The 115,343-nt window shown below is 74.6% G+C and carries 90 protein-coding genes and 1 pseudogene (2 of these 91 running past the window's edge); 54 read left to right on the top strand and 37 right to left on the bottom strand.

The features are described from left to right. From ACZ6KF_RS10795 to ACZ6KF_RS10780, 4 genes are all read right to left on the bottom strand, one after another. Positions 1-902: the 5' portion of an N-acetylglucosamine kinase gene (locus ACZ6KF_RS10795; RefSeq protein WP_356630343.1), read on the bottom strand. The gene continues 115 nt to the left of window position 1, outside the view; the window shows 902 of its 1,017 coding nt (coding positions 1-902); it begins with the start codon at positions 900-902; its stop codon lies off the left edge, out of view. After that, entirely contained in the window at positions 899-1,576 is a 678-nt protein-coding gene (locus ACZ6KF_RS10790) for a uracil-DNA glycosylase (protein WP_356630341.1), read from the bottom strand. Before ACZ6KF_RS10790 ends, ACZ6KF_RS10795 begins: the two co-directional genes overlap by 4 nt. 61 nt (positions 1,577-1,637) lie before the next feature. Further along, positions 1,638-2,723, bottom strand: a complete 1,086-nt coding sequence (locus ACZ6KF_RS10785) for a WD40/YVTN/BNR-like repeat-containing protein (RefSeq protein WP_356630339.1) — start codon at positions 2,721-2,723, stop codon at positions 1,638-1,640. A gap of 185 nt (positions 2,724-2,908) precedes the next feature. Continuing rightward, positions 2,909-3,724 (bottom strand): pectate lyase, encoded by an 816-nt coding sequence (locus tag ACZ6KF_RS10780; RefSeq protein ID WP_356630337.1) that lies wholly within the window; start codon positions 3,722-3,724, stop codon positions 2,909-2,911. Between the two features lie 426 nt (positions 3,725-4,150). Between ACZ6KF_RS10780 and ACZ6KF_RS10775 the strand changes: the two genes are divergently transcribed. The 3 genes from ACZ6KF_RS10775 to ACZ6KF_RS10765 all read left to right on the top strand — a co-directional run bounded on the left by ACZ6KF_RS10775 (position 4,151) and on the right by ACZ6KF_RS10765 (position 10,641). Further along, on the top strand, positions 4,151-5,401 hold the full coding sequence (locus ACZ6KF_RS10775; RefSeq protein ID WP_356630431.1) for an extracellular catalytic domain type 1 short-chain-length polyhydroxyalkanoate depolymerase: 1,251 nt from the start codon (positions 4,151-4,153) through the stop codon (positions 5,399-5,401). A 137-nt stretch (positions 5,402-5,538) separates the two neighbouring features. Then, on the top strand, positions 5,539-6,264 hold the full coding sequence (locus ACZ6KF_RS10770; RefSeq protein WP_469238123.1) for a hypothetical protein: 726 nt from the start codon (positions 5,539-5,541) through the stop codon (positions 6,262-6,264). A gap of 87 nt (positions 6,265-6,351) precedes the next feature. Beyond that, positions 6,352-10,641, top strand: a complete 4,290-nt coding sequence (locus tag ACZ6KF_RS10765; protein ID WP_469238121.1) for an HAD-IC family P-type ATPase — start codon at positions 6,352-6,354, stop codon at positions 10,639-10,641. Positions 10,642-10,807: 166 nt separating this feature from the next. On the opposite strand, the gene ACZ6KF_RS10760 is transcribed toward ACZ6KF_RS10765, so the two are convergent. Beyond that, the gene (locus ACZ6KF_RS10760; RefSeq protein ID WP_469238119.1) at positions 10,808-12,151 is read right to left on the bottom strand and encodes an FAD-dependent oxidoreductase; all 1,344 of its coding nucleotides are present in this window, start codon (positions 12,149-12,151) and stop codon (positions 10,808-10,810) included. Between the two features lie 107 nt (positions 12,152-12,258). Next, positions 12,259-12,912 carry a DUF305 domain-containing protein gene (locus tag ACZ6KF_RS10755; RefSeq protein WP_469238117.1) on the bottom strand — a complete coding sequence of 218 codons (654 nt, stop codon included), beginning with the start codon at positions 12,910-12,912 and terminating at the stop codon, positions 12,259-12,261. A 194-nt stretch (positions 12,913-13,106) separates the two neighbouring features. Here ACZ6KF_RS10755 and ACZ6KF_RS10750 point away from each other — a divergent pair, with 194 nt between their 5' ends. Beyond that, entirely contained in the window at positions 13,107-14,609 is a 1,503-nt protein-coding gene (locus ACZ6KF_RS10750; RefSeq protein WP_469238115.1) for an LVIVD repeat-containing protein, read from the top strand. Here the strand turns inward: ACZ6KF_RS10750 and ACZ6KF_RS10745 are convergent. The 4 genes from ACZ6KF_RS10745 to ACZ6KF_RS10730 form a co-directional block, all read right to left on the bottom strand. Further along, positions 14,597-15,262 carry a TetR/AcrR family transcriptional regulator gene (locus ACZ6KF_RS10745; protein WP_356630327.1) on the bottom strand — a complete coding sequence of 222 codons (666 nt, stop codon included), beginning with the start codon at positions 15,260-15,262 and terminating at the stop codon, positions 14,597-14,599. The genes ACZ6KF_RS10750 and ACZ6KF_RS10745 overlap by 13 nt on opposite strands. 174 nt (positions 15,263-15,436) lie before the next feature. Continuing rightward, complete coding sequence (locus ACZ6KF_RS10740; protein ID WP_356630325.1) at positions 15,437-16,108, bottom strand: phosphatase PAP2 family protein; 672 nt, start codon at positions 16,106-16,108, stop codon at positions 15,437-15,439. Between the two features lie 76 nt (positions 16,109-16,184). Beyond that, positions 16,185-17,117 carry a M48 family metalloprotease gene (locus tag ACZ6KF_RS10735; protein ID WP_356630323.1) on the bottom strand — a complete coding sequence of 311 codons (933 nt, stop codon included), beginning with the start codon at positions 17,115-17,117 and terminating at the stop codon, positions 16,185-16,187. A gap of 96 nt (positions 17,118-17,213) precedes the next feature. Next, positions 17,214-17,771, bottom strand: coding sequence for a DUF5134 domain-containing protein (locus tag ACZ6KF_RS10730; protein WP_356630321.1), 558 nt, complete (start codon positions 17,769-17,771; stop codon positions 17,214-17,216). A 513-nt stretch (positions 17,772-18,284) separates the two neighbouring features. Between ACZ6KF_RS10730 and ACZ6KF_RS10725 the strand changes: the two genes are divergently transcribed. Further along, a complete protein-coding gene (locus ACZ6KF_RS10725; RefSeq protein WP_469177967.1) occupies positions 18,285-18,863 on the top strand; it encodes a MarR family winged helix-turn-helix transcriptional regulator in 579 nt (192 codons plus the stop codon). Between the two features lie 28 nt (positions 18,864-18,891). On the opposite strand, the gene ACZ6KF_RS10720 is transcribed toward ACZ6KF_RS10725, so the two are convergent. Next, positions 18,892-19,284: a VOC family protein gene (locus ACZ6KF_RS10720; RefSeq protein ID WP_469159431.1), complete on the bottom strand. Its 393-nt coding sequence runs from the start codon at positions 19,282-19,284 to the stop codon at positions 18,892-18,894. A gap of 73 nt (positions 19,285-19,357) precedes the next feature. Here ACZ6KF_RS10720 and ACZ6KF_RS10715 point away from each other — a divergent pair, with 73 nt between their 5' ends. The 5 genes from ACZ6KF_RS10715 (at position 19,358) to ACZ6KF_RS10695 (ending at position 24,154) form a co-directional block, all read left to right on the top strand. Next, positions 19,358-19,930 (top strand): GNAT family N-acetyltransferase, encoded by a 573-nt coding sequence (locus tag ACZ6KF_RS10715; RefSeq protein ID WP_356630315.1) that lies wholly within the window; start codon positions 19,358-19,360, stop codon positions 19,928-19,930. Positions 19,931-20,235: 305 nt separating this feature from the next. Beyond that, positions 20,236-21,633: a DUF6421 family protein gene (locus ACZ6KF_RS10710; protein ID WP_469238113.1), complete on the top strand. Its 1,398-nt coding sequence runs from the start codon at positions 20,236-20,238 to the stop codon at positions 21,631-21,633. A gap of 41 nt (positions 21,634-21,674) precedes the next feature. Then, complete coding sequence (locus ACZ6KF_RS10705) at positions 21,675-22,424, top strand: SDR family oxidoreductase (protein WP_356630427.1); 750 nt, start codon at positions 21,675-21,677, stop codon at positions 22,422-22,424. Continuing rightward, the gene (locus tag ACZ6KF_RS10700) at positions 22,421-23,491 is read left to right on the top strand and encodes a threonine aldolase family protein (protein ID WP_356630311.1); all 1,071 of its coding nucleotides are present in this window, start codon (positions 22,421-22,423) and stop codon (positions 23,489-23,491) included. Before ACZ6KF_RS10705 ends, ACZ6KF_RS10700 begins: the two co-directional genes overlap by 4 nt. Before the next feature lie 90 nt (positions 23,492-23,581). After that, positions 23,582-24,154 carry a transglutaminase domain-containing protein gene (locus ACZ6KF_RS10695; RefSeq protein WP_469177963.1) on the top strand — a complete coding sequence of 191 codons (573 nt, stop codon included), beginning with the start codon at positions 23,582-23,584 and terminating at the stop codon, positions 24,152-24,154. 101 nt (positions 24,155-24,255) lie between these two features. Here ACZ6KF_RS10695 and ACZ6KF_RS10690 read toward each other — a convergent pair whose 3' ends face one another. After that, complete coding sequence (locus tag ACZ6KF_RS10690) at positions 24,256-24,984, bottom strand: lysophospholipid acyltransferase family protein (protein WP_469159428.1); 729 nt, start codon at positions 24,982-24,984, stop codon at positions 24,256-24,258. 304 nt (positions 24,985-25,288) lie between these two features. Between ACZ6KF_RS10690 and ACZ6KF_RS10685 the strand changes: the two genes are divergently transcribed. The 4 genes from ACZ6KF_RS10685 (at position 25,289) to ACZ6KF_RS10670 (ending at position 28,310) form a co-directional block, all read left to right on the top strand. Continuing rightward, positions 25,289-25,615, top strand: a complete 327-nt coding sequence (locus ACZ6KF_RS10685) for a TlpA family protein disulfide reductase (protein ID WP_469159427.1) — start codon at positions 25,289-25,291, stop codon at positions 25,613-25,615. A gap of 133 nt (positions 25,616-25,748) precedes the next feature. Continuing rightward, entirely contained in the window at positions 25,749-26,258 is a 510-nt protein-coding gene (locus ACZ6KF_RS10680) for a flavin reductase family protein (RefSeq protein ID WP_356630303.1), read from the top strand. A 219-nt stretch (positions 26,259-26,477) separates the two neighbouring features. Then, positions 26,478-27,263, top strand: a complete 786-nt coding sequence (locus tag ACZ6KF_RS10675; RefSeq protein WP_356630301.1) for an electron transfer flavoprotein subunit beta/FixA family protein — start codon at positions 26,478-26,480, stop codon at positions 27,261-27,263. 84 nt (positions 27,264-27,347) lie between these two features. Then, positions 27,348-28,310 carry an electron transfer flavoprotein subunit alpha/FixB family protein gene (locus tag ACZ6KF_RS10670; protein WP_356630299.1) on the top strand — a complete coding sequence of 321 codons (963 nt, stop codon included), beginning with the start codon at positions 27,348-27,350 and terminating at the stop codon, positions 28,308-28,310. 63 nt (positions 28,311-28,373) lie between these two features. On the opposite strand, the gene ACZ6KF_RS10665 is transcribed toward ACZ6KF_RS10670, so the two are convergent. Further along, positions 28,374-29,279: an endonuclease/exonuclease/phosphatase family protein gene (locus ACZ6KF_RS10665; RefSeq protein ID WP_469238110.1), complete on the bottom strand. Its 906-nt coding sequence runs from the start codon at positions 29,277-29,279 to the stop codon at positions 28,374-28,376. Between the two features lie 210 nt (positions 29,280-29,489). On the opposite strand from ACZ6KF_RS10665, the gene ACZ6KF_RS10660 reads away from it, so the two are divergent. Next, entirely contained in the window at positions 29,490-30,788 is a 1,299-nt protein-coding gene (locus tag ACZ6KF_RS10660; protein WP_469238108.1) for a DUF6986 family protein, read from the top strand. Positions 30,789-31,661: 873 nt separating this feature from the next. Here the strand turns inward: ACZ6KF_RS10660 and ACZ6KF_RS10655 are convergent. After that, positions 31,662-32,711 (bottom strand): LacI family DNA-binding transcriptional regulator, encoded by a 1,050-nt coding sequence (locus ACZ6KF_RS10655; protein ID WP_356630293.1) that lies wholly within the window; start codon positions 32,709-32,711, stop codon positions 31,662-31,664. A gap of 175 nt (positions 32,712-32,886) precedes the next feature. Here ACZ6KF_RS10655 and ACZ6KF_RS10650 point away from each other — a divergent pair, with 175 nt between their 5' ends. The 3 genes from ACZ6KF_RS10650 (at position 32,887) to ACZ6KF_RS10640 (ending at position 35,430) form a co-directional block, all read left to right on the top strand. Further along, positions 32,887-33,843, top strand: coding sequence for an ROK family protein (locus ACZ6KF_RS10650; protein WP_356630291.1), 957 nt, complete (start codon positions 32,887-32,889; stop codon positions 33,841-33,843). Between the two features lie 186 nt (positions 33,844-34,029). Continuing rightward, positions 34,030-34,230 carry a hypothetical protein gene (locus ACZ6KF_RS10645; RefSeq protein WP_469238106.1) on the top strand — a complete coding sequence of 67 codons (201 nt, stop codon included), beginning with the start codon at positions 34,030-34,032 and terminating at the stop codon, positions 34,228-34,230. Between the two features lie 144 nt (positions 34,231-34,374). Continuing rightward, on the top strand, positions 34,375-35,430 hold the full coding sequence (locus ACZ6KF_RS10640; protein WP_469177955.1) for an NUDIX hydrolase: 1,056 nt from the start codon (positions 34,375-34,377) through the stop codon (positions 35,428-35,430). 37 nt (positions 35,431-35,467) lie between these two features. Here the strand turns inward: ACZ6KF_RS10640 and ACZ6KF_RS10635 are convergent, their stop codons facing one another. After that, positions 35,468-36,163: an MBL fold metallo-hydrolase gene (locus ACZ6KF_RS10635; RefSeq protein ID WP_469238104.1), complete on the bottom strand. Its 696-nt coding sequence runs from the start codon at positions 36,161-36,163 to the stop codon at positions 35,468-35,470. A 76-nt stretch (positions 36,164-36,239) separates the two neighbouring features. Then, positions 36,240-37,595, bottom strand: coding sequence for a dipeptidase (locus ACZ6KF_RS10630; protein WP_356630283.1), 1,356 nt, complete (start codon positions 37,593-37,595; stop codon positions 36,240-36,242). A gap of 191 nt (positions 37,596-37,786) precedes the next feature. Here ACZ6KF_RS10630 and ACZ6KF_RS10625 point away from each other — a divergent pair, with 191 nt between their 5' ends. Next, entirely contained in the window at positions 37,787-39,088 is a 1,302-nt protein-coding gene (locus ACZ6KF_RS10625) for a geranylgeranyl reductase family protein (RefSeq protein ID WP_356630281.1), read from the top strand. On the opposite strand, the gene ACZ6KF_RS10620 is transcribed toward ACZ6KF_RS10625, so the two are convergent. Then, positions 39,078-39,533: a nitroreductase family deazaflavin-dependent oxidoreductase gene (locus ACZ6KF_RS10620; RefSeq protein ID WP_469159422.1), complete on the bottom strand. Its 456-nt coding sequence runs from the start codon at positions 39,531-39,533 to the stop codon at positions 39,078-39,080. The genes ACZ6KF_RS10625 and ACZ6KF_RS10620 overlap by 11 nt on opposite strands. A gap of 379 nt (positions 39,534-39,912) precedes the next feature. On the opposite strand from ACZ6KF_RS10620, the gene ACZ6KF_RS10615 reads away from it, so the two are divergent. Continuing rightward, positions 39,913-40,680: a TetR/AcrR family transcriptional regulator gene (locus ACZ6KF_RS10615; RefSeq protein WP_469238102.1), complete on the top strand. Its 768-nt coding sequence runs from the start codon at positions 39,913-39,915 to the stop codon at positions 40,678-40,680. On the opposite strand, the gene ACZ6KF_RS10610 is transcribed toward ACZ6KF_RS10615, so the two are convergent. After that, a complete protein-coding gene (locus ACZ6KF_RS10610) occupies positions 40,635-41,441 on the bottom strand; it encodes an AfsR/SARP family transcriptional regulator (protein WP_469238100.1) in 807 nt (268 codons plus the stop codon). The genes ACZ6KF_RS10615 and ACZ6KF_RS10610 overlap by 46 nt on opposite strands. Before the next feature lie 324 nt (positions 41,442-41,765). On the opposite strand from ACZ6KF_RS10610, the gene ACZ6KF_RS10605 reads away from it, so the two are divergent. The 3 genes from ACZ6KF_RS10605 to ACZ6KF_RS10595 are packed head-to-tail and all read left to right on the top strand — an operon-like array spanning position 41,766 to position 45,984. Further along, a complete protein-coding gene (locus ACZ6KF_RS10605) occupies positions 41,766-43,928 on the top strand; it encodes an MMPL family transporter (protein ID WP_469238098.1) in 2,163 nt (720 codons plus the stop codon). Positions 43,929-43,981: 53 nt separating this feature from the next. Continuing rightward, positions 43,982-45,322, top strand: coding sequence for a sensor histidine kinase (locus ACZ6KF_RS10600; RefSeq protein ID WP_469159419.1), 1,341 nt, complete (start codon positions 43,982-43,984; stop codon positions 45,320-45,322). Continuing rightward, positions 45,319-45,984 (top strand): response regulator transcription factor, encoded by a 666-nt coding sequence (locus ACZ6KF_RS10595; protein ID WP_356630269.1) that lies wholly within the window; start codon positions 45,319-45,321, stop codon positions 45,982-45,984. The genes ACZ6KF_RS10600 and ACZ6KF_RS10595 overlap by 4 nt, the downstream gene beginning before the upstream one ends. Here ACZ6KF_RS10595 and ACZ6KF_RS10590 read toward each other — a convergent pair. Together ACZ6KF_RS10590 and ACZ6KF_RS10585 are read right to left on the bottom strand one after the other, a co-directional pair. Continuing rightward, on the bottom strand, positions 45,945-46,259 hold the full coding sequence (locus tag ACZ6KF_RS10590) for a DUF6332 family protein (RefSeq protein WP_469238095.1): 315 nt from the start codon (positions 46,257-46,259) through the stop codon (positions 45,945-45,947). The two genes, ACZ6KF_RS10595 and ACZ6KF_RS10590, sit on opposite strands and share 40 nt — an antisense overlap. A 76-nt stretch (positions 46,260-46,335) precedes the next feature. Continuing rightward, entirely contained in the window at positions 46,336-47,916 is a 1,581-nt protein-coding gene (locus ACZ6KF_RS10585) for an MFS transporter (RefSeq protein ID WP_469238093.1), read from the bottom strand. Between the two features lie 86 nt (positions 47,917-48,002). Between ACZ6KF_RS10585 and ACZ6KF_RS10580 the strand changes: the two genes are divergently transcribed. Next, positions 48,003-48,407 carry a MarR family winged helix-turn-helix transcriptional regulator gene (locus ACZ6KF_RS10580; protein ID WP_356630263.1) on the top strand — a complete coding sequence of 135 codons (405 nt, stop codon included), beginning with the start codon at positions 48,003-48,005 and terminating at the stop codon, positions 48,405-48,407. Between the two features lie 195 nt (positions 48,408-48,602). Here ACZ6KF_RS10580 and ACZ6KF_RS10575 read toward each other — a convergent pair whose 3' ends face one another. Then, complete coding sequence (locus tag ACZ6KF_RS10575; RefSeq protein ID WP_469238091.1) at positions 48,603-49,379, bottom strand: maleylpyruvate isomerase family mycothiol-dependent enzyme; 777 nt, start codon at positions 49,377-49,379, stop codon at positions 48,603-48,605. A gap of 199 nt (positions 49,380-49,578) precedes the next feature. Between ACZ6KF_RS10575 and ACZ6KF_RS10570 the strand changes: the two genes are divergently transcribed. The 10 genes from ACZ6KF_RS10570 to ACZ6KF_RS10525 all read left to right on the top strand — a co-directional run bounded on the left by ACZ6KF_RS10570 (position 49,579) and on the right by ACZ6KF_RS10525 (position 60,940). Continuing rightward, positions 49,579-50,838 (top strand): ATP-grasp domain-containing protein, encoded by a 1,260-nt coding sequence (locus ACZ6KF_RS10570; RefSeq protein ID WP_356630425.1) that lies wholly within the window; start codon positions 49,579-49,581, stop codon positions 50,836-50,838. 20 nt (positions 50,839-50,858) lie between these two features. Further along, positions 50,859-51,704, top strand: a complete 846-nt coding sequence (locus ACZ6KF_RS10565) for a Rossmann-like domain-containing protein (protein WP_356630423.1) — start codon at positions 50,859-50,861, stop codon at positions 51,702-51,704. Further along, the gene (locus ACZ6KF_RS10560) at positions 51,701-52,816 is read left to right on the top strand and encodes a PLP-dependent cysteine synthase family protein (RefSeq protein ID WP_469159415.1); all 1,116 of its coding nucleotides are present in this window, start codon (positions 51,701-51,703) and stop codon (positions 52,814-52,816) included. Before ACZ6KF_RS10565 ends, ACZ6KF_RS10560 begins: the two co-directional genes overlap by 4 nt. Then, on the top strand, positions 52,813-53,874 hold the full coding sequence (locus ACZ6KF_RS10555) for a dipeptide epimerase (protein WP_356630257.1): 1,062 nt from the start codon (positions 52,813-52,815) through the stop codon (positions 53,872-53,874). The genes ACZ6KF_RS10560 and ACZ6KF_RS10555 overlap by 4 nt, the downstream gene beginning before the upstream one ends. Then, positions 53,858-55,114, top strand: coding sequence for an MFS transporter (locus ACZ6KF_RS10550; RefSeq protein ID WP_469238089.1), 1,257 nt, complete (start codon positions 53,858-53,860; stop codon positions 55,112-55,114). The genes ACZ6KF_RS10555 and ACZ6KF_RS10550 overlap by 17 nt, the downstream gene beginning before the upstream one ends. After that, positions 55,111-55,896 (top strand): class I SAM-dependent methyltransferase, encoded by a 786-nt coding sequence (locus ACZ6KF_RS10545; RefSeq protein ID WP_356630253.1) that lies wholly within the window; start codon positions 55,111-55,113, stop codon positions 55,894-55,896. Before ACZ6KF_RS10550 ends, ACZ6KF_RS10545 begins: the two co-directional genes overlap by 4 nt. Before the next feature lie 121 nt (positions 55,897-56,017). Beyond that, the gene (locus ACZ6KF_RS10540; protein WP_469238087.1) at positions 56,018-57,586 is read left to right on the top strand and encodes an ABC transporter substrate-binding protein; all 1,569 of its coding nucleotides are present in this window, start codon (positions 56,018-56,020) and stop codon (positions 57,584-57,586) included. Next, entirely contained in the window at positions 57,583-58,542 is a 960-nt protein-coding gene (locus tag ACZ6KF_RS10535; protein WP_469238085.1) for an ABC transporter permease, read from the top strand. Before ACZ6KF_RS10540 ends, ACZ6KF_RS10535 begins: the two co-directional genes overlap by 4 nt. After that, the gene (locus ACZ6KF_RS10530; protein WP_469238083.1) at positions 58,539-59,366 is read left to right on the top strand and encodes an ABC transporter permease; all 828 of its coding nucleotides are present in this window, start codon (positions 58,539-58,541) and stop codon (positions 59,364-59,366) included. The genes ACZ6KF_RS10535 and ACZ6KF_RS10530 overlap by 4 nt, the downstream gene beginning before the upstream one ends. Further along, complete coding sequence (locus ACZ6KF_RS10525; RefSeq protein ID WP_356630245.1) at positions 59,363-60,940, top strand: ABC transporter ATP-binding protein; 1,578 nt, start codon at positions 59,363-59,365, stop codon at positions 60,938-60,940. The genes ACZ6KF_RS10530 and ACZ6KF_RS10525 overlap by 4 nt, the downstream gene beginning before the upstream one ends. Here ACZ6KF_RS10525 and ACZ6KF_RS10520 read toward each other — a convergent pair. Genes ACZ6KF_RS10520 through ACZ6KF_RS10510 form a run of 3 tightly spaced genes read right to left on the bottom strand, consistent with a single transcriptional unit; the run spans position 60,937 to position 64,722 of the window. After that, a complete protein-coding gene (locus tag ACZ6KF_RS10520) occupies positions 60,937-62,007 on the bottom strand; it encodes a FecCD family ABC transporter permease (RefSeq protein ID WP_356630243.1) in 1,071 nt (356 codons plus the stop codon). The genes ACZ6KF_RS10525 and ACZ6KF_RS10520 overlap by 4 nt on opposite strands. Beyond that, on the bottom strand, positions 62,004-63,035 hold the full coding sequence (locus tag ACZ6KF_RS10515) for a FecCD family ABC transporter permease (RefSeq protein ID WP_469238151.1): 1,032 nt from the start codon (positions 63,033-63,035) through the stop codon (positions 62,004-62,006). The genes ACZ6KF_RS10520 and ACZ6KF_RS10515 overlap by 4 nt, the downstream gene beginning before the upstream one ends. A gap of 55 nt (positions 63,036-63,090) precedes the next feature. Next, entirely contained in the window at positions 63,091-64,722 is a 1,632-nt protein-coding gene (locus tag ACZ6KF_RS10510) for a (2,3-dihydroxybenzoyl)adenylate synthase (RefSeq protein ID WP_469238081.1), read from the bottom strand. 146 nt (positions 64,723-64,868) lie between these two features. Between ACZ6KF_RS10510 and ACZ6KF_RS10505 the strand changes: the two genes are divergently transcribed. From ACZ6KF_RS10505 to ACZ6KF_RS10475, 7 genes are all read left to right on the top strand, one after another. After that, entirely contained in the window at positions 64,869-66,230 is a 1,362-nt protein-coding gene (locus tag ACZ6KF_RS10505) for a salicylate synthase (RefSeq protein ID WP_356630239.1), read from the top strand. Positions 66,231-66,238: 8 nt separating this feature from the next. Continuing rightward, positions 66,239-67,537: an enterobactin transporter EntS gene (entS, locus tag ACZ6KF_RS10500; RefSeq protein ID WP_469238079.1), complete on the top strand. Its 1,299-nt coding sequence runs from the start codon at positions 66,239-66,241 to the stop codon at positions 67,535-67,537. Between the two features lie 268 nt (positions 67,538-67,805). Then, on the top strand, positions 67,806-68,024 hold the full coding sequence (locus tag ACZ6KF_RS10495) for an MbtH family protein (protein WP_356630235.1): 219 nt from the start codon (positions 67,806-67,808) through the stop codon (positions 68,022-68,024). Next, complete coding sequence (locus ACZ6KF_RS10490) at positions 68,024-71,224, top strand: amino acid adenylation domain-containing protein (RefSeq protein WP_469238077.1); 3,201 nt, start codon at positions 68,024-68,026, stop codon at positions 71,222-71,224. Before ACZ6KF_RS10495 ends, ACZ6KF_RS10490 begins: the two co-directional genes overlap by 1 nt. Continuing rightward, positions 71,221-75,768, top strand: a complete 4,548-nt coding sequence (locus ACZ6KF_RS10485; RefSeq protein ID WP_469238075.1) for an amino acid adenylation domain-containing protein — start codon at positions 71,221-71,223, stop codon at positions 75,766-75,768. Before ACZ6KF_RS10490 ends, ACZ6KF_RS10485 begins: the two co-directional genes overlap by 4 nt. Then, the gene (locus ACZ6KF_RS10480) at positions 75,765-83,804 is read left to right on the top strand and encodes an amino acid adenylation domain-containing protein (RefSeq protein WP_469238073.1); all 8,040 of its coding nucleotides are present in this window, start codon (positions 75,765-75,767) and stop codon (positions 83,802-83,804) included. The genes ACZ6KF_RS10485 and ACZ6KF_RS10480 overlap by 4 nt, the downstream gene beginning before the upstream one ends. Then, positions 83,801-87,280, top strand: coding sequence for a non-ribosomal peptide synthetase (locus ACZ6KF_RS10475; RefSeq protein ID WP_469238071.1), 3,480 nt, complete (start codon positions 83,801-83,803; stop codon positions 87,278-87,280). The genes ACZ6KF_RS10480 and ACZ6KF_RS10475 overlap by 4 nt, the downstream gene beginning before the upstream one ends. An 84-nt stretch (positions 87,281-87,364) precedes the next feature. Here ACZ6KF_RS10475 and ACZ6KF_RS10470 read toward each other — a convergent pair whose 3' ends face one another. Together ACZ6KF_RS10470 and ACZ6KF_RS10465 are read right to left on the bottom strand one after the other, a co-directional pair. Further along, positions 87,365-88,381: an iron-siderophore ABC transporter substrate-binding protein gene (locus ACZ6KF_RS10470; protein WP_469159403.1), complete on the bottom strand. Its 1,017-nt coding sequence runs from the start codon at positions 88,379-88,381 to the stop codon at positions 87,365-87,367. 192 nt (positions 88,382-88,573) lie between these two features. Continuing rightward, positions 88,574-89,527, bottom strand: coding sequence for a methionyl-tRNA formyltransferase (locus ACZ6KF_RS10465; protein ID WP_469238069.1), 954 nt, complete (start codon positions 89,525-89,527; stop codon positions 88,574-88,576). A 54-nt stretch (positions 89,528-89,581) separates the two neighbouring features. On the opposite strand from ACZ6KF_RS10465, the gene ACZ6KF_RS10460 reads away from it, so the two are divergent. Then, the gene (locus ACZ6KF_RS10460; protein ID WP_469238067.1) at positions 89,582-90,970 is read left to right on the top strand and encodes a lysine N(6)-hydroxylase/L-ornithine N(5)-oxygenase family protein; all 1,389 of its coding nucleotides are present in this window, start codon (positions 89,582-89,584) and stop codon (positions 90,968-90,970) included. Here ACZ6KF_RS10460 and ACZ6KF_RS10455 read toward each other — a convergent pair. After that, on the bottom strand, positions 90,955-92,475 hold the full coding sequence (locus ACZ6KF_RS10455) for an amidohydrolase (protein WP_469238065.1): 1,521 nt from the start codon (positions 92,473-92,475) through the stop codon (positions 90,955-90,957). The two genes, ACZ6KF_RS10460 and ACZ6KF_RS10455, sit on opposite strands and share 16 nt — an antisense overlap. A 112-nt stretch (positions 92,476-92,587) precedes the next feature. After that, complete coding sequence (locus ACZ6KF_RS10450; protein WP_469177916.1) at positions 92,588-93,367, bottom strand: DeoR/GlpR family DNA-binding transcription regulator; 780 nt, start codon at positions 93,365-93,367, stop codon at positions 92,588-92,590. A gap of 220 nt (positions 93,368-93,587) precedes the next feature. Here ACZ6KF_RS10450 and ACZ6KF_RS10445 point away from each other — a divergent pair, with 220 nt between their 5' ends. Together ACZ6KF_RS10445 and ACZ6KF_RS10440 are read left to right on the top strand one after the other, a co-directional pair. Further along, positions 93,588-94,469 (top strand): SIS domain-containing protein, encoded by an 882-nt coding sequence (locus tag ACZ6KF_RS10445; RefSeq protein WP_469238063.1) that lies wholly within the window; start codon positions 93,588-93,590, stop codon positions 94,467-94,469. Between the two features lie 53 nt (positions 94,470-94,522). Further along, positions 94,523-94,951, top strand: a pseudogene (locus ACZ6KF_RS10440) (class II fructose-bisphosphate aldolase); the annotation flags it as partial. Positions 94,952-94,953: 2 nt separating this feature from the next. On the opposite strand, the gene ACZ6KF_RS10435 reads toward ACZ6KF_RS10440, so the two are convergent. Continuing rightward, positions 94,954-96,111 carry a methyltransferase gene (locus tag ACZ6KF_RS10435; protein WP_469238149.1) on the bottom strand — a complete coding sequence of 386 codons (1,158 nt, stop codon included), beginning with the start codon at positions 96,109-96,111 and terminating at the stop codon, positions 94,954-94,956. 206 nt (positions 96,112-96,317) lie between these two features. Here ACZ6KF_RS10435 and ACZ6KF_RS10430 point away from each other — a divergent pair, with 206 nt between their 5' ends. Together ACZ6KF_RS10430 and ACZ6KF_RS10425 are read left to right on the top strand one after the other, a co-directional pair. After that, the gene (locus ACZ6KF_RS10430) at positions 96,318-97,562 is read left to right on the top strand and encodes an ROK family protein (protein WP_356630211.1); all 1,245 of its coding nucleotides are present in this window, start codon (positions 96,318-96,320) and stop codon (positions 97,560-97,562) included. Between the two features lie 127 nt (positions 97,563-97,689). Continuing rightward, positions 97,690-97,971 carry an SHOCT domain-containing protein gene (locus ACZ6KF_RS10425; protein ID WP_356630209.1) on the top strand — a complete coding sequence of 94 codons (282 nt, stop codon included), beginning with the start codon at positions 97,690-97,692 and terminating at the stop codon, positions 97,969-97,971. 22 nt (positions 97,972-97,993) lie between these two features. On the opposite strand, the gene ACZ6KF_RS10420 is transcribed toward ACZ6KF_RS10425, so the two are convergent. Then, a complete protein-coding gene (locus ACZ6KF_RS10420; protein ID WP_356630207.1) occupies positions 97,994-98,536 on the bottom strand; it encodes an ATP-binding protein in 543 nt (180 codons plus the stop codon). A 209-nt stretch (positions 98,537-98,745) separates the two neighbouring features. Next, positions 98,746-99,069, bottom strand: a complete 324-nt coding sequence (locus ACZ6KF_RS10415; protein WP_469238061.1) for a hypothetical protein — start codon at positions 99,067-99,069, stop codon at positions 98,746-98,748. A 296-nt stretch (positions 99,070-99,365) separates the two neighbouring features. On the opposite strand from ACZ6KF_RS10415, the gene cds1 reads away from it, so the two are divergent. Continuing rightward, complete coding sequence (gene cds1, locus ACZ6KF_RS10410) at positions 99,366-100,505, top strand: L-cysteine desulfhydrase Cds1 (RefSeq protein ID WP_356630203.1); 1,140 nt, start codon at positions 99,366-99,368, stop codon at positions 100,503-100,505. 21 nt (positions 100,506-100,526) lie between these two features. On the opposite strand, the gene ACZ6KF_RS10405 is transcribed toward cds1, so the two are convergent. After that, on the bottom strand, positions 100,527-101,378 hold the full coding sequence (locus ACZ6KF_RS10405) for a DeoR/GlpR family DNA-binding transcription regulator (RefSeq protein WP_469159398.1): 852 nt from the start codon (positions 101,376-101,378) through the stop codon (positions 100,527-100,529). 309 nt (positions 101,379-101,687) lie between these two features. On the opposite strand from ACZ6KF_RS10405, the gene ACZ6KF_RS10400 reads away from it, so the two are divergent. After that, on the top strand, positions 101,688-104,024 hold the full coding sequence (locus ACZ6KF_RS10400; protein ID WP_469159397.1) for a hypothetical protein: 2,337 nt from the start codon (positions 101,688-101,690) through the stop codon (positions 104,022-104,024). Positions 104,025-104,037: 13 nt separating this feature from the next. On the opposite strand, the gene ACZ6KF_RS10395 is transcribed toward ACZ6KF_RS10400, so the two are convergent. The 4 genes from ACZ6KF_RS10395 to ACZ6KF_RS10380 all read right to left on the bottom strand — a co-directional run bounded on the left by ACZ6KF_RS10395 (position 104,038) and on the right by ACZ6KF_RS10380 (position 108,642). Further along, a complete protein-coding gene (locus ACZ6KF_RS10395) occupies positions 104,038-106,482 on the bottom strand; it encodes a right-handed parallel beta-helix repeat-containing protein (RefSeq protein ID WP_356630199.1) in 2,445 nt (814 codons plus the stop codon). A gap of 154 nt (positions 106,483-106,636) precedes the next feature. Next, positions 106,637-107,239 carry an Rv1733c family protein gene (locus tag ACZ6KF_RS10390; protein WP_469238059.1) on the bottom strand — a complete coding sequence of 201 codons (603 nt, stop codon included), beginning with the start codon at positions 107,237-107,239 and terminating at the stop codon, positions 106,637-106,639. Between the two features lie 106 nt (positions 107,240-107,345). Then, positions 107,346-108,167, bottom strand: a complete 822-nt coding sequence (locus tag ACZ6KF_RS10385) for an MOSC domain-containing protein (RefSeq protein ID WP_356630195.1) — start codon at positions 108,165-108,167, stop codon at positions 107,346-107,348. Between the two features lie 46 nt (positions 108,168-108,213). Next, positions 108,214-108,642 (bottom strand): DUF6643 family protein, encoded by a 429-nt coding sequence (locus ACZ6KF_RS10380; protein WP_356630193.1) that lies wholly within the window; start codon positions 108,640-108,642, stop codon positions 108,214-108,216. 226 nt (positions 108,643-108,868) lie between these two features. On the opposite strand from ACZ6KF_RS10380, the gene ACZ6KF_RS10375 reads away from it, so the two are divergent. Next, complete coding sequence (locus tag ACZ6KF_RS10375) at positions 108,869-110,158, top strand: TerD family protein (RefSeq protein ID WP_356630415.1); 1,290 nt, start codon at positions 108,869-108,871, stop codon at positions 110,156-110,158. 23 nt (positions 110,159-110,181) lie between these two features. Here ACZ6KF_RS10375 and ACZ6KF_RS10370 read toward each other — a convergent pair whose 3' ends face one another. Then, positions 110,182-111,357, bottom strand: a complete 1,176-nt coding sequence (locus tag ACZ6KF_RS10370; RefSeq protein WP_469159395.1) for a glycosyltransferase — start codon at positions 111,355-111,357, stop codon at positions 110,182-110,184. A 57-nt stretch (positions 111,358-111,414) separates the two neighbouring features. Between ACZ6KF_RS10370 and ACZ6KF_RS10365 the strand changes: the two genes are divergently transcribed. From ACZ6KF_RS10365 to ACZ6KF_RS10345, 5 genes are all read left to right on the top strand, one after another. Further along, entirely contained in the window at positions 111,415-112,200 is a 786-nt protein-coding gene (locus tag ACZ6KF_RS10365) for a glutamate racemase (RefSeq protein WP_356630189.1), read from the top strand. Positions 112,201-112,283: 83 nt separating this feature from the next. Next, a complete protein-coding gene (locus ACZ6KF_RS10360; RefSeq protein WP_356630187.1) occupies positions 112,284-112,829 on the top strand; it encodes a hypothetical protein in 546 nt (181 codons plus the stop codon). Between the two features lie 77 nt (positions 112,830-112,906). Then, a complete protein-coding gene (gene lnt, locus ACZ6KF_RS10355) occupies positions 112,907-114,520 on the top strand; it encodes an apolipoprotein N-acyltransferase (protein ID WP_469177906.1) in 1,614 nt (537 codons plus the stop codon). 45 nt (positions 114,521-114,565) lie between these two features. Beyond that, positions 114,566-115,048 carry an NUDIX hydrolase gene (locus ACZ6KF_RS10350; RefSeq protein ID WP_356630183.1) on the top strand — a complete coding sequence of 161 codons (483 nt, stop codon included), beginning with the start codon at positions 114,566-114,568 and terminating at the stop codon, positions 115,046-115,048. A 54-nt stretch (positions 115,049-115,102) separates the two neighbouring features. Beyond that, positions 115,103-115,343: the beginning of a 3-hydroxybutyrate dehydrogenase gene (locus ACZ6KF_RS10345; RefSeq protein WP_356630181.1), read on the top strand. It continues 560 nt past the right edge of the window; 241 of the gene's 801 nt are visible here — the first part of the coding sequence; it begins with the start codon at positions 115,103-115,105; its stop codon lies beyond the right edge, outside the window.

The following is a 115,343-nucleotide window of genomic DNA, read 5'->3' as shown; positions in this document are numbered from 1 at the left end:
GCCGGGACCCGGCGGGCGTGCGGCAGCCGCCTCGACAGTTCCTCCTCCAGGGGAACGAGAAGAGGCGGGCCCGTTCTCAGCAGTCCGCCCGTGAGCGCGACCGGCGGCTCGCCCGTCGTGGGGCACACCGCGGCGGCCGAGTCGGCCATGTGCCGGGCCGCCGCCCGCAGGATCTCCGCGGCGACGGGATCACCGGCCGCGGCGCAGTCGGCGACCAGGGGCGCGAACGACGCGAGCACCGCGGCGCGGTCCTCGCGCGGGTACAGCTGCCCCGGCAGACCGGGCGGCGCCCCGAACCGCTCCCGCGCGCACGCCAGCAGCCGGCCGGAGCCGCCGTCCCGGCCGTCGTGGGCCCGCAGCGCCGCCTCCAGACCGGCCCGGCCGATCCACGCCCCGCCGCCGCAGTCGCCCAGCAGATGCCCCCAGCCGTCCGCGCGCCGCCAGCCCGTCAGGTCGGTGCCGATCGCGATCAGCCCGGTGCCCGCGGCGACCACCGCACCGGGCCGGACGCCCAGCGCGCCGACGTACGCCGTGACGGCGTCGGCGGCCAGGGCGACGCACCGCACGCCCCACTCCCGCCGCAGCGCGCCGGGAAGTTCCGCACGCAGAGCGGCGCCCAGCGTCCCGAACCCGGCGGCGCCGACCACCGCCGTGCCCGGAGCCGCGACTCCGGTGTCGGCCATCAGCGCCCGGGCCATCGGCGCCAGCTGATCCATCAGATGCCCGGCGTCGATGCCCCGCGCCCCCGTGCGCACCGGTTCGCGCGACTCCCGCACGCCGAGCACCCCGCGCTCCACGGCGCCGACGGCGACCCGCAGTCCGGAGCCGCCCGAGTCCACGGCGACGAAACCGCCGGCCGTCCCGTCACCCGGGGTGCCGCCGCCCGCCGCCGGGCCGCTCACGGCAGACGCCAGTCCACCGGCTGTCCGCCCTGCCGCATGAGCAGGTCGTTGGCCCGGCTGAACGGGCGGGAGCCGAAGAAGCCGCGGTCGGCCGACATGGGCGAGGGGTGCGCGGACTCCACCGAAGGCAGGTCACCCAGCAGCGGGCGCAGGTTGCGGGCGTCCCGACCCCAGAGGATGGACACCAGCGGCTTGCCGCGCGCGGCGAGGGCGCGGATGGCCTGCTCGGTGACCTCCTCCCACCCCTTGCCGCGGTGGGCCGCGGGTTTGCGCGGGGCCGTGGTGAGCGCCCTGTTGAGCAGCAGCACGCCCTGTTGCGTCCACGGCGTCAGATCGCCGTTGGAGGGCTGGGGGACGCCCAGGTCGGTGGTCAGTTCCCGGAATATGTTGATCAGGCTGCCGGGCAGCGGGCGCACGTCGGGCGCGACCGAGAACGACAGGCCCACCGCGTGTCCGGGCGTGGGGTACGGGTCCTGACCGACGATCAGAACGCGTACCTCGTCGAACGGTTGCTGGAAGGCCCGCAGGACGTTCGGCCCGGCCGGGAGGTAGGTGCGTCCGGCGGCGATCTCCGCGCGCAGGAAGTCACCCATCTCGGCGATCCGCCCGGCCACGGGTTCCAGGGCCTTCGCCCAGCCCGGTTCGACGATTTCATGCAAGGGTCGTGGTGCCACGGGCGTCACCCTACTGCCGGGCGGCGGGCGGCGATCAACCGGTGGCCGGGGCGGTTCCGCCTCATCCCACGACCGCGGCGCGCACGCACAGCACGTCCGGCAGGTGCGACGCCAACTGCCGCCAGCTGTCGCCGTCGTCGGCCGAGGCGAACACCTCGCCGTTGCGGTTGCCGAAGTACACGCCGGCCGGGTCCGCGTCGTCCGTGCACAGCGCGTCGCGCAGCACCGTGCCGTAGTGGTCCTCGCTCGGCAGCCCCGCCGTGAGCGGTTCCCAGGACCGGCCCGCGTCCGCCGTGCGGTAGACGCGGCAGCGCCGGTCGGCCGGGACGCGGTCGGAGTCCGCGGTGATGGGGAAGACGTAGGCCGTGTCCCCTCGGCGCGGGTGGGTGGCCGCGGCGAAGCCGAAGGTGGACGGCAGGCCCTCGCCGATGTCGGTCCAGTGCGCGCCCGCGTCGTCGCTGCGGTAGACGCCCCAGTGGTTCTGCAGGTACAGACGGTCCGGTGTCGAGGCGTCCCGTGCGACCTTGTGCACGCACTGGCCGAACTCCGGGTTGGGGTCCGGCAGGAACACCGCGGAGACGCCGGAGTTGGAGGGCGTCCAGCTCTGCCCGCCGTCCGTGGTGCGGAACACGCCGGCCGTGGAGACGGCGACCGTCACGGACCGTGGATCGCGCGCGTCGGTGAGCACCGTGTGCAGGCCCTCGCCGCCGCCGCCCGGCACCCACCGCGAGCGTGTCGGGTGCTCCCACAGCGGCCGGACCAGCTCGAAGCTCTCGCCGCGGTCCTCCGAGCGGTACAGCGCGGCGGGTTCGGTGCCCGCGTAGACCACGTCGGGCTCGGCGGCGGCCGGGTGCAGCTGCCACACCCTCTCCAGGGAGGCGCCCGTGTCCTGGGGGAACTTCACGGCGGGCCGGGCCGGTTCCGTCCAGGTGCGGCCGAGGTCGTCGGAGTGGAACACCGACGGCCCCCAGTGCGCGCTGTCGCCCCCGGCCAGCAGCCGCGGGGCGGAGCCGCGGGTGTCGATGGCGACCGAGTACACGGCCTGTGCGTTGAAGTAGGGGCTTTCGTCGAACTCCCAGGCGCCACCGCGCCGGCGTCCGATGAACAGGCCTTTGCGCGTGCCCACGGCGAGCAGTACCTCGGTCATGCCGATCACCTCCGCGACATCTTCGTCTCAGACACCGGCCAGTCTGCACCCCACCACTGACAGTCACCTCCGCACGGAGTGTCGTCGCAGGTCAGGGGAGGCCGGCCGGTATCGCCGGAGATGACGGACGGCCGTACGAAACGCTGTGGGGTCCGTTTCGTACGGCCGTTTCCCGCCGGGTCGGTCTACCGGTAGGTGATGTCCGAGGCGGAGTACTTGCAGTAGGTGCCGTCGGGGCCGGAGCCGTTGGTCGTGGGCTCGTCGCCGTCGTCGTTGCCGATGTACTTCTGGCAGGGGACGATCTTCCTGCCGGTGTCCCCGACGATGGTGATGTTGCGCAGGGTCGCGCTGTCGCCGTAGTTGGTGTTGATGCCGACGATGCGGCTGCCCTTGTAGGTGACCTCGACGGTGTTCAGGTTGATCGTCCGCTTGTACTGCGTGGAGCAGTTGCCGCAGGAGCGGATGAACGTGCCGAAGTTCTTCACCGCGAAGTTGGAGACGTTCAGCGTGCCGGCGCCGTTGAACTGGAACACCTTGTCGCTGGCTTCCTTCGCGCCGCCGCCGGTGATGGTGTAGACGCTGGACGAGGAGGTGCCCTTGAAGGTCGCCGCGTCCTCGCCGACGTCCTCCCACCAGACGTTCTGCAGCGTGCAGCTGCCCTGGCAGTGGATGCCGTCCGCGGCCGGGGCGCCGATGATGACGTTCTTCAGGACGGTCCCGGCGGCCAGCTTCAGGATCGGGCCCTGGTCCTCGTCCTGCCCGTCGCTGCCCAGGGCGCCGGAGCCGTACAGGCGCTTCATCCCGTAGTCGTGGGTGCCGGACAGGGAGATGGTGGAGGAGACGGCCTGGCTGCCGTTGGCGGTCGGCCAGGTGGCGGCGTTCGCCGCGGGCACCTGGCCTGTGGTGATCATGCCAACCGTGACGCCGAGCGCGGCGAGCCCGCCGGCCAGCGCGCGCCGCCGCGCGGCGCGGCCCCGGCGGGGGCCTGTCAGTGCGGTCATGTCCCGAGTTCCTTCCGGGTGGGTCCAGGGCCTGTGGGGTCGATGGGGTCGTTGCGGCTCGGCCCTGGTACGTGAACAAGGTTCGTGTTTCTGAACGCTGCAGGCGTGATGCGGCGCGATTTCCTCCCTCGATGGGTCTCAATCGGTCACATCTCTGAACGGAAGGTAGAGGGCAAGCGCTTTCTGGTCAACGGTTCCGACAGAATCCGTGCCTCCGTGGGAGCGCTTCCATGCGCGGCTGTGGACATGTCACCATGCGGTTGCTCCTCCCTCTCAGCGATGCACCGTCGGTGCTCCTTCCCCGCGCCGACGGCCCACGAGCCGCGATCACGAAGGGACGACCACGTGCCCGTCACCGTCTCCGGCACCACCGCGCGCGGAAAGCCGCGCACCCCGCTCCTCACGCTCCTCGGCGCGCTCCTGCCGATGCTCGCCGCCCTGCTCCTGGCCGCACCGCAGGCCGCCGCCCGCCAGCAGGCCGCCGACGCGGTGCCCACCGCGACGCTCACCGAGGTCACCGGCTTCGGCAGCAACCCGAGCAACCTGCAGATGTACCTCTACGTCCCCGCCAACGTCGCCCCGGACCCGGCGGTGCTCGTGGCCGTCCACTACTGCACCGGGTCCGGCCCTGCGATGTACTCCGGGACCGAGTACGCCTCGCTCGCCGACCGCCACGGCTTCATCGTCGTGTACCCGTCGGTCACCCGCTCCAGCAAGTGCTTCGACGTCGCCTCGCCCCAGGCGCTGCGCCGCGGTGGCGGCAGCGACCCGGTCGGCATCAAGTCCATGGTCGACTGGGTGAAGACGAACTACGACGCCGACCCGAGCCGGGTCTTCGTCACCGGCATCTCCTCCGGCGCGATGATGACCAACGTCCTGCTCGGCGTCTACCCGGACGTGTTCGCCGCCGGCGCCGCCTTCGCGGGCGTGCCCTTCGGCTGCTTCGCCACCACCGACGGCTCCGAGTGGAACAGCGCCTGCGCCAACGGCACCGTGACCCGCACCCCGGCCGCCTGGGGCGACCTGGTCCGCGCCGCGTACCCGGGCTACACCGGCCCCAGGCCCCGGATGCAGCTGTGGCACGGCACCCAGGACGACATCCTGCGCTACCCGAACTTCGGGGAGGAGATCAAACAGTGGACCAACGTCCACGGCCTCGGCCAGACCCCGGCCGCCAGCGACTCGCCCGCCTCCGGCTGGACCCGCACCCGCTACGGCGGCACCGGTGACCGCGCGCCCGTCGAGGCGATCAGCCTCCAGGGCGTCGGCCACAACCTCTACACCCAGGGCATGGGCGCCCGCGTGCTCGCCTTCTTCGGCCTGGACAGCGGCGGCGGCCCCGGTCCGCAGCCCCAGCCCGGCGCCTGCAAGGTGACCGTGACCACCAACGCCTGGAACACCGGCCTGACGGCCTCCGTCACGATCACCAACACCGGCACCGCACCCGTCAGCGGCTGGAAACTGGGCTTCGCCCTGCCCAGCGGCCAGACCGTCACCGGTGGCTGGGGCGCCTCGTACGCCCCCGCGTCCGGGAACGTGACGGCGACGAACGCCTCGTACAACGGGACGATCGCGCCCGGCGCGAGCGTCGGACTCGGCTACCAGGCCACCCACACCGGCGACAGCAAGGCGCCGTCCGGCTTCACGCTCAACGGCACGGCCTGCGCGACCGGCTGAGCCGGGGCCCGCGCGCGGGTGGCCGGCTCAGTCCTCCGCGGCCACCCGCGTTTCCCGCGTTCACGCGGGTGAGCCCACGTATCCCGGGGAACACGGCGGGTGAAAGAGAGCGGACCCGTCAGGGAGGCGTGGAAGTCATGACCGCACAGAAACCGCCGCCCCATCTCCCGCAGCCGCTGCGCGCCACCGTCTCGGCCCTGGGGAAGGCGCCCGGCGCCGGAATCGTCCGCAGGGCACCCGGTGTCGGCACCGTGACCAGGGCCGCCGAGGGCGCGCTGGGCTCCGTCGCCGGCATGTCGCCGCGCGGCCGGCGCGTCGCCGTCTACACCGGCGCCGGAGTGCTCGGCGTCGCGGGCGTCGTGGAGTGGCCCGTGGCGCTCACCGCGGCGGGCGTGGCCTGGCTGACCCGGTCGCGGGGCGAGGCCTCCGGGGAGACACGGAAGACCGGACAGGAACGGACCGCAGGCGCCAGGACGGCGTCGTCGGCCGGACGACCGACGGCTTCGGCGGACGACACGAAGACGGCCTCGACCGGCAGCGCCAAGAAGGCCACGGCCGGCAGCGCGAAGACGGCCACGGCCGGGCGGAGCGCCAAGTCGGCGTCCGCCGGATCGGGCCGCAGGACGTCACCCGCCGGACGGAGCGCCAAGGCGGCCGCGAGCGGACCGGGCGGGACCCGGAAACCCGGCAAGTCGAAGTCCGCCGCCGGGACAGCCGGAACCGCCGCCAAGACCGCCAAGACCGCCAAGACCGCCAAGTCCACCGCCAAGTCGGCCGCCGCATCCACGGCCACCAAGCGCGGGACGACCTCCAGGAGCGGCACGTCGACGGGCAGCCGGCGCAAGGCGGGCACGAGCGCCTAGAGCGGGCCGGGCGACGGGCGGACCGGGTGCGTCACGCCCGGCCCTCGCCCGGCCCTCCGGACTTCGATCACGAGCTGAGGGCATGAGATGGGGCTTGGGTTGCTGACGGGTTCGACCGCGGCCGTCTCCGGCGTCGTACTCGCCGGTCCGCGGCTGCTGACACGGGGCGCCGCGCCCACCGTGGGTGCGGCGGCCGGCGCCCTGGCGGGCACCGCACGCGCGGGCGTGCGCGGCGCGGACGCCGTGGCACGGGCCGCACGGGTCGCCCGCGGCGCGCTGCCGGGCGCCGGACGCGACTGGCGCTCGCCCGGACGGGCGCACCTCGCGCTGCGGCTCGCCGCGCCGGACCGGGCACGGATCGCCGGCGAAACGGCGCGGGCGGCGCGCCGGGTGGCCGCGGCGCTGGCCGAACGGCCGGACGTCGCCTACGCCTACTGGGACGGCGGGCTGTCCCGGCTGGTGATCGCCGCCAGCGAGGCCGTACTGTCCGACCGGCTGCTGGACAAGGCGTCCGACCTCGCCGCGCGCCACGGCCTGGTGCCCGCGGACGACGACGTGGAGGAGGCGTGCGCGCACCCCGGCGACCGGGGCGAGGTGCGCACCACGACCGCCGCGCTGGTGGCCGACGCGGCGGGCGTCGCCGCCGCCGTGACCGGCTCCGCCCTGCGCTGGCCCGCCTCCCCGCGCTTCGTCACCGCCGCCGCGACCCTGCTGCGCGAGAACCCGCGTTTCCGGCGCTGGATGCGGTCCCGGTTCGGGGCCGCCCGCACGGACCTGGTCCTCGCGGTGGCCAACGCCGCCGTCCACGGCGCCGGACAGACCCCGACCTCGCTGGTGCTCGACGCCGCCCTGCGCTCGCTCCAGCTCACCGAGACCCTCGCGCGCGGCGGCGCCTTCGAGACCCTGCACGACCAGGTGTGCCGCCCCGACCGGGAGACCGTGGCCGCGCACCGGTTCCCGCGCCCTCCGCTGCGCACCACCCCCGCCCACGACTACGCCGTGCACGCGGAGACCGGCAGCATCGCGGGCGCCGCCGCCACCCTGCTGGTCAAGCACAGCGGGGCCGAGGCCGCCGAGGCCGTGCTCGCCGGCTCCCCGAAGGCCGCCCGCTACGGGCCCGCCGCCTTCCACGCGGTGCTGGGCTGCGCGCTGGCCCGCGGCGGGGTGCTGGTGCGCGACATGGAGCGGCTGCGCCTGCTGGAGACGGCCGAGACGGTGTTCCTGCATCCGAGCGCTCTGCACACGCCCGAGGGCGACGCCGACCCCTGGGCGGAGTCCGTGCTGGACGCGGCCCGCCGGGCCGGGCTGCGGGTGGTCGTGGTGGACGACCCCGCGCTCGGCGAGTTCACCGCCCTCGCCGACCACATCGTCTCCCCGGACCGGCCCGCGGGCGAGGTCGTGGCCGGACTGCGCGAGGGCGGGGGAGTGCTCACGGTGGCCCGGCCGGCGTCGGCCGACGACCACGACGTGCTGGCCGGGCTGCTCGCCGGTGACGTGGCGGTCTCGCTCGCCGACGGCGAGGCGGCCGTCGCCTGGGGCGCGGACCTGGTCGCCACGGGCGGGCTGGCCGATGTGTGGCGGGTTCTCGCCGCGGTGCCGGCGGCCCGCGCGGTCGGCCGGCGCTCCCAGGTCCTGGCCCGCTCCGGCGCCGCGCTGTCCGGCCTGATGGTGGCCGTCGGCGAGTCCGGGCGCAGCCCCATCCCGATGGTCGGACTGCGGCACGCCCCCGTCGACGTCGGCGCCGCCCTCGCCCTGCTGGACGGGGTGCGCGCCGCGGTCGGCGTGGCCCGCGCCCGCGCCCCGCATCCGCGGGCCCGGGTGGCCTGGCACGCCCTGAAGGCCGGCGAGGTCCGCGAACGGATCAGCCGCGCGAGGGCGTCCGAACCGACGCCGGTCGAGGAGGTCAAGGGCAGGCTGGCCAGGACGGCCGGCGCGCTCGGCCGGACGCCCGCGATGGCGCCGGCCCGCTGGTCGCTGCAGCTCGGCCGTGCCGTGCGGGGCGAACTGGACGACCCGCTCACCCCGGTCCTGGCGGTCGGCTCGGCCGCCTCCGCGATCCTCGGGTCGGTCGTGGACGCCCTGCTGGTCGTCGGCGCCCTGGACCTCAACGCGCTGGTCGGGGGCGTCCAGCGGCTGCGGGCCGAGCGGGCGCTGTCCGGGCTGCTCGCCGAGCAGAAGCAGAAGGCGCGGGTGACGGGCGAGGGCGACGGCGACGCCGACGGGCCGCGCACCGTGGACGCCGCCCGGCTCAGGCCCGGCGACGTGATCGAGCTGAAGGCCGACGACGTCGTGCCCGCCGACGCCCGCCTGCTGTGGGTGGACGGCCTCGAGGTGGACGAGTCGGCGCTCACCGGGGAGTCCCTGCCGGTGGACAAGCAGCTCGACCCGACGCCGCGCGCGCCGGTGCCGGACCGCCGCTGCATGGTGTTCGAGGGCACGACCGTGGTGGCGGGACAGGCCAGGGCGGTGGTCGTGGAGACGGGCGAGCGCACCGAGGCGGCCCGTGCCGTCCACCTGGCCGCCCGCACGCCGCCGTCTGCGGGCGTGCAGGCGCGGCTGCAGGAACTGACCCGCAAGGCCCTGCCGTTGACGATGGCGGGCGGCGCCGCGGTGACCAGTATCTCCCTGCTGCGCGGCACCCCGATCCGGGAAGCCGTCAGCGGCGGCGTGGCCGTCGCGGTGGCCGCCGTGCCCGAAGGGCTGCCGCTGGTCGCCACCGTGGCGCAGCTCGCCGCCGCGCGCCGGCTGAGCGCGCGGGGCGTGCTGGTCCGTACCCCGCGCACGCTGGAGGCGCTGGGCCGGATGGACACCGTCTGCTTCGACAAGACGGGCACGCTCACCGAGAACAAGCTGCGTCTGGTGCGGGTGACCGACGCCGAGGGCACGGTCCGCACGCCGGACGAGGCGAAGGACACCGAGACGCTGAGGGTCGCGGTACGGGCCTGCCCGCAGCCGGAGGAGGGGCCGCACCGGCTGGTGCACGCCACCGACGAGGCCGTGCTGGCCGCTGCCGGGCGCGACCCGGAGTGGGTGCAGACCGTGGGCCGGGAGTTCGAGGCGGGCCGCGGGTACGCGGGCGCCGTGGGCCACAACGGCGAGGGCCGGGTGTTCGTGGTCAAGGGCGCGCCGGAGACGGTCCTGCCGGCCTGCCGCGACCTGCCCGACCACGCCTCCCGCCAGGCCCAGGAGCTGGCCGGCGACGGACTGCGGGTCCTCGCGGTCGCCCAACGCCGCCTGGCCGACGGGGAGAAGGACGAGGAGGCCGGCGAGGAGCCCTTGGAGGGGCTGGAGTTCATGGGGCTGCTGGCGCTGGCCGACGTGGCGCGCGAGTCGTCCACGGCACTGGTGCACGGGCTGCGCGAGGCGGGCGTGCGGCCCGTCATGCTGACCGGCGACCATCCGCAGACCGCGCGGGCGATCGCCCTCGACCTGGGCTGGCCCGAGGACACGCCCGTGGTCACCGGCGACGAACTCGCCGCCGCGGACCGCTCCGAGCGCGCCCGGATGCTCCACGACGCGGGCGTGGTCGCCCGGGTGGCGCCCGAGCAGAAGCTCCAGGTCGTGGAGGCGCTGATGGACTCCGGCCGGGTCGTCGGGATGGTCGGCGACGGGGCGAACGACGCGGCGGCCATCCGCGCCGCCGACATCGGCGTCGGCATCAACGCCCGCGGTTCGGCGGCGGCCCGCAACGCCGCCGACCTGGTGCTCACCGACGACGACATGACGGTGCTGGTCGAGGCGGTCCGTGAGGGCCGTGCCCTGTGGCACAGCGTCGCCGACGCCGTCGCCATCCTCATCGGCGGCAACGCGGGCGAGGTCGGCTTCGGCATCCTGGGCACCGTGCTGGGCGGCGCGGCCCCGCTGTCCACCCGTCAGATGCTGCTGGTCAACCTCTTCACGGACCTGTTCCCGGCGATGGCGGTGGCGGTCACGCCGACGAAGGACGCCGGGGGCGAGGGCGAGGGTCCGGGCGACGCACCCCTCGGGACGTCGCTGCTGGGCGCCCCGTTGCTGCGGCAGATCCGGCACCGGGCGCTCACCACCTGTCTGGGCGCGGTGGCGGCCTGGCTGATCGGCCGCTTCACCCCGGGCACGGCGGGCCGCACCACCACGATGGCCCTGTGCGCCGTGGTCGGCACCCAGCTCGCCCAGACCCTCGCCGACCGCCGGGACAGCCCTCTGGTCCAGGTGACCGCCCTGGGCTCCGCCCTCGCCCTGGTCGCGCTGGTCGAGACGCCCGGGGTGAGCCGGCTGTTCGGCTGCACGCCCCTCGGTCCCGTCGCCTGGGCGGGCGTCCTCGCGGCCATCGCGCTGGCGCTGGCGGGCCAGCGGACGCTGCCGCGACTGGAGCGGACGCTCACCCGGCTCGGCAGCTGACCCGCCGCCCCGCAGCCGTACCTGCGACCGGGCATGCCGGCGCCGGCCCGGCAGGGAGCGGACGGCCCCTGGGGCCGACTCCACGCGGCCTGTCGGTCCGGGCCGCTGGGCCGCACGCCGAACCGCCCTGCCGATGTGCGTCTCGTGCAACGGTTCCCGGCATGGCCTACGCGCCGGTCCTCGCCGCCGCCAGCAGCGACTCCCAGTCGGGGAGTTTGACCACGCCGCCCCGCCCGAGCCGCGCCCCCAGTTCGGCCTCGGCCCGCTCGATGGCCCGCCACCCGGCCCACTCCACCGGCTCGGCGCCCGTGGCCCGGAGCGCCGCGAGGGGGTCGGCCGGGACCTCCTTGCGCGCGAGCACGTCCGCGTCCTCCAGCAGCGACGCCACGGTCTCCTTGGCGCACGGCCGGTTGGTGCCGATGACGCCGGTCGGGCCCCGCTTGATCCAGCCCGCCACGTACTCGCCCGGCGCGACGACCCCGCCTCGCACCACCCGGCCGGCCAGATGCGGGACCGTGCCGGTGGCCGCGTCGAACGGCAGCCCTTCCAGCGGCACCCCGCGATAGCCCACCGACCGCAGCACGAGCTGGGCCCCGATCTCCTCGAACCGGCCCGTCCCGGTCACCCCGCCCCGGCCGTCCGGCCGCGTCCGCTCGAACCGCACCCCGCCCACCCGCCCTCCGTCGGCGAGCACCTCCACCGGGCGCAGGAAGAACCGCGGCCGGATCCGCCGCGCGGCCCCCCGCACCGGGCGCTCGGCCCAGTCGCGCAGCACCTCCACGTTGCGGCGCTGCGCCGCGGGCAGACCGGACGGGTCGGCCCACGCCGGATCCAGCGCCGTCTCCCGCGGGTCGACGATCACCTCGGCGTCCGGCAGTCCGCCCAGCTCGCGCAGCTCCTTGGTGGTGAACCGGGCCTGCGAGGGCCCGCGCCGGCCCACCATGTGGATGTCGGTCACCCGGCTCGCCGCCAGCGCGGTGAGGGCCGCCTGCGGCATGTCGGTGGGGCTCAGCTCGGCCGCGCCGCGGGCCAGGATCCGGGTGACGTCCACGGCGACGTTGCCGACGCCGATCACCACGGCCGACCCGGCGCCGGGCACGAACCCGTCCGCGGCGGCGTCCGGATGGGCGCTGTACCAGGAGACGAACGCGGTTGCCGAGAAGCTGCCCGGCAGGTCCTCGCCGGGGATGCCCAGATGCCGGTCGGTGGCCGCGCCCACGCAGTACACGACCGCGTGGTACAGCTCCCGCAGCCGCGCGGCCGGCACTCCGCCGCCGCCCACCTGGACGCCGCCGAGGAACCGCACCCGCTCGTGCTCCAGCACCGTGCGCAGACTGCCCTGCAGCGACTTGATCTTCTCGTGGTCCGGCGCCACGCCGTAGCGCACCAGCCCGTACGGGCACGGCAGCCGGTCCAGGACGTCGACGAGCACGGCGGCGTCCTGCTGGACGAGGCCCTGGGCGGTGTAGACCCCGCTCGGGCCGGAACCCACGACGGCGACACGCAGCACGGCGGAACTCCTTACCCGGGCGGACCGCAGGAGATCGCTCCGACTCCAGCATCGCACCGCCGCGCCCCGCTGTCAGGGGACCGGGCACGGGCCGCGCGGACGCGCCCTCACAGCATCCGGCGCATCCGGGTGATCTCGCTCGTCTGCTGGGCGATCACGTCGTCGGCCATTTCCTCCACGCGGACGTTGTTGCCCTGCGCCTTCACGTCCGTGGCCATCGCGATCGCCCCCTCGTGGTGCGTGATCATCAGGCGCAGGAAGAGCCGGTCGAAGGCCTTCCCCTCGGCCGCGCGGAGCTGCTTCAGCTGCGCCTCGGTGGCCATGCCGGGCATGGTGGCGTGGTCGTGGCGCCCGCCCTGTTCCCCCTTGCCGTGCTCCTTCAACAAGCCGCGCATGGCGCCGACTTCGGGCTGCTGCGCGGCCTCGATCCGCTCGGCGAGCTTCTTCAGCCGTGCCGAGTCGGCACGCTGCGGGGCGAGTTCGGTCATCTCCAGGGCCTGGGAGTGGTGCGCGATCATCATGCGCGCGTAGTCCACGTCGGCCGAGTTGGGGCTGTCGTCGTCGGCGCGGTGCCGTGCGGCCTCGTCGGCGGACAGGGTGCGGTTGCCCTCGCCGGGCCTGCCGGGCGCCAGCACCGAGGGGCCGCCCGTGCCGTCCGCCCGGTCCGGAGCGCCGTCCGAACCGGACTCGCAGGCCCCGAGTCCCAGCGTGGCCAGCGCGGTCAGGGCGACCGTGGCGAGCGACGCGCGGCGGAAGAGCACGACAGCCTCCTGTGGCAGGCGGGACGCGGAAGGCACCTCGTGAGTGCCGGTGACGGTCCTAGGACTCTTCCGCGCACGCCCCACCGAAAACCTTCATGACAAGTTCGTTGCGCCCTGTTGATCTGCGCATGCCCAAGACCATACTGCGGGGGTCCGTGAACCGTTCCCTGGCGAACGGCACAAGGGAGGAAACAGTGACCCTGTTCAACGATCCCCGAACGCGGCGCAGAGGTCTGGGAGTCACCGCGGCCGCGGCCGGACTCCTGGCCGCCCTGCTGACGGCCCATCCGGCACTCGCCACCCCCGACCCGGGGGACGCGCCGGCGACCGGGCGAGAGGTGTCCCGCGGCACCGAGGCCGAGGTGCGCGAGGCCATCGAGGCCGGGGAGATACCCGGCAAGGACGAGATCGTCCACTCCGCCAACATCGAACACCTCACCAACGTCCCCAAGGACCTGCTGCCCGGCGCCAACACGGACCTCGCCTTCCAGGGCAGGTACGCCTTCGCCGGCAACTACGACGGCTTCCGCATCTTCGACATCAGCGACCCCGCGGAGCCCGAGACGGTCGCCCAGGTGCTCTGCCCCGGGTCGCAGAACGACATCTCCGTCTCCGGCGACCTGCTGTTCCTGTCCACCGACTCCTCGCGCAGCGACGACAGTTGCAACAGCACCACGCAGCCGGTGACCGAGAAGTCCTCCTGGGAGGGCGTGAAGGTCTTCGACATCAGCGACAAGCGCAACCCCGAGTACGTCGCCGCCGTCGAGACCGCCTGCGGCTCGCACACCCACACGCTGGTGCCCGAGCGCCGCAACGTCTACGTCTACGTCTCCTCGTACTCCCCGGACGCCGCCTATCCCGACTGCCGGCCGCCGCACGACGGCATCTCCGTGATCAAGGTGCCGCGGCACGCCCCCGAGAAGGCGGCGGTCGTCGGCTTCCCGGTCCTCTTCCCCGGCGAGGGCCCCGACGGCGGCGGCAACCCCGGCGGCCCGGTCAACCCGGGCGTGTCCAAGACCACCGGCTGCCACGACATCACCGTGCTGCCCTCCAAGGACCTCGCCGCGGGCGCCTGCATGGGCGACGGCATCCTGTTCTCCATCGAGGACCCGGAGCGCCCGAAGGTCATCGACCAGGTCCAGGACAACGTGAACTTCGCGTTCTGGCACTCGGCGACCTTCAACCAGAAGGCGAACAAGGTCGTCTTCACCGACGAACTCGGCGGCGGCGGGGCGGCCACCTGCAACGCCGAGGTCGGCCCGAACCGCGGCGCCGACGGCATCTACGACATCGTCGGCCGGGGCGACCACCGCAAGCTGGTCTTCCGCAGCTACTTCAAGATCCCGCGCCACCAGGCCGACACCGAGAACTGCGTCGCCCACAACGGCTCGCTGATCCCGGTCAAGGGCAAGGACCTCATGGTCCAGGCCTGGTACCAGGGAGGCGTCTCCGTCTGGGACTTCACCGACTCCGACCGCCCGAAGGAGATCGCCTACTTCGAGCGCGGCCCGCTGAGCACCGACACGCTCACGGGCGGCGGTTCCTGGTCGGCGTACTACTACAACGGCCACATCTACTCGAACGACATCGTCAAGGGCTTCGACGTGCTCAGGCTCCACGACCGGCGCACCGCACCGGCCGAGCGGGTGCGGCTGCGCGAGCTCAACGTCCAGACGCAGCCGGACTACTTCGACTGACCCTCACCCGTCGCGAAGAACCGTGACAGCGGTTCCTCGCGCTCCCCGCCGGGCGCCTCGGCGTCCGGCGGGGAGCCCTGCTCCCAGTCCAGCCGGTAGCGGCGGAACAGCTCCGCGCGCAGCGGCGCGATCGGCATTCCCACGTTCGGCAGCACCATCGCGTAGACCGCGCCCATCAGCAGCGCCCGCAGCATCGGATAGTCGGTGGCGAGGTCCGTCGAGCCGTGCCGTGCGCAGGTGTCCCGCAGCAGTTCCGCGAGCCGCTGCTGCTCCGGGCACTGCACGAACCCGACGTCCTGGAGCAGCCCCGCCATGTGCTGACGCATCAGCACGGTACGGTCGCGGGCCAGGCCCAGGACGGCGTCGATGGCCCGCGCCATCCGTTCCCGCCCGTCCTCGGTGCGCGGCTCCCGCTCCAGTGCCTCCTCCAGCGTGCGGTGCATCAGCCGGTGCACGGCCGACTGCACCAGCTGGCGCTTGCCGGGGAAGTAGTACGACACCAGACCGCGTGCCGACCCGGCCCGGTCGGCGATGTCGCCGAGCGTCGTGGACTCGTATCCCCGCTCGTTGACCAGCTCGATCGCCGCTTGCAGGAGCCGCTCCCGGGAACGCCTCCGCAACTCTTCATTGACCGAGGCGCTACGGGGGGTCATGCTGTAACTCCTGCGTTGACTGGCTGCCAGCCAACTATACTCAGGGCATCCGGCGCGACCCCTTGCGGGTCGGGTCCGGGTTTGCTGTCCGTCTCGGGCGACGCGGGGGATCGTCCGAGGCGGGCAGCGCTGTTCTTCGGCGACGATGTCGCAGGCCGGCGCGGGCGCCGGCGGTCACGGCCGCCACCGCTGGTGGGCCGCGACGGCCAGGGCGACCAGCGTGGCGCCCAGCAGCCAGCCGCCGATGACGTCGGTGGCCCAGTGCACCCCGAGCCAGATCCGGGTCAGGCCCACCCCCGCCACGGACACCGCCGCCACCGCGGCCGCCGTGTGCCGCACCGCCCGCCCGGCGCCGTGCCGGTGCAGCAGCCACAGGAGCACGCCCAGCACCACCGTGGCGGTCATGGCGTGTCCGGAGGGGAACGCCGCGTAGTGCGCGGAGTCGACGGGGTCGGGCCAGTGCGGGCGCTCCCGCCCCACGGCGGCCTTCAGGGACTGCTGGACCACCGTGGCCAACGCGCAGGTGGCGACGAGCCAGACGGCCGTCCAGCGGGCTCCGCGCCGCCACCACAGCCACACCGCCGTCACGCCGGCCAGCACACGCATCGTCTGCGGGTCCCACACCCAGTCGGTGAGGATCCGGAACGCGTGCGTCAGCCCCGGCTCGTCCACCGCCCAGCGGTGGGTGGTGCGCGCGACGTCGCCGTCCCAGTCGACCAGCAGCCGCCACTCGGCGGCGACCAGGGCGAGCAGCAGCAGCGAGCACAAGGCGAGGGGGACCGCGAGGCGGACGGCCGGGCGCTGCGGGGCCGGCCGGGGCGGGGAGTCGACGGCGGGGGTCTGCATGGTTCGATCCTCGCCGACGAGCCGGGTCCGAGGCCAACCCCGCGCGGGGAAAGGGCCACCCGGCCCGGGGTAAGGGCTACCCGAGGGCGCGCAGCGCCGGCACGAACGTCACCAGCACCGGCACCACGGGCACCAGCGCGGCCGTCGCGGTCAGCCGCAGCCTGCGGGCCACGGTGAGCCGGTTCGGCGGTGTGAGCAGGCGGTGCACCCGCTGCGGGACGTGCGCCTGCGAAGCGGGGGAGGGGCCGAACACCCCGCGGTCCTCGTTCAGTTCCACCAGCGCCAGCGCGGTGGTGAGCCGGCCGAAACGGCGCGAGGCCATGTCGTCGGCGGCGAGTTCGACGAGCCGGTGCATCTCGTCCCGGAACGCGGCGAACACCGGCACCTGCGGGAACCCGCCGGCCAGCGCCTGCGAACAGTGCAGCAGCCAGTCGTGCCGCGCCCGCGCATGCCCCTGCTCGTGCGCGAGTACGGCGTCCAGCTGCCGTCCCTTGAGCCGGCGCAGCGCGGCCGTCGTGACGACCAACCGGGGCTCGGAGCCGGACAGCCACCAGGCGTCGGGCCGCTCACTCTCCAGCACCACCAGTCGACCGCCCGGCTGCTCACCGGGCAACTCCGGGGCACGCCGCAGCAGTTCCGCCCGGCGCCGCCGACGCCGCGCACGGGCCCGTACGACCTCCCGCACCAGCATGGCCGCACTCCACACCGCGCCGCCCGCGAGCGCCACCGCGATCGTCGCCGCCCAGGGTCCGGTCGGGCCGAAGGCGTAAGCGTCCACGACCGCGCTCGGCGCCGGCGCGAACAGCCGGCCGCGCACCGCGTGCCAGGCGGCCGACGCGCTCAGCGCCATCGACAGCGCGCAGCACAGCAGCACCGCGGCCACGACGCACTGCCACATCCACAGGGCGATCACCGGTTCGCGGTCCGGCCAGTCGGCCCGGGCGAGCAGCCGCGGGGCGAGCACGGCGGTCAGCACGCCGAGCAGCAACAGTGCCGCGGGGACCATCATGGCCACAGCCTATGAGCGCCGGGCCGCTCCGAGGCCGGGCTCGGCGACCAAGTGACGCACGCCACGGTTTCGTCGTCCGTTTTGTCACACGGTTTCTCACACGGTGAGCAGCATCGCCACCATCCCGATCCCCATCGACAGCCGGCACGCCCGCACCAACTCCGGCCGGTCCGCCCAGCCCGCCCGCCGCGAGACGCCCGCGACGGCGGGGACCGGTATCAGCCGGGCGCCGCAGAGCAGGACGTACCCGGTGAAGTAGAGGAAGAGGGCGCCGGTCAGCAGCGGGACGCCCGAGCCGCCGTGGCCTTGGTGCCCGGCCCCGGAGGCCGGGGCGGACATCATCACCAGGGACATGTGGACCATGGCCAGGGCGCCCACCAGATGGTGCAGATGGTGCCGGCTCGTCCTGGCCGCCCACAGGGCGTGCAGCCCGGCCGCGCCGAACACCGCCGCGTAGACGCCCCATGCCCACGGCGGCGGGGTGAAGGCCGCCGCCGGCACGGCCATCGCGGCCATTCCGAACCCCATCAGGGCCTCGCCCCCGGCCGTCCGCCGCTGCTCCTCCACGCCGCTGCGCAGCCGCAGCAGACAGTAGGCGCCGGTGGCCGTGCACAGCGCCACCAGCAGCCAGCCGGACGCAGCCGGTCCGTGCACGTGCCGCTCCTCCCCGCTCGGCGGCCGCGCGACAGGACCGCGTCGGCCGACGCTCAGTGGCTGCCCGGGCCCGGCGGCGCCCACGCGAGCGCGCAGGGGTGCACAGGGTGTATCCGGTGCACGGCGCACTGCGAGTGCGCCGGGGCGGGCGGCGGCGAGGCGGCGGGGCGCGTCGGGTCGGGATGACGGCGGGGCCGCAGAGCGCGCCGGGGCGGCGGTGGCGGGAATGCCGCACAGCACGTCATCCACTTCCTCGCCGTACCGCATCCGCTTCCCGGCCGCACCGCCTCCCGCCCCGGCCGGTCCCGCGGCCCGCTCGCCAGGCGCTCGCCGCCGCGCCGACCGGCCAGGCAGCCGCGGCGGACGCGGCGTCCGGCGAGCGGGGCAGGACCGCTGCCCCGGAAGCGGGTCGTGCCGGCCGAAGCCCGCGGACGCCGTACGCTCACCGCGACGGCACGACGCAGGGCCGCTCCTGGACCGGGAGACGGGCACGACGACGGAGGACGCACGGCCATGACGGCGACGAACCCGGGCCCCGGGCCCGGGGAGAACGGGGAGGACGGGCCGGACGCGGCTCGCGCGGGGACCGGCGGCGACACCGTCGCCGCCGTCGTGCGGCAGTGGCGGGCCGTGCGGCCCGACCTCGACACCGGGCCGATCGAGATCATCGGCCGCGTCAACCGCTGTGCCGCCCTCCTCCAGCAGGCCGAGGACGCTCCGCTGCGCCGCGCCGGGCTCAGCAGGCCCGAGTTCGACCTGCTCGGCGCGCTGCGCCGCACCGGCTGCGAGCTGACCCCCGGCGAACTGGCCCGCGAGACCTACTCCTCCGGCGCCGCCGTCACCAAGCGCGTCAAGCACCTCACCGAACGCGGCCTGGTGGAGCGGCGCGGCGACGACCGCGACCGCAGGGTGGCCCATCTGCGCCTCACGGACGCCGGACGCGACCTGGTCGACGGCGTCCTGCCCGACCAGCTCGCCTACGAGAGCGCCGTCCTGTCCGGTCTCGGCCCGGCGGCACAGGGGGAACTGGCGGTGCTGCTCGGCGCGTTGCTCGGGCGGCTGGAGAACCGCCCGGGTGCCCCGCGCACCTGAGCCGGAGCGGTCCCGAGCCCCGCCGGTCTCAGATGCCCGGCCGGTACCGCATCGGATGGTCCGCCGGCACCTCCACCAGCACGATCGGCGTCCCGTCCGGATCCGCGATCCACATCTCGATCAGTCCCCACGGCTCCCGCACCGGCGGCCGGGCGATCTCCACGCCCGCGGCCAGCAGCTCCTCCTGGGCCGCGGCGACGTCCTCCACCTGGAGCCACAGCCGCACGGACGGGTCGGGCGGCGTCTCGGAGCGGCCGGACAGCTCGAGGAAGCCGCCGCCGAGGAAGTAGACGGTCCCGCGCTGCGGCCCCGTGCCGAACTCCCGATGGACGCAGAGGCCGAGCTGCCCGCCGTAGAAGGCGCGCGAGCGCTCGGGGTCGGTGGGGCGGAGCAGGGTACGGCTGCTGAGTACGTGCACCATGCATCCGCAGGGTAGCGGCAGCGTTAGGCTCGTCGCTGCCGAGCCGCGCGCACGAGAACCGGAGAGCCGACAGATGTCCACAGCCGAGACCGCCGGAACCACCGCGACCGCAGGCCCCGCCGCCGACCTGACCTTCCGGGACGCCACCGCCGCCGACGTCGGCACGCTGGTCGCGCTGATCGAGTCGGCGTACCGGGGTGAGGCGAGCAGGGCCGGGTGGACCACCGAGGCGGACATCCTGGAAGGGCAGCGCACCGACCCCGAGGGCGTGCTCGCGGTCATCGAGGCGCCGGACAGCCGGCTGCTGACGGTGGAGCGGGACGGCGCCGTCGTCGCCTGCTGCCAGCTGGAACACCGCGGCGACCACGCCTACTTCGGCATGTTCGCGGTCAGCCCCCGGCTGCAGGGCGCCGGCCTCGGCAAGCGGATCATCGCGGAGGCGGAGCGGCAGGCCCGGCTGGCCTGGGGCGCCACGCAGATGCACATGACCGTGATCTCGGTGCGCGAGGACCTCATCGCCTGGTACGAGCGGCGCGGCTACCGCCGTACGGGCCGCACCAGCCCGTTCCCGTACGGCGACGAGCGCTTCGGCGTTCCGCTCCGCGCCGGGCTGGAGTTCGAACTGCTGGTCAAGGACCTGGTCTGAGCCTCACGCGGTGAAGCGGCCGGTGCGCTCGATCCCCGGCTGGTCGGCGGTCACGCCGTCCAGCTCCAGGGAGCGCGCCGGCCGCACTGCGTGTTCACCCCCCGGCCGACAGCCCGGATCGTCATGGCCGACTGCCTCGGCAGCGACGGAGTCGGGAAGCGCCCGCGTTCACGCCGGTGACCGACAGGAAAAAATGCGGTGAAGGCGGGGTTGGGGCAGGATAATTTCCCGATGGTCCCCTTGCTGGGAGAAACCCCGCACGTATACGGTCTGCGTACGAGAGGTTCTCGCGTGGAGGATGGGACATGACGGAAATTCTTGTGCAGGCGGGTGCGGGGGAGCGGATTCCTCCGGCGGACAGGGTGGTGGACCACCCGGCGTGGCCCGTGCTCAAGGATGCCGTGGAGCAGATCCGGCCATGGCAGTCCAAGGACGGGTCCATCGACTTCGACGCCGAGGGCGCCCCCGGCCGCGCGGAGGCCGAGCGTGCCGTGCGCCGCGTCGCCGACGCCGTGACGGAGCTGTCCCCGCTGCTCCCGCACGACGCCGCCTACCACGCCGCCCTCGTGGCCGACCTGCGCCGCTGGGCGGACGACGGCTTCGGCGTACCCGACTTCCTGGACTCGCTGCTGGCCTTCCAGCCCGCCGCCAACCGGCGGGACGGTCTGCAGCACCTGGTCGTCTTCCCGATGTACACGCAGAACGGCAACCCGGACCGCAACCTCGAAGCGGTCGTGCTGCGCATGGTCTGGCCCGACTGGCTGGCCGAACTCGAGCGCACCCGCTACGACAACCCGCTGTTCTGCGGCATCAAGTTCGAGGACTTCACGGCCGGCTACGACACCAACTCCGCCGTCCTGTTCCCCGAGACCATCGCCGTGCGCGAGGCCCCCGAGCGCTTCACCTGGGGCGGCATCTTCTGCGACCGCGAGGCCGCCCGCTTCCGCCGGGTCACCGAAGCCGCCGTCGGCATCCTCGGCCTGGAGCTCCCCGAGGACATCGCCGCGATGGTCCACGACCAGAAGCGGTGCGAGGAGGCATTCGTGCTGTGGGACATGGTCCACGACCGCACCCACAGCCACGGCGACCTGCCCTTCGACCCGTTCATGATCAAGCAGCGCCAGCCGTTCTGGATGTACGGCCTGGAGGAGCTGCGCTGCGACCTCACCGCCTTCAAGGAGGCCGTGAAGCTGGAGGCCGACGGCGTCCCGCAGGCCCGTGACGTGCAGTACGCGGTGCTGTTCGACCGGATGTTCCGCTTCCCGGTCACCGGCGAGCGGGTCCGCAACTACGACGGTCTCGGCGGCCAGCTGCTCTTCGCCTACCTGCACCGGCACGACGTCGTCCGCTGGACCGACAACAAGCTGTTCATCGACTGGCAGCGCGCCCCGCACGTCACCAACCAGCTGTGCGCCGAGATCGAGAAGCTGTACCGCGACGGAATCGACCGCCCCAAGCTGGTCCACTGGTTCGCCGGCTACGAACTGGTCTCCACCTACCTCGCCCCGCACCCCGGCTCCAAGTGGGCCAAGGGCCCCGACGCCCTGGACCTGACCCAGCCGCCGCGCAAGCTGGTGGACGACGTGCTTCCGGACGAGTTTCCGCTGAGCATGTTCTACGAGGCCCTGTCCAAGAAGCTGAAGAACGTGATCGCTTCCACCAAGGGCATCACGGCGGACGGCGCCGAGCGGATGGCCGCGTGAGCGACCGCCGTACCGAGGACACTGCTCAGGAGGAGACGGACATGGGTAACGGCGGGGCTCTCAGCGGTGCGGTGATCGCGGTGGCCGGCGCGGGGGGACCGGCAGGACGGGCGACGCTGCTGCGGCTGGCCGAGGCGGGCGCCACGGTCGTCGGCGCGGACAACGACCCGGAGCGGCTCGCCGAGGCCGTCGACGCCGCGCGGTACGCCGCCGGCGGCTCGACCGTCACCGGCGAGACCGTGGACCTGCTCGACCTGGACACCACCCGCGACTGGGCGACGCGCACCGAGAAGGAGTTCGGGCGCGTCGACGGGCTGGTCCACCTGGTCGGCGGCTGGCGCGGCAGCGAGACCTTCACCAAGACCAGCCTCGACGACTGGGACTTCCTGGAGCTGCTGCTGATCCGCACCGTGCAGCACACCTCCCTCGCCTTCCACGAGGCGCTGCAGCGCAGTGACCGGGGCCGCTACGTCCTGATCAGCGCCGCCGGCGCGACGAGGCCGACGGCGGGCAACGCCGCGTACGCCGCCGGCAAGGCCGCCGCGGAGGCGTGGACGCTCGCCCTCGCGGACTACTTCCGCAAGGCGGGGGGCGAGCAGGGGCCGACCTCGGCGGCTGCCATCCTGGTGGTGAAGGCGCTGGTGCACGACGCGATGCGCGCCGAGCGACCCAACGCGAAGTTCGCGGGCTTCACCGACGTCAAGGACCTGGCCGAGGCCATCGCCGGAGTCTGGGACAAGCCCGCCGCCGAAGTGAACGGAAACCGTCTGTGGCTGACCGAGAAGCCGTGAACCCTCCGAAGACCGACGCGCGCCGCCACCACGACCCGGACAGCCGGGGGTTCGCCAGCGACAACTACGCCGGGGCCCACCCGGAGGTGCTCGCCGCGCTCGCCCTCGCCAACGGCGGGCATCAGGTGGCGTACGGCGAGGACGCGTACACGGAGAACCTCCAGCGGATCGTGCGCAGCCACTTCGGCGCCACCGCCGAGGCGTTCCCGGTCTTCAACGGCACCGGCGCCAACGTCGTCGCGCTCCAGGCGGTCACCGACCGCTGGGGCGCGGTGATCTGCGCCGAGAGCGCGCACATCAACGTCGACGAGGGCGGCGCCCCCGAGCGCATGGGCGGGCTGAAACTGCTCACCGTGCCCACCCCGGACGGCAAGCTCACCCCCGAGCTGATCGACCGGCAGGCGTACGGCTGGGAGGACGAGCACCGGGCCATGCCGCAGGCCGTCTCCATCACCCAGGCCACCGAGCTGGGCACCCTCTACACGCCCGACGAGATACGCGCGATCTGCGACCACGCCCACGCCCACGGCATGAAGGTCCACCTGGACGGCTCGCGGATTGCCAACGCCGCCGCGTCCCTGGACGTCCCCATGCGGGCGTTCACCAACGCGGCCGGCGTCGACATCCTCTCCCTCGGCGGCACCAAGAACGGCGCCCTGTTCGGCGAGGCGGTCGTCGTCATCAACCAGGACGCCGTCCGCCGGATGAAGCACCTGCGCAAGATGTCCATGCAGCTCGCCTCCAAGATGCGCTTCGTCTCGGTGCAGCTGGAGGCCCTGCTGGCGAAGGACCTGTGGCTGCGCAACGCCCGGCACGCCAACGAGATGGCCCAGCGCCTGGCCGAGGGCGTGCGCGCCGTGCACGGCGTGGAGATCCTCCACCCGGTGCAGGCCAACGCCGTCTTCGCCCGGCTCCCGCACGATGTGAGCGAGCGCCTGCAGAAGCGGTTCCGCTTCTACTTCTGGGACGAGGCCGCGGGTGACGTCCGCTGGATGTGCGCCTTCGACACGACCGAGGACGACGTCGACGCGTTCGTGGCCGCCCTGAAGGAAGAGATGGCCCGCTAGCCGCGCCCGACGTCCCAAGGACTGCATAGGTATGCGGTTGATCGAAAGTGCATTGACTCTCGATCGGCCGCATACCTATGCTCCGATGCCATGCAGCTCATCCAGGAGACGGCCGACCTCTCCGCCTACCTAGCCGCCGACGAGGCGATTGACCACCATCACCCGCTCGTCGTGGAGACCGCCGCGCGGCTGGCCCGCGGGGTCGCCGACTCGTATGAATATGCACGGGCCGCATTCGAGTTCGTGCGCGACGAGATACCGCACTCCCACGACGCCGGCGACCTCCGTGTCACCTGGCGCGCCTCCGACGTCCTCGAGCAGCGCACCGGCATCTGCTACGCCAAGGCCCACGCGCTCGCCGCGCTGCTGCGCGCCGAGGACATCCCGACGGCGCTGTGCTACCAGCGGTTCGACGTGCTGCACGGCCTGGTCGCCGTGCGGTTCAACGGCGCCTGGCACCGCCAGGACCCGCGCGGCAACAAGCCCGGCGTGGACGCGCGGTTCTCCCTGGACGGCGAACGGCTGGCGTTCACCCCCCACCCCGAGGCCGGGGAGGAGGATCACCCGGTCCTCTACGCCCGCCCTCGTCCGGCCGTGCTCCGGGCCCTGCGGGCGGCGCCCGACCGTCCGGCCCTGTGGGCGACGCTCCCCACCGCGCTCTGAGGCGGCGGCTCTGAGGCGGCGGCTCTGAGGCGGCGGGGAGTTCCCGGACGGCGCGGGACGGCTTCCGGGCGGGGCGGGGCGGCTTTCGGGCGGCCCCGGAGTCAGCGCTTCTCGGCCTCGCGGACCTGCTCGGGCGTGGGCGCCGTGCCGCCGAGGTGGGCCGGCAGCCACCAGGTGTCGTCCGCGTCCCGGGGCCGGGTCGGATAGGCGCGCTGCGCCGCCTCCAGAAGCTCCTGCACGCGGTCGCGCAGCCGCCGGGTGATCGCGCCCGCGTACTGGTCGCGGGGGGCCTCGACGGGCTCGCCGACGCGGATGGTCACCGGCGTGTGGCTGCGCTTGAAGTTGCGCGGGTGACCTTTGGTCCACAGCCGCTGCGTGCCCCACACGGCCATCGGGATCAGCGGGACGCCCGCTTCCTGCGCCAGGCGCGCCGCGCCCGACTTGAAGCTCTTGAGCGTGAACGACTCCGAGATCGTGGCCTCGGGGAACACGCCCACCACCTCGCCCGAACGCAGCGCGTCCAGCGCATGCGCGTAGGCCGCCTCGCCCTGCGTGCGGTCCACCGGGATGTGCTTCATGCCGCGCATCAGCGGACCGGAGACCTTGTGCCGGAAGACCGACTCCTTCGCCATGAAGCGCACCAGGCGCTTCTGCGGCAGCGCCGCCAGCCCGTTGAAGATGAAGTCGAGATAGCTGATGTGATTGCTCACCAGCACGGCGCCGCCCGAGCGCGGAATGTTCTCCGACCCCTTGCAGTCGATCTTGAGGTCCCATGCCTTGAACAAGGTGAGCGCGAGGCCGACGACGGGACGGTAGACGAGTTCTGCCATGGGCGGGACGGACCCTTCCTGCTCTGCCTGGGGAGGTTCCCGGCCGGAAAGCTACGCTGCCGTAGGTTTACGGCATCTCGCAGATCGTGCCCCAAGAACGGACGGGTAGCCAGCCCTGGTGCCCGCGCGCGGAGAGATCCTCGTCACGTCGGCCCTGTGCCCACCTCGGGCTTTTTCCCTTCCTTGGCCATGCGTCGAGCGTTCCTCGGGGGAAACCCTTGCGGGAGCCGGGAATGTTTGCGGTCCCTGGACCGGTTGGCCAGGGGATGGCAGGAAGAACCCGACCCGTGGTGGGAGGTCGCGCGTGCGCGCACAGGACGAGGACGGGCGGCTGGGCCCGGCGGAACTCGGCGCCGGCCTCGGGGAGCGGGCCACGCTGGTCCAGTTCTCCACGGCCTTCTGCGCCCCCTGCCGGGCGACCCGCCGCGTCCTCGCCGACGTGGCGGCCCTGGTCCCCGGCGTGGTCCACGTCGAGATCGACGCCGAGGCCCGGCTGACCCTCGTACGCGCCCTGGACATCCGGCGGACCCCCACCGTGCTGGTCCTCGACGCCGAGGGGCGGATCGTGCGCCGGGCCGCCGGACAGCCCCGCAGGGCGGACGTCGTCGCGGCCCTGGGGGAGGCGCTATGAGGACCGGCGGACCGCCGCGCGCAGGCCGTGCGGACCCGCGTGGGGCCGCCCGCGCAAACGGGCGCGGCCTTGACTGCATCGCACGGATATCGTCAGCCTGCTTTGGCCCGCCCACCCCAGGAGAAGGCCCTTCATGACCGCCGGCACCGAACTCGCCAGCCCTCGGCTCACCGCGTCCGAACTGCTCCGTGCCGCGTTCCGGCGGCACGCGGCGGGCGTCGCGGTGATCACCGCGCGGGACGAGCACGGCCCGGTCGGATTCACCGCCACCTCCCTCACCTCCGTCTCCGCCGAACCGCCGATGCTCTCCTTCGGCATCGCCGTCGGCTCCTCCAGCTGGCCCGCCGTCTCGGCTGCCGAGTACGTCGGGGTGCACATCCTCGGCGAGCACCAGCGGGAGCTGGCCGCCACCTTCGCCCGCAGCGGCGCCGACCGGTTCGCCGCGCCCACCGTGTGGCGCGAGGGGCCCGAGGGCGTTCCGGTCCTCGACGGTGTGCAGGCCTGGCTGGTGTGCCGCGTCCACGCGCGCGTGCCCGTCGGCGACCACCGGATCGTCGTCGCGGAGATCGTCTCGGGCGACCCGGACGGCGCCGGCCGCCCGCTCCTCTACCACCAGGGGCGGTTCACCGCGCTGCGCGATTGATCACGGTCCGTCCGTGTGTGCGGAGCGGGCCGGTTCCGGTTACGCTGCGTTGCGAAGGTCACAGTTCAAAGCGCTTGCTTAGCGGGCAGGAACTGGATGTACTGGCGAGTAATATCTCGCTCGGGGCGTGGGTCGCTCCGATGGGATCGGCCGCTTGAGGGCGCCTATGCTGCCTGCAAGCAGGCAGCCGAGAAATGACGATGCAGTAGGAGAGCCGGCGTGAGCTTGAGGATCGTTGTCACTGTGAAGTACGTGCCCGACGCCACTGGCGACCGGCACTTCGCCGATGACCTGACCGTCGACCGCGACGATGTGGACGGTCTGCTCTCCGAACTGGACGAGTACGCGGTCGAGCAGGCGCTGCAGATCGCGGAGGCCGCCGACGACGCCGAGGTCACCGTGCTGACGGTCGGCCCCGAGGACGCCAAGGACGCCCTGCGCAAGGCCCTGTCGATGGGCGCCGACAAGGCCGTCCACGTCGAGGACGACGACCTGCACGGCACCGACGCCATCGGCACCTCCCTGGTGCTGGCCAAGGCGATCGAGAAGGCCGGCTACGACCTGGTCATCTCCGGCATGGCCTCCACCGACGGCACCATGGGCGTCGTCCCCGCGCTGGTCGCCGAGCGCCTGGGCGTCCCGCAGGTCACCCTGCTCTCCGAGGTCTCCGTCGAGGACGGCACGGTCAAGGGCCGCCGCGACGGCGACGCCGCCTCCGAGCAGCTCGAGGCCACGCTGCCCGCGGTCGTGTCGGTCACCGACCAGTCGGGCGAGGCGCGCTACCCGTCCTTCAAGGGCATCATGGCGGCCAAGAAGAAGCCGGTGCAGTCCTGGGACCTGGACGACCTGGACATCGACGCGGAGGAGGTCGGCCTCGACGGCGCCTTCACCAAGGTCGAGTCCGCGACCGAGCGCCCGGCCCGCACGGCCGGCACGATCGTCAAGGACGAGGGCGAGGGCGGCAAGCAGCTCGCCGCCTTCCTCGCGGAGCGAAAGTTCGTCTGACGCAGCCTCGCGGGCCGGAAGTTCATCCGAGCCCCGCATTCGCCGACCGCCCCCTCACACTTTCGCAAGCAGGAGAGCATTCCCATGGCTGAAGTCCTCGTCTACGTCGACCACGTGGACGGCGCCGTCCGCAAGCCCACCCTGGAGCTGCTGACCCTGGCCCGCCGCATCGGCGAGCCGGTCGCCGTGGCCCTCGGAGGCGGCGCCGCCGACACCGCCGCCACGCTGGCCGAGTACGGCGCCGTGAAGGTGCTGACCCACGACGCCGCCGAGTACGCCGACTACCTGGTCGTCCCGAAGGTGGACGCCCTGCAGGCCGCGTACGAGGCCGTCTCCCCGGCCGCCGTGCTGGTGCCGTCCTCCGCCGAGGGCAAGGAGATCGCCGCCCGTCTGGCGCTGCGCATCGGCTCCGGCATCATCACCGACGCCGTCGACCTCGAGGCCGGCGACGAGGGCCCGGTGGCCACCCAGTCGGTGTTCGCCGCCGCCTTCACCACCAAGTCCCGCGTGATCAAGGGCACCCCGGTCATCACCGTCAAGCCCAACAGCGCCGCCGTCGAGGCCGCCCCGGCCGCCGGCGCGGTCGAGGCGCTGGAGGTCTCCTTCGGCGAGCTGGCCACCGGCACCAAGGTCACCGGCCGCACCCCGCGCGAGTCCACGGGCCGCCCGGAGCTGACCGAGGCCGCGATCGTCGTCTCCGGCGGCCGAGGCGTCAACGGCGCCGAGAACTTCGCGATCATCGAGGCGCTCGCCGACTCCCTCGGCGCGGCCGTCGGCGCCTCCCGCGCCGCGGTGGACGCCGGCTGGTACCCGCACACCAACCAGGTCGGCCAGACCGGCAAGTCGGTCTCGCCGCAGCTGTACATCGCCTCCGGCATCTCCGGCGCGATCCAGCACCGCGCGGGCATGCAGACCTCGAAGACCATCGTGGCCATCAACAAGGACCCCGAGGCCCCGATCTTCGACCTGGTCGACTACGGCGTCGTCGGCGACCTGTTCGACGTCGTCCCGCAGCTCACCGAGGAGATCAAGGCCCGCAAGGGCTGATCGACGCGCCCGGCCCGGGCCGTACGAGGCCCCCGTGACCGCACCGGTCACGGGGGCCTCGTCTCATCCCAGGGTCAGCGTCGCCTGCACGGGCAGGTGGTCGCTCGGGAACCGGCCGTCCACGGAGAAGGTGTTGATCTCCGCCCGGTGGACGGCGACCCCCGGCGTGGCGAGGATCCAGTCGATGCGGTCGCCGCCGGGCGTCAGCGGCCGGTAGCCGTGGAACGTGGCGTACAGCGGGCCGCGTTCGGCGGCCGTGTCCCAGGTGTCGGTAAGCCCTGCGGCCAGCATCGTGTCGTAGACCGGGTTGCGGTGCGCGGCGACGTTGAAGTCGCCGGTCACCAGCAGCGGCAGCGCCGGGCCGAGTGCGGCGATCCGCCGGGCGATCAGCTGGGCGGCACGCGCGCGTGCGTCCTGGCTGCGGTTGTCCAGGTGGGTGTTGAGGACGCCGAACTCCCGTCCGGCGTCGGCGAGATCCCGGAACCGGACCCGGGTGACCATCCGGATGGAGCCGCCGCCCCAGGTGTTGGATCCGATGACGTCCGGGGTGTCGGAGAGCCAGAAGTGGTCGTACTCCACCGGGGCGAGCCGCCGGGTGTCGTAGAACACGGCCATGAACTCGTCGCGGCTGCCGCCCGCGCGGCCCGTGCCGATCCAGTCGTAGTGCGGCCCGAGGTCGGCGTCGATGTCCCGCAGCTGCTGGTAGAGGCCCTCCTGGGTGCCGAGGACGTGGGGCCGCTCGCGGCGCAGCAGCTCGCGCGTCACCGGCCTGCGCACGGCCCAGCTGTTCGGCTCGGCCGTGCTCGCGAACCGCAGGTTGAACGACATGACCCGCAGCGCGTCGCCCGCCGCTTCGGCGGCCGACGCGGGCGCGGCGGACAGTGCTGTACCGGACAGAGGCAGGGCGGCGGCCGCCGCCAACGCGGTCTGCAGGCCCAGGCGGCGCGTGAGGCGGCTGTGGTTCGGCACGGGGGCTCCTTCGGACGCGGCTGACGAGGCGGACGGGGTGCGGTGGAGGTGCGCTCGTCGAGAGTCTTCCCGCGCCGGATGAGATGAGAGTGAACATGTCGAGAGCCCGCAGTGGCCCGGTCGGGAAGCGGCGTTGACCGGCGTGGGGGTCCCGGATAACTTCGTTTTACGGATTACTGATTCCGTAAAGCGGAAAATGGAGGGTTCGGGATGGGGCAGGGCCAGCAGGAGCAGGTGGCGACGAGCCTCGCCGACACGGTCGCCGAGGAGATCGGCGCCTTCCTCGCCCCCGTCGACGCCGAACTGGCGCGCCGCTACCCCGGCGACCCCGGCACCCGCCAGCCCGTCCACACCGTCTACGTGCCCGGCGACGCCTTCGCCGCCGGCACCGTCCGCTCCTGGGGCGACCGGGCGCTCGCCGCCCTCGACGACCACGCGCCCGACGCCGCCTCCTTCGCCGCCGTCCTCGGCCTGGCCGACGACCTGGCCGAGGCCGTCCACGACCGGGTCCGCGCCAAACTGGAACGGGAGCCGGTGGAAGACCTCCGCATCGACTTCGAGGACGGCTACGGCCCACGCCCCGACGCCGAGGAGGACGAGACCGCCGCCCGGGCCGCCCGGCTCGTCGCCGAGGCGCACGCGGACGGCACCGCGCCCCCGTACACGGGCATCCGCATGAAGTGCATGGAGGCCCCGGTGCGCGACCGCGGCATCCGCACCCTCGACATCTTCCTCACCGGCCTGATGCGGGCCGGCGGACTGCCCGACGGGCTGCTGCTCACCCTGCCCAAGGTCACCTGCCCCGAGCAGGTCACCGCCATGGTCCGGCTCCTGGAGGCGTTCGAGAAGGCGCACGGCCTCCCGTCCGGCCGGCTCGGCTTCGAGGTCCAGATCGAGACCAGCCAGGCCATCCTCGCCGCCGACGGCACCGCCACCGTCGCCCGGTTGATCCAGGCCGCCGAGGGCCGCGCCACGGGACTGCACTACGGCACCTTCGACTACAGCGCCTGCCTCGGCGTCTCCGCGGCGCACCAGGCCAGTGACCATCCGGCCGCCGACCACGCCAAGGCGGTCATGCAGGTCGCCGCCGCCGGGACCGGCGTACGCCTCTCGGACGGCTCCACCAACGTCCTGCCGGTCGGCCCCACCGAGCAGGTCCACGCGGCCTGGCGGCTGCACTACGGACTCACCCGGCGGGCCCTGGCCCGTGCTTACTACCAGGGCTGGGACATGCACCCCGGCCACCTCCCCACCCGCTACGCCGCCGTGTTCGCCTTCTACCGAGAGGGCTTCGCCCAGGCCGCCGGGCGACTCGCCCGCTACGCCGAGCGGGCCGGCGGCGACATCATGGACGAACCCGCCACCGCCAAGGCCCTCAGCGGCCATCTGCTGCGCGGCCTGGACTGCGGCGCCCTCGACGTCGCCGAGGTCGCCCGGCACAGCGGTCTGACCCGCGCCGACCTGGAGGCCTTCGCGGCCCCCCGGCGCCGGAACCCGACGGCGACCTGATCCGTCCGTGCGGTGAGACCGAGGCCCGCCGCGTCCGTCCGGCGAGCCCGCGCGGGAGGCCCTCGGCAGGCGCCTCCCGGCTCGCGGGCGCGGACGTACCGCTCCGGGCCGCAGGCCGTCACAGCCCTTCCCCGGCGAACAGCCGGGTGCCCCCGGTCGCACAGCCCCCGGTCGGCGCGCGCCCGCGCGCAGAACGCCTCCGGCGTGTCCCCGAACAGCTCGCCCAACCGCGGGAGGGCGACGAGGAATTCACCGATCAGGACGCGCCGGTCGCCGGTGTGCCTGCGGGGCGCACCGGCGGCGCCGTCGTGGCAGGACGCCGTGCCGGTCGACGCACGCGAACCCGCCCGGTGACACCCGGCCTTGGGCGACCTCGGCCCCGACGTCGGGCGAAGGCAGCCACGCCCGGCGGAAGGCGCCGCGCCTGAGCGCACGCCTTGGCTCGCGTCGAGCACCGTGAGCTGCTCGGCCTCCAGCCACAGCACGAACAACTCCCATACGGCGCCGTGCGCGGACCGGCGACGCCGAGACGTACCCCATGAGGCTCACGTGCGCCGAGACGCCCACGTCGACGCCGGTCACCCGCGCCTTCACCATCGGCACGCGGGAGATGACGCCGAACTCGGCCGGCTTGTGACGCAGTTGAGCGGGGGAGGCGTTCGACCCGACGGCGAGCACGGGCCCCCGGCCCTCGTGCACCGGGCGGTCCAGCGGCAGCAGCCGGTCGCCGTCCAGCAGGGCAGCATCCGGCGGCCGGGCGGCCGGGCGGCCGGGCGGCCGGGCAGGCCGGCGGCGCCTCACGCGGCAGCACGGCCCGTCCGAGGGCCTCCAGCGTGCGGTCCTCGTCCGTGCGGTCGTCCACGGGTGGACCCGTCAGTCCGCCGGTGGCAGCTCACCGGAGCCGCGGGTGATCAGCCGGGTCGGCAGCTCGATGCGGTCCGGGGCCGTCAGGGAGCCGTCCAGCTGACGGAAGAGACGCTCGGCGGCGGTGCGGCCGAGCGTCGCCGCGTCCTGGGCGACCACGGTCACGCCCGGCCGGAGCAGGTCGGCCAGTTCGATGTCGTCGAAACCGACGAGGGCCACCGGGCGGGTGTGCTCGGCGAGCACCCGGATCACCGTGACCGTCACCCGGTTGTTCCCCGCGAAGACTGCGGTGACGGGGGCGGGCCCGGACAGCATCTCCTCGGCTGCCCGCCGCACCCGCTGCGGGTTCGTGGCGCCGAGCGACGTCCAGGAGGCCTCCGCCCGGATGCCGGCGTCCTCCAGGGCCGCCCGGTAGCCGCGCAGCCGCTCGGCGGCGGTGTGGATGCGGGGCATGTCGCCGATGAACCCGATCCGGCGGTGCCCGTGCGCGATCAGATGGGCCACGCCGTCGCGGGCGCCGCCGAAGTTGTCCGAGAGCACCGTGTCCGCCTCGATCATCCCGGCCGGGCGGTCCACGAACACCGTGGCGACACCCGCCTTCAGCTCGGGCTCCAGATAGCGGTGGTCGCCGCCGGCGGGGATGACGAGCAGCCCGTCCACCCGCCGCGCGCACAGTGCCAGCACCAGTTCCTGCTCGCGCTCGGGATCCTCGGCGCTGGAGCCGTTGATCAGCAGGGCGCCGTGCGCGCGGGCCACCTCCTCCACCGCGCGGCTGAGGGGGCCGTAGAACGGGTCCGCCAGGTCCTCGAGGACCAGCCCGATGCTGGCGGTGCGGCCCTTGCGCAGCACGCGGGCGCTGTCGTTGCGGCGGAAACCGAGGGCCTCGATGGCCTCCTGCACGCGGCGTTCCGTCTCGGGCGTGACGCCCGGCTCACCGTTCACCACCCGGGAGACCGTCTTCAGGCCGACCCCGGCGCGCGCCGCGACGTCCTTCATGGTCGGCCGGTTGCCGTAGCGGGTCCCGGTGGGGCGGTCTGCTCGGCGGTGGCTCTCGGGCACGGTGGGGATCCTGTCCTTCTGCGTGGGTCCTGCGGGTTCCCGGGGAGGTGGCGCCTTTCCCGTGGGGATGTGGCGTCGAGCATAGGGCCTGGACGACTGGACAACGTTGTCAAAAGCGGGGACACTGCCTAGGTTTTCCGATGTGACCGATGGCTGACGGGGAGATTTCACACTGATGCACACCGACCTCGTGGCCGCGCTGGACATCGGCGGCACCAAGATCGCGGGCGCGCTGGTGGACGACGGCGGCCGGATCCTGGCGCGCGCCCAGCGCCCCACGCCCGCCCGGCAGGACGGCGACACCGTGATGCGGGCCGTCGAAGAGGTGATCGGCGAGCTGAGCGCCTCGCCCCTGTGGGGACGGGCGGACGCCGTCGGCATCGGCAGCGCCGGCCCGGTGGACGCCTCGGCGGGCACCGTCAGCCCGGTCAACGTGCCCGGCTGGCGGGAGTATCCGCTGGTCGAGAGGGTCCGGGCGGCGACCGGCGGGCTGCCCGTCGAGCTGATCGGCGACGGCGTGGCCATCACGGCGGCCGAGCACTGGCAGGGCGCGGCGCGCGGCCACGACAACGCGCTGTGCATGGTCGTGTCGACGGGAGTCGGGGGCGGGCTGGTCCTCGACGGACGGCTGCATCCCGGCCCGACGGGCAACGCGGGCCACATCGGCCACATCAGCGTCGACCTCGACGGCGACCCGTGTCCGTGCGGGGGACGCGGCTGCGTGGAGCGCATCGCCAGCGGTCCCAACATCGCGCGGCGCGCGCTGGAGGACGGCTGGCTGCCCGGCCCGGGCGGCGACACGTCCGCCGCCGCGGTGGCCGCCGCCGCCCGCGCGGGCGACCCGGTCGCCGTCGCCTCCTTCGAACGCGCCGCCCGGGCCCTCGCCGCCGGCATCGCGGCCACCGCGACCCTGGTCGAGATCGACATCGCCGTCATCGGCGGCGGCGTCGGCAAGGCGGGCGACGTCCTCTTCGCCCCCCTGCGCGAGGCCCTCGCCGACTACGCGACCCTCTCCTTCGTACGGCGCCTGACCGTGGCCCCGGCCCAGATGAGCACGGACGCCGGGCTGGTGGGCGCGGCGGCCGCGGCCCTGACGGGGCGGAGGGGGCGCGTGCGGGCGGCGGGGGTGTGAGAGGGGCGGTGGTGTTGTGCGCGGTCCCGGGGAGCCGGAGCAGGGGGCGGGCGGGGCGGTTCGTCGGGCGGTACGGGGGGTCGGGCGATGAGCGGTGGTGAGTGTGGGCAGTGGTGGGCATCCGGTGGGTGGTTTCCCCGCGCGGCCCTGCGTGACCCCCGGGCGGCGCCGGCCGTTGAGTGGGGCATGAAGAAGCGCAGCATGCTCGCCATCGCCTCACTCGCCACCGGGTTCGTCGTCGCCGCGATCAGCCCCTCCCACAGCGTGGACCAGCGTCCGGACGGCATCGGGGCCGGTCAGGCGCTCGGGTCGCTCGACGGGGCGGTCGCCGCCGCCGACACGCCGCGGCCGGACGACGCCCCCGCCCCCGGCGCGCGGGAGAACTGACCCAGGACTCACCCCCCGCACCCCGAGGCGCCGGTCCCCGTGAAGGGGCACCGGCGCTTCCGCTTGTGTGCCCTCAGCAGGGGCTGGTTTCCGTGGCAGGGTGAAGCGGGCAAGCCACAGGGGGCCAACAGAAGAGGGGGACACGTGACCGTCGTTTGGATCAACGGCGCGTTCGGTGCGGGAAAGTCCACGACCGCACGGGAACTGATCGAACTGATTCCGAACAGCACGCTCTTCGACCCCGAGGACATCGGCGGAGCGCTCGGGCACCTGCTGCCGGCCAAACGCCTCGCCGAGGTCGGCGACTTCCAGGACCTGCCGATCTGGCGCCGTCTCGTCATCGACACCGCGGCCGCGCTGCTGAACGAGCTGGGCGGCACCCTCGTGGTGCCCATGACCCTGCTGCGCCAGGAGTACCGCGACGAGATCTTCGGCGGCCTCGCCGCACGCCGGATCAGTGTCCGGCACGTCCTGCTCGCCCCGGCTGAAACGATCCTGCGTGCGCGCATGGCCGCCCGTGAGGTCCCCCCGGACCCGCCCGACGGCGCGATACGCGAGATACGCGCGGGCCAGTGGGCCCGCGACCACATCGAGCCCTACCACACCGCCCTCGCCTCCTGGCTCGTCGCCGACGCCCACCTCGTCGACAACGGCGCCCTCACGCCGTACGAGACGGCCGTCCGCATCGCGGAGGCGGTCGGCTCGGGGGCCGTGCCCGCCTGCGACATCGTGCAGACGCCGGAACCCACCGCCGAGACCCTCGCCTCCGGTGTCCTCCTCTTCGACGAACGGGACCGCGTCCTGCTCGTCGATCCCACCTACAAGCCCGGTTGGGAGTTCCCCGGCGGCGTGGTCGAACCCGGCGAGGCCCCCGCCCGCGCCGGGATCCGCGAGGTCGCCGAGGAGACCGGGATCCGGCTTCAGGACGTACCGCGCCTGCTCGTCGTGGACTGGGAACCGCCCGCCCCTCCCGGATACGGCGGCCTGCGCCTCCTCTTCGACGGCGGCCGCCTCGACTCCGCCACCGCGGGAAGCATGCTGCTGCCCGGCCCGGAACTGCGCGACTGCCGTTTCGTCACCGAGGAGGAGGCCGCCGGCCTGCTGCCGCCGGTCCGCTATGAGCGGCTGCGCTGGGCCCTGCGCGCGCGCGAACGCGGCGCGGCCTTCTATCTGGAGGCAGGGGTTCCCGTAGGCGTGTAGGGGAGGGAGCGTGCAGGAGAGGCAGCGGGCGGGCCGGTCAGGCGTAGGAGTCGGCCGACGCGCGCAGCGCCGTCGCGGCATCGGTGGTCACCGGGTCGCCGTGCCCGAAGCAGGCGATCCGCGCGTCGAGCGCCGCCAGCCGGCGGAAGGAGGCGACGGCCTGCGCCCGGTCGACGTTGAACACCCCGAGGATCACCGCGCCGTCCACCGGGGACACGGCCACCGCGTCCCCGGTGAACAGCACGCCGTGGCGCGGCAGATGCACCCCGATGCTGCCCGGCGTGTGGCCGGGGGCATGGACGACGTGCGCCCCGCCGCCGAAGTCCAGGACGTCGCCCTCCTCCACCTCGGTGACGCCTGCCGGGCGGGCGTACTCCACCTGCGGCAGCAGAGCCAGGGCCGCCGCGTGCAGGGGCCGCTCCCACTCCTCGAACACCGGTGCCGGGCCCGGCCGTTCCCCCCGCACCACCGGCGCCTCCAGACCGTGCGCCACCACCTCCGCGCCGGTCAGCGCGGCCAACTCGCCCGCCCCGCCCGCATGATCCTCATGAAAGTGAGTGAGCACGATGCGCCGTACGCGACCCCAGTCCCGTACGGCGTCGGCGATCCGTTCCCCCGAACCAGCCGGTCCCGCGTCGATCAGCGTCAACTCGGACCCGTCGCGCCAGACGTAGGCCTGGCCGACCGGAAAGCGCAGCAGGTGAAGACGCGGATGAAGCTCGACGATGTCCATGGGACGACGTTAGGCAGGGCCCTCGCGCCGGGGCGAGGGCCCTCTGCTGTCGGCAGAACGGTTGTCGGCGAAGCCGTCAGCTCGCGGCGTAGTTGCGCAGGAACAGCGCCTCCGCCACCGACAGGCGCTCCAACTCCTCCGGCGACACGCTCTCGTTCACCGCGTGGATCTGCGCCTCCGGCTCGCTCAGCCCGATCAGCAGGATCTCCGCGCGCGGGTAGAGGGCGGCGAGCGTGTTGCAGAGCGGAATGGAGCCGCCCTGCCCCGCGAAGCTCATCTCCTGCCCCGGGTACGCCACCGCCATCGCGTCCGCCATCGCCCGGTACGCCGGGCTGCTCGTGTCCGCCCGGAACGGCTGCCCCTGCCCGATCTGCTCCGTGCTCACCCGCGCGCCCCACGGCGTGTGCGCCTCGATGTGCGCCTGGAGCAGCTTGGTCGCCTGCGCCGCGTCCACGCCCGGCGGCACCCGCAGGCTGACCAGCGCGCGGGCGCTCGCCTGCACGGACGGTGTCGCGCCGACGACCGGCGGGCAGTCGATGCCGAGCACGGTGACCGCCGGGCGCGCCCAGATCCGGTCGGCGACCGAGCCCGAGCCGATCAACCGCACGCCGTCGAGGACCCGGGCGTCCCGGCGGAACTGCTCGTCGTCGTACTCCAGCCCTTCCCACCGGCTGTCCGCACCCAGCCCGTCCACCGTGGTCGAACCGTCCTGCGCGCGCAGCGAGTCCAGCACCCGGATCAGCGCCGCGAGCGCGTCCGGGGCGGCGCCGCCGAACTGCCCGGAGTGCAGATTGCCCTCCAGCGTGTCCACCTTCACCCGCACCAGCGTCATGCCGCGCAGCGTCGAGGTCACGGTCGGCAGGCCGGCGCGGAAGTTGCCCGAGTCGCCGATCACGATCGCGTCGGCCTCCAGCAGCTCCGGATGCTCCTCGGCGTACCGCTCCAGACCGCCCGTGCCCATCTCCTCGGAGCCCTCGGCGATCACCTTGACGTGCACCGGCACCCCACCGTTCGCCTTCAGCGCGCGCAGCGCCAGCAGGTGCATGATCACACCGCCCTTGCAGTCGGCGGCCCCGCGCCCGTACCAGCGGCCGTCGCGTTCGGTCAGCTCGAACGGCGGAGTCGTCCAGGCGGCCTCGTCCAGCGGCGGCTGCACGTCGTAGTGGGCGTACAGCAGCACCGTCTTCGCGCCCTCGGGCCCCGGCAGGTGGCCGTACACCGACTGGGTGCCGTCCGGGGTGTCGAGCAGCGCCACGTCCTGGAAGCCCTCGGCGGCGAGCGCGTCCGCGACCCATCGGGCGGCCCCCTCGCTCTCGCTCCTCGGGAACTGGTCGAAGTCCGCCACCGACTTGAAGGCCACCAGCTCGCCGAGTTCCGCCCTGGCCCGCGGCATCAGCGAGGCGACGGTCTCGGCGACCGGATTCGACGACATGGGCACGCTCCTCGTGGGTGCGACGTGTGGGCGGACGTGCGGGTGCGATGGGCGCCGGCACGTAACGACGTGCGGGTGCACGTCATGATGATCCGTGTGGCTCGATCCTCCCACAGCGGCCCCCGCGGACGGCCGCCGTAGGATGCGGGGGACAGGTGCGGCATGCGGCTTGATCGGAGCAGTAGACCATCGTGAGCAGCGAGAACTCTTCGGCGGACGACGCGCGGCAGGTGTGGGACGTCGTCGTGGTGGGCGCGGGACCCGCGGGGGCCTCGGCCGCCTACGCGGCGGCGGTCGCGGGGCGGCGCGTGCTGTTGCTGGAGAAGGCGGAGCTGCCCCGCTACAAGACCTGCGGCGGCGGCATCATCGGTCCCTCGCGCGACGCCCTGCCTCCCGGCTTCGAACTGCCCTTGCGGGACCGGGTGCACGCCGTGACCTTCACGAACAACGGACGTTTCACCCGCACCCGCCGCTCCCGCACCATGCTCTTCGGGCTCATCAACCGGCCCGAGTTCGACCAGCAGCTCGTGGAGCACGCCCAGAAGGCCGGCGCCGAACTGCGCACCGGCGCGACGGTGACCCGCGTGGAGCAGCACGGTTCCACGGTGCCCGACCGGCGCACGGTGGCCGTCGTCCTGCAGGGCGGCGAGGTGGTGCTGGCCCGGGCCGTCGTCGGCGCGGACGGCAGCGCCAGCCGGATAGGCGCCCACGTCGGCGTCAAGCTCGACCAGGTGGATCTCGGTCTGGAGGCGGAGATCCCGGTCCCGGACACGGTGGCCGAGGACTGGAAGGGGCGGGTCCTGCTCGACTGGGGCCCGATCCCCGGCAGCTACGGCTGGGTCTTCCCCAAGGGCGACACCCTCACGGTCGGCGTCATCTCGGCGCGCGGCGAGGGCGCGGCCACCAAGCGCTACCTGGAGGACTTCATCGGACGGCTGGGCCTCGCCGGCTTCGAACCGTCCATCTCCTCCGGCCATCTGACCCGCTGCCGCGCCGACGACTCACCGCTCTCGCGCGGCCGGGTGCTGGTCTGCGGTGACGCGGCGGGGCTGCTGGAGCCGTGGACGCGCGAGGGCATCTCCTTCGCCCTGCGGTCGGGACGCCTCGCGGGGGAGTGGGCGGTGCGCATCGCGGAGGCGCACGACGCCGTGGACGCCCGCCGCCAGGCGCTGAACTACGCCTTCGCCGTCAAGGCCGGTCTCGGCGTGGAGATGAGCGTCGGCAAGCGGATGCTGGCGATCTTCGAACGGCGGCCCGGATTCGTCCACACCCTGCTGACCGGGTTCCGGCCCGCGTGGAACGCCTTCCGTGAGATCACCCAGGGCTCGACCTCGCTGGGTGAGCTGGTCCGCAGCCATCCGATGGCCCAGCGCGCCCTGACCGCGCTCGACCGGCGGTCACCGGTCGGGAAGGACCAGGAGAGCAAGCAGGAAGGGGAGCGGGAGGGCCGGGGCGGCGACGGAGGCCGCGAGGGAGCCGAGGTCACGTCCTGACCGTGATGCGGAAGACGGGGTGGTCGGGAGCGATACGACGCAGCTCGGACTCCGGCGAGTCGGGACCGACCCCCCGGAAGAAGACGCCGACCTCGGCCTTCCAGCGCTTGAGGTAGGCGCGCAGCAGCGGCGGCTTGTCGTCGTCGGCGACCTCCGTGGCGGTGAACTCCTCCACCCGCTTGCCCAGCCGCAGCTCACCGCCGCCCGCGGCACGCATGTTGTGCGTCCACTGGACGTGGCCGCGCGGGGCGACGAGGTACTGCTCGCCGTCCAGCGTCAGCACGTTGACGGGGGTGGTCCGCCACTCGCCGCTCTTGCGCCCACGGACCGCGAGCACGCGGGAGCCCCAGACGCTGAGGCCGCGGCGGGTGAACCAGGCGATGGTCGGGTTGATGACGTTCACGGTGATCCGGCCGGGTTTTTGGACGTGGGTGGAGGTGGACATGAGGGCTCCTTGGGTTGTTGGTGGGTGCGGGGGTGCGGTGAGCGGTGCTCCTATAAGTGAGCGCTGCTCCCGTCCGTGAGCGACGCTCCTTGTTGTGAGCGGTGCTCTCGTGTTCGTGTCTTGAGTGTGCACCGGATTGGTGCTTCGAAGCAAGAGCAGTGCTCTCTTTTGTGTGCGGCGATCTGGATTCGATCTGCACGGTCCTCATGTTGCGTCGGTGGTCGGGTTTCGGAGCACTGCTCCCAGCGGAGTGCGCCGCTCAGGATCGATCGCCCCGCCCCACATCGCGTGCACCGCTCCAGCCCCAGTGCACTGCTCGAACTCGTGTGCACTGCTCTGAAACGTGTGCACTGCTCCGCCGTCATGGCACACTGACCCCATGACCAACCCAGTGCGCGGCGCCCGAGCCAAGGCGAGAATCGAGGTCACGACCGCCATCAAGGACGAGGCGCGCAGACAGCTCGCGGCCGAGGGCGCCGCCAAGCTCTCGCTGCGTGCCGTCGCCCGTGAGCTGGGCATGGTCTCCTCCGCGATCTACCGCTACTTCCCCAGCCGCGACGACCTGCTCACCGCGCTCATCATCGACGCCTACGACTCCCTGGGCGAGGCCGCCGAAACGGCGCACGACGCGGTTGCCGAGGAGGGTCCCGTCCGGCGCTGGACCACCGTCTGCGAGGCGGTGCGCGCCTGGGCGCTGGCGCATCCGCACGAGTACGCGCTGATCTACGGGTCCCCGGTCCCCGGCTACACGGCGCCGCAGACCACCGTCCGGGCCGCCGCCCGCGTCGGGCTGCTGCTCATCGGCATCGTCCGCGACGCGCGGCAGGGCCTCGGCGTGGCCAAGCCGCGGGTGCCCGAGGAGCTGCGGCCCGAGGCGGTGCGGATGACCGTGGACCTCGCGCCCGATCTGCCGCCCGAGGTCGTGGTCACGCTGGTGGCGGCCTGGGCGCAGTTGTTCGGGCTGGTGGGGTTCGAGGTGTTCGGGCAGTTCAACCGGGTCGTCGAGGAGCGGGAGCCGTTCTTCCGGAACGCGGTGCTCCAGCTCGCCCACACCGTCGGCCTCGTGTACCCCCAGCAGGGCCGTGCGGGCGCCGGACCCCGTCAGGGCACCGCGACCGGCGGCAAGGGAAGCAGCTCCGGGTCCTGACGCAGGATCCGGGCGTGCAGTGACCGCAGCGCGGGCCCGGGGTCCGCGCCCATCGCCTCGGCGAGCCGTTGCCGCGCGCCCTCGTAGGCGGCGAGTGCGTCGGACGGGCGGCCCGCCTGGCACAGCGCCAGCATCAGCAGCTCCACGAGGCGTTCGCGCAGCGGGTGCGCGGCGACGAGCCGGACGAGTTCGTGGACGTACTCGAAGGACCGGCCGAGCCGGATCTCGCCGGTCAGCCTCGCCTCGAGAAGGGTGAGCCGCTTCTCCGTCCAGCGCAGGCGCTCCGCCGCCAGGTACGGCGCCCGGAGGCCCTCGGCGAAGTCGCCGCGCCACAACTCCTCCGCGCGACGGGCCAGTTCGACGGCCTGCCGCACCTCTCCGGCGTCCCGGGCGGCGAGCGCCGCGTCCACCAGCCGGCGGCGTTCGCGCAGGTCGCCGATGTCGGCGCCGGTGAGCCGGTACCCGGCGCCGGTCCAGGTCAGCTCCGGCCCGCCGCCCAGCGCACGGCGCAGCCCGGAGACGTACTTCTGCACGAGGTTGCGCACGTGCACCGGAGGCGCGCCGCCCCACACGGCCTCGACCAGGCCCTCGTACGACAGCGGGCGGCCCTCCTGCAGCAGGAGAACCGCGAGCACCGCTCTCTGTTTGGGCGGGCCGAGCGGGATCTCGACCCCGTCGCGCAGGGCGCGCAGGGGGCCGAGCAGTTCGAACCGCAGGTCGTTCACCCCGCCACCCGCCGCGCCGTTCGTCCCCTCACCCATGGGGCGAGCGTATCCCGAGCCGGCCCACCGCGGCGGAACCGCAGCGGACCGCGACGGTGGCTCCGAGCACCATCGCGCTGCCCAACCGCCTCCGCCCGATCCCGTCCCGCCCCCGCCCCGCCTCATCCCTCCCGTCCGCCGCGCCAAGCCTCCCGCCCCACCTCGCGCCGCGGTGGCCCCCCTCGCCGCCGTGGCCCCCCTCACCGTCGTGGGCCTCGCACCGCCGCGACCCCCGCGCCCGATCTTCCAGTGGATTTTCCAGCAGGCCTTCCAGCCGTGTGCCCGACCGTGACCGGACGGGAAACACGGTGAAAGGCCCCCCTCATGCTCACTCGGCTCGGCCGCCTGGCCGTTCGGCACAGCCGTGCCGTTCTGCTCGGCTTCCTCCTCGTCTTCCTCGGCCTCGGAGCCTACGGCGCCGGCGCTCAGGGCGACCTCGATCTGTCCCGTTGGGACGCTCCCGGCACGGAGTCCGTCCACGCCGGGGAGCGGCTGCGCGACGACTTCGGCACCGGCAACCCCAATCTCGCCCTGCTCGTCACCGCCCGCGACGGCGACGTGGACAGTCCGGCGACCCGGCGGGCCGCCCGCGAACTGACCGCGGAAATGGAGCAGTTGCCGCTCGTCACGGACGTCACTGCCTACTGGGACGCGGGCAGCCCCGCCCTGCGCGGCGAGGACGGCCGGCGCGCCCTGATCCTGGCCCGCCTCGAAGGCACCGCCACCGAGACGCGCGAGGAACTGGCGGCGCTGTCCCCGGAGTTGACGCGCACGACGCCCGAACTTCAGGTCATGGTCGGTGGGCAGGAGGAGATCTCGCGTCAGGTCGGCGAGCAGGCCCGCGCCGACTTCCTGCGCGCGGAGGCCTTCGCCCTGCCGGCCATGATCCTGCTGCTGATCCTGGTGTACCGGCGCACGGTCGCCGCCCTGCTGACCGTCGCGGTCGGTCTGTTCTCGGTGCTGGGCACGCTCGCCGGGCTGCGGGCGCTGGCGCAGTTCACGGAGGTCTCGCAGTTCGCGGCGAACCTCGCTCTCGTGCTGGGACTCGGACTCGGCATCGACTACAGCCTGTTCGTGATCAACCGCTACCGGGAGGAGCGCGGTGCGGGACACGAGCGGCCGGGTGCGGTGGTCCGGGCGACCGCGGCGGCCGGGCGCACGGTCGTGTTCAGCGGGGTGACGGTGGCGGTGTCGCTGTGCGCGCTGCTGGTGTTCCCGTTCTTCTTCCTGCGTTCGTTCGCGTACGCCGGTGTGCTCGTGGTGGTCGCCGCGGTGGCCGGGGCGGTGCTGTTCCTGCCGGCCGCGCTCGCCCGCTGGGGCCACCGGGTGGAGCGCCCGGCCGCGCCCGCCTCCGGTTTCTGGCACCGCACCGCGCTCGCGGCGATGCGCAGGCCGGTGGCGGCCGGCGGCGCCGTGCTGGCGGTCCTGCTCGTCGCCGCCTCCCCGCTGCTGGGGCTGCGCTTCGGTCTGCCCGACGAGCGGACCCTGCCGGAGGGCACATCCTCGCGGACCGCCTCGGAGATCGTGCACCGCGAGTTCGCGGCCGAGCCGACCGACACCGTGCAGGTGGTTTTCGAGCGACCCGCCGAACCGGCCGCCACGCGCGCGTACGCCGCGGAACTCTCCCGGCTCCCGGGCGTGCACCAGGTCGACGCCCCCGCGGGTGCCTTCCGGGAGGGCCGGCGCGTCGGGCAGGCCCGCCAGGACCGGCTGACTGCGCAGGGCGGCGGGGTGCGGCTGGCCGTCGTACCGGCCCAGGAGACGATGAACGGCGACGTGCCCGCGTTCGTCGAGCGGATCCGGGACACCGCCGCCCCCGCGCCCGTCCTGGTCGGCGGCTACCCGGCCGAGACCACGGACTTCCGCGCCACCCTCCTGGACCGGCTGCCCCTCGCCGTGGCCCTGGTGCTGGCGGCGACGTACGTGATCCTCTTCCTGATGACGGGCAGCGTGCTGCTGCCGGCCAAGGCGACCGTGCTGAACCTGCTCAGCCTCTCGGTGATGTTCGGCTGTCTGGTGTGGGTGTTCCAGGAGGGGCACCTGTCCGGGCCGCTCGGGTTCACGCCGACCGGTTCGATCGAGCCGAGCATCCCGGTGCTGATGTTCTGCGTCGCCTACGGCCTGTCCATGGACTACGAGGTGTTCCTGCTGGCCCGCATCAAGGAGGAGCACGAGCGCACCGGCGACACCGAGCGTGCCGTCGCCGAGGGCATCCGGCGCAGCGCCCCGCTGATCACCGCCGCGGCCGGGATCCTGGCCCTGTCGTTCCTGTCGTACGCCACCGGAGGCGTCGTCTTCCTCAAGGAACTCGGCATCGGCACGGCCGTGACGATCCTCGTCGACGCCACCCTCATCCGCGTGGTGCTGCTGCCGGTGACGATGCGGCTCGCCGGGCGTGCGAACTGGTGGGCGCCCAGGGCGCTGCGCCGGCTGCGGATCAGGGAGGACGCCGAGGCACGGGAGGTACTTCGCCGGGAGTACGTGTGATGTCCCCGGGCGGCTGACGTCGTCGGGGGTGGACGGCGTCTAGCGTGACGGGCATGGAGGAGCAGCGCGTACGCGGACGCCGCCGGTGGACCGTTCCTCGGCCCAGTCCGTGGTCCGGCCGCTTGGAAGAGGAGCGGCCGGCCCGGTGGCCGTGGCGGTCCACGCTGGCGCTGACGGTCTTCGTCGTCGTCGGCTCGCAGTCCGCCGCGCAGGCTCAGGCGGCCGAGCGTGCGGCGCTCGATCCGTTCGCGCGGGTGCTGCTGCTCGCGGCGGCGGGGGTGCTGCTGTGGCGGCAGCGGTGTCCGCGGGCGGTCGTGTTCGGGAACGCGGCGGCGGTGGCGGTGTATCTGGGCGCGGGCTATCCGTACGGACCGGTGCTGCTGACCGTGGCGGTGGCCTGCTTCGGCGCGATCGTGCGGGGACGGCGCCGGGCGGCCTGGGCGGCGCTCGCCCTGCTCTGGGCGACGCATCTGCTGGTCGCCCACTGGCTGTACCGGTGGCTGCCGCCGTCCGGGGACGAGCCCGCCGCCTGGGGGCAGGAGGCCGTGATCGCCGCCTGGGTGGCGGCGATCACGGCGCTGTCGGAACTGGTCCGGGTGCGCAGGGAGCAGCGGGCGCGCGAGCGGGCCGAAAGCGCCCAGGCCGCGCGCCGGCGCGCGGACGAGGAGCGGCTGCGGATCGCACGGGAGCTGCACGACGTCCTCGCCCACAGCATCTCGGTGATCCATGTGCAGGCCGGGGTGGGGCTGGCGTTGCTCGACAGCGACCCGGAGCAGGCGCGCACGGCCCTCACCACGATCAAGGCCGCCAGCAAGGAGGCGCTCGGCGAGGTCCGACAGGTCCTCGACACGCTGCGCACGCCGGGAGACGCGCCGCGCGCCCCGGCGCCCGGCCTGGACCGGCTTCCCGAACTGGTGGAGCAGGCGGCGAGCGCCGGCCTCGCCGTCGAGGTCGAGGGCGAGCCGCCGCGCCTGCCGCCGGGCACGGACCTCGCCGCGTTCCGCATCCTCCAGGAGGCCCTGACCAATGTCGTACGGCACTCCGGTTCGCGGCACGCACGCGTGCGGCTGGACCAGGACGGCGGGGCCCTGCGGCTGCGCGTGGACGACGACGGGCCCGCGACCGGCGCCGAGGCGGGCGGCAGCGGCAACGGGCTCGCCGGGATGCGGGAACGGGCCGCCGCGCTGGGCGGCGCCATCGAGGCGGGACCGCGGCCGGACGGCGGCTTCAGGGTGCTCGCCGTCCTGCCGTTGCGGGACGGGGACGACGGGGGACGAGGCCAGGGCAGGGACCGGGACAGCGGGGCGGGGCCGGGAGACCGGAGGCAGCGGGAAGGCGGGAGCGACCGGAGCGACCGGAGAGACCGGGATGAGCCCAGGACGGAGACACCGTGATCCGCGTACTGCTCGCCGACGACCAGGCACTGGTCCGGGCCGGGTTCCGGGCGCTGCTGGACGCCCAGCCGGACATCGAGGTCGCGGGGGAGGCGTCCGACGGCGAGGAGGCCCTGCGCGGCGTGCGCGACCTGCGGCCCGACGTCGTCCTGATGGACATCCGCATGCCGGTCCTCGACGGACTCGCCGCGACCCGGCGGATCACCGAGGACGAGGCGCTCGCCGACGTCAGGGTGGTCATGCTGACCACGTTCGAGCTCGACGAGTACGTCTTCGAGGCGATCCGTTCGGGCGCGTCCGGCTTCCTGGTGAAGGACACCGAGCCGGAGGAACTTCTGCGCGCGGTGAGGGCCGTGGTGGCGGGCGACGCGCTGCTGTCGCCCGGCGTGACCCGCAGGCTGATCGCCGAGTTCGCCGCCCGTTCCAAGGAGCCGGCGGCGGCCGGCGCCCTGGCCGCGCTGACCGAACGGGAACGGGAGGTGATGGCCCTGGTCGGCATCGGCCTGTCCAACGAGGAGATCGCCCGCCGCCTGGTCGTCAGCCCGCTCACCGCGAAGACGCACGTCAGCCGTACGATGGTGAAGCTCGGCGCGCGGGACCGGGCCCAACTGGTCGTGCTGGCCTACGAGTCGGGACTCGTACGGCCCGGATGGCTCGGCTGATCCGGATTCCGGGCCACCGGCGGCGCCGCTGCCCTGCCATGGCGCCACAGGACGCCGATCACCCGCGCCGTGAACACCACCGCCGCGAGCACGGACCCTGCCCGCAGCAGCAACGTCTCCACGGGGCCCGGCAGTTCGAAGAGCCACGCAGGCCCGGCCACCGCGCCCAGCAGCACCGCCGCCGCGAACGCCCCGCTGCACAGGGCGTACCCGATCTCGACGGTGATCGCGTCCCGCTCGGCCTGGCCGCGCCGCCGTCCCCCGTACTCGGTCATCTTGCGAGTCAAGCAGGCGTGTGCCCGGCAGGGCAAGCAGACCCTGCCGGGCACACGCGGGGCGGAGGGGTCCCCCTCAGTCGCGGACGGAGACCCGTGCGACTGCCGCCTCCTTCTCGGTGGAATCGGTGGAATCGGTGGAATCGGTGGGCTCGTTGGACCCGGTGGCCTCCGCAGGACGGGTCGACTCGGTGAACGCCCCGGAACCGGCGGATTCGTCGGACCCGGCTCCGACGGCCGACGGACCGGCGGGGCGGGCGCGCAGTCCCGACAGGGCGATCAGCAGACCCGCCACCGCGACGCCGGTCACCACGATCAGGCCGGGTCGGTAGCTGTCGAGGACGGCCTGCGGGGTCGGGTCCTCGGGGGCGCCCGCGGTCACCACGGCCGTCACGATCGCCAGGAAGATCGCGCCCCCGACCTGGACCGAGGTGTTCAGCAGCCCGGAGACCATGCCCTGCTCGTGGTCGTCGACACCGTTGGTGGCCTGGATGTTGAGCGAGGGGAAGACCAGGGCGCAGGCGGCGCCGATCAGCAGCATGCTGGGCAGGACGGCGACGGCGTAGACCGGGTCGAGGTCGACGCCGAGGAACAGTGCGTATCCGGCGGTCATCAGTGCGAAGCCCACCGCGATGAGCCGCGGCGTGCCGAACCGGTCGACGATCGCGCCCATCTTCGTGGCGGACAGCGCCACGAGCGCGCCGGCCGGCAGGAAGGCGAGCGCCGTGTGCAGCGCGGACCAGCCGAGCAGGGACTGCATGTACAGCGTGACCAGGAACTGGAAGCCGACGTACGAGCCGAAGAACGTCATGGCGCCGAGCTGGGCGCGGATCTGCACGCCGGAGCGGAGCACGCCGAGCCGGATCAGCGGGCCGGGCGAGCGGCGCTCCACCGCGAGGAACACCGTCAGCAGCACGGCGACCGCGAGGAACGACAGCAGCGTACGGGCGGAGGCCCAGCCGACCTCGGGCGCCTGGACGACGGTGAAGACCAGCAGCAGCATCGAGGCGGTGCCGAGGACGGCGCCGGGGACGTCGTAGCCGTTGTGGTCGCGTTCGCGGGCGCTGCGCGGCAGCAGCTTCAGGCCCGCGGCCAGGGCGATCAGCGCGATCGGCGCGGGCAGCAGCATGGTCAGCCGCCAACTGGCCTCGGTGAGCAGGCCGGAGAGCACCAGGCCCATGGAGAAGCCGGTGGCCGCGCAGGTGGTGTAGATGGACAGGGCGCGGTTGCGCAGCGGGCCCTCGGGGAACGTCGTCGTGATGATCGACAGGCCGGCCGGGGCGGTGAACGCCGCGCTCAGGCCCTTGATGAACCGGCTGGCGATGAGCAGCGGGCCGGAGTCGACGAGCCCGCCGAGCAGTGAGGCGAGGGCGAAGACGGCCAGCGCGACCAGGAAGACCTGGCGCCGGCCCAGCAGGTCGGCGGTCCGGCCGCCGAGCAGCAACAGGCCGCCATAGCCGAGGATGTAGCCGCTGACGATCCACTGCAGGGCCGAGGTGGACAGGTCGAGGTCGGAGGCGATGGACGGCAGGGCCACGCCGACCATCGACACGTCGAGGGCGTCGAGGAACATCGCGGCGCAGAGCACCAGGAGGGTGCCCCACAGCCGGGGGGTCCAGCGCCCCTCGGACGCGGAGGCGGTGAGCGGAGAGGTCATGACCCCAGAGATTACATGCGCATGCATTGGATGCAAGCGCATTTAATTCGGGTGCAATGAATTCACCGCTCTGCTACCGTGCCGTCATGGCGGCGAAGAAGGCCGAACAGGCGCTCGTGGAACAGTGGCGAGGGATCCTCGCCGTACATGCGCGCACCTCGTGCGAGCTCGACCGTGCGCTGCACCGGCACGGCCTGTGCGCCAGCGACTTCGAGGTGCTCGACGTCCTGGCGGACGGCTGCGGATTCCGCGTGCAGGAGATCGCCGAGCGCGTTCATCTCAGCCAGAGCGCGCTCTCCCGGCTGATCGCCCGTCTGGAGAAGGACGGGCTCGTCGTGCGCGGCATGTGTCAGGAGGACCGGCGCGGCGTCCGCGTCGCCCTCACGGAGAAGGGCCGGGCGCTGCACGGCGAAGTGCTGCCGGTGCAGCGCTCGGTGCTCACTCGGATGCTCGCGGGCCCCGCCGGCGATTCGGGCGAAGCGGCGCGGTAAGGGCGCGCGGGGGAGCGCCCGGTCGTACGGTCGCTCGCACTCCCGCCGCGGTGGGGCCGGTGCATGGCCGGACGGCCGTCGAGCGTTCCGGCTCCAGCTGGGCCGCGTGGTCGGACGGCTGCCGAGCGTTCCGGCCCCAACCGGGCCGCGTGGTCGGACGGCCGCCGATCGTTCCCGGCCCAGTGGGCCGCGCGGTCAGACGACCGCCGAGCGCTCCCGCCACAGTTCGGCCAGTGCGGGGTCGCCGGTCACCTTCGGCACGGGAAGCCGGTTCCACAGCGCCACGTACAAGCGCTCGGCCGGGCCCGACAGTTCGCACTGCGCCTCCCCGGACTCGCCCCGCGTGGCGACGGGCGGCTGCGCCGACAGCCGTATCGTCCACACCGCGTCGACGTCCGTGGCGCGCACCCGCAGCAGCCGGGGCTCGTCCGTGCGGACGCGGCTCTTGGCGCGGGCGTGGAAGCCGCGCAGCAGTTCGTCGATGCCGTCCGCCGCGAAGCCGGCGTCCAGCGGATCCGGGGCGGGGGCGCCGGGCAGGGCGGCGGCGAGGGCGGCCTGGGCGTCGAAGCGGTGCACGGCCGTCTCGTGGGCCTGCCGCCGGGTCCAGAACGCCAGCGGGGTCGGGGCGGGCAGGAACGTCCAGCACTCCACGTCGGACGGCGCCGCGGCGAGGGTCTCGACCAGCCGGCCGTGACACGCGCGGTACCAGTCCAGCAGTTCCGCGCCGTCGAGATGCCGGGGCAGGTCCTCCATGGGGCGCGGCGACGGATGCCGGTCCGCGACGAATCCGGCGGCCCAGCGGTGCACGACGCCGGTGTGCAGCAGCAGGTCCCGCACCGTCCAGCCGGGGCAGGTCGGCACCGCCGTGTCCGTCCCGGCCCGCTCCGCCGCGGTGGCCAGCAACTCGCCCTCGCGGCGCAGCGCTTCGAGGAAACGGCCCGTCGTGTCGTCGATCTCCATGTCCGTGTTCATGCGGGGAGTCTGCCTGACGGAGCGCGTTCCGGGACACGTGGTTTTCCTCCCGGGCGCGCGGGACGACCCGAAAACGAGACGACCAATGACAATGGGAACCGTTGTCGATAACGTGTCCAGCGCACCGCCCGGAGCCTGGCGCATCAGGCCTCATCGGGCTGCCCTGACATGCCCGTCTCGCGCTGTGAAAAGGGGAATTGTGGGTCATCTGCTGGTGGTCGAGAGCTGGGTCGGCTCGATGAGCAGGCTGCTGCCGCGTGCGATCCGGGAGAGCGGGCACGAGTTCACCTTCCTCACCCGGGACCTGCACCACTACCTGAGAGCGGCCCCGGAGGGAGCAGCGCATCCCCTGCTCGGCGCGCGCAACGTGATCACCGCCGAAACCAACGACGGCGAGACCCTGCTGCCCTTCGTGGAACGCCTGCACGGGGTGCTCGGGTTCGACGGCGTGATCACCTCCTGCGACTACTACCTGCCGACCGTGGCGCGGATCGCCGGCCGGCTCGGACTGCCCGGCCCCGGCCCCGAAGCGGTCGAGAACGCCTGCCGCAAGGACGCCACCCGCCGGGTCCTCGCCGACGCGGGGCTTCCGCAGCCGAGGTTCGCGGTGGAGGAGGAGTGGGCCGCCGTCGCCCGCGCCGCACGGGAGATCGGCTACCCCCTCGTCGTCAAGCCGGTCGACCTGTGCGCGGGGATGTTCGTACGGCGCGTGGACGACGAAAGCGAACTCGCCGCCGCATGCCGTGCCCTGGGCGACTTCCCGGTCAACGCGCGCGGACAGCGGCGCGCGCCCGTCGTCCTGCTGGAGGAGTTGCTCGACGGACCCGAGGTCAGCGTCGAGACCGTGTCCCACGACGGGGCCGTGCACGTCGTCGGCGTGACCGACAAGAGCATCGGCGGGGCGCCCGCCTTCATCGAGACCGGGCACATGTTCCCCGCCGCACTGCCGGCCGCCGACACCGAGGCCGCCGAACAGACCGCGCTGGGCGCGCTGAAGGCGCTCGGCCTGACGGACGGGGTCGTGGCGCACACCGAGATCAAGCTGACGTCCGCCGGCCCACGCGTCGTGGAGGTCAACCCGCGCCCCGCCGGCAACCGCATCACCGAGCTGGTCCGCCACGTCACCGGCATCGACCTGGCCGCCGCCTGCGTCGACGTCGCCCTCGGCCGCACGCCCGACCTGCGGCGCACCGACACCGGGCTGCGCAGCGCCGCGATCGGGTTCCTGGTGCCGGACACCGGGGGAGTCCTCGACACGGCCCCCGACGCACGCCGGCTGCTGGACGAGCCCGGTGTGCTGGAGGTCCAGCTCGCCGAGCCGGGCCGGACGGTCAAGGCGGCCGGCAGCAACAACGAATACCTCGGACACGTCATGGCCGCGGACTCCGGGGGCCTCGGTGCGCGCGACCGGGCCGAGGAACTGCTGGCCGCGGTGCGGGCGGAGCTGGTGATCCGGTGACCGGCGCCGTCGGCACGACCATCGGGCGCCCGCCGTCCTCCCCCGGGCTGCGCGGCCTCCAGGACCTCGTCGACCGGGCCCGCGCAGGTGAACTCGGGCCCGACCCCGAGGACTTGCGCATCGCCGTCGCCTTCCTCACCCTGCAGGCCGTGCGACACGACGGGCGGGGCACCGGCTACCGCAACGAGGTCCTCAGCCTGCGCCTGGCCGAGGTCGTCGGCTCCTGCGCGACCGAGCCCGGCGCACTGCCCGGCACAGCGCTGGAAGACTGCGTCGGCGCCGACGTCGCCCGGCTGCTGGACCATCCGCTCGCCCCCGTCCGGGTGGCCGCCCTCGACGCCTACCTGATGCACCTCACCCCGCACACACCCGCCCACGGCGCCCGCCCGCTGGCTCTCGCGGCCGGATCGTCGCTGGAGAAGTCCCGGGCGCGGGCCAAGGCGGTCGTGGAACTGCTCGACCTGCCCGCCGGCGCCACGGTTCTCGTCGTAGGCGTCGTCAACTCCCTGCTGGAGGCGCTGCGTTCGCGCGGGCTCCGCTACGTCCCGTGCGACCTCAAGGGCGGCGTCACCGAATGGGGCGAGCCCGTCGTCGCCGACGCCCTCGCCGCCGCCGGGCGCTGCGACGCGCTGCTGGTCTCCGGGATGACGCTCGGCAACGGCACCTTCGACGCCCTGCGCGGGCACGCGATGACGCACGGCAAGCAGCTGGTGATGTTCGCGCAGACCGGCAGCGCGATCCTGCCCCGTTTCCTGGGCGACGGCGTGAGCGCGGTGTGCGCCGAGCCGTACCCCTTCTTCTGGCTGGACGGCGGACCCGGCGCCGTCCACCGCTACGGCGGACCCTGTTCGGAGGACGCCCGATGACCACCACCGCCCCCGTACGCCCCGCCGGCCGCGGCGAACTGCTCGCGCTGCTCGGCCGCACCCCCCTGGCCCGCATCACCGCCGACCTGCCCGGTCCGCACCCCGGCTTCTGGGCCAAGCTCGAAGGGCTCGCCGCGGGCGGAATGAAGGCGCGCGCCGCCGTGTCGATGCTGCTCGGCGCCCGGGAACGCGGCGAACTCCGGCCCGGTGCGCCGGTCGTGGAATCCACCTCCGGCACCCTCGGCCTCGGCCTCGCCTTCGCCGGACAGGCCCTCGGCCACCCCGTCGTCCTCGTCGGCGACAGCGAACTCGAACCCTTCATGCGGCAGTTGCTGCGCTCGCACGGCGTCCGTCTGGAGATCGTCGACCGGCCCGCCGCGCGCGGCGGCTGGCAGGCGGCCCGGCTGACCCGGCTGCGGGAACTGCTCGCCGCGCTGCCGGGCGCCTACTGGCCGGACCAGTACAACAACCCGGACAACACCGCGGGCTACGCCTCCCTTGCCGCCGAACTCGCCGCACAGCTAGACCATCTGGACGTCCTGGTGTGCAGCGTCGGCACGGGCGGTCACAGCGCCGGCATCATCGGCCCGCTGCGCCGCCACTGGCCCGCCCTGCGGCTCATCGGCGTCGACGCCACCGGCTCCACCATCTTCGGCCAGCCCGCCCGGACCCGGCTCATGCGGGGCCTCGGCAGCAGCATCCACCCGCGCAACGTCGCCTACGACGCCTTCGACGAGGTCCACTGGGTCGGCCCCGCCGAAGCGGTGGACACCTGCCGCAGACTCGCGCGCGGCAGCTTCGTCAGCGGCGGCTGGTCCACCGGCGCGGTCGCCCGCGTGGCCGCCTGGGCCGCCCGCGTCCACCCCGGCGCGGTCGTCGCCACCGTCTTCCCCGACGGGCCGCACCGCTACCTGAGCACCGTCTACGACGACGACTTCACCACCGCGCACGGCCTCGACCCGGCCACCGCCGCCACCCGCCCCGTCGAGATACCGCATCCCCGCGCCGCCGAGGCAACCGGCTGGGTCCGCTGCACCCGCGTCACCGACCCGCTGAAGGCTCCCGGGGCCGCACGGCCCGCGGGGACCGACACCTTGGAAGAGAACCCGTGAAGGCCACCCTGCGCACCGTGCGCCTCGAACTGACCGAGCCGCTGCGCATATCCCGCTCCACCATGTCCGCCCGCGACGCCGTCCTGCTCACCGTCGAGCACGACGGCCTGAACGGCCACGGCGAGGCCGTCACCAGCGTCTACTACGGCCTGGACACCGGCACCCTGGAGCGCCTGCTCACCGCCGCCGGCGACGGTCTGGCCCGCTTCCCGGACCCCGAGACCGCCCTGGCCGCCCTGCGCGAGGGCGACCCGGCGCTCCACGACCACCCGCCCGCCGTGACCGCCGCCGTCGAGGCCGCCCTGCTCGACCTGGCTGGCAAGCGCGCCGGCAGCCCGGTCCACCGCCTCCTCGGCGCCCCGACCGCGCCCTCGGCCCCCACCGCCCGCACCATCGGCATCACCGCGCCCCGCCACGCCGCCGCCGAGGCCCGCGGACTGGCCGCCGCCGGCTTCGAGATCCTCAAGGTCAAGGCGGGCGCCGCCGACCCCGAGGACGACGTCGCCCGCATCCGCGCCGTCCACGACGCCGCCCCCGGCGTCCGCCTCCTCCTCGACCCCAACGGCGCCTGGACCCCGGACCAGGCCGACGCCCTCCTGCCCCGGTTCGCCGAACTCGGCGTCGAAGCCGTCGAACAGCCCCTCGCCCCCGGCGATCCCGAGGCGCTCGCCGCCCTCGCCGCCCGCTCGCCCCTGCCCGTCATCGCCGACGAGGACGCCGTGGGCCTCGCCGACGCCCGCCGCCTCGCCGGACGCGTCCACGGGGTGAACGTCAAGCTCGCCAAGTGCGGCGGCGTCCACGCGGCCCTGCGCATCGCCGAGGCCCTCGAAGGCAGCGGCACGGAGCTGATGCTCGGCTGCCTCACCGCCAGCACCCTCGGCATCGCCCCCGCCGTCCACCTCGCCGACCGCGCCCGCTGGGCCGACCTCGACGGGCATCTGCTGCTCGCCCACGACCCGTGGACCGGCATCGGCGGCGAGGACGGCCGCGTGCGCGCGAGCGACCTGCCCGGCCTCGGCGTCGAACCGAGGGAGGTGAACCGTGCAGACGTGGCGTGAGGTCCGCACCTTCCCGCTCGCCGTCCGGCTGCTCCTGGTCAATCAGCTCGGCGTCAACACCGGCTTCTACCTGCTCGTCCCGTACCTGGCCACCCATCTCACCGAGAACCTCGGCATGTCATCGGCCGTCGTCGGCGTCGTCCTCGGCGTGCGCAACCTCAGCCAGCAGGGCCTGTTCATCGTCGGCGGCTCCGCGGCCGACCGGCTCGGCGCACGCGGCGTGATCATCGCCGGTTGCGGTCTGCGGACGCTCGGCTTCGGGCTGTTCGCGCTCGGCGACGGTCTGCCCGTGCTGCTCGCCGCCTCGGTGCTCAGCGGCCTCGCCGGGGCGCTGTTCAACCCCGCGGTGCGCGCCTACGTCGCCCAGGAGGCGGGGGAGCGCAAGGCGGAGGCGTTCGCGCTGTTCAACGTGTTCGCGACGGCCGGGGCGCTGATCGGGCCGCTGCTCGGCAGCCTGCTCCTCCTCGTCGACTTCCGCACCTCCGCCCTCACCGCCGCCGGCGTCTTCGCCGCCCTCACCGTCGCCCAGGCGCTGGTGCTGCCCGCACGGGAGACCGAGCCGAGCGGGTCGGGGGTGCTGGCGGACTGGCGGGAGGTCGTCGGCAACCGCGCCTTCGTCGCGTACGCGCTCGCCATGGTCGGCATGTTCACCCTGGAGAACCAGCTCTACCTCCTCCTGCCCGCCGGCGCCCGCGAGGCCACCGGCTGGGACGGCGCGGCCGGCCTGGTCTTCCTCGTCGGCACCGTCGCCAACCTCACGCTGCAACTGCGCCTGACCCGCGTGCTGGGGAGCCGCGGCAGCCGCGGCCGTTGGATCGCGGCGGGTCTCACCCTGATGGGCCTCGCCTTCCTGCCGCCCGCCCTCGTCGCCGGCTCCCCGGCCGGCGGACCGCTCGCCGCCGTCGCGGTCCTGACCGGCGTGCTGCTCCTGTACATCGGTCTGATGGTCGCCTCGCCGTTCGTCATGGAGCTGATCCCCGGCTTCGGCCGGCCCGGACTGACCGGCACCTACTACGGAGTCTTCTACGTCGTCTCCGGTGTCGCCGCCGCCGTCGGCAACACCGTCGTCGGCTGGACCATGGACACCGGCGAGAGCGGCGCCGCCTGGCTGCCCTGGGTGTGCTGCGCGCTGTTCGGACTCGCCTCCGCGGCGGCCGTGGCCCGGCTGCACCGGCGCGACGCGCTGCCCGTCCGCCCCGAGCCCGCCGTGCCGGCGACCCCGCAAGGGAGCCCCCGATGAACCTCCTCACCGACAACCCCCAGCTGTACGAGGCCCGTTTCCCCGACCCCGAGCGGCTGGCCGCCCGCTGGACCGAGGACTGCCTGCGCCGGCACGGCGCCGGTCCCCGCGTGCTGGACCTCGGATGCGGCACCGGACGCGACGCCGCCCATCTGCACCGCGCAGGGCGCACCGTGACCGGCGCCGACCTGTCCGAGGCGATGCTCGCCCACGCCCGCGAGCATCACCCCGGGCCCGACTACGTCCGCGCCGACCTGCACGGATTCGACCTCGGCCGGGCCGCCTTCGACGCGGTGACGTGCCTGGACAGCGCCCTGCTGTACTGCCACACCAACGACCAGCTCGACGCCTGCCTCGCCTCCTGCCGCCGCGCCCTCGCACCGGGCGGCCTGCTCGTTGCCGAGATGCGCAACGGCGCCTACTTCCTGGGCCGTACCGACCTGCTCGACGCGCCGAGAACCGACAGCTTCACCTGGCAGGGCGTCACCCACCGCTCCACGACCACCCTCACCGTCGACCGCACCGCCCAACTCCTGCGCCGTGTCCGCGTCTGGACCCGCGACGACGGCTCACCTCCCCTCGCCCAGCGGTCCGCCTGGCGGCTGCTGTTCCCGCAGGAGCTGCGGTACGTCCTCGCCGCCCACGGTTTCGAGGTCCTCGAACTCTTCGACGGCCCCGGCCCGCGCAGCGAACCGCCCTGGCAGGAGGGCCGGCTGCCCGGCGCCACGGCCGACGGCGACCGCCTGCACGTCGTCGCCCGCCTGACCCCCACCCCCCACTGACGCGTTCGTTCCCACCGCACCATTCGCTCCACCGCTCCACCGGATCCATGCGATCCATCGGATCCATGCGATCCATCCGCATGTCCGAACCATCCGCACCCCACCACCCCAAGGACCGCTCATGGACCACCGACACTTCCCCGGCCTGCACAGACGCGGCTTCCTCGCCGCCGCCTCCGGCACCGCCGCACTCGCCCTCACCGGCTGCGGAGGCGGCGACGCCGACGACCGTCCGGCGGACGGCGGCGACGCCAAGCCCCGCCGCGGCGGACGCCTGCGCGCCGCCTTCGCCGGGGGCGGCGCGAGCGAGACCCTCGACCCGCACCTCGCCAACCTCTTCGTCGACGTCGCCCGCGCCAAGGCGCTCTTCGACAAACTGGCCGACTACGGCCCCGACCTCGCCGCCGAGCCCCGCCTCGCCTCCGGCTGGGAGTCCAACAAGGCCATGGACCGCTGGAAGGTCACCCTGCGCCCGGCGACCTTCCACGACGGCCGCCCGGTGACCGCCGCGGACGTCCTCTACAGCTACCGCCGGATCGCCGACCCCGAGCAGGCCTTCCGTGCCAAGGCGTCCCTGGAGCCCATCGACCTCGACGCCAGCCGCGCCGACGGCGAGCGCGGCATCGAGTTCGTGCTCAAGCGGCCCACGGCCGAATTCCCCAACGTGCTCGCCGCGTTCGGCGCGTACATCGTCCCCGAGGACGCCGCCGACTTCGCCGAGCCGATCGGCTCCGGCCCCTTCCGCTTCGTGTCGTTCGCGCCGGGCCGCTCGGCCGTCGTCCGCCGCTACGACGACTACTGGGACGGCGCCCCCTACCTGGACGAGCTGGAGTTCGTCATCGCCAACGAGGAGTCGGCGCGCGTCAACGCCCTCCTCGGCGGGCAGGTCGAGTACGCCCACGAACTCAACCCCACCACCGGCCGCGCCCACGAGGGCAAGGGGCAGATCGAGATCGTGCGGCTGCGCAACAGCGCCATGCAGGCCTTCGCGATGAAGACCGACCGGCCGCCCTTCGACGACAAGCGGGTGCGGCAGGCGTTCTTCCTCATCGCCGACCGGCAGGAACTGGTCGACGGCGCGCTCGCGGGAGCCGGCGAGATCGGCAACGACCTGTTCGGAAAGGGCTACGAGTACTACGCCGACGGCCTCCCGCAGCGCGAGCAGGACCTCGACCGGGCCCGCGCCCTGCTCAAGCAGGCCGGCGCCGAGAAGCTCAAGGTCACCCTCGACACCTCCGCCGTCGCCGCCGGCTTCACCGAGGCCGCCAGCATCTTCCGCGACCAGGCCGCCAAGGCCGGTGTCACCGTCGAGGTCAAGATGGGCAGCAAAGAGTCCTACTGGAGCGACATCCTCGACTCCGGCACCCTGTCCTGCTACCGCTCCGGCGCCATGCCCATCGAGGCGCACATCTCCCAGCGGCTGCTCACCGACTCCACCACCAACGCCACCAAGTGGCACCACAAGGACTTCGACGCCCTCTACCAGCAGGCCCAGTCCACCCGCGACCGCGCCGAGCGCGCCGCCGTCTACGAGCGGATGCAGCGCCGGCTGCACGCCGAGGGCGGCTTCCTGGTGTGGGGCTTCGCCGACTGGATCCTCGGCACCGCCCGCACCGTGCGCGGCGTGGAACGCGACGCCCCCGCCAACACGCTCGACTGGGCCCGGTTCGACAAGGTCTGGCTGGCGTGAGACCGGGCGGACTGCGCTCCTTCGTCGCCCGGCGGCTGCTGCTCGGAGTGGCGCAGACGGCAGCCGTCGTGCTGCTCGTCTTCGCCCTCACCGAGGCGCTGCCGGGCGACGCGGCGGTCGCCCTCGCCGGCGACCAGCCCGACCCGGCGCGCATCGAGGCCATCCGGGAGGCCATGCACCTCGACCGGCCGGCGCACGAACGGCTCGTCGACTGGGCGGCCGGGCTGCTCCACGGAGACTTCGGCACCTCCCTGACGTCGGGTCGGCCGGTCGCCCAGTACATCGCCGACGGCTTCGGGCCGACGCTGCTGCTGGCCGCCCACACCGTGGTGCTGCTGGTGCCGCTCGGATTCGGCCTCGGCGTGCTGGCCGCACGGCACGAGGGAGGTCCGGTCGACCGGATCGTCAGCGCCGTCGCCCTCGCCGTGTACGCGGTGCCGGAGTTCGCGCTCGGGGTGCTGCTGGTGACCGTCCTCGCCCTCCAGTGGGGCTGGCTGCCGCCGACCGCCGTGGGCTACGGCACGGACCTGCTCGCCCACCCGGCCGCGCTCGTCCTGCCGGTGCTGGTGCTGCTGTCCCGGCCCGTGTGCTCGCTGGCCCGCCTGGTGCGGGCCGGCATGGTCGACGCGCTGGCCGCCCCGTACACCGTCCACGCCCGCCGCTACGGCATCGGCGCCGCCCGCGTCCGCTACACCCACGCACTGCCCAACGCCCTCGCCCCCGCCGCCCAGCAACTGGCCCGCACCGTCGACTGGTTGCTCAGCGGCGTCATCGTCGTGGAGGCCCTCTACGTGATCCCCGGACTCGGCACCGTCCTGCTCAACGCCGTCGCCGAACGGGACGTGCCGGTCGTGCAGGGGCTCGCCGTGGTGTTCGGCGTGCTGACCGTCGTCCTCAACCTCGGCGCCGACCTGGTCGCCCACCGGTTCGCGCCCCGGGCGGGGGTGGCCGCATGAGCCGCGTGCCGCGCTTCGCGCTCGGGGCCGTCGTCGTCGCCGTACCGCTGACGCTGGCGTTGCTCGGACCGCTGTTCGCGGGGGAACCGGGGCCGCGCACCGTGTCGTTCACCCTCGGCGACGGGCACTGGCTGGGCACCGACTTCGTGGGCCGGGACGTGTGGCGGCAGGTGCTGCACGGCGGCCGGCCCGTCGTCCTGACCGCCCTCGCGGCGACCGCCCTCGCCTACGCGATCGCCCTGCCCCTCGGCCTGATCGCCGCGCTCACCCACCGGCGCCTGCTGGAGGACCTGCTGATGCGCCCGCTGGACGTGCTGCTGGCGGTGCCGTCGCTGCTGCTGATCCTGCTCGTGGCGTCCGTGGTCGAGCCCGGCGCGGTCGGGCTGGCGCTGCTGGTGGCGCTGGTCAACATCCCGGACGCGGCCCGGATCGTCCGCGCCGCCGCCACCGAGGCCGCCGCCCGGCCCGCCGTGGAGGCGCTGCGCATGCAGGGCGAGACCTGGTGGCGGATCGCCGTCGGCTACGTCGGCCGCGCCACCTTGCGCACCCTCGCCGCCGACGCGGGCGTGCGCCTCACCGGCGTGCTCTACCTGGTGGCGACGGCCGCGTTCCTCGGCGTGGGCGTCGCGCCGGACGCCGCCGACTGGGCGGTGATGGTCGACCGCAACCGCACCGGCCTGTCCGTGCAGCCGTGGGCGGTCGTGGCGCCCGCGCTGCTGATCGTCGCCCTGACCATGGGCGCCAACCTCCTGTTCGACGCGGCACTGGACGGACGGAGCACGGACGGCGCCCGTGCGGGACGTGAGAAGGAACGATCGACGTGACCCATGAGCCCGGCGCACCGCGCCCCGTCGCCGAGATCCGCGGCCTGCGCGTCGAGATCGGCGGACGTGCCGTCGTCGACGGCGTCGACCTGCGGGTCCTGCCCGGCCGGGTCACCGCCCTCGTCGGCACGTCCGGCAGCGGCAAGACCACCACCGGCCTCGCGCTGCTCGGCGAGTACCCGCCGGGGGCCCGCGTCACCGGCGAGGTGCGCGTGCCGGACGGCGGCCCCGTCGGCTACGTTCCCCAGCAGCCGGCCTCCGCCCTCAACCCGGCCCGCCGGGTCTCGGCGCTCCTCGACGACATCGCCCGCGCCCGGGTACGGCACCTGCCGCGCCGCGAGCGCGGCGCGGCGGCCCGCGCCCAGGTGCTGCGCGCCCTGGCCGACGCCCAGCTCCCGGACGGCGAGGCCCTCCTGCGCCGCTACCCGCACCAGCTCTCCGGCGGCCAGCAGCAGCGCTTCGTCCTCGCCCAGGCGCTGCTGTCGGGCGCCCGCGTCGTCGTCGCGGACGAACCGACCACCGGACAGGACGCGTCGACCAAACGCCGCATCGTCGAGGAACTGGCCGCGGTGGCCGCGAAGGGCATCGCCGTGGTGCTGCTCAGCCACGACCTCGACGTGGTCCGCGCCCTCGCCGACGACGTCCTGGTGCTGCGCGCGGGCCGCGTCGTGGAGTCGGGCCCGCCCGAGCGGTTGTGGCTCGCCCCGCGCCACGAGTGGACCCGTCGGCTCCTCGGCACCGGCACACCGGCCCAGCCGCACGAACCGCACGCCGGCGCAACGGTCCTGGAGATACGCGATCTGACGGCACGCCACTCGGGTCGGGCGGTCCTCCGGGCCCCCCGTCTCGACCTCCACGCCGGGGAATGCCTCGCCGTCGTCGGCCGCTCCGGCAGCGGCAAGACCACGCTCGCCCGCTGCCTCGCCGGGCTGCACCGCGAGCACACCGGCGAGATCCTGCTGGACGGCCGCCCGCTCCCGGCCAGTCTCCGCCGCCGGAGCCGGGATCAACTGGCCGCCGTGCAGTACGTGTTCCAGGACGCCCGCGCCGCCTTCGACGAGTTCCGCCCGGTGCTCGGCCAGGTCGCCCGTACCGCCGTACGACTGCGCGGAGCCGACGAGGCGACGGCCCGCGCCGAGGCCCTCGCGCTCCTGGCCCGCCTCGGTCTGCCCGAGGAGTCGGCGCTCCGGCCGCCCGGCGCCCTGTCCGGCGGCGAACTCCAGCGTGCCGCCCTGGCCCGCGCACTGCTCGCCCGGCCCCGGGTGCTGATCTGCGACGAGATCACCTCCGGCCTCGACACCGTCACCCGCCGCGGCCTGCTCGACCTGCTGGCCGGTCTGCTGCGCGAGGGCGCCGGCCTCGCCCTCGTCCTCGTCACCCACGACCTGGACACCGCCCGCGCCGCCCACCGGGTCGCCGTGGTGGAGGCGGGCGAGGTGGTGGAGCAGGGGCCGGCCGAGAAGATCCTGGCCGACGAGCGGTACGCGTTCACGGCCGCCCCCCGGGGGGCGGTCCTGGACCGGCCGCCGCCGGAAGCCGGTACCGGACCGGCCGGGGCCGGGTGCCGGTCCTAGATCCGCCCCGCCCTCCGCTGCCGCCGCAGCAGCAGCCCCAGGTACAGGCCGCCGATCACCGCGGTCACCACGCCCACCGGCAGCTGGGCCGAGTCGTGGACGCGCTGGGAGGCGAAGTCGGCGGCGACCACGAGGAGGGCGCCGGTGCAGGTGGCGGGCAGGAGGTTGGGGCCGGGCGCGGCGGTCAGGCGGCGGGCCAGCTGGGGGGCGATGAGGGCGACGAACGGGACGGGACCGGCCGCGGCGGTGGCGACGGCGCACGCGGCCGTGCCGAGGACCAGAATCGTCAGCCGGGTGCGCTGCACGGGCACGCCCAGGCCGCCCGCGACGTCGTCGCCCATCTCCAGGACGCGCAGCCTGCCCGCCGCGAGCAGCACCAGCGGGAGCACCACGGCGAGCCCCGCCGCGGCCGGGCGGACGTCCTGCCAGCCCCGCCCGTTGAGGCTGCCGTTGAGCCACACCATGGCCTGCGCCGCCTCGGTGAAGCGGGCTCTGGCGAGGAGGTAGGCGTTGACGCCCTGGAGCAGGGCGCTGACCCCGATGCCGACCAGCACCAGGCGGTAACCGTGGATGCCGCGCCGCCAGGCCAGTGCGTACACCAGCACCGCGGTGGCCAGGCCCCCTCCGACCGCGCCGAACGCGATCCGCGCCCCGCCGCCCCCGGCGACCAGCACCACCAGCAGGCCCCCGGTGGCGGAGCCGTAGGTGAAGCCGACGATGTCGGGGCTGCCCAGCGGATTGCGGGTCAGGCTCTGGAACAGCGCGCCGCTCAGCCCGAGCGCCGCGCCGACCAGGACGGCGGTCAGCAGCCTCGGCAGCCTGAGCCGGCCCACGACGAAGTCGGTGCGCCGGCTGCCGTTGCCGAGCAGCGTGCGCACCACGTCGGCCGGGGAGATCGTGTACTCGCCGGTGCCCAGGGCCAGGACGCCCACCCCGGCGGTCGCGGCCAGCACCAGTACGCACACCGTCACCGCGCGGACGTCGACGCGCAGCGACAGCCGCTGCGCGGGACTGCGGACGACGCGGGAGCGGGCGGGGGCGGCGGGGGCGCGGTGCGCGGTCGTCATGCCCCCACCGTCCGGCGGTGGCGGACCAGGGCGATGAACACGGGTGCGCCGATCACGGCGGTGACCACGCCGGCGTCCAGTTCGTCGGGGCGGACCACGATCCGGCCCAGGACGTCGGCGTACAGCAGCAGCGCGGGGGCCAGCAGCATGGACAGCGGCAGCGTCCAGCGCTGGTCGGCGCCGGCGATCATGCGGGCCATGTGCGGGACGGCCAGGCCGACGAAGACCAGCGGGCCGACGGCCGCGGTGGCCGCGCCGCACAGCAGCGTCACGGCCAGCAGGCCGACGCCGCGGGTGCGGGAGACGTGGGCGCCGAGGGCGCGTGCGCTGTCGTCGCCGAGCGCGAGCGCGTTCAGGGGCCGGACCAGCGCCAGCGCCAGGGCGAGGCCCACCGCGACGAACGGCGCGAGCGCGCGCAGCGTGGCGTCGTCGGCGCGGGCCAGCGAGCCGACGCTCCAGAACCGCAGCTGGTCCAGCGTCTGCGCGTCGAGCAGCATCGCCGTCTGGCTCACGCCCGTGAACACCGCGGCGATCACCGCGCCGCTCAGCGCGAGGCGTTCGGGCGTGGCCCCGCCGCGCCCGCCGGACGCCAGCGAGTACACCAGCGTCCCGGCCACGACGGCGCCCAGCAGCGCGAACCACACCGATGCCCACAGGCTGGTCAGCCCGAGCGCGGTGACGGCGAGGACGACCCCGGCGGCGGCGCCCGCGTTGACGCCGAGCAGCCCCGGATCCGCGAGCGGGTTGCGGGTGAGGGCCTGGATGAGCGCGCCCGCCACGCCGAGGGCGGCCCCGGCGGCGACCCCGGCGAGCGTGCGCGGCACCCGTACGTCCCACACCACCGCCCTCGCCGTGGAGCCGTCGTCGTGCAGCAGCGCGTCCCAGACCACGGACACCGGCAGGGAACGGGATCCGACGGCCAGGCTGAGCAGGACGGCGGTCGTCAGCAGGAGCAGCGCGCCGGCCACGGCCAGGGTGCGGGTCGAGGCGCGGCGGCGCGCGGCCCGCGGGGACGGCCGGTGCGGCAGGCTCGCGAGACGGGCCCCGGCCGGTGTGCGGGCCCCGGCGGGCGCCCGGTCGGCCTCAGCCGGCACCGCCGCCCTCCTCCGCGCGCAGCCGCTCGGCGATCCGCCGGCCCAGCGCCTTCTTGTCGGTCTTGCCGACGGAGGTCCGCGGTAAGGAGTCCATCAGCTCCACCCGGTCGGGCAGCTTGTAGGCGGCGAGACCGCGTTCGGTGAGGAACTCGGCGAGCTGCCGCTGCGTCGGGGCCCGGCCGCGCGGCACCAGGCAGGCGCAGGTGCGCTCGCCCATGGTGTCGTCGGGGACGCCGACCACGGCGGCGTCGTGCACGCCGGGGTGGGCCAGCAGGTGGTCCTCCAGCTCCTCCGCGGAGATCTTGTCTCCGCCCCGGTTGATCTGGTCCTTCTCCCGTCCCTCGACGACCAGATGACCGGAGGGCAGCACGCGCACCAGGTCGCCGGTGCGGTAGAAGCCGTCCTCGGTGAAGGCGCGCGCGTTGTGCTCGGGCGCCCGGAAGTAGCCGCGCAGGGTGTAGGGGCCGCGGGTGAGCAGTTCGCCGGTGGCTCCCGGGGGAACGTCGCGTCCGTCGGCGTCCACGACCCGGATCTCGTCGGCGGGGGACAGCGGCCGGCCCTGGGTGCCGGTCACCAGGCCGGCGGGGTCGTCCAGGCGGGTGTAGTTGAGCAGCCCCTCGGCCATGCCGAAGACCTGCTGGAGGGCGCAGCCGAGAACGGGGCCGACGCGGGCGGCGGGCTCCGCGCCGAGCTTGGAGCCGCCGACCTGGAGCAGTTCCAGCGAGGACAGGTCGGCGTCCTCCCACTCGACGGCGTCCAGCCACAGCAGGGCGATCGGCGGGACCACGGCGGTGACGGTCACCCGCTCCCGCTCGATCAGCGCGAAGGCGTCCTCCGGGCTGGGCGTGGGGGAGAGCACCACCGTGCCGCCGGCCGCCAGGGCGCCGAGCAGGCCGGGGCAGGCGAGGGCGAAGTTGTGGGCGGCCGGCAGGACGACGAGGTAGACGGTGGACTCGTCGAAGCCGCAGACCTCGGCGCTGCCCCGGACGTTGTAGGCGTAGTCGTCGTGCGTACGGGGGATCAGCTTGGGCCTGCCGGTGGTGCCGCCGGACAGCAGCAGCACCGCGACGCCGGCCGGGTCGGGCTCGGGCAGCGGCACGGGCTCGGCGTCCAGGCCGGCGAGCGGGGTGAACTCGGCGGGGTCACCGTCCACCAGGACGTGCGCGACGGACGGCACCGCCTTGCGCAGGGCGCGGGCCAGGACGCGATGGTCGTAGCCGTCGTGCACGTCGGGGATCGCGCAGGCGGTGGCGCCGGCGACCTCGGCGACGTGCGTGATCTCGCTCTCGCGGTGCGCGGGGAGGGTCAGCACCGGGATCGCGCCCGCCCTGAGCAGAGCGAAGAACAGCACCACGAAGGCGTCCGTGTTGGGCAGTTGGACGACCACCCGGTCGCCGGCGCCGATGTCGAGCCGGTGCAGACCCGCAGCCGTACGGTCGGCGCGCCGGTCGAGTTCGGCGTAGGTCCAGCGGTGGCCGGCGGCGTCCACGAGGGCGGTGCGTCCGGGGGAACGTACCGCCCGGTCGCGCAACAGCCGGTCCAGCGGCCTGCCCTGCCAGTAGCCCGCGGCGCGGTAGGCGGCCGCCGCCGCGTCCGGCCAGGGCACCCAACCGTCGAGCATCCTCAACTCCCGCCTGCCGATGAGGAAAGGCTTACCTAACGTCCTTTCGGGGTCAAGCCTGTCGGCGTTCTGGACGGGCCGTCCGCGCGGGGCTAGGGTCGTCTCTCGATTAGGTTAGGTTAACCTAACTCAGGGAGGTAGGTCCCTTGCTGCGTTACCGGAGCGCGGAGACGGAACTGCCGGGTGATCCTCTCCGAAGGGCCGCGGAACTGGCCGAGTCGGACCTGTTCGACCAGTACGTGCTCTACGAGCGGGACGGCGACTGCTGGTTCGCCGGGGGAGCGCTCGCCGAGATCGTGGCCGACCGCTCCACAATCCGCAGCCGCCGCCCGGCCGCCGGGAAGACCGGCGCCGGCCCGGAACGCCCGCCCGCCGAAACCACCGCCCCCGTCGGCCCGCACCCTCTCGGCCAAGTCCGCGACCTCCTCGCGGAGTTACCCGTGGAGGGCTGGAACGCCTACGGCTGGACGGCGTTCGAGCTCTCCCACCTGTACGCCGGACGCCCCGACCGGGCCGGCGAGCACGACCTGCTCCACCTGATCGTCCCGCACAGCGAGGTGGAGCTGCGCCGGGACGGCACCGCCCTCGTGCGCAGCGCGGACGAACCCACCCTCGCCGCACTCCTCGCCCTCCTGCGCGTGCCCCCCGCGCCCCGAAGTCCCGCCCCGCCCCGGCCCGTCGACGTGGCCGACGCCGACGGCACCTACCCGGACCTGGTCGCCCGCGCGATCGAGGAGATCAGGACCACCGGCCTGCAGAAGGTCATCCTCTCCCGCGCCGTCCCCGTCCCCTTCCCGGTGGACTTCGCCGCCACCTACCTCCACGGCCGCGCGCACAACACCCCCGCCCGCTCCTACCTCCTCGACCTCGGCGGGCGGCGGATCACCGGGTTCAGCCCCGAGACCGTGGTCGAGGTCGGCGCGGACGGCGAGGTCGTCACCCAGCCGCTCGCCGGCACCCGCGCCCGCGGCCTCGGCGACGCCGAGGACGAGCGGCTGCGCGCCGAACTCCTCGCCGATCCCAAGGAGATCTCCGAGCACGTGCTCTCCGTGAAGCTGGCCGAGGAGGAGATGGCGACCGTGTGCCGGCCGGGCTCCGTGTCGGTGCGCGACCTGCTGAGCGTGCGCCGGCGCGGCAGCGTCCAGCACCTCGGCTCCAGCGTGCACGGCACGCTCGCCGCACCCGCCACCGCCTGGGACGCCCTGCGCGCGGTCTTCCCGGCCGTCACCGCCTCCGGCATTCCCAAGGCCACCGCGTACGACTGCATCGCCCGCCTGGAGAAGGAGGCGCGCGGCGTCTACGGCGGCGCCGTGCTCAGGGCGTCCCACTCCGGAGCCCTCGATGCCGCCCTCGTGCTGCGCAGCGTCTTCGAGCAGGACGGCCGCACCTGGCTGCGGGCCGGCGCGGGCGTCCTCGCCGGCTCCACCCCGGCCCGGGAACTGGAGGAGACCCGCGAGAAGCTGCGCAGCGTCGCCCCGTACGTGGTTCCCGCCCGGGACCGGGGCTAGGGGGCGGCGTGCGGCTGGGAGAAGTGGTCGTCGACGTCGCTCCGCTGCGCTCCGGCAGGAACTTCCGGCTGGTGTTCGCCACCCAGGCGATCTCCATGGTCGGCACCCATCTGACGTCGGTCGCGGCGAGCGTGCAGGTCTACGACCTGACCGGATCCTCGCTCGAGGTCGGCCTGATGAGCCTGGTGCTGGGGCTGTCCCTGCTCGTCGGGCTGGTCGCGGGCGGGCTGCTCGCCGACCGGGCCGACCGGCGCCGGATCGTCCTGGTCACCCGCGCGCTGACCGCGCTGGTCATCGCCGCCCTGGCCGTCAACGCAGCCCTGCCCGAGCCGCGGGTGTGGTTCGTGTTCGTCGCCGCCGTCCTCGCCGGACTGACCGGAGGGCTCGGCGGACCCGCTCTCATGGCGGCGACCCCCGGCCTGGTCGCGCCCGGCCAACTCGCCGCCGCCGGCGCGCTGATCACCCTCACCGCCCAGCTCGGCGCCATGGCCGGCCCCGCGCTCGCGGGGCTCGTCGCGGCCGGGCCGGGCGTGGCGATGTGCTTCGCGATCGACGCGGGGATCTACGTCGTCGGCCTCGCGCTGCTCGCGCCGCTGCCCGCACTGCCGCCCGAGGGCGCCGGCGAGGCCCCGCATCCGCTGCGGGCCATGGCGCAAGGCGTGCGCTTCGTGCGCGGCAACCAGGTCGTGGCCGGACTGCTGCTGATCGACGTGTGCGCCGTGGTCTTCGCCATGCCCTACGCCCTCTTCCCCGAAATGGCCGCCGAGCACTTCGACGGCGGCGCCTCCACCGTCGGCCTGCTCTACGCCGCCCCCGCCGTCGGCTCCTTCTGCTCCGCCCTGACCAGTGGCTGGGCCGGCCGTGTGCACCACACCGGACGGGCGCTGATCGGCGCGGTCGGGCTGTGGGGCGCCGGCATCGCCTGCTTCGGACTGAGCCCCGACCTGTGGCTCGCGCTTCTCTTCCTCGCCCTGGCCGGATTCGGCGACACCGCCTCCGAGATCCTGCGCCGGGCGCTGCTCCAGCACCACACGCCCGACCGCCTCCAGGGCCGGGTCGGCAGCCTGTGGCTCGCCCAGGCCACGGCCGGCCCCTCCGTCGGCAACCTCGAAGCGGGCCTGGTGGCACGGGCGCTCGGCTCCTCGGCGGGCGCGGCGGCGGTCGGCGGGCTGGTCTGCCTCGCGGGCGTGGCCGCGCTCGCCGTGGCCATGCCGCAGCTGCGCAGGGCCACCCTGCAGGGGCCGCCGGCCACCGAGGACCGCGAGCCCGCCCCGCCGGCCGAGGCCGCCGACCGGCCCACGCCGTAACCACGTCCCGACCCAGGGGGGCTCGGTGCACCGCACCCCGCGCAACAGCAGGAACCAACGAGCCACCGGCACCCGGGCCGGCCCGCACCCCGTCGGACCCCTCGCCACCGACCGGCAGCCGACGGACGCCGCCGGCGTCGTCGAGGGCGAACCCGTCCCGGCCGCCGGCCCCGGCGGCGGCCGGGGACCTGCGCCACCCCCGGCGCGCCCGGCGCCGACGGGGCCGCCGCGCACCCGATCCACCCCGCGAGCAGGAGAGGAACGAGCCATGACCAACCCGTTCGACGACGACAACGGCGTCTTCCGCGTCCTCGTGAACGACGAGGGCCAGTACTCCCTGTGGCCGGAGTTCGCCCCCGTCCCGGCCGGCTGGACCAGCGTCCACGGCCCCGGCTCCCGCGCCGACTGCCTCGACCACATCGAGCGCCACTGGACGGACATGCGCCCGCGCAGCCTCGCCGAGGCGATGCGCGAGGCAGGCGCCTGATGGCCGCCCGCCCGGGCGTGGAGGACGTCCTGCCGCTGTCCCCGACGCAGGAGGGAATGGTCTTCCACACGCTGTACGACGCACACGGCCACGACGTCTACACGGGCCGGCTCGCCCTGAGTCTCGAAGGCCCCCTGGACCAGGACCGGATGCGGTCCGCCGCCGAGGCGCTGCTCGCCCGGCACGCCAATCTGCGCGCCGCGTTCCGCAGCCGGCGCTCCGGCGGGGCCGTGCAGGTGATCAAGGCCGCCGTGCGCACCCCGTGGCGCGTCACCGACCTGCGGGACACGCCCGCCGAGGAGCGCGCCCGGGCGTGGGAACGGCTGCTGGCGGCGGAGGCCGCCGAGCGGTTCGACCTGGCCCGGCCGCCGCTGGTGCGGTTCCGGCTGGTGGTCTTCGGGGAGCGCGAGCACCGGCTCGTCGTGACCTCGCACCACCTGCTGTGGGACGGCTGGTCGGCGCCCGTTCTGGTGCGGGAGCTGTTCCACCTCTACACCGCTGGCGGCGACCCCGCCGCGCTGCCCCGCGTACGCCCCTACCGCGACTACCTCGCCTGGCTCGCCCGCCAGGACCGCCGGGCCGCCGCCCGAGCCTGGGGCGCCGCCCTGGCCGAACTCGACGGCCCGTCGCTGATCGCCCCCGAGGCCCGCGGCAGGCCCGTCGCGGAGCCGTCACGGCTGGTGATACGGCTGTCCGAGCGGGAGACGGCCGGACTCGAGGCCGCCGCCCGCGCCCGGGGCGTCACCGTCAGCACGGCACTCCAGGGCCTGTGGGCCGTGCTGCTCGGCCGGCTCACCGGCCGCACGGACGTCGTCCTCGGCGCGACCGTCTCCGGCCGCGACGCGGACGTGCCGGGCATCGAGTCGATGGTCGGCCTGTTCATCAACACCCTGCCGGTACGGGTCCGGCTGCGGCCCGCCGAGCCGGTCGGCGACCTGCTGGCGCGGCTGCAGGGCGAACAGGCGGCGCTGCTCGGCCACCAGTACCTCGGCCTCGCCGACATCCAGCGCGCCGCCGGGCACACCGTCCTCTTCGACACGCTGCTGGTGTTCGAGAGCTACCCGATCGACGACGACGCCATCGCCGCCGCCCTCGGCCCCGGCGGCCCCCGCATGACGGGCGTGTCCGTCCTCGACGGCACCCACTACCCGCTGACGGTCACCGCGCTGCCCGGCGCCCGGCTGACGCTGACGTTCGCCCGTCAGCCGCAGGCCCTGGACGCCGCGTTCGTGGAACGCGCCGCAGGCGAACTGCGCGGCCTCGTCGCCGCGTTCGCCGCCGACCCGGCCCGCCCGGTCGCCCGCCTCCACACGCCCGGCGACGACGAGCGCCGCGCCCTGCACGAGCGGGCGGCCGGCGCCGACCGCCCGCTGCCGCACCCCACCCTCCGCGACCTGTTCGAGGCACAGGCCGCCCGCACCCCCGGCGCACCGGCCCTCCACCACGCCGACGCCACCCTCACCTTCGCCGAACTCGACGCCCGCGCCGACCGGTTGGCGGGCGCCCTCACCGCCCGCGGCGCCGGACCGGAGACCGTCGTCGCCGTCGCCCTGCCGCGCGGCCCCGACCTGGTATGCGCCATGCTCGCGGTGGCCAAGGCCGGCGCGGCCTGTCTGCCGGTCGACCCGGCCTACCCGCCCGAGCGCATCGCCCTGATGCTCGGCGACGCAGACCCCCGCCTGGTGATCTGCCTCCCCTCCCGGGCCGGCGCCCTACGGGTGGACCCCGCCGCCGTGTGCCCGCCCGACGCCACCGGACCCCTCCCGCGCCCCCGCGCCGGCCTCGCGCCCGAGCACCCCGCCTACATCGTCTTCACCTCCGGATCGACGGGCCGCCCCAAGGGCGTCGTCGGCACCCAGCGTGCCCTGGTCAACCGGCTCGCCTGGTACGCGCGGCAGGTCCGCGAGGCCGCGGCGCCCGGCGTACGGCTCGCCAAGAGCCCGGTCAGTTTCATCGACGGGCTCACCGAGCTGCTCGGCTCCCTGATCGCCGGGGAGCCCGTCGCCCTCGCCGGCGACGACGAGCTGGGCGACCCGCGCGCTCTCGCCGCCCTGGCCGACCGCACCGGCGCCACGATCGTCACGGCCGTCCCCAGCCTCTTGACGGGCCTCGTCGAATCCGCCCCACCCGGCTCCTTCACCACCGTCCGCACCTGGGTCGCCAGCGGGGAGCCCCTCACCGGCGAACTGGCCCGCGCCATGGCCGACCGCTGGCCCGAGGCCCGGCTGCTCAACCTCTACGGCTGTTCCGAGGCGGCCGGCGACAGCCTCGCCCACACCTGCACCGGCGAGGACGGCCCCGTCCCCGTCGGCGTGCCCCTCGACAACACCCGCGTCCACGTCCTCGACCCCTTTCTGCACCCGGTCCCGCCCGGCGCGGTCGGCGAGCTGTACCTCGCCGGCGCCGGACTCGCCCGCGGCTACCTCCACCAGGCCGCCCGCACCGCCGAACGCTTCGTCGCCGACCCCTTCGGCCCGCCAGGCAGCCGCCTCTACCGCACCGGCGACCTCGCACGCCCGCGCCCCGACGGCGTCGTCGAGTACCTGGGCCGCGCCGACGACCAGGTCAAGATCCGCGGCTTCCGCGTCGAACCCGGCGAGGTCGAGGCGGCCGTGCGCACCCTGCCCGCCGTGCGCGGCGCGGCCGTGGTCGCCCGCCCCGGCGACGGCCCGACCCCGCCGCGGCTGGTGGCGTACGTCGTTCCCCGGTCCGGCGAGGACATCGACCCGTTGACCGTGCGCCGCACCCTGGCCGAGCGGCTCCCCGGCCATCTGGTGCCGGCCGCCGTGGTCGCCGTCGACGCCCTGCCGATGACACCCAGCGGCAAACTGGACCGCCGCGCCCTGCCCGCCCCCGACTTCGGCGCGGCGCACTCCGCCCAGCCGCCCCGCACCGAGGCGGAGAAGGTGCTGTGCGCCCTGTTCTCCGACGTGCTCGGCGTCGAACAGGTCGGCGCCCACGACGACTTCTTCGAGCTGGGCGGCGACAGCATCGTCTCCGTCCGGCTCGCCGACCGGGCCCGCCGCGCCGGCTTCGACCTGGCCCCGCGGGACGTCTTCACCCACCGCACCCCGGCGGGGCTCGCCCATGCCGCACCGGCCGGCCGGGCGGCCGGGGAGTTCACCGCCGGCGACGCCCCACTGGTGTCGCTCAGTCCGTCCCAGCTCGACAAGGTCGAGGCGAGGTGGAGGAACCGATGACCACGCAGTCCGCCGACGCGGGGCAGGACGGTTCGCCGGTCGAGGACGTCCTTCCGCTGTCCCCGCTGCAACAGGGCCTGCTCTTCCACGCCCTGTTCGACGAGGCCGCCGCCGACGTCTACACCATGCGGTCCCTGGTGGAACTCGAAGGCCCGCTGGAGCCCGCCCTGTTGCGCACCGCCGCCGAGGAACTCCTCGCCCGGCACCCCAGTCTGCGCAGCGCCTTCCTCCACGAGGACCTGGACGAACCGGTGCAGGTCGTCCTCAAGGAGGCCCCCCTCGACTGGACCGAGACCGCCACCGCCGGCCCGGCAGACCTCCTGGCCCGGCCCGAGCCCCGCTTCGACCTCACCGCGCCGCCCCTGCTCCGCCTCACCCTGGCCAAGGACCCCGGCGGCGACCAGAGGTGGCTGCTGCTCCTGACCAACCACCACCTGCTGCTGGACGGCTGGTCCGTCCCGCTGCTCGTCCGCGAACTGCTCCAGCTCTACGCCGCCCGGCTCCACCCCGGCCGGTCCGCACCTCCGCCGCCCGTGCGCCCGTACCGGGACTTCCTGGCCTGGCTCGCCGCCCGTGACCGCGACGCCGCCGCCGAGGCCTGGCGCACGGCGCTCGCCGGAGCCGCGCCGACCCTTCTCGCGCCCACGGCGGCAGGGCTCGTGCCCGTCCCGCCCGAGCTGCACACCCTCACCCTCACCGAGGAACTCACCGACTCCGTGCACCAGCTGGCCCGCGGTCGCGGCGTCACCGTCAACACCGTCGTCCAGGGCCTGTGGGCGCTGCTCCTGGCCCGGCTCACCGGGCGGGACGACGTGGTCTTCGGCGCCACCGTCGCCGGCCGGCCCGCCGACCTGGCCGGCGCGCGTTCCATGATCGGGCTGTTCATCAACACCGTGCCGGTGCGCGTGACCGTGCCGCCCGGCGAGCGGGCCGGGGCCTACCTGCGGCGGGTGCAGGACGAGCAGGCGCGGCTGATGGACCACCACCACGTCGGCCTCACCGAGATCCAGCGCGTCGCCGGCACGGGCGACCTCTTCGACACCCTGGTCGTCTTCGAGAACTACCCGGTCGACCGGGCCGCCGTCGCCGAGGCCGAGGCGGCGGCAGGACTGCGCGTCGTCCGCGTCGAGGGCTCCGGGGCCACCCACTACCCGCTGACCCTCGCCGTGCTCGCCGAGCGGCGGCTGGGCGTCGTCTTCGAGTTCCGGCCCGACGCCTACGACCGCGCCACGGTCGAGGAACTGGCCGCCCGCTTCGAACGCCTCGTCCGGGCCGTCGTCGCCTCGCCCGACGCCCCGCTCGCCGCCCTCGACGTCCTCGCCCCCGGCGAGCGCGCCGCACTCCTCGCCCAGGGCGACACCACGCGCGTCCCCCCGCCGCACGCCACCATGCCGCAGATCCTGCAGAGCCAGGCCGCCCGCACCCCGGACGCGATCGCGGTGGCGGGCGCGGACCGGCGGCTGACGTTCGCCGCACTGAACGCCGCCGCCAACCGGCTGGCCCGGCTGCTGGTGGAGGCGGGCGCGGGACCCGAGCGGATCGTCGCCCTCGCGCTGCCGCCCGACCCGGACACGATCACCGCGCTGCTCGCCGTGCAGAAGGCGGGCGCCGCGTATCTGCCGCTCGACCCCGCCTGGCCCGCCGGACGGACGGCCGGGATGCTCGCCGACGCCCGCCCCGTGGCGCTCCTCGCCACCGCCGCCACGGCCCCCGAGAATCCCGGCGGCACACCGCTGCTCCTCCTGGACGACCCCGGCGCCCGGCAGCGGCTCGCCGCCGCGGACCCCCGCGACCTCACCGACGCCGACCGGCTCGCCCCGCTGCGTCCCGAACACCCCGCCTACGTCATCCACACCTCCGGCTCCACGGGCCGCCCGAAGGGCGTCGTCGTCCCGCACCGGGCCGTCGCCAACCTGTTCGCCGCCCATCACGCCGCCCTGTTCGCGCCGGCGTCCGCCGCGGCAGGCGGCCGTCCGCTGCGGGTCGGGCACGCCTGGCCCACCGCCTTCGACGCCTCCTGGCAGCCCATGCTGTGGATGTTCGCCGGGCACGCCCTGCATCTCGTCCCCGACGAGGTGCGCCGCGACCCGGACGCGCTGCGCGACTTCCTGGCCGGGCACGGCATCGAGTTCATCGAACTGTCCCCCTCGCTGGTCGGCGAGCTGGTCACCCGGGACGGCTGGCGGGCCGGGCTGAGGGTGCTCGGCGTCGGCGGCGAGGCCGTACCGCCCGGCCTGTGGCGCACCCTGCGGGCGCAGGACGGCCTCACGGTGCACAACCTCTACGGGCCCACCGAGTGCACCGTCGACTCCGCCGACTGCGACCTCGCGCTCAGCGACCGGCCCGCGGTCGGCCGCGCCGTGGCGGGGGCCCGCCTCTACATCCTCGACGGGCACCTCAACCCCGTCCCCACCGGTGTCGACGGCGAGCTGTACATCGCGGGCGAGGGCCTGGCACGCGGCTACCTCGGCCGCCCGGCGGCCACCGCGGGCCGGTTCGTCGCCGACCCGTTCTCCGGCCGGCCCGGCGCGCGCATGTACCGCACCGGCGACGTCGCCCGCTGGACGCCGGACGGCCTGGTGGAGTGCCTCGGCCGGACCGACGACCAGGTCAAGATCCGCGGCCATCGCGTCGAGCCCGGCGAGATCGAGGCGGTGCTGCTCGGTCATCCGCTCGTGGAGCGCGCCGCGGTCGTCGTCCGCGAGGCCGCGGCCGGGGCCCGCCGGCTGGTCGCCTACGTCGTGCCGGCCCCGTCCGCCGCACAGAACACCCCGGACGCCTGGGAGCCGCTGTCCGACGAACTGCGCCGGGCGGCGGCCGGGGCGCTGCCCGACCACATGGTCCCCTCGGCGTTCGTCCGCGTCGACGGCTTCCCGCTCACCCTCAACGGCAAGCTGGACACCGCCGCCCTCCCCGTCCCCGCCCGGCCCCCGGGGCCGGCCGCGCTGCCACCCCGCGACACCCTGGAACGGCGGCTCGCCGAGCTGTTCGCGCAGGTGCTCGGGCTGGACACGGTCGGCGTGCGCGACAGCTTCTTCGCGCTCGGCGGCGACAGCATCGTCTCCATGCGGCTGGTCGCCCAGGCCCGTGCCGCCGGGCTCGCCCTCTCCCCGCGCGACGTCTTCGAACAGCCCACGGTCGAAGGCCTGGCCCGACGCGCGACCCCGGCCGGCCCGGCCCGCGCGGCGGGCGGCGACGGCACCGGCGACATGCCCCTGACCCCCGTCCTCGCCGCGCTCGTGGCACAGGGCGGCCCCTTCCGCCGGCTCAGCCAGGCGCGGTTCCTGAGAACCCCGCCCGGACTGGACCTCGACGGCCTGCACCGTGTCGTCCAGGCCGTCCTGGACCGGCACGACCTGCTGCGCGCCACCCTGTCCCACGACGGCTCCCGGCGGTTGACGGTCGCCCCCGCCGGATCCGTGGCCGCCGCGGGCGTCGTACGACGGATCGACGCGGCCCACCTCGACCACGCGGCCGTCGGCACGCTGGTCCCGGGCGCGTTCGACGAGCTGGCGGGCGAACTCGACCCGGCGAAGGGCGCGGTGGCCCGGTTCCTCTGGTACGACGCCGGGGCGGACCGCGAGGGCCGGCTGCTGGTCGTGCTGCACCACCTCGTCACCGACGCGGCCTCCTGGGGCGTCCTGGTGGCCGACCTGGCGGCGGCCGGCACGGGAGCGGCGCCCTCACCGCCCGGCACCTCCTTCAAGCAGTGGGCCGAGGCTCTGCACACCGAGGCCCGCACCCCGCGCCGCACCGCCGAACTCGCCCTGTGGGAAGGCATCCTCGACCGCCCCGAACCGCGCCTGGGCGCAGCCGCCCTCAACCCCTCAGTCGACACCACGGCCACCCTGCGCACCCACTGGACCACCTACGTCCCCGGCGCCCCCCTCACCGGCGACCGCGTCCGGGAGACCCTGCTGACCGCCCTCGCCCTCGCCGTCCCGGCATGGCGACGCGCCCTCGGCCGCCCGGCGCCGGACGACGACACCTCCGTGCTGATCGCCCTCGAGAGCCACGGCCGCGAGGAGCACCTCCTGCCCGGCGCCGACCTGTCCACCACCATGGGCCGGTTCACGACCCTCTTCCCGGTCCGCCTCGACCCCGGCCCTGCACCCGGCAGACGTCAACTGCTGCGCGTCCGTGAACAGTTGACGGCCCTCCCCGACGGAGGCATCGGCCACGGCCTGCTGCGCCACCTCAACCCGGACACCGCCGCCCGCCTCGCCCGGCTCCCCGCACCCCAAATCCGCTTCCACCACCTCGGCCGCCCGGCGTCGGGCGAGCGCCGCGACTGCGCGCTCTTCACCGGCGCTCCCGAGACCGGCGTCATGGGCGGCATGGCCGACCCCGACATGCCCGTCCCGTACGCGCTGGCCGTCGACGCCGCCCTCACCGGCGAAGCCCCGGGCGGGGACGGCGCCGAACCCGTGCTGCGGGTCTCCTGGCAGTGGCCCGACCGGCACTTCACCCGAGCAGAGATCGAACAACTGGCCGAGCTGTGGGTCGGCCTCCTCGACGAGCTGCGGAAAGGCGAAGACCAGTGACACAGACGCCCCCCGCGACCGACCTCGCCGCCCGCAGGCGCGAACTGCTGCGCCGCCGCCTGGCGCACGCCGGCCTCGCCGACGCCCGCGCCCGCGGCGAGCACATCCCGCGCCGCCCGGCCGACGCCGGCCCGCTCCCGCTGTCGTACGCCCAGTCCCGCATGTGGCTGCTCCAGCAGCTCGACCCGGCCTGCCCCGCGTACAACGTCTGCCTCGCCCTCCGGCTGAGCGGCCCTCTCGACGCGGACGCGCTGCGGACGGCGCTGCAGGGCCTGGTCGACCGGCACGAAGTGCTCCGCACCCGCTACCCGGTTGCCGCCGACGGCACCCCCGTGCAGGCGGTCGACGCGAGCGCCGGCGTGGCCTTCGAGGCGGCCGAGCTGAGCGCACTCCCGGCGGCCGAACAGGACCGGCGCGCCGACGAACTCGCCCGCACCGCCTCCGCCACCCCCTTCGACCTCGCCGCCGACCACCCGCTGCGCGCCCTGCTCCTGCGCCGCGGCCCCGACGACCACACCCTCGTCCTGACGGTCCACCACATCGCCTGGGACGGCGGCACCTTCGCCGTCCTCTCCCACGACCTGACCGCCCTCTACCGCGCGGCCACCACCGGCGAGCCGTCCGGCCTCGAACCGCCGCCCGTGCAGTACGCCGACTACGCGGTGTGGCAGCGCACCACCTGGACCCACGAACGGCTGTCCCGCCACCTCGACCACTGGCGCACCGCCCTCACCCCGCCCCCGGCGCCCCTCGCCCTGCCCCTCGACGCCCCCCGCGCCCCGCACCCCACCGCACGCGGCGACCGCCGCCACCACACCTTCGCCGCCGACGTCACCGACCGCCTCACCGCGTTCGCCCGTTCGACGGGCGCGACCCCGTTCATGGTGCTGCTCGCCGGACTCGCCGCGCTGCTGCACCGCTGCACCGGCGCCACCGACATCCCCGTCGGCTCCGCCGTCATGCACCGCGACCTGCCCGGACTCGACCGGCTGATCGGCAACTTCGGCAACACCCTCGCCCTGCGCGCCGACCTCGACGGCGACCCCGGATTGGCCGAACTCGTCGACCGCGTCCGCCGGCTGACCACCGAGGCGTACGCCCACCAGGACATGCCCTTCGACCGGCTGGTGGAGGAACTGCGCCCGGAACGGCCCCCGGGCCGCTCCGTCTACTTCGACGTCATGCTCCTCTTCCTCACCCAGGGCCTCGAAGGACCCGAACTGCCGGGCGTGAGCGCGAGCTGGGAGACCGTCCACAACGGCACCACGCAGTTCGACCTCTCCCTGGAGGCGTTCCTCACCGGAGGGCGGCTGCGGATCGAGGCCACCTGGCGCAGCGAGCTGTTCGCCCCGGACACCGTCGACCGGCTCCTCGGCCACCTGGAGACCCTCCTCGCCGCCGGCCTCACCGATCCCGAACGGCCCGCGTCCCGACTGCCGTTGATGACCCCCGCCGAACAGGACCGGGTCCTGCGGGACTCGGACGCCACCGGCCGCCCCCTGCCCCCCGCCACCCTCACCGCCCTGCTCGCCCACCAGGCCGCCCGCACCCCCGACGCCCCGGCACTGCACGCCGACGGCAACACCCTCACCTACGCCGAACTCCACGCCCGCGCAAGCCGCCTGGCCCGGCTGCTCCTCGCCCACGGCGCCGGCCCCGAGCGCCTGGTCGGCGTCGCGCTGGAACGCGGCCCCCACCTGGTCGTGGCGCTCCTCGCCGTCCTCAAGGCGGGCGGCGCCTACGTCCCGCTGGACCCCGGCTACCCGCCCGAACGACTGGCGTTCCTCCTGCGGGACACCGCCCCCGCGCTCGTGCTGACCGCCGGCGCCGTCGCCCTCCCCGCGACCGGCGCGCCCGTCCTGCGGCTGGACGATCCGGCCGTGCGGGAGCGGATCGCCGCCCTCGACCCCGCCGAACCCACCGACGCCGACCGCCCGCACCCGCTGCTCCCCGGCCACCCCGCCTACGTCATCCACACCTCCGGCTCCACCGGCCGCCCCAAGGGCGCCGTCGTCCCGCACGCCGCGATCGTCAACCGGCTGCTGTGGACGCAGGACGCCCACCCGCTCGGCCCCGACGACCGCGTGCTCCAGAAGACGCCGGCCGGGTTCGACGTGTCCGTGTGGGAGTTCTTCTGGCCGCTGATCAGCGGCGCGACCCTGGTGCTCGCCCGGCCCGGCGGCCACCGCGACCCCGGCCACCTCGCCGCGCTGATCCGCGAAGAGGGCGTCACCACCGTCCACTTCGTCCCCTCCATGCTGCGGGTCTTCCTGGACGACCCCGCCGCCGGGACCACCCGGGGCGTGCTGCGCCGGGTGCTGTGCAGCGGCGAGGCCCTGCCCGCCGGCCTCGCCGAGCGCTGCGCCCGCCTGCTGGCCGGCGCCGAGGTGCACAACCTCTACGGCCCCACCGAGGCCGCCGTCGACGTCACCGCCTGGCCCTGCGCCGAGGGAGCCCGCACCCCGGCCGGATCGGCGCCCATCGGCCGGCCCGTGTGGAACACCCGCACCCTGGTCCTGGACGCCCGCCTGCGCCCGGTACCGCCCGGGGTGCCCGGGGAGTTGTACCTGGGCGGCGTCCAGCTCGCCCGCGGCTACCTCGGCCGCCCCGCCCTCACCGCCGCCCGTTTCGTCGCCGACCCCTACGGCCCGCCCGGCGCCCGCCTGTACCGCACCGGCGACCTGGTGCGCCGCAATGCCCGCGGGGCGCTGGAGTTCCTCGGCCGCACCGACGACCAGGTCAAGATCCGCGGCATGCGGGTCGAACCCGGCGAGACCCGGGCCGCGGCGGCCGCCCTGCCCGGCGTGTCCCAGGCCGCCGTCACCGTACGCCCGGACGCGCACGGCGACCCGGAGCTGACCGCCTACGTCGTCCCGCTCCCCGGAGCCCGCCTCGAACCGCCGCGCGTCCGACGGGACCTCGCGGCGGTCCTGCCGGACCAGGCGCTGCCCGCCGCCGTGGTGGTCCTGGAGGCCCTGCCGCTGACGCCCCACGGCAAGGTCGACCACCGGGCGCTGCCCGCACCCGACCGCACCGGCCCGACCACGGCCGTCGCAGACCCGCCGAGCACCGCGGCGGAGGCGCTCCTGTGCCGGCTCTTCGCGGACCTGCTCACCCTGCCCGCCGTCGGCGCGCACGACGACTTCTTCGCCCTCGGCGGCCACTCCGTGCTGGCCATCCGGCTCGTCGCCCGCCTGCGCGCCGAACGCGGCGCCGCCGTGCCCCTGCGCGCGGTCTTCGACACCCCGACGGCCGCCGCACTCGCCCCGCTGCTCGACACGGCGGGCGGCGGCTGCGCCAGGCCCGCCCTGCGCCCGGTCGTCCCGCGCCCCGAGCCGGTCCCGCTGTCCTCCGCGCAGGCCCGACTGTGGTTCCTGCACCGGCTGGAGGGCCCCGCGCCCACCTACAACATCCCCACCGCCCTCCACTTCACCGGACCGCTCGACCCGCACGCCCTGCACGCCGCGCTCACCGACGTGGTCGCCCGGCACGAGGCGCTGCGCACGGTCTTCCCCGACGACGACGGCACCCCACGCCAGCACGTCCTGCCCGCCCCCGACGTGCCCTTCGAGACCGTCACCGCCCGCGACGGGGACCTTCAGGACCTGCTGCGCGACCGCGCGGCCCATCGCTTCGCGCTGGACCGCGACATCCCGTTGCGCGCCACCCTGTTCGCCCTCGCTCCCGAGCAGCACGTCCTGCTCCTGCTCGTCCACCACATCGCCACCGACGGCTGGTCGGCCGGCCCGCTGCTCGCCGACCTGGAGACGGCGTACGCGGCCCGGCTGGGCGGCGCCCCGCCCGACTGGCCGCCGCTGCCCGTGCAGTACGCCGACCACACCCTCCGGCAGCGGCAGTCGCTCGACGCCGGCGCCGCAGCCCGCGCACTCGACCACTGGAAGGAGCGCCTGGCCGGGCTGCCGGAGGAGATCCAGCTCCCCACGGACCGGGCCCGCCCGCCCGTGCACCACCACGACGCCGACGCGGTGGACTTCACCCTCGACGCCGAACTCCACGCCGGGCTCCGGGAGTTGGCCGCCGACACCGGCGCCACCGTCTTCATGACGCTCCAGGCCGCCGTGGCCGTGCTGCTCAGCCGGCTCGGCGCCGGCGACGACATCCCCCTCGGCACGCCGGTCGACGGGCGCGGCGACCCCGCCCTCGACGGCCTGGTCGGCCTCTTCGTCAACACGCTGGTGCTGCGCACCGACGTCTCGGGCGACCCGACCTTCCGCGAACTGCTCGCCCGCGTCCGCGCGTCGGACCTCGACGCCTTCGCCCACCAGGACCTTCCCTTCGAGCAGCTGGTGGACGCGCTGGGCCCCGCCCGCTCGATGGGCCGGCACCCGCTGTTCCAGGTCATGCTCGCCCACGAGCACGCTCCCGCGGGCGCCCGGGCCTTCGCCGGGGCGACCGTCGCCGAGCGCCGCGTCGACTTCTACACCGCCAAGACCGACCTGGCCTTCCACCTGCTCGAACACCCCGACGCCGGCGGTGTGAGCGGCTCCCTCGTCTTCAGCGCCGACCTGTACGACCGCGCCACCGCCCAGGACTTCGCGGACCGCCTCGTCCACCTGACCGGCGAACTGGCCCGCCACCCCGACCGCCCGGTCCGCGACGCCGACGTCACCACCCCGCGCGAACGCGCGCTGCTGTTCGGCGCGTGGAACGACACCGCCCGTCCCATGCCCGCCACCACCCTCACCGCCCTGGTCGAGGAACAGGTGGCGAGGACCCCGCACGCGACAGCCGTCGAGTACGGCACGGTGGACGGCCCCCGTCTCACCTATGCCGAACTCGACGCTCACGCGGGCGCCGTCGCCCGCCGCCTGACCGCCCTCGGCGTCGGCCCGGAGCGCCGCGTCGGCATCCATCTGGAACGCTCGGCGGAAATGGTCGTGGGCCTTCTCGCCGTCCTCAAGGCGGGCGGGGCCTTCGTCCCGCTGGAGCCGTCCTGGCCGGCCCGCCGGATCGCCGAGGTGAGCCGCGGAACCGGCCTCGCCGCGATCCTCGGCCGGCCGGGCGACGTCCTGGACGGCCCGCCGCTCGTGCCGGTCGACCTGCGGGGCCCCGCGCCCCGGGACGCCGGCGGTCCGGGCGTCGCCGTCGACCCGGAAGGGCTCGCCTACGTCATCCACACCTCCGGCTCCACGGGCGTGCCCAAGGGCGCGATGATCCGGCACCGGGCCATCGCCCACCGGCTGCTGTGGCAGCGCGGGCTGCTCGGCTTCGGGCCGGACGACGCGGCCCTGTTCAAGGCACCGCTCGGCTTCGACATCTCCATCAACGAGATCTTCCTGCCGCTGGTCAACGGCGGCCGGGTGGTGATCGCCGAACCCGGCGGCGAGCACGACGCCGACCGGCTCCTCGACACCGTCGAACGCCACCGCGTGACCTTCGCCTACCTCGTCTCCTCGACCCTGGACCTGCTCCTGGAACTGGACGGCTTCGCCCGCCGCGCCCGCTCCCTCAAGCACGTCTGGTGCGGCGGCGAGGTCCTCACGCCCGAACTGTTCGCCCGCTTCCGCGCCGCGAGCCCCGCCGTCATGTACCACGGGTACGGCCCCGCCGAGGCGACCATCGGCGTCAGCCACGTCGTCTACCGCACCGGCGCGATCCGCAGCGCCGTCTCCATCGGCCGCCCCAACACCAACACCCGCCTGTACGTCCTCGACGACCGTCTGCGCCCCGCCCCGGTCGGCGTGCCCGGCGAGCTGTACGCCGGCGGCGTCCACCTCGGCCGCGGCTATGTGAACGACCCGCGCCGCACCGCCGCCCACTTCGTCGCCGACCCCTTCGGCCCGCCCGGCGAACGGCTGTACCGCACCGGCGACCTGGTCCGGTGGCGCCGCGACGGCACCCTGGAGTTCCTGGGCCGCGCGGACCACCAGGTCAAGATCCGGGGGATGCGGGTCGAACTGGAGGAGATCGAGGCGATCCTCGAACAGCACCCGGCCGTCCGGCGGGGCGTCGTGGTCCTGCGCGAGGACCCGCCGGGCGTCGAACGGCTCGCCGCCTACTGCCTGGCCGTCCCCGACGCCGTGACCGGCCTGCGCGACTGGCTCGGTGAACGGCTGCCCCAGCACATGGTGCCGGCCACGCTCACCGTCCTCGACGCGTTCCCGCTGCTGCCCTCCGGCAAGGTCGACCGGGCCGGCCTGCCCGCACCCGCGGCGGTGGGGCGGGCTCCCGCGCGGACGCCCGCGACCGCGCGCGAACGGCAGCTGTGCGAGCTGTTCGCGCGCGTGCTGGGCCTGCCGCGGGTGGGGGCCGACGACAACTTCTTCGAGCTGGGCGGCGACAGCATCGTCTCCATCCGCCTCGTGACCCTGGCCCGCAAGGCCGGCCTGCCGCTCACCGCCCGCCAGGTCTTCCGGACGCCGACCCCCGCCGGTCTCGCGACGGGCCTCGCCGCACCCGCCCCCGCCACCGGCCCCGCAGGCGCCGACGACCCGATGGGCGAGGTGCGCCTGACTCCGGTCATGCACTGGACGGCCGGCCCCGGCTTCTCCTACGGCGGTCTCGCCCAGGCCGTCCTCCTGACGACCCCGCCCGAGGCGGCCGGCGACCACCTGGCCGCCGTCCTCCAGGCCGTGCTCGACCGCCACGACATGCTGCGGGCCCGGCTGGAGGACGATCCGGAGGCGGGAGCCCGACTGTTCGTGCCGCCGGAAGGCAGCGTCCGCGCGCGGGACGTTCTCACCGAAACGCAGCCGCTCCAACCCGGCTCGATGGAATACGAGTTGGCGTCCGCGGCGGCGCGCCTCGACCCGCGCGCGGGGCGGATGCTCCAGGCCGTCGCGTGGAGCTCCGGCGCCACGGACCCCGGCCGACTGCTCCTGGTCGCCCACCACTTGGCCGTCGACGGCGTCTCCTGGCGGATCCTCGCCGCCGAACTGTCCGACGCCTGGCAGGCCGTACGGTCCGGCGGGCCTGCCCGGCCCCGGCGCACCGGAACCTCCTTCCGCACCTGGAGCACCCTCCTGGCCCGCGAGGCCACGGCCCCCCACCGGGTGCGCGAACTGCCCTGGTGGATCAGGCAGTCGGAGGACGCCCGCCCCCTGTTCGACCACCCTTCCCCCGCCGCCGGCCCCCCGCGCGAGCGCGCCCTCGTCCTCCCCGCCGACCTCACCGTCCCGCTGCTGACGACCGTGCCCGCCGCCTACCACGCCGCCGTCCCCGAGGTCCTGCTCACCGCGCTCGCCCTCGCGGTCGCCGCCATGCGCGAGGAGCACGGCGACCTCGCGGGCCGCTCGTTGCTGGTCGGCGTCGAGGGCCACGGCCGGGTGGAGGACCTCGCCGAGGGCGTCGATCTGTCGGCCACCGTCGGCTGGTTCACCGCCTACCACCCGGTCGCCCTCGACCCCGGCCCGCTGGACCTGGCCGAGGCGCTGGCCGGCGGACGGGCGGCGGGCACCGCCCTCAAGCGCGTCAAGGAGCAGCTCCGCGCCGTCCCCGGCCACGGCCTCGGCTACGGCCTGCTGCGTCACCTCAACCCCGACACCGCGCCCGCCCTGGAGAAACTCCCGCACCCGCAGGTGGTGTTCAACCACCTCGGCCGGTTCACCGCGTCGGCCGCGGCCGACGAGCCCTGGCAGCTCGCGCCCGAGGCGCCCATGCTGCGCATGCCGCCCGACGCCCGGCCGGCCCCGGCGACCGGGCTGGAGATCAACACGGTCGCCGTCGAGTCCGGCGAGGACGTACGGCTGCACGTCCAACTCACCTGGCCCCACCACTTCCTGGCGGACGCCGGGGCCGACCGGCTGGCGTCCCTGTGGGAGCGGGCGCTGCGCGGGCTCGTCCGGCACGTCGAGACCGCCCCGTCCGGCGGCCTCACCCCGTCCGACCTGCCCTTGGTGACGCTGACGCAGGAGGACATCGACGAGTTCGAGCACGACTTCGGCGAGGGCTTCGAGGACGGCTCGGGAGACGACTTCGCCGCCCCCGAGCACGCCACCCCCGACTACGCCGCCGGCGAGGGCCTCGGCGACGACGGCCCGCGGAGCGACTTCGAGCGACAGCGGAGGAACCGGTGACGCAGCACTCCCCGACCGCGGACGAACTGCTCCGTCCGGTCATCGACGCCATCGGCTCGGCACAGGACGCGCCGGGCGAGGACGACAGCCTCATCTCCTGGGGCCTGGACTCGATCACGCTGATGAGGATCGCCGGCGGCTGGCGGCGACGGGGCGTGAGGGTCGGCTTCGCCCAGCTGGCCAAGGACCCGACCCTGCGCGCCTGGCGGGCCCTCCTGGAGGAGCACCTGGGGCCGCACGGCGGCGCCGGGGCCCCCGAGGAACAGCGGCCCCATCTCGCCGCGCCCGACCCGGCCGAGCCCTTCCCGCTCGCCGTGATGCAGCACGCCTACTGGATCGGCCGGGGCGAGGACACCACCCTCGGCTCCGTCGCCGCCCATCTCTACGTCGAGTTCGACGGCCCCGGCCTCGACCCCGACCGCCTCGACACCGCCGTACGCGCCCTCGCGGCCCGGCACGGCATGCTGCGCGCCTGCTTCACCGACGACGGCCGCCAGCGGATCCTGCCCGCCCTCACCCGCCCCGCCACCACCGTCCACGACTTTCGGGAAGCCGACGAGGAGACGGTCGCCGCACGCCTGGAGGAGTTGCGGCACGCCGGCTCGCACGCCCGGCTGGACGTCGAGTGCGGCGAGGTCTTCTCCGTACGGCTCTCCCTGCTGCCGGACGGCCGCGGCCGGCTCCACGTCGACGTCGACATGCTGGCCGCCGACGCCCTCAGCTACCGGATCCTCCTCTCCGACCTCGCCCGTCTGTACGAGGCCGGCGAGGACACGCTGCCCCCGATCCGCACCAGCTTTCCGGCCTACCTCGCCGAACGCGCCGAGGCGCGCCGGCTGAGCAAGGAGCAGGCGCGCGACTGGTGGCGGCGGCGGATCCCCGACCTGCCCAGCGCCCCCGACCTGCCCCTCGTACCGGAGGACCGGCGCGGCGATCCGACCCGCGTGACGCGCAGACACCACTGGCTGCCGCCGCGGGGCAAGCGCCGGCTCACCGCGCGCTCGCACCGGCACGGGCTGACCCCGGCCATGGCGGTGGCGACCGCCTTCGCCGAGGTGCTCGCGGCGTTCGGCGGCCGGCACCGCTTCCTGCTCAACGTGCCGATGTTCGACCGCCGGGGCTCCCACCCCGACGTCGACCTGCTGGTCGGAGACTTCACCGGCTCGGTGCTGCTCGACGTCGACCTGTCCGGGGAGGCGGCCTTCGCCGAGCACGCCCGCCGGCTCCAGGACCGCATGCACACCGACTCCGCGTACGCCGACCACTCCGGTGTGGAGGTGCTGCGCGACCTGTCCCGGCACCGCGGCGAACAGGTCCTCGCGCCGGTGGTGTTCACCAGCGCGCTCAATCTGGGCGAGCTGTTCGACGCGGCGGTGCGGCGGTCCTTCGGCGAACCCGTCTGGATCATCTCCCAGGGCCCGCAGGTGCTCCTGGACGCCCAGGTGACGGAGGTCGACGGAGGCATGCTGGTCAACTGGGACGTGCGCGAGGACGCCTTCCCGGCCGGCCTCGTGGACGCGATGTTCGCCGCCTTCCACGGCCTCGTCACCCGCCTCGCCGCCGACGACACGGTCTGGGAGCGGCCCGTGCCCGCCCTCCTTTCCGCCGAGCAGCGGGCGGTGCGCGCCGCCGTCAACGCCACCGACGGCTCCCGCGCGGTGCGGCTGCTGCACGACGGCTTCTTCGCCCGGGCCGCCGAACGACCCGAGGCCCCGGCCCTGTTGTGGGCGGGCGACGGCTGCCTGTCCTACGGCGAACTGGCCGACCGTGCGCTGCGCTGCGCCGGGGCACTGGCCGAACGGGGGGTGGGCCCCGGTGACACCGTCGCGGTGAGCCTGCCCAAGGGGGCCGACCAGATCACCGCCGTGCTCGGCGTGCTCGCGGCCGGAGCGGCCTACGTCCCGATCGGCGTCGACCAGCCGTCCGCCCGCCGGGCGCGCATCCGCGCCGTCGCCGGATGCCGCGTGACGCTCACCGACGGACGCCCGTACGAGGGAGAGGACACCCTGCCCGTCGCCGAGTCGGTCCGGCGTGCGCCGCTGCCCGGGGAGCTGCCCGGCGACCCGGAACGGCTCGCCTATGTGCTGTTCACCTCCGGCTCCACCGGAGTGCCCAAGGGCGTCGAAGTGCCGCACCGGGCCGCCCGCAACACGATCGAGGACCTCAACGACCGCTTCACCGTCGGCCCCGGGGACCGCTGTCTGGCCCTGTCCGCCCTGGACTTCGACCTCTCCGTCTATGACGTGTTCGGCCTGCTCGACGCGGGCGGCGCCGTCGTGCTGCCGGACGAGGACGACCGCCGCGAGGCCGCCCGGTGGGCCGAGCTGGTCCGCGCCCACCGGGTGACCGTCCTCAACTGCGTACCGCCCCTGCTCGACATGCTCCTGCACGCCACCGCCCCCGGCGAACTCACCGGGCTGCGCGCGGTGCTGCTCGGCGGTGACCGGGTCGGTCCCGATCTGCCGGGGCGGCTCGCCGAACGGGCCCCCGGCTGCCGGTTCGCCGGGCTCGGCGGCACCACCGAGACCGCGATCCACTCCACCGTGCACGAGGTGACGGATCATCAGGTGCCGGTGGACTGGCGGGCGGTGCCCTACGGCACGCCGTTGCGCAACGTGCGCTGCCGGGTCGTGGACGGACGCGGCCGGGACTGCCCCGACTGGGTGCCCGGCGAGCTGTGGATCGGCGGGGACGGAGTGGCCCTCGGCTACCGGGGCGACCCCTCGCGCACCGCCGACGGATTCACCGAGCGGGACGGGGTGCGCTGGTACCGCACCGGGGACCTCGCCCGGTACTGGCCCGACGGAACCCTGGAGTTCCTCGGCCGCCGGGACCATCAGGTCAAGCTGCGCGGCTTCCGGATCGAACTGGGGGAGGTGGAGGCGGCGCTGGCCCGGCATCCCGCCGTACGGCGCGCCGTGGCCGGGCCGACCTCCGGGCAGGGCGTGCAGCTGGCCGCCGCGGTGGCCGCCGAACCGGGCGTGACCGGCGCGGACGTGCGCGACTGGGCCCGGTCCGTGCTCCCGCCGCACATGGTCCCGGCGCGCGTCGCCGTCATGGCGGACCTGCCGCTGACCGCCAACGGCAAGCTCGACCGCCGGGCCGTGCGCGCCCTGTGGGCCGGCGGCGAGGACCATGAGCACCGCGCGCCGGGCACCGCCCTGGAGACCGTGGTCGCCCGCACCTGGGCCGACGTCCTCGGCGTGGAACGGGTCGGACTGGACGACGGGTTCTTCGCCCTCGGCGGCGACTCGGTCCTCGCCACCGTGATCGTGGCCCGGCTGAGGGAGGCGCTGGACACCTCCGAGGTCTCCGTCCGCTCCCTGTTCGCCGGGCTGACGGCGGGCGGCATGGCCAAGCGGCTCACGGCCGAGGAGCACACGCCCGGCCGGCTGGAACAGGTCGCCGCCCTGCACCTGGAGATCGCGGACATGACGGCCGAGGAACTGGAGGCGGCCCTGGGAGAGGAGGCCTAGGAGAGGCGACGGCGGGGCGGGAGGGCTGCGGGAGCATCCCGCAGCCCTCGAAGCGACACCCGAAGCGACCCGGAGAAGTCGCGTTCAGCGGTCGAACCCGGCGAATGCGGACTCCAGGTTGTCCAGCGCCCAGGGAATGCCCAGCGCGGAGGGGCTGCGGAGCTGGCTGATCGTCTCCACGTCGGTGACGAGGTAGTTGCCCTTCTTCACCGCCGACATGCTCTTGACCAGCGCGCTCGACTCGAAGGCCCGCTGGAGGTCCTTCGTCGTGAACGCGATGACCACGAGATCGCCGTCCAGCTTGTCGAGCTGCTCGAACGACAGCTCACCCGTGGGCGAACCGCTCACCGTCTTGATGCCGGTGATCGACGGCGTCAACCGCAGGCCCAGCTCGCCCATCAGCTTGGCCGCGAAGTCGTCCTCGGAGGCGATCGTGTAGATCTTGGCCGGGGTGTTGCCGATGGACAGGGTGTACGTCCTGCCGTCCAGCCCCGGATGGGCGGTCTTGACGTCCTCGATCGCGGCCTCGGTGGCGGCGACGACCTTCTCGGCCTCGTCCGGCTTGCCGACGGCCTTGCCGACCACCCGCACGTGCTCCTGCCAGGACTGCGCGCCCCAGGTCGTCTCATAGCCGATGGTCGGGGCCACCGAGGCGAGGTTCTCGTACTCCTTGTCGAGCTGGAAGTCGGCGGTGGCCAGGATCAGATCGGGCTGGAGCGCGGCGACCTTCTCGAAGTCGACGCCGTTCACGGTGTCGAGCAACGTGGTCCTCTCGGTGTCCACCCTGTCCTTGAGCCAGGGGTAGATCCCGTCCTTGGAGAAGGGATCCTTGGAGATGCCGACCGGGGTGATGCCGAGCGCGTACAGGGCGTCGATGTCGTCGGTGCCGCCGCCCCCGATCACCACCACCCGCTCCGGGGCCTCGGTGATCCTCGTGGCGCCGAACTTGTGCTTGACGGTGACGGGGAAGACGGACGAGGAGGCGCTCGGTCCGTCCGCCGCTGTGCCGGCGTCGTCCTCGTCCTCCTCGACGGAGCCGCAGGCGACGAGGCCGGCGGCCAGGGTGACGGAGAGAAGGGCGGTCAGGAGCTTTCTCGGCATGGTGCGTCCCTTTTCGCCGGATGCTTGGGGGGAGGCGTACGGCCGCCAGTAAAGCAAGGTAAGGCTTGCCTCACAATGCATTCCGGTCAAAGTCATCGACCGCGCACCGAAGGTGACGTTCCCTCAAGTCGATTGCATGCAAGGGCGGTTGGCCGCGCCCGTTCCGTCGCCCCCGGCCCGGGCGTCCCGGAGCTACGGGCGGTCCGTGAGATAGCCGCCCATGGTCCGGAAGTAGTCGCCGGCCGCGTACTCGCCTCCGTCGTCCGTGCGCACCCGGCGCACGAGCAGTCCGGGGTGGCGGCCGGTGTGCGCCTCCGGCCCGGCCACGACGACCACCCCGTCGCCCTCCCGGATGAAGACGCGGCCGGGCGTGCCGCCGTAACGCCCCTGCGAGAGCGCGGCGGAGACGATCCGCAGGCGCTGTCCGCGGTGGTACGTGTACGCGTTGGGGTACGGGTCGGACTGGGCGCGCACCAGGCGCTCCAGCCACTCGGCCGGCCGGCGCCAGTCGATGCGGCTGTCCTCGCGGGAGCGTTTGTGGAAGAAGCTCGCCCGGCCGCGGTCCTGGGGCAGCCACCGGCCGGCGTCCCGGCCCGAGGCGATCAGGTCGAGGGACTCGTGCACGATCGGCGCGATCAGGTCGACCGTGCGGTGGAACAGGTCCGTCGCCGTGTCCGCCGGGCCGACCGGCACAGCGCGCTGCACGAGGATGTCCCCGGCGTCCAGTTCGCCGTTCATGCGGTGCGCGGTCACGCCGACGCGCTCCTCGCCGTTGAGGAGCGCCCAGATGATCGGGGAGAAGCCGGCGTAGGCGGGCAGCAGCGAGTCGTGGACGTTGAGGGTGCCGTGCGGCGGGAGGTCGAAGACCTCGGGGGGCAGCCAGGTGCGCCAGTTGTTGGCGACGATGATGTCCGGGCGGGCCTCGCGCAGTGCGGCGAGCAGTTCCGGGTCGTCGGGGCGGTTGCGCAGCAGGACGGGGACGTCGTTCTTCTCGGCCAGTTCGGCGACCGAGTCGTCCCAGATCTTCTCGTAGGCGTGGTCGCTCTTGGGGTGCGTGACCACGAGGACCACCTCGTGGTCGGAGTCCAGCAGGGCGCGGAGCGTGCGGTGACCCCAGGTCTGGTACCCGAACATGACGACGCGCATGACGGTTCTCCCCTCCGGCTGCTCCATTGCAAGGTAAGGCTTACCTTATCTAACATGTGGCTGCCTGAGGGAGGCGATGCCACGGTGAAGTCACCGCTCAAGGGATCGAACCCGGACAGCACCCACGACGTCCTCGGAATCGGCTTCGGGCCGTCGAACCTCGCACTGGCCATAGCGATCGAGGAGAGCAACGCCGGCCGGCCGCCGGACCAGCGGATCGCGGCCCGGTTCCTCGAACGGCAGCCGCGGTTCGGCTGGCACCGGGGCATGCTCCTCGACGACGCCACCATGCAGGTGTCGTTCCTCAAGGACCTGGTGACGCTGCGCGACCCGGCCAGCGACTACAGCTTCCTGTGCTTCCTGCGCGAGCGTGGCAGGCTGATCGACTTCCTGAACCAGAAGACCCTCTTCCCGCTGCGCGTCGAGTTCCACGAATACTTCGAGTGGGCCGCCGGACGCGTCCGCCACCTGGTCTCCTACGACCACGACGTCCTCGCCGTCGAGCCGGTGCGCGACGAGACCGGCACCGTCACCTGCTTCGACGTGGTCTGCCGCGACGGCGGCGAGGGGGGCCGCACGGTCACTCGCCGCGCCCGAGACCTCAGCATCGCCGTCGGCCTCGAACCCCATGTGCCGCCCGGCACCACACTCTCCGAACGCGTCTGGCACACCAGCCAGTTACTTCCCCGCGCCACCGAACTCGCCGCCGGGGCAGCGCCGGTGCGCCGGGCCGTCGTCCTCGGAGCGGGGCAGAGCGCCGCCGAGGCGGTCGACTTCCTGCACCGTGCCTTCCCCGAGGCGGAGGTGTGCGCGGTCTTCGCCAAGTACGGCTACACCCCGGCCGACGACAGCCCGTTCGCCAACCGCATCTTCGACCCGGACGCGGTGGACGTGTACTTCGGCGCGCCCTCCGAGGTCAAGCAGTCCCTGTTCGACTACCACCGGTCCACCAACTACTCCGTGGTCGACATGGAGTTGATCGAGGCCCTGTACGCCACCGCCTACCAGGAGAAGGTCACCGGCCGACAGCGGCTGCGCTTCCTCAACGTCTCCCGCATCCGGGACGTCGGCGCCCGTGCGGACGGCTCCCTGGACGTCGTGGTGGAGTACCTGCCCACGGGTCAGGAGAGGATCCTGAACGCCGACGTCCTCGTCCACGCCACCGGGTACCGGCCCCGCGACCCGGCCGCCCTGCTCGGCGAGGCGGCCAAGGTGTGCCTGCGGGACGACGGCGACGCGATCCGGGTGACCCGCGACCACCTGGTGGAGACCGCCCCCGACGTCACGGCCGGCATCTACCTCCAGGGCGGCACCGAGCACACGCACGGGCTGACGTCCACGCTGCTGTCGACGACCGCCGTCCGGGCCGGCGAGATCCACCGGTCCCTGCTGGAGCGGCGCCGGGCCCGGACGGGGGCCGCGGCGGCTCAGTACGGGCCGTGAGTCCAGCGGCCGGCCAGCATCGTGGCGTGCACCGGCATCGCCCGCAGCGTGGTCGGCCCGGCGTCCGCGGGGTCGGCGTCCACCACGACCAGGTCGGCCGCGTCACCGACGGTGAGCCCCGCCCGGCCGCGCGCGGCGGCGGTGAGGGCGGCCGGCAGCGGAATCCGCTGTTCGGGGTGCCAGGCGGGACGTGAGTCGTCGGTGCGGTGCACCGCCGCGGCGATCCCCAGCCAGGGGTCGAGCGGCGACACCGGGGCGTCGGAGCCGAACTCCAGCCGGGCCCCGGCCGCCAGCAGATCGGCGTACGCGAAGGCCCGGCCGGTGCGGTCCGCCCAGTGCCGGTCGGCCACGTCCCGGTCGTCGGTGGCGTGCGCCGGCTGCACCCCGGCCGTCACCCCGAGCGCGGCGAACCGCGGCGGATCCGCCGGCGTCAGCAGCTGGGCGTGCTCGATCCGGCCCCGGCAGCCGACGGCCGCGAAGGCGTCCAGCGCGAGGGCGTTGGCCCGGTCGCCGATGGCGTGGACGGCCGGCTCGATGCCGTGGGCGGCGGCCCGCCGCATCAGCCGCACCAGTTCCTCGTACGGCGTCTCCTCGATGCCGTACGCCTCCCCGGTGCCCTCCATGCCGGGGTAGGGGTCGTGGCACAGCGCCGTACGGGTGTTGAGCGACCCGTCCGTGAACAGCTTCAGCGGGCCGACCCGCACCAGCCCGTGGGTACCGGGCAGTTCGTCCCCCGAGCGCAGCCCGCGGCCGACGGCCGCATCGAGGTGCGCGGGGTGGACGGCCGCGTCCACGCGGACTTCGAGCGGGGCGCCGGCCGCGCGCCGCGACCAGTCGGCGACGTTGTCGGCGTAGTGGAAGTCGACGATGCCGGTGACCCCGCGCGCCGCGGCGGCCCGGCACGCCTCGCGCACCCAGCCGTCGAGGACGTCCGCCGGAACCTCGGGCAGCGCGGCGACCGCCGCGAAGCACTCGCCCTCGCGCAGCACACCGGTCGGATGGCCCGCGCGTCCGACCAGCGCCAGGCCCGCCGAGTTGAGCCACGCCGCGTGCAGATCGGCGCTGACCAGCGCGACCGGCCGGTCCGGGCACACCGCGTCCAGCAGCGACCGGTGCGGCGCGTCGGGCCACAGCCCGTCCCGGAAGCCGTACCCGACGAGCGTCTCCCGCGCGGGCAGCCCGCCCGCCCGCTCCCGCACCGCGTCGGCGACCGCTCGCGCCGACGGCAGCCCGGACAGATCGAGCCGGCGCTGCACGCTCGCCCACTGCGCGGCGTGCACATGCGCGTCCCACAGCCCCGGCAGCACGGTCCGCCCGTCGAGATCGACCACGGGCTCCCCGGCCCCGGCGCACACCAGCGCACCGTCCGTCACCACGGCCGTGATCCGCCCGCCCTCGACGCGTACGCACCCCAGCGGCCCGCCCGCGCCGATCCGCACCGAGGCGAGCGTCACCGCGGCCGGAATCCCGGCCCCGGACCCCTCGCCCCGCACCGACCCGGCCATCCCCGCCTCCCCGCAGTCCCCACCGACCAGCCCGGCCACCAGCGTAGGACGGCGGGCGCGCTCGGGAGGACGGAAACGGCAACCGCCGAACGGGGTGATCGGGCCGCACCGATCAGACCGTCAGGACCCGGATTCCCGCCTCCTCGAAGCCGCGCACCGCGTCCGCGTCCGCCGCCGTGTCGGTGACCAGCGTGTCCACCGCCTCGGCGGCGCAGATCCGGGCGAACGCCCGCCGCCCCAGCTTGGTGGAATCCGCGGCGACCACCACCCGCCCCGCCCGCTCGCACAGCAGCCGGTTGATCGCGGCCTCCGCCTCGTCGTGCGCCGCCGCTCCGTGCACGGCGTCGAACGCCACCACGCCGAGCACCGCCACATCGAGGGTGATCCGGCCCAGCACCCCGTCCGCGAGCGGTCCGACCAGCTCGTACGACTGCGCCCGGGCCACTCCGCCGGTCACCACGATCTTGAACTGGGGTCGCACCGCCAGCTCGTTCGCGATGTTCAGCGCGTTGGTGACGACGGTGAGCGCGGGCGAGCCGGAGGACAGGTCGCCGCGCACGGCCAGGGCGCGCGCCACCTCCGTGGTCGTGGTGCCGCCGGTCAGTCCCACCGCCTCACCGGGCGCGACGAGTTCGGCGACGGCCCTCGCGATCCGCTGCTTCTCGGACGGGCGGCGGGCGGTCTTGTAGCGCAACGGCAGTTCGTACGACACCCCGTGCACCAGCGCGCCGCCCCGGGTGCGCACGAGCATCTGCTGTTCGGCCAGCCGGTCGAAGTCCCGGCGGATCGTCGCGGGCGACACCGACAGCTCGGCCGCGGCCTCCTCCACGTCCAGCCGGCCACGCTCGACGAGCAGTTCCAGCAGCGCCTTCCAGCGCGTGTCGCGCGACATCCGCGGCCTCCCCGCGTTTCACCGACCACGGCCGTTGCCCGGTCCGGGCCGCTTCTCGACCCGGTCCGTTCCTCGTTCCAGGCCCTGACTCGGCCCTCGGCCGTTCCTCGACCCTGGCGAGATTAGCGCACACCACCTCCCGCGCGATGCTTGAAGTTGCTCGAAAGTGAGCAGTACCTTGCAGGAACAGTCACCGCTGTCGTCGGGGAGGGGTTCCTGCATGACGTACGTGGAGGACGAGCTGCGCAGCCAGCCCGCGTGCTGGGAACGCGCCGCGGCGGTGGCGCCCCGGCACCGAGGGGTGTTGCCGGCGCCGGGGGAGCGGGTCGCGATCGTCGGCTGCGGCACCTCGTACTTCATGGCCCAGTGCGGCGCGGCCCTGCGCGAGGGGGCCGGACAGGGGGAGACGGACGCCTTCCCCGCCTCGGAGTTCCCGTACGGCCGCCGCTACGACCGTGTCCTCGCGATCACCCGCTCCGGCACCACCACGGAAGTACTCGACCTGCTCGGCCGGTTGCGCGGAGGCACCCCGACGACCGCCCTCACCGCCGCCCCCCGTGCCGCCGTCGCGACCAGCGCCGACCACACCGTCGTCCTCGGCCACGCGGACGAACGCTCCGTCGTGCAGACCCGGTTCGCCACCACCGCCCTCACCCTGCTCCGCGCCCACCTCGGCCTGCACACCGAGGCCGCGGTCGTCGACGCCCGCACCGCCCTCACCGCCGAACTGCCCGAGCGGCTGCTGGACCGCGCCCAGTTCACCTTCCTCGGCGCCGGCTGGACCGTGGGCCTGGCCCACGAGGCGGCGCTGAAAATGCGCGAGGCCGCCCAGTGCTGGACCGAGTCCTACCCGGCGATGGAATACCGGCACGGCCCCATCAGCGTCACCGCGCCCGGCACGGCCACCTGGATGCTCGGCCCCGCCCCCGTCGGACTCGCCGAACAGGTCGCGTCCACCGGTGCGTTGTGGCGGGAAAGCGCCCTCGATCCGCTCGCCGAACTCGTCCGCGCCCAGCGCCTGGCCGTCGCCGTCGCCCTGGCCCGCGGCCTGGACCCGGACCGCCCCCGCCATCTGACCCGCTCGGTGATCCTCGCGCCCTGACCCTCAGCCGGCCGGACCGACCCCATGTCCCCGCGCGCCCCCGGAAGGCAGCCATGCCCCTGACCACCACCGCCGACCTGGTCGCCCGCGCCGCCGCGGCCCGCAGCGCGGTCCCCGCCTTCAACATCGTCACGCTGGAGCACATCGAGGCCGTCGTCGCCGGAGCCGAGTCGGAGAACGCCCCCGTCGTGCTCCAGGTCAGCGAGAACACCGTCACGTTCCGCCACGGCCGGCTCCTCCCGCTGGCCCGCGCCGCCGTCGCCGCCGCCGAACGGGCCGCCGTGCCCGTCGCCCTGCACCTGGACCACGTCCACAGCGACGCCCTGCTCCGGCAGGCCCCGGACGCCGGGTTCAGCTCGGTGATGTACGACGCGGCCCGGCTGCCGTACGCCGAGAACCTCGACGCGACCAGGGCCGCCGTCGAGTGGGCGCACGCGTGCGGGCTGTTGATCGAGGGCGAGCTGGGGCAGGGCGCCGGCCGCCGCTACCGCTTGACGGCCCTCAGCACCACGAACTTCGGATCGCTCGCCACCAGCCGGCAGTTGCCGAACAGCCGCCGCAGCTTGACGTGGTAGCCGAGATGCCGGTTGCCGACCACCCACAGTTCGCCCCCCGGCCGCAGCACCCGCCGCGCACCGGTGAACATCCGCCACGCCGTCGCGTCCGTCGTCGCCTGGTGGGAGTGGAACGGCGGGTTGTTCAGCACCAGGTCGACGCTGCCCGGCGCCACCCCGGCCAGTCCGTCCGCCACCCGGAACTCCGCGTGCCCGGGCACGCCGTTGGCCTTGCAGGTCGCCTCCGCAGACGCCACGGCCTGGAACGACTCGTCGACGAACAGCACCTCGGCCGCGGGGTCGGCCAGCGCCATCGCCGTCCCCACGACACCGTTGCCGCAGCCCAGGTCCACCACCCGCCGGGCGCCGCCCCCGTAGGGCAGGTGGGCCAGGAAGAACCGCGTGCCGATGTCCAGCCGGTCCGCGCAGAAGACGCCCGCGTGGTTGACGACCGTCCGCCCGGACGCCGGCCCGATGCCCTCCGGCAGGGCATACGCGTACGGCCACGGATTGGCGGGCCGCCGCAGCGCCGGGTCCGGCGTGCAGAGGATCAGCCGCGCCTTGCGCTCGGCGAGCGAGGTGCGGGTCGGGCCGAGGATGCTCTCGAAGAGGTCCAGCGTCGAGGTGTGGATCTCCTTCACCATGCCGGCGCCGACCACGACGGTGCCCTCGTGCACGCCGGGCGCCAGCCGCAGCAGCTGGTCCTCCAGCAGGGCCAGGCTCTTGGGCGTGCGCACCAGGAGCACGTCCACGCGGTCGGGCGGCGCGTCCTGCGTGGTGAGCAGGCTCACGGTCCCGGGGGCGACGCCGTGGCGGGCGAGGTTGGCGCGGGTCGCCTCCTGCGCGAGGTGGGAGTCGGTGATCTGTGTCAGCGCGGCCTCGCCGGCCGGCCGCGGTGCGCGCGCCGCCAGCGCCGTGACCAGGGCGCCCCAGCGGTCCCCGAGCACCACGACGGCCCCGGACAGTGGGACGTTCCCGGCCGCCAGGTGCCGGAGCAGATACTCGTCGGAGGCGTCCCAGGCGCGCAGGCGGTCGCGCGGGTCGGCGGGGAAGCGGGCGAGCTCCAGCTCACCCCAGGGCGTCGTCATACGGTCGTTCATCGTGCCGCCCAGGTTAGGCCCTGCCGCTCGCCCTCCCGTCCGCCTCGCGGCGCCCTGCGCACACGCCCGCCGCACCGGCGGGCACGGTCCGGCAGCGGCCCGCGGCCGGTGACCGGCGAACGGGCCCCGGGCCCGGGGGTGCTCGCGCCGCCGTGACGCCCGGCACACCGGCGGATCATGGGAGACTCGCCCTCATGAGCGGCAAGGCGGACCCCCGGCCGGCGGGGGAAGGGACCACCTCGAGGACGCGGCTGGACCGGGGGCGCGGCGCGCTCGGGCCCGCGTTGGAGCTCGTGCACACCGGGCGCGCGCCGACCCGCGCCGTGCTCACCGCCGAACTCGGCGTCACCCGTGCCACGGCCGGCGCGGTGGCCGCCGAACTGGAGGCGCTCGGTCTGATCCGGGTGGACGCCCGGCCCGGCGCGGCCGCCGGCTCCCAGGGCCGGCCCTCCCACCGGCTGATACTCGCCGAGGACGGCCCCGTCGCGCTCGCCGCGCAGATCCACGCCGACGGGTTCCGCGCGGCGCTGGTCGGCCTGGGCGGGCGGATCGTGGCGACCGCGCCCGGCTGCGAGACCGTCGACGCCGACCCGGCCAAGGTGCTCGGCTCCGTCGTCGAGGCGGGCGCGCGGCTGCTGCGGGAGACCGGGCGGCGCTGCGTGGGGGCCGGGCTCGCGGTGCCGTCGGCGGTCGCCGAACCGGAGGGGCTGGCGCTGAACCCGCTGCACCTGGCGTGGCCGCCGGGCGCGCCGGTGCGGGAGATCTTCGCCGAGTGCGTGCGCGCCGCCGGCATCGACGGGCCCGCCTTCGCCGCCAACGATGTCAACCTCGCCGCGCTCGCCGAACACCGGCACGGCGCGGGACGCGGCGCCCGCGACCTGCTGTGCGTGGCCACCGGGCACCGGGGCGTCGGCGGCGCGCTGGTCCTCGACGGGCGGCTGCACTCGGGCAGTTCGGGCCTCGCCCTGGAGGTGGGCCACCTCACCGTCAACTCCGAGGGCCGCCCCTGCCACTGCGGCAGCCGCGGCTGCCTCGACGTCGAGGCCGACCCGCTGGCCTTCCTCACCACCGCGGGCCGCGACCCGGGCCCCGAGGTGTCCCTGCTGCAGCAGTGCAACGACCTGATCCGCCACGAGTACGCGGACCCGGCCGTCCGGGCCGCCGCCGAGGCGCTGATCGACCGGCTGGGCCTGGGCCTCGCGGGCCTGGTCAACATCCTCAACCCGGACCGGATCATCCTCGGCGGACTGCACCGCACCCTGCTGGACGCCGACCCGGAACGGCTGCGCGCGGTCGTCGCCGACCGCAGCCTGTGGGGCCGCAGCGGCGGGGTGCCCATCCTGCCCTGCACGCTGGATCACAACAGCCTGGTCGGCGCGGCCGAACTGGCCTGGCAGCCGGTCCTGGACGACCCGCTGGGCGCGCTGTCCGCCGTCTGACGCGGCCCCGGTCGCCGTACTCCCCGCGCGGTACCCGCACAGCAGCCGGCCGTACGACGATGCGGGCCCCCTCGGCGCGGGAGTCTCGAAGCGTCAACCGGAAACAGCCGCTGGGAGATGGTTCGAGATGGAGACCCTCGCACAAGGCAACGGCGGACCCGGCCCGTGGATCCTGTTCCTCCCGCTGATCTGGGCGGCCGTCGTCGTCGGGGCCGTCGTCGTGCTGCGGCGCACCCTGTGGCGCGGACCGCGCGGGCCCTGGCAGGCGATGGGGGAGCAGCGCCCGTCGGGCGACTCGCCGCTCGCGGTGCTCGGCCGCCGCTTCGCCTCCGGGGAGATCGACGAGGAGGAGTACGGGCGCCGGCTGTCCGTCCTGGACGAGCGGTTCGGGTCCAAGGGCGGCGGATGACCGCCGCCCCCTCACCGCCCGGTCAGCCGGCGACGGCCGACCGGGCGGGAGCGTGCTCGGGGCTGCGGTCCTGGGCGGCGGGCGCCGGTGGACCCGCCTCCACGAGCCGGCGCACCGCCGGCTCCGCGGCCGTGCGGCGGACCCGGTGGACGGGCGTCCTCGCCGGCGGCGGGCTCGTCGGGAGCGTGAACCAGACGACCTTGCCCCTGTCGCCGTCGGGCCGCACGCCCCAGCTCTCGCTCATCTCGGCCACCATCGCGAGCCCGCGCCCGCAGGTGGCCAGGGGTTCCGCGTCCTCCACGACCGGGAGGCGGGGATCTCGGTCGCGCACCGAGACCGTGAGCCGGTCGAGCAGCAGCTCGATCTCCACGGTGCACGTCTTGTCGGGCTGGGCATGCCGGTGGACGTTGGTCAGCAACTCCGTCACACCGAGCGCCGCTCGGTCTATCAGTGGATCCAGGTGCCAGTAGCGCAACTGCGCAGATACGATTCTTCGGATCTGGCCGATCCGCGACGGCAGGGCCTGGAGCTCCACCGTGCAGTGCCTGCTTGGGTGACTGATCACGGCTGCGACTCCCCGACGTGAGGTCCGGAAGAACACGGAGTTCGGATCCAGCAGGAGCCTGCGTGGAGACGGCCGCCTGCTGTCGTGGCCGGCGGGCTGGTTCGCAGCGTTATCGCCGGTAAACCCAGAGTGACGTGTGTCCAGAGTGGCGCAAGGGGTTCGGGGCCGCAACTCGCGGACGACGTCCGGGCACGCGGCCCGCGTGGCGCTCAGTCACCGCGCCCGGCAGCCCTGCGCACCGCCTCGATGAACCGGCGCGCCGCGGGCGGCCCCGGCTCGCCGGGCGCCGGGTCCCGGTCGCCCAGCGTCAGCAGGTACCGCTTGCCGTCGAGGTCGGCCATCGCCCGGTCCTGCGGCGCGAACCACGGCCTGGAGGCCCGCACCGCCCGCACCGGCGCGCTGTCGATCTCGCTGCCGTAGCTGGTGAGCAACTCCAGCCTGCCGCCGCTGATCCGCACCTGCCCGGCCCGGGTGAGGGAACGCAGGCCCTTGCCTATGCGCACCCCCCTGGCCCTGAACTCCGGCTCCGCCATGCCCTCCTGCCCCCTCGCGCGTCGTTCCCTCCGGGCCGTGCCCCCTGACGCCGTGCAGTCTGCCCGCCACGGTGAGCGAACGCCAGAGGTCCGGCGCGCCGGTCACGGTCACCCGGAGCACTCGGCCGAATGCGCCCCCCGCCGGGTGTGATCCGCTTTCGGCCGTCCTACCCCCAGTCGCCCTTTGAGCCGCTCAAAGAAGCGTTTATGCAGGTGAGCGGCGTGCGCCGGGCACATATGATCGGTGTGCCGATCGCGTGACGCGCCGTCGGCGCCCCAGCGTAAGGAGCACCGCCGTGAGTTCGCGCACCCCGCACCCGACCGGCGCCGGAGCCGCCCTCGACACCCTCGACGTCGACCGCAGCGACCCCGCCCACCGCGGCTGGCTCAAAGAGGCGGTCCGCAAGGTGCAGGCCGACGCCAACCGCTCCGCCGACACCCACCTGCTCCGGTTCCCGCTGCCGGAGCACTGGGGCATCGACCTCTACCTCAAGGACGAGTCCACCCACCCCACGGGCAGCCTCAAGCACCGGCTCGCGCGCTCCCTGTTCCTCTACGCCCTGTGCAATGGCTGGATCCGGCCCGACCGCCCGGTGATCGAGGCGTCCAGCGGTTCGACGGCCGTCTCCGAGGCCTACTTCGCCAAGCTGATCGGCGTGCCGTTCGTCGCCGTGATGCCGCGCACGACGAGCGCCGAGAAGATCCGCCTGATCGAGTTCCACGGCGGCCGGTGCCACTTCGTGGACGACCCGCGCACCATGTACGAGGAGTCCGCCCGCCTCGCGGCGGAGACCGGCGGCCACTACATGGACCAGTTCACCTACGCTGAGCGGGCCACGGACTGGCGCGGAAACAACAACATCGCCGAATCCATCTTCCGCCAGCTGGAGTTGGAGCGGTTCCCGGAGCCCGCGTGGATCGTCGCCACGGCCGGCACCGGCGGCACCTCGGCGACCGTCGCGCGCTACGTCCACTACATGCAGCACGACACCCGCGTCTGCGTCGCCGACCCGGAGAACTCCTGCTTCTTCGAGGGCTGGACCACCGGCGATCCGGACGTCACCTGCGACTGCGGCTCGCGCATCGAGGGCATCGGCCGGCCGCGCATGGAGCCCAGCTTCGTGCCCGGCGCCGTCGACCGGATGATGAAGGTGCCCGACGCGGCGAGCGTCGCCGCGGTCCGCGCCCTGGAGCGGGCCATCGGCCGCAAGGCGGGCGGCTCCACGGGCACCGGGCTGTGGAGCGCGCTGAAGATCGTCAGTGAGATGGTGGCCGAGGGGCGCAACGGCAGTGTGGTCACCCTGCTGTGCGATCCGGGGGACCGCTACCTCGACAAGTACTACTCCGATGCCTGGCTGGCCGAGCAGGGCCTGGACGTCACCCCCTACGCGGCGGCGATCGACACGCTGCTGGCCACCGGGGTGTGGCCCGGCTGACGCGGCCCGGCGGACCGCGCGTCAGGCCTCCTCGGCCTCCTCGGCGCCGTCGGCCCCGGGCTCCTCCTCGCCCGCCACCACCAGGCGCCGCAGGTGCTCGGAGATCTCCGCCCGCGCCCCGGCCGACAGCCCGGCGTCCGTCACCAGCGTGTCCACCTGGTCCAGTGCCGCGAACGAACTCAGCCCCACCGTCCCCCACTTGGTGTGGTCGGCGACCACGACGACCCGCCGCGCCGACTGCACCAGCCGCCGGTTGGTCTCGGCCTCCGCGAGGTTGGGCGTGGACAGGCCGGCCTGCGGCGATATCCCGTGCACCCCGAGGAACAGCACGTCGAAGTGGAGCATCGCGATCGCCTGGTCGGCCACCGGCCCCACCAGCGAGTCGGACGGCGTGCGCACCCCGCCGGTCAGCACCACCGTGGCCGTGCCCTGCCGCTGCCCCGAGGAGCGCTGGGCGGCGTGGAAGACGTCCGCCACCCGCACCGAGTTGGTCACCACGGTGAGGTCGGGCACGTCGACCAGCCGGTGCGCCAGCGCGTAGGTCGTCGTACCGCCCGACAGCGCGATCGCCGAACCCGGCGCGACCAGCTCGGCCGCCGCCCTGGCGATGTCCTCCTTGGCGGTCGGCTCCAGGCCCGACTTGGCCTCGAAGCCCGGTTCATGGGTACTGGCCTCGAGCACCGGCACCGCGCCGCCGTGCACCTTCTCCAGCACTCCCTGGCGGGCCAGCGCGTCGAGGTCGCGGCGGATCGTCATGTCCGACACGCCGAGCTTGCGCGTCAGTTCGTTGACGCGGACGCCGCCCCGGCGGCGCACCTCGTCCAGGATCAGGGCGCGCCGCTGCTCCGCGAGGAGGTTCTGATTCTCGCTCACGTAACGCTCCGGTCCTTTCCTCGACCCGTCCGGCAGACCCGTGAACCCGCTGCGACGAGGACGTTCTCCCCGGTCCGGCGGTATGGGCGTCCCATCCTCGCACGGCACGCGCGGGGCCGCGCCACCGCCTGCCCCGTCGCGTACATGACAAGAACGTGTCCGCATCGTTGCCGGTGCGTCACACGGAACGGGGAGATTCCGTGACGAGGGGTGTGCATCATGGGCGCAGCCGGGATCCTGGTGACCGCGCGGTCCGCGCGGTCCGTTGCGGGACACTCAGCCGACGGTGCGTCACGGGGGAAGCGACAAGTGGACGTTGTACGGGAACGTGCCGCGGACGACGGGGCGTGCGGCCCCGTCGAGCGGCCGGAGGACACCGGAGCCGCCCTGGAACTGCTGGTGCACGGGGTGGGCGGCGCCACACCGGAGCACATGCTGGACGACCCGCGCACGGTGCGGGTCTCCGGCGACGACACGGCGGCCGTCTTCCGCCGCGCCGACGACGTCGAGGCGGACGGCACCGAGGGCGCCCGCCGCGACGGGCGGCCGGTGCCGGAGGCGTACGTCTGGTGCAACCTCACCTCGGGCAACGGCGCACGCGCCCTTTGGCTGCTGCTCCTGCCGTTCATGGTCGTCAACCTCGCCCACTGGATGCGCCCCTCGGCCAAGGGCCGGCAGGGGACGGTACGGCTCTACGGCGCCCTGGTGCGGCTCGTGGGACTGAGCCTGACCGTGCTGCTGGTCGCGACGGCCTGCGTGGTCGCGATGGACCTGACGGCCTGGCAGTGCGCGGGCACGCGCGCGTGCGCCGAGGCGCACACCTGGCTGCGCTTCGCGTCGCCCACCGCGTCGGGCGGCGGCTGGTGGAGCCCGCCCGGCCGCAGACTCGCCCTCGCCGCCGCCGTCCCCACCGCCCTGGTGGCCCTGCTGTGGTACCTCTCCCGGCGGACCTGGCGCACCTACGAGTCCGAGCAGCCGGTCGCCCGCGCCGAGGCCGACGACACCAGCCCCACGGCGCTCGGCCGCCCCGGCTTCTGGTTCGGCCGCAGGCTGGTGGCCCGGCTGCGCGGCGCGCACACGGCGGCCGGCCTGCTGACGGTGGCCGCGGCCCTCACCCTCCCCGCCGCCGCCCACGACCGCGACCCCGGCGGCCCCGCCGCCCTGGAAACGCTCGGCATCCTCCTGCAGGCGGCGCTGACCGCCTGCGCGATCACCGTGGTCGCGGTCGTCTGCGGACGCGGACGCAGCGAACGGCGCCTCGACCGCGGGGACGACCCCGCCGTCGTCCGCCGGCTGCCCGCCGCCGCGCTCCTGCTGCTCGCCCTCGCGCTGCCGTACGCCGGCTGGGACCGCCCGGAATGGCGCTCGGCCGACGGACTGCCCGGCGACGCGGCCTTCGGCGGCATCGCCCTCGTCCAGGGCCTGCTGGTGATCGTCCTCGCGGTGATCGCCCACCTGCTGTACCGCACCGGCCGGCTCCCCGGCGACCGCACCGCCATGCGGGGACTGGCCGGCCCCGCCGTCGCCCTGCTGGCCTGCGCCCTCGGCGGAGTGATGACCGGGGGCCTGTCCCAGCGCGTCGCCGACTGGCTGGACGGCACCGGCGACGGACTGCCCGGCGCCCCGGTCCTGCTGACCTGGCAGGCGTCCGTGATCCCGCCCCTGCTGGCCGTCCTGCTGCTCCTCACCGCCTGGCAGGCATGGCGCACCCGCGCGCTCGCCCGCGCCGAGCGCGCCGCCGTCGAGGCCGAGTACGCCGAGGAGGCCAGGAACCCCGAGCGCACCCGCGTCATTGCCCGCGTCCGCGCCATGGCCACGCTCACCGACCGCGGCCCCCTGTTCGTCGCCGTCGTCTGCGCGGTGACGCCGGCCCTGGGCGCCGCCGCGCTCATCGGCGGCATGACCTCGGGGGAGACCCCGAGCCAGGCCGCCCGGGGCGCCCATCCGCTGGTGCACGGCGCGGCCGAGACCGCCCAGGCGCTCGGCTCCTGGTTCATCGGGATCGGCTTCCTGATCTTCGTCACCCTGGGCCGGCGCGCCTACCAGGACGCCTCCGCCCGGCGCACCATCGGCATCCTGTGGGACGTCGGCACCTTCTGGCCGCGCGCCGCCCACCCCTTCGCACCGCCCTGCTACGCCGAGCGCGCGGTGCCCGACCTGACCTGGCGGGTCGCCACCTGGACCCGCGCCACGGGCGGACGGCTGGTCATCTCCGGCCACTCCCAGGGCAGCGTCCTCGCCGCCGCAACGGCCTGGCAGCTGCCTCACGCCGTCCGCAAGCGGGTCGCCCTGCTGACGTACGGCTCCCCGCTGGAGCGGCTGTACGGCCGCTGGTTCCCCGCCCACTTCGGGCCCGAGTCGCTCGCCGCCCTGCACGACGAGGTCGACTGCTGGCGCAACCTGTACCGGCTGACCGACCCCATCGGCGGCCCCGTACGGGTGCCGGAGAACGGCGGCCCGCGCGTCGACTGCGAGCCGCTGAAGGACCCCCTCGCCCACGGCCGCACCGACCTGCACCCGCTGCCCGCGCCGATCCTCGGGCACTCCGACTACCAGGCCGACCCGGTGTTCGCCCACGAACGCGACCGGCTGCTGGACCGGCTGAGCCCGCCCGAGGTGCCCGCCCAGCGGCCGACGGGGTCCTGAACGGACGCCGCCCTCACGGCAGTTCCGGCACGTCCTCCGGGTACAGCAGGGTCAGGTCGTCCGTGCTCGTCTCGTCGAGCTGGGCGACCCGGCTCGCATGGCGCTCCACCATCGCCTCGAAGGTCTGCCGGGCGGTGCGGCCGTTGCCGAACGCGGGGCCCTTCGGGATCGCGGTGAAGTACTTCGTCAGCGCCTCGGCGGTCCCGGGGGCCAGCCGGTACTCGTGCTCCTCGGCCTGCTGCTCCACGATCCGCAGCAGCTCGCCGGGCCCGTAGTCGCCGAAGGTGATGGTGCGTGAGAAGCGTGAGGCCACGCCCGGATTGACGGACAGGAACCGCTCCATCTCGGCGGTGTACCCGGCCACGATCACCACGACCGCGTCCCGGTGGTCCTCCATCAGCTTCACCAGCGTGTCGATGGCCTCCTTGCCGAAGTCGCGGCCCGCGTCCTCGGGCGACAGGGCGTACGCCTCGTCGATGAACAGCACGCCGCCGCGGGCCCGCTGGAAGGCCTCCTGGGTGCGGATCGCGGTGGAGCCGATGTGCTCGCCGACCAGGTCCACCCGGGACACCTCGACCAGGTGGCCCTTCTCCAGCACGCCGAGCGAGGCCAGGATCTCGCCGTACAGCCGCGCCACGGTGGTCTTGCCCGTGCCGGGGGAGCCGGTGAAGACCAGATGCCGCTTGACCGACGCCGCCTTCAGGCCCGCCTGCTGCCGGCGCCGCCCCACCTCGATCATGTCGGTCAGGGCGCGCACCTCGCGCTTGACGCTCTCCAGCCCGACCAGCGCGTCGAGTTCGCCGAGGACCTCCTTCGAGGAGCGGACCGGCCGCTCGGAGCCTGCCGCGGCGATGAGCGGCTCCTGCTCGGTGGACCGCTGCCCGGGAATCGCGCCGAGCAGCCCCGGCGTCGCCCCCGGCGCCGACGTCTCCACGGCCGTCTCACGCGCCGCCGGCGGCCGAACGCCGGCACTCTCGTCGCTGCTGCAGTCCTCGACCACCGGACCACTGCCCGGCCCGGCGTCGGGACCGGCGTCCGCGAACTCGTAGCCGCCGCGCGCACAGCGCTCCGTACGGCACTTGCGCAGCGTCGTGCGGCAGCCGTCGATCACGTGGAAGCCGTAGCCGCCGCTGCCGCGCACCCGGCAGCCGGCGAACGTGCCCCGGCCGCCCGCGGACACGTAGAAGCCGGCCTCGGCGGGGGAGTCGACCGTGCAGCGCTCGATCGTGGGGTCGGCGCCCTTGGTGACGATGACGCCGGTCTGCACGCCGTCCAGCGTGCAGTTGGCCAGCGTGCCGCCGCTGCCGTGGTCGCGGAACCACGCCCCGGTCGCCGCCTCCCGGATGCGGCAGTCGTCGAGCTGCGCGGTCGCGCCGTCGCTCACCGACACCGCCGTGTTGCGCACCTGCGACAGATCGCTGTCGACCACGTCCGCGCGCGAACCGCGGTCGAGCACGAACAGCGCGTCCGGCACGTCGTGCACCCGGCAGGAGTCCAGCACCGCCGTCGCCCCGTCGCTGACCCACACGGCCGGGTAGTCGCCGGTGCTGTCGAAGATCTCGCACTGGTTGGCGTCCACGCGGGTGCCCGGGTCCCACACCGACAGGCCGTTGCGCCCGAACTGCCGCACGCTGGTGCGGGTCAGCGTCAGCACCGCGCGGGAGCGCAGGTCGACCGCGTTCTCCGGGATGTCGTGGATACGGCAGTCCGCGAGCGTGAGCACGGCGTCCGTGTCGAGGGTGACGCCGTCGGACGTGGTGCGGTGCACATCGCAGTCGGCGAGGTGCGCGGTGGCCCGGGCGGTGATCTGCACGCCGCTTCCCCGCACCTCGTAGACCTCGCAGCCCACGGCCTCCAGCGCGGAGTTCTCACCGGTCGCGGTCAGCCCCGAGCCCGCGGCGTGGTGCACCCGGCAGCGCTCCAGCCGCGGATGGCCGCCGCCGCGCACCGCGACTCCCGCCTGCCCGGCCGCGACGACCTCGCACTCCTCGAACACCCCGCCCCCGCCGTCGACCACGGCGATCCCGATGCCCGCCGGGTTGTCGACGGTGCACCGCCGCACGGTCGGCCGCGCCCCGCCCCGGACCTCTATCCCGGTCGCGGACCGGGTGACGACGCGGACGTCGCTCAGCTCCGGCGCGCCCTCCTCGATCAGCAGCGCGGGCGCGGCGGCGTCCTGGCCCTCCACGAGCAGGTCCTGGACGATCGCGGAGGCGCGCACGGTCAGCGGCACCCCGTCGGCGGGCGCGATCCGCACCGAGCCGGGCGAGCCCTCCGGGCCGCGCAGCGTCACCGCGCGCTGGACGACGAGGTTCTCCCGGTAGGTGCCGGGGGCGACGGTGAGCACGTCGCCGTCGGCCGCGGCCTCCAGGGCGGCGGCGAGCGATGCGTACTCACCCGTGCGGCGCCGCCACCGCGACGTGCCGGTGTGCGTCACCTGGACCGTGCCCTGTGCCATGGCGTTGCTGTGCCCCCACCTCGTGGTACGTGGCTCGTTCGCCCTCGGGTGCGTCCCTCGGGCGCCCTCGCGCGCGGGTCGATGCCGACGTCGGGTTCGGCCGGTCCACCGTAGCGTGCGCGCGGACCACGGGTTGACCGCGGCCGAAAGGCGGTCAGCTGCCGGTGCCGGTCCTGCCCCAGTCCGGGCCCACCCGCTCCCAGGCCCGGTCCCAACAGGCGTATCTGCGGCGGACCAAGTGCCAGACCACCAGCCGTCTGGCGCCCTCCGCCAGGGCGGCCGTCAGCAGCGTCACGCCGAACCCGGCGAGCACCGCGTGCGTCGTGGCCATCGCCGGGTCCAGCGGGCGGGCGACGAGGTGGCCCCGCCCGTCCGTCCATGTGGTGAAGCGGTCGCCCGGCCGGGGCGCGGCGAGCCTCGTGAGCACCTCGCCGCTGCGCACCGAGCCGTCCGGCGCGGTCCAGCGGGCCAGCACCCGGGTACGGGTGTCGCGCACGAACGCCTCCGGGTCCACGGGCGGCGCGGAGCGCTCCACCGGTCGTACGACGGTCGCGGTCACCAGGTGGCGGGAGCGGTGCTGCTCGCGGACGGACTCCTGGAGGGACTCCTGGGCGAGGGCGCCCGCCAGGGCGCCGGCGACCGGGGCGCCGACGAGGATCAGCAGCAGGGCGGCCAGCGCCGTCCAGGCCTCCGCCAAGTCCGTTCGGCGGCACAGCGGATTGCGCCGCCACCGCCGGATTCCGCCGATCGCCCGCACGCCGGCCCCCCTTCCCTCCGCTTCCCGCCCTCTCCCACCCGACTCACGCGGTGCGACGGTTCAACGCGCGGACGAGGGCGGGGGGTTCCCGGGGAGGCCGGTGCGGCTAGCCGAGGACGCGGACCGGGTCGCCGACGCGGATGGTGCCGCGGGACTCGGGCACCAGGTTCTGGCCGAAGACCACCTTGCCGCCGATGCGGCGGTGTCTGCCGAGCGTGTGCAGCGGCTCCCGGCCGCGCTCGGCGCTGCCCTGGTCGGTGGTGGTCACGACGCAGCGCGCGCACATCTTGGGGACCCGGAAGGAGACGTCGCCGATCGCGATGCGCCGCCAGCCGTCCTCCGCCCAGGGTTCGGCGCCCGCGACGACCACGTTGGGCCGGAAGCGGTTCATCGGCAGCGGGCCCTCGTGGGCGTGTTCCCCCTCGGCGATGAGCGCGTTGAGCGCGTCGAGGGAGGCGGTGGAGGTGACGAGGAGGGGGTAACCGTCGGCGAAGCTCACCGTCTCGCCGGGCAGCGCGTAGTCCGGGTCGACCGGCCGGCGCGTGGCCGGATCGTCCATGTGCACCAGACGGGCGCCGACGCCGAGGAACGTGCTGCACCAGTCGTGCGCGGCGCGGTCGGCCAGGACCCCCTCCACCTTGTCCCGGAAGATCTCCAGCGTGACCGTGCCGACCGGCTCCGGGACGGCCACCGTCAAGGGCTCCATGCCGGGCGCGGACAGCAGGACGCCGCCGGGCACGAGCTCGGCGGCGGCCAGCGCGAGGCGCGCTTGCTGGCGCTGGGTGATGACCTTTCCCCCGTCGTCGATCAGCACCCAGCGCCGGTCCCCGGCCAGACCCCAGGGCTCCACGACGGCCTCCGCGGGCGCCAGAGCCCTCAGTGCCTTGACCGGATGGACGTGAATCGACTGCAGCTGCGCGTTCCCCATGAGGCAATCGTGCCAGGCGGCGCCGACAACGCCTCGTCGGGGCCGCTCAGTAGCCGCGGTACTGCTGGTTGTTGTACGGGTCCTGGTACTGGGGCTGCTGGGGGCGCGGGGCCGCCGGACGCATCGCCTCGTACCCGGCGGGGGCCGCGGGGCGCGGGGGCTGGGGCTGGGGCCCGGGGTATCCGCGCGGGGCGGCGGCCTGCTGCGGGATGTACGCGGTGGGCGCCTGGTGCAGCGGGGCGGGCTGCGGCTGCTGCGGGTAGCCGTAGGAGGGCTGGACCGGGGCCGCGGGCAGGGCGGGCAGCGCCGACGGGAGAGCGGGCAGGTGGCTGCTCGGGGCGTCGTACGCGGCGGGGACCCGGATCGGGGCGATCTGCGGGGTGCCCCGCTCGGCCACGAGCGAGTCGTAGATCGGGGTGTCCGGGAAGGAGGCGGAGTAATAGCCGCCGCCATAGGTGGAGCGGGGGGAGGTCATGCCCATAAGTTAAGCCCACGATGTGCTGGTTGGGGAGACCGATAAGAAGGTTGTTTTCCGTGTCGGCGGTGACGTGGGCTCCCCAATGCGAGCGAACTCGGGAAAAAGGGGCGGCGAGCGGCCGCTCGATCGTGTAAAGCCTCAGTTCCCGGGGGGTTACCGGCGGTTGGCCAGTTGTCTTGGGGCCCTTGCGACGGGCCCGGCATGAAGGGGGACGAACATGTCGATGCCGAAGGGATCGAACGTTCCGGTGCCGACGGCGGCGCTGCGCGTCGAGGTGGGCTGGGAGACCGGTCCCGGCGTCCCCGACGTCGACGCCTCGGCGCTGGCCCTGGCCGGCGGAAAGGTCCGCTCCGACGCGGACTTCGTCTTCTACAACCAGCCGGCGCACGCCTCGGGCGCCGTCCGGCACGAGGGCAGGCGCGACCTCGGCGCACGCGTCACCGACACCCTCCTCGTCGACCTCGCGCGTGTGGAGCCCGCCGTCGAGACCGTGGTGGTCGCCGCCTCGGCGGACGGGGGCCCGTTCGGCCGGGTGCCCGGCCTCTGCATCGAGGTCCGGGACGCCGCCCGGGACACGGTGGTGGCGCGGTTCGACAGCACCGGGGCGAGCGTCGAGACGGCCTTCGTGCTGGGGGAGTTCTACCGGCGGCAGGGCGCGTGGAAGTTCCGCGCGGTGGGGCAGGGGTACAGCAGCGGGCTCGAAGGGCTGGCCACGGACTTCGGCATCACGGTGGACGAGCCGCAGCACGGGCCGGCCCCGACGGCCGCGGCGACTCCGGCCCAGGCCCAGCCCCCGGCTCCGGTGGCGCGCACGGCCGCCGCGCCGTCCGCCCCCGCCCCGCCCGCCACCGCGCCCTCCGCTCCCGCCGCCCCGGTCCGGCTGACCAAGGTCACGCTCACCAAGACCGCGCCCTCCGTCTCCCTCGCCAAACAGGGCGGCACCTCCGGCGCGCTGCACGTGAACCTCAACTGGCAGACGCGCAAGCAGTTCTCCGGCTGGACCGGCAAACTCGGCCGTGCCGTCGCCCAGCACACGGACCTCGACCTCGACCTGTGCGCCCTGTACGAGCTGGCCGACGGCAGCAAGGGGGTGGTCCAGGCCCTCGGCAACGCCTACGGCTCCCTGCACCGGCCGCCGTACATCCACCTCGACGGCGACGACCGCACCGGCGCCGTGGCGAGCGGCGAGAACCTCACCGTCAACCTCGACCACAAGGACGCCTTCCGGCGCATCCTCGTCTTCGTCACCATCTACGAGGGCGCCCGCTCCTTCGCCGACCTGCACGCCACGGTCACCCTGCGCCCCCAGCACGGCGCCCCGATCGACTTCTCCCTGGACGAGTGCACCGTGCCCTCACCGGTGTGCGCCCTCGCGCTGATCACCCGTACCGGCACGGACCTGGTCGTCCGGCGCGAGGCCCGCTACCTGGTGCCCGAGCGGGGCGTCAGCCCGCAGCGGACCGTCGACCACGCCTACGGCTGGGGCATGAACTGGACACCGGGCCGCAAGTGATCGGGCCCCACGCCGCCCGGCGCTCACCCCTCGTCCGGAACGGCGCCGGGACGGGCGTAGGTGCGGCCCTTCCAGGCGGCGCCGCGCCCGCGGTGGTGCTGCACCGCCGAGTCGACCGTCATCAGCAGGTACAGCAGCGCCGTGAACGGCAGCAGGGGAGCGAGCCACGGCGGCTGCCCGTAGTAGTGGAGCATCGGGACGTACGTCCCCGTCATCACGAGCCAGGCCGCCCCGCCGAGCGCCGCGGCGGCCGCGTCGCCACCGGCGAGACCCGCGGCCAGGGCGGCGGGCGGCGCCAGGTAGACGAGGACGAGCCCGGCGACCGTGCCGAGCAGCAGCAGCGGGTTGTGCCGGAGCTGGGCGTAGGCGCTGCGGGAGACCATGCGCCACAGGTCGCGCAGGCGCGGATAGGGGCGGACGCTGTCCACGCGGTCGGCGAGCCCCAGCCACAGCCGCCCGCCGGCCGCGCGGACGGCCCGCGCGAGCGCCACGTCGTCGATGACGGCGCCCCGGACGGCGTCGGGGATCCGCGCGCGGACGGCCGTCTCCGTGCGCAGCAGCACGCACCCGCCCGCGGCGGCGGCCGTGCGCGCCCCCTCCCGGCCGATGCGGCGGAACGGGTACAGCTGCGCGAAGAAGTAGACGAACGCCGGGACGACCAGCCGCTCCCACAGGGTGTCGACCCGCAGCCGGGCCATCTGCGACACGATGGCGAAGCCGCCGGTGCGGGCCGCCGCCACCAGCGTCCGCAGGCTGTCCGGCGCGTGCGCGATGTCGGCGTCCGTCAGCAGCAGGTACTCGGGCTCCCGCGCGCGGGCGATGCCGATGCCGTGCCGCACGGCCCACAGCTTGCCCGTCCAGCCCGCCGGCGGCTCGCCGGGACGGGCCACGGTCAGCGGCAGCCCGCCGTGCCGCAGCGACAGCTCGCGGGCGACGTCGCCGGTGCCGTCCGTGCTGCCGTCGTCGACGAGCACGACCTCGGCCCGGCCGGGGTAGTCCTGCGCCAGCAGCGACGGCAGGCTCGACGGCAGCACCGCCGCCTCGTCGCGCGCCGGCACGACGACGCAGACGTACGGCCACGCGTCCGGATCCCGGCGCGGCGGCAGCCGCACGTCGGTGCGCCAGAAGAAGCCCTGGCCGAGCAGCAGCCACAGCCAGGCGAGGAGGGAAGCGGCGGCGGTCCACACGATGGCGCTCACCCGCGCAGTGTGCCCCACCCGGCGGGCCGGGAAGGGCCCATCGTCTATCGTGGCCGGGTGAAGATCGCGCTCATGGACTCCGGAATCGGCCTGCTGGCGGCCACCGCCGCGGTACGGCGCCTGCGGCCCGACGCCGATCTCGTGCTCTCCCTCGACCCGGACGGAATGCCGTGGGGACCGCGCACCCCCGAGGACCTCACCCGGCGCGCCCTGGCCGTCGCCGAGGCCGCCGCCGCGCACCGTCCCGACGCCCTCGTCGTCGGCTGCAACACCGCCACCGTGCACGCGCTGGCCGCCCTGCGCGCCCGCCTGGAGCCCGCGCTGCCGGTCGTCGGCACCGTGCCCGCGATCAAGCCGGCCGCGGCCGGCGGCGGCCCCGTCGCCATCTGGGCCACCCCCGCCACCACCGGCAGCCCTTACCAGCGCGGGCTCATCGAGGAGTTCGCCGACGGCGTCGCCGTCACCGAGGTGCCCTGCTGGGGACTGGCCGAGGCGGTCGAACGCGCGGACGAGTCGGCCATCGCCGCCGCGATCGCCGCCGCGGCCGAACTGACCCCCGACGGGACCACCACCGTCGTCCTCGGCTGCACCCACTACGAGCTGGTCGCCGAACGCATCCGCGCGGCCGTGCACCAGCCCGGCGCTGCTCCGCTCGTCCTGCACGGCTCGGCCGGCGCCGTGGCCGCCCAGACCCTGCGCCGCCTCGGCGTCCGCCCCGCGCCCGAGGCCGGGCCGCCCGGCGCGGTGACGGTGCTGCTGAGCGGGCGCGAGGGCCCGCTGCCCGCCGCCGCCCTCACCTACGAGGAGGGCAGGCTGCTCGCCACGGCCAGCCCCGCCCACTGAACCGGCCACGCACGGACCACCGGCCCGCCGGTCACGCTGCGCGACGGCCTCCCCGCGCAGCGAAAGCTGAGTAACCTCGAAACATGAGGGACCACCCCCGCGACGCGCACACCCCGCACCCCGACGTCTGGACCGGACGCGCCACCAACCGGGTCCAGTGGCTGCTGGCGCCGATCGGCTGCGCCTGTCTCGCGCTCGGCATCGAACTGGCCGTGGACTCCCCCTGGACCGACGGCGTCGTTCCGCTCGTCATGTCCGTCGTCGGCTGCATCGCGGCCGGACTGCTCGTGCTGTTCGGCACCCTCGCCTTCGTGCACGTCGCGCTGCGGGTCGACCAGGAGTGCCTGGAGGTGCGCTGCGGCCACATGGGCGTGCCGCGTCGCCGCATCCCCCTCTCGCACGTCGTCGGCGCCGAGTTCGTCGAGCACGTCACCCCCCGCCACTGGGGCGGCTGGGGGTACCGCTGGCGGCCCGAGAAGGGCACCGCGGTCGTCGTCCGGCGTGGCGAGGGGCTGCGGCTGCGGCTGGGGGACGGCCACACGTTCACCGTCACCGTCGACGACGCGGAGGCGGCCGTACGCGTGATCAGGGACCGGCTGCGGCCGACCACCCCCGGCACGGCCCACTGAGATCCCACCGACCGGCGAGCGGTTTTCCGCTCCGCCCGCGCTGTGGGCCGTCCGGCCCGCCGCCGTACACTCCGGGAGTGACCGTCACCGCAACCTCCGTGGCCGCGTCGGACGACGTGGGCCCCGCCGCGGCGCCCGCCTCGCGCGCCGCGCGGCTGCTGCGCCGCCTGCTTCCGGCCGCCGTCGCGGCGCTCTGCGGAGTGCTGCTCTACGTCAGCTTCCCGCCCCGCACCCTGTGGTGGCTGGCCCTGCCGGCCTTCGCCGGATTCGCCTGGGTGCTGCGCGGCCGGAGCCGCAGGGCGGCCCTCGGTCTCGGTTACCTCTTCGGCCTCGGGTTCCTGCTGCCGCTGCTGGTGTGGACCGGCGTGGAGGTGGGGCCGGGGCCCTGGCTCGCCCTGGTCGCGATCGAGGCGCTCTTCGTCGCGCTCGTCGGCGTCGGCGTCGCCGCCGTGTCGAAGCTGCCGGGAGCGCCCGTGTGGGCCGCCGCGGTGTGGATCGCCGGCGAGGCGGTACGCGCGCGCGTGCCCTTCCACGGCTTCCCCTGGGGCAAGATCGCCTTCGGCCAGGCGGACGGCGTCTTCCTGCCGCTCGCCGCGGCCGGTGGAACGCCGCTGCTCGGCTTCGCGGTCGTCCTGTGCGGCTTCGGCCTCCACGACGTCGTCCGTCTCGTCCTTCGGCGCCGCCGCACCGGCACGGTCCGGCGGGCCGCCGCGGTCACGGCGCTGCTCGCCGTCGTCCTGCCGGTGGCCGGCGCCGCGGCCGCCCTTCCGCTGGTCGGCGACGAGGCCGAGGACGGCACGGCGACCGTCGCCGTCGTCCAGGGCAACGTCCCGCGCGCGGGCCTCGACTTCAACGCCCAGCGCCGCGCGGTCCTGGATCACCACGCCCGGGAGACGGAACGGCTGGCCGCCGAGGTGAAGGCGGGCAGGATGCCACGGCCCGACTTCGTGCTGTGGCCCGAGAACTCCTCCGACATCGACCCCTTCACCAACGACGACGCCCACGACGTCATCGACCGCGCAGCCAAGGCCGTCGGCGCGCCGATCTCCGTCGGCGGCGTCGTCGAGCGCGAGGGCAGGCTCCTCAACGAGCAGATCCTCTGGGACCCGGAAAAGGGCCCGGTCGACACCTACGACAAGCGGCAGATCCAGCCCTTCGGCGAGTACCTGCCGCTGCGCCCCCTGCTGGACGCGATCAACGACGACTGGACCGGCATGGTCCGCCAGGACTTCAGCCGCGGCGCCGAACCGGGCGTGTTCTCCCTCGGCGGCACCCGGGTCGGCCTGGTCACCTGCTACGAGGCGGCCTTCGACTGGACCGTGCGGGACACCGTCACCAGCGGCGCCCAGCTGATCTCGGTGCCCAGCAACAACGCGACCTTCGGCCGCAGCGAGATGACCTACCAGCAGCTCGCCATGTCCCGCATCCGCGCGGTCGAGCACAGCCGCACCGTCACCGTGCCGGTCACCAGCGGGGTGAGCGCGATCATCCTGCCGGACGGCACGATCAGCCGGCGGACCGGCATGTTCGTCGCCGACTCCCTGGTCCAGGAGGTGCCGCTGCGCTCCTTCGAGACCCCGGCCACCCGGCTCGGCATCCTGCCGGAGATCGCCCTGGTCCTCGTCGCCGGCGGCGGCCTCGGGTGGGCGGTGGCCGCCGGAGTGCGCGCCCGGCGCGCGGGGGACGCGTAGCCGTACGCGCGCGGGCGGACGGTGGCGGCCCGTTAGGGTCGCCGCATGGCTACTCCTGACTTCATCCGCACCCTGCGGGCCTCCGCCGGACACCAGCTGCTGTGGCTGCCCGGGGTGACCGCCCTCGTCCTCGACGACACGGGCAAGGTGCTGTTGAACCGCCGCACCGACAACGGCAGGTGGTCGCTGCTCGGCGGCATCCCCGAGCCGGGGGAGCAGCCGGCCGCGTGCGCCGTGCGGGAGGTCTACGAGGAGACGGCCGTGCGCTGCGTGCCCGAGCGGGTCGTGCTGGTCCAGGCCCTCCGGCCCGTCACCTACGAGAACGGCGACGTCTGCCAGTACATGGACATCACCTTCCGCTGCCGGGCCGTCGGTGGCGAGGCGCGGGTCAACGACGACGAGTCGCTTGAGGTCGCCTGGTTCGACGTCGACGCCCTGCCCGAGCTGGGCGAGTTCGCGACGCTGCGGATCAAGCAGGCGCTGTCGGACGACGCCCCCACATGGTTCGACACCACGAGCCTCGAATGAAGTGTGGGGGCTGACCACATGGGTCGTCCGGGGCACGCTGCCTAGGGTCGAGACATGACCGAGCCCCGTGCCCTCCCGGGCCCCCACGCCTCCCCGCTCGACCTCGGCGGCCGCACGGCCCTCGTCACCGGCGCCGCCGGCGGCATCGGAAGCGCCTGCGTGCTGCGCCTCGCGTCCGCCGGGGCCAAGGTCAGAGCGGTCGACCGGGACGCCGAGGGCCTGGAGCGGCTCACCGAGCGGTCGGCGGGCCTGCCCGGCAGCGTCGAACCGCACGTCCTCGACCTGACCGACCTGG

The organism is Streptomyces sp. NPDC046379 (genome assembly GCF_055587785.1).
This window is presented reverse-complemented; position numbering and strand designations above follow the sequence as displayed.

What these genes read in the sequence shown, in the direction of transcription:
- ACZ6KF_RS10785 (WP_356630339.1), bottom strand. Translation starts at nt 2,723, where the DNA reads ATGACCGAGGTACTGCTCGCCGTGGGCACGCGCAAAGGCCTGTTCATC.
- ACZ6KF_RS10780 (WP_356630337.1), bottom strand. Translation starts at nt 3,724, where the DNA reads ATGACCGCACTGACAGGCCCCCGCCGGGGCCGCGCCGCGCGGCGGCGC.
- ACZ6KF_RS10775 (WP_356630431.1), top strand. Translation starts at nt 4,151, where the DNA reads ATGCTCGCCGCCCTGCTCCTGGCCGCACCGCAGGCCGCCGCCCGCCAG.
- ACZ6KF_RS10770 (WP_469238123.1), top strand. Translation starts at nt 5,539, where the DNA reads ATGACCGCACAGAAACCGCCGCCCCATCTCCCGCAGCCGCTGCGCGCC.
- ACZ6KF_RS10765 (WP_469238121.1), top strand. Translation starts at nt 6,352, where the DNA reads ATGGGGCTTGGGTTGCTGACGGGTTCGACCGCGGCCGTCTCCGGCGTC.
- ACZ6KF_RS10745 (WP_356630327.1), bottom strand. Translation starts at nt 15,262, where the DNA reads ATGACCCCCCGTAGCGCCTCGGTCAATGAAGAGTTGCGGAGGCGTTCC.
- ACZ6KF_RS10740 (WP_356630325.1), bottom strand. Translation starts at nt 16,108, where the DNA reads ATGCAGACCCCCGCCGTCGACTCCCCGCCCCGGCCGGCCCCGCAGCGC.
- ACZ6KF_RS10735 (WP_356630323.1), bottom strand. Translation starts at nt 17,117, where the DNA reads ATGATGGTCCCCGCGGCACTGTTGCTGCTCGGCGTGCTGACCGCCGTG.
- ACZ6KF_RS10725 (WP_469177967.1), top strand. Translation starts at nt 18,285, where the DNA reads ATGACGGCGACGAACCCGGGCCCCGGGCCCGGGGAGAACGGGGAGGAC.
- ACZ6KF_RS10720 (WP_469159431.1), bottom strand. Translation starts at nt 19,284, where the DNA reads ATGGTGCACGTACTCAGCAGCCGTACCCTGCTCCGCCCCACCGACCCC.
- ACZ6KF_RS10715 (WP_356630315.1), top strand. Translation starts at nt 19,358, where the DNA reads ATGTCCACAGCCGAGACCGCCGGAACCACCGCGACCGCAGGCCCCGCC.
- ACZ6KF_RS10710 (WP_469238113.1), top strand. Translation starts at nt 20,236, where the DNA reads ATGACGGAAATTCTTGTGCAGGCGGGTGCGGGGGAGCGGATTCCTCCG.
- ACZ6KF_RS10705 (WP_356630427.1), top strand. Translation starts at nt 21,675, where the DNA reads ATGGGTAACGGCGGGGCTCTCAGCGGTGCGGTGATCGCGGTGGCCGGC.
- ACZ6KF_RS10695 (WP_469177963.1), top strand. Translation starts at nt 23,582, where the DNA reads ATGCAGCTCATCCAGGAGACGGCCGACCTCTCCGCCTACCTAGCCGCC.
- ACZ6KF_RS10690 (WP_469159428.1), bottom strand. Translation starts at nt 24,984, where the DNA reads ATGGCAGAACTCGTCTACCGTCCCGTCGTCGGCCTCGCGCTCACCTTG.
- ACZ6KF_RS10680 (WP_356630303.1), top strand. Translation starts at nt 25,749, where the DNA reads ATGACCGCCGGCACCGAACTCGCCAGCCCTCGGCTCACCGCGTCCGAA.
- ACZ6KF_RS10670 (WP_356630299.1), top strand. Translation starts at nt 27,348, where the DNA reads ATGGCTGAAGTCCTCGTCTACGTCGACCACGTGGACGGCGCCGTCCGC.
- ACZ6KF_RS10660 (WP_469238108.1), top strand. Translation starts at nt 29,490, where the DNA reads ATGGGGCAGGGCCAGCAGGAGCAGGTGGCGACGAGCCTCGCCGACACG.
- ACZ6KF_RS10650 (WP_356630291.1), top strand. Translation starts at nt 32,887, where the DNA reads ATGCACACCGACCTCGTGGCCGCGCTGGACATCGGCGGCACCAAGATC.
- ACZ6KF_RS10645 (WP_469238106.1), top strand. Translation starts at nt 34,030, where the DNA reads ATGAAGAAGCGCAGCATGCTCGCCATCGCCTCACTCGCCACCGGGTTC.
- ACZ6KF_RS10635 (WP_469238104.1), bottom strand. Translation starts at nt 36,163, where the DNA reads ATGGACATCGTCGAGCTTCATCCGCGTCTTCACCTGCTGCGCTTTCCG.
- ACZ6KF_RS10630 (WP_356630283.1), bottom strand. Translation starts at nt 37,595, where the DNA reads ATGTCGTCGAATCCGGTCGCCGAGACCGTCGCCTCGCTGATGCCGCGG.
- ACZ6KF_RS10620 (WP_469159422.1), bottom strand. Translation starts at nt 39,533, where the DNA reads ATGTCCACCTCCACCCACGTCCAAAAACCCGGCCGGATCACCGTGAAC.
- ACZ6KF_RS10615 (WP_469238102.1), top strand. Translation starts at nt 39,913, where the DNA reads ATGACCAACCCAGTGCGCGGCGCCCGAGCCAAGGCGAGAATCGAGGTC.
- ACZ6KF_RS10610 (WP_469238100.1), bottom strand. Translation starts at nt 41,441, where the DNA reads ATGGGTGAGGGGACGAACGGCGCGGCGGGTGGCGGGGTGAACGACCTG.
- ACZ6KF_RS10605 (WP_469238098.1), top strand. Translation starts at nt 41,766, where the DNA reads ATGCTCACTCGGCTCGGCCGCCTGGCCGTTCGGCACAGCCGTGCCGTT.
- ACZ6KF_RS10600 (WP_469159419.1), top strand. Translation starts at nt 43,982, where the DNA reads ATGGAGGAGCAGCGCGTACGCGGACGCCGCCGGTGGACCGTTCCTCGG.
- ACZ6KF_RS10590 (WP_469238095.1), bottom strand. Translation starts at nt 46,259, where the DNA reads ATGACCGAGTACGGGGGACGGCGGCGCGGCCAGGCCGAGCGGGACGCG.
- ACZ6KF_RS10585 (WP_469238093.1), bottom strand. Translation starts at nt 47,916, where the DNA reads ATGACCTCTCCGCTCACCGCCTCCGCGTCCGAGGGGCGCTGGACCCCC.
- ACZ6KF_RS10580 (WP_356630263.1), top strand. Translation starts at nt 48,003, where the DNA reads ATGGCGGCGAAGAAGGCCGAACAGGCGCTCGTGGAACAGTGGCGAGGG.
- ACZ6KF_RS10575 (WP_469238091.1), bottom strand. Translation starts at nt 49,379, where the DNA reads ATGAACACGGACATGGAGATCGACGACACGACGGGCCGTTTCCTCGAA.
- ACZ6KF_RS10560 (WP_469159415.1), top strand. Translation starts at nt 51,701, where the DNA reads ATGACCACCACCGCCCCCGTACGCCCCGCCGGCCGCGGCGAACTGCTC.
- ACZ6KF_RS10545 (WP_356630253.1), top strand. Translation starts at nt 55,111, where the DNA reads ATGAACCTCCTCACCGACAACCCCCAGCTGTACGAGGCCCGTTTCCCC.
- ACZ6KF_RS10540 (WP_469238087.1), top strand. Translation starts at nt 56,018, where the DNA reads ATGGACCACCGACACTTCCCCGGCCTGCACAGACGCGGCTTCCTCGCC.
- ACZ6KF_RS10530 (WP_469238083.1), top strand. Translation starts at nt 58,539, where the DNA reads ATGAGCCGCGTGCCGCGCTTCGCGCTCGGGGCCGTCGTCGTCGCCGTA.
- ACZ6KF_RS10520 (WP_356630243.1), bottom strand. Translation starts at nt 62,007, where the DNA reads ATGACGACCGCGCACCGCGCCCCCGCCGCCCCCGCCCGCTCCCGCGTC.
- ACZ6KF_RS10510 (WP_469238081.1), bottom strand. Translation starts at nt 64,722, where the DNA reads ATGCTCGACGGTTGGGTGCCCTGGCCGGACGCGGCGGCGGCCGCCTAC.
- ACZ6KF_RS10495 (WP_356630235.1), top strand. Translation starts at nt 67,806, where the DNA reads ATGACCAACCCGTTCGACGACGACAACGGCGTCTTCCGCGTCCTCGTG.
- ACZ6KF_RS10490 (WP_469238077.1), top strand. Translation starts at nt 68,024, where the DNA reads ATGGCCGCCCGCCCGGGCGTGGAGGACGTCCTGCCGCTGTCCCCGACG.
- ACZ6KF_RS10485 (WP_469238075.1), top strand. Translation starts at nt 71,221, where the DNA reads ATGACCACGCAGTCCGCCGACGCGGGGCAGGACGGTTCGCCGGTCGAG.
- ACZ6KF_RS10470 (WP_469159403.1), bottom strand. Translation starts at nt 88,381, where the DNA reads ATGCCGAGAAAGCTCCTGACCGCCCTTCTCTCCGTCACCCTGGCCGCC.
- ACZ6KF_RS10465 (WP_469238069.1), bottom strand. Translation starts at nt 89,527, where the DNA reads ATGCGCGTCGTCATGTTCGGGTACCAGACCTGGGGTCACCGCACGCTC.
- ACZ6KF_RS10460 (WP_469238067.1), top strand. Translation starts at nt 89,582, where the DNA reads ATGTGGCTGCCTGAGGGAGGCGATGCCACGGTGAAGTCACCGCTCAAG.
- ACZ6KF_RS10455 (WP_469238065.1), bottom strand. Translation starts at nt 92,475, where the DNA reads ATGGCCGGGTCGGTGCGGGGCGAGGGGTCCGGGGCCGGGATTCCGGCC.
- ACZ6KF_RS10450 (WP_469177916.1), bottom strand. Translation starts at nt 93,367, where the DNA reads ATGTCGCGCGACACGCGCTGGAAGGCGCTGCTGGAACTGCTCGTCGAG.
- ACZ6KF_RS10445 (WP_469238063.1), top strand. Translation starts at nt 93,588, where the DNA reads ATGACGTACGTGGAGGACGAGCTGCGCAGCCAGCCCGCGTGCTGGGAA.
- ACZ6KF_RS10435 (WP_469238149.1), bottom strand. Translation starts at nt 96,111, where the DNA reads ATGACGACGCCCTGGGGTGAGCTGGAGCTCGCCCGCTTCCCCGCCGAC.
- ACZ6KF_RS10430 (WP_356630211.1), top strand. Translation starts at nt 96,318, where the DNA reads ATGAGCGGCAAGGCGGACCCCCGGCCGGCGGGGGAAGGGACCACCTCG.
- ACZ6KF_RS10425 (WP_356630209.1), top strand. Translation starts at nt 97,690, where the DNA reads ATGGAGACCCTCGCACAAGGCAACGGCGGACCCGGCCCGTGGATCCTG.
- ACZ6KF_RS10415 (WP_469238061.1), bottom strand. Translation starts at nt 99,069, where the DNA reads ATGGCGGAGCCGGAGTTCAGGGCCAGGGGGGTGCGCATAGGCAAGGGC.
- ACZ6KF_RS10395 (WP_356630199.1), bottom strand. Translation starts at nt 106,482, where the DNA reads ATGGCACAGGGCACGGTCCAGGTGACGCACACCGGCACGTCGCGGTGG.
- ACZ6KF_RS10385 (WP_356630195.1), bottom strand. Translation starts at nt 108,167, where the DNA reads ATGGGGAACGCGCAGCTGCAGTCGATTCACGTCCATCCGGTCAAGGCA.
- ACZ6KF_RS10380 (WP_356630193.1), bottom strand. Translation starts at nt 108,642, where the DNA reads ATGACCTCCCCCCGCTCCACCTATGGCGGCGGCTATTACTCCGCCTCC.
- ACZ6KF_RS10375 (WP_356630415.1), top strand. Translation starts at nt 108,869, where the DNA reads ATGCCGAAGGGATCGAACGTTCCGGTGCCGACGGCGGCGCTGCGCGTC.
- ACZ6KF_RS10360 (WP_356630187.1), top strand. Translation starts at nt 112,284, where the DNA reads ATGAGGGACCACCCCCGCGACGCGCACACCCCGCACCCCGACGTCTGG.
- ACZ6KF_RS10350 (WP_356630183.1), top strand. Translation starts at nt 114,566, where the DNA reads ATGGCTACTCCTGACTTCATCCGCACCCTGCGGGCCTCCGCCGGACAC.